The organism is Pseudomonas sp. 58 R 12 (genome assembly GCF_900005865.1).
In the GTDB taxonomy this organism is placed as follows: domain Bacteria; phylum Pseudomonadota; class Gammaproteobacteria; order Pseudomonadales; family Pseudomonadaceae; genus Aquipseudomonas; species Aquipseudomonas tritici.
Map to the genome: position 1 here is coordinate 171,070 of NZ_CVTP01000026.1, position 115,343 is coordinate 286,412.

101 protein-coding genes and 2 pseudogenes (2 of these 103 only partly in view) are annotated in these 115,343 nt (G+C 61.0%); 53 read left to right on the forward strand and 50 right to left on the reverse strand.

The window, feature by feature from the left end; all coding sequences use genetic code 11:
• Nucleotides 1-999: the 5' portion of a 2,3-bisphosphoglycerate-independent phosphoglycerate mutase gene (gpmI, locus tag BFP95_RS23600; RefSeq protein ID WP_065910795.1), read on the reverse strand. The gene continues 528 nt to the left of window position 1, outside the view; the window shows 999 of its 1,527 coding nt (coding positions 1-999); its start codon is at nt 997-999; its stop codon lies off the left edge, out of view.
• A gap of 151 nt (nt 1,000-1,150) precedes the next feature.
• Here gpmI and BFP95_RS23605 point away from each other — a divergent pair, with 151 nt between their 5' ends.
• Genes BFP95_RS23605 through secB form a run of 3 tightly spaced genes read left to right on the forward strand, consistent with a single transcriptional unit; the run spans nt 1,151 to nt 2,342 of the window.
• Nucleotides 1,151-1,564: a rhodanese-like domain-containing protein gene (locus BFP95_RS23605; RefSeq protein WP_049710466.1), complete on the forward strand. Its 414-nt coding sequence runs from the start codon at nt 1,151-1,153 to the stop codon at nt 1,562-1,564.
• A 1-nt stretch (nt 1,565) separates the two neighbouring features.
• On the forward strand, nt 1,566-1,820 hold the full coding sequence (gene grxC / locus BFP95_RS23610; RefSeq protein ID WP_033896917.1) for a glutaredoxin 3: 255 nt from the start codon (nt 1,566-1,568) through the stop codon (nt 1,818-1,820).
• Nucleotides 1,821-1,862: 42 nt separating this feature from the next.
• Nucleotides 1,863-2,342, forward strand: coding sequence for a protein-export chaperone SecB (gene secB, locus BFP95_RS23615; protein ID WP_003237490.1), 480 nt, complete (start codon nt 1,863-1,865; stop codon nt 2,340-2,342).
• Nucleotides 2,343-2,462: 120 nt separating this feature from the next.
• Here the strand turns inward: secB and BFP95_RS23620 are convergent, their stop codons facing one another.
• Nucleotides 2,463-2,918, reverse strand: coding sequence for a tRNA (cytidine(34)-2'-O)-methyltransferase (locus BFP95_RS23620; RefSeq protein ID WP_065875774.1), 456 nt, complete (start codon nt 2,916-2,918; stop codon nt 2,463-2,465).
• On the opposite strand from BFP95_RS23620, the gene BFP95_RS23625 reads away from it, so the two are divergent.
• The gene (locus BFP95_RS23625; protein ID WP_065910796.1) at nt 2,917-3,357 is read left to right on the forward strand and encodes a hypothetical protein; all 441 of its coding nucleotides are present in this window, start codon (nt 2,917-2,919) and stop codon (nt 3,355-3,357) included. The two genes, BFP95_RS23620 and BFP95_RS23625, sit on opposite strands and share 2 nt — an antisense overlap.
• A gap of 529 nt (nt 3,358-3,886) precedes the next feature.
• Here BFP95_RS23625 and ntrC read toward each other — a convergent pair.
• The 4 genes from ntrC to glnA all read right to left on the reverse strand — a co-directional run bounded on the left by ntrC (nt 3,887) and on the right by glnA (nt 8,901).
• Nucleotides 3,887-5,323: a nitrogen regulation protein NR(I) gene (ntrC, locus tag BFP95_RS23630; RefSeq protein ID WP_065875772.1), complete on the reverse strand. Its 1,437-nt coding sequence runs from the start codon at nt 5,321-5,323 to the stop codon at nt 3,887-3,889.
• On the reverse strand, nt 5,320-6,405 hold the full coding sequence (gene glnL / locus BFP95_RS23635; protein WP_065875771.1) for a nitrogen regulation protein NR(II): 1,086 nt from the start codon (nt 6,403-6,405) through the stop codon (nt 5,320-5,322). Before glnL ends, ntrC begins: the two co-directional genes overlap by 4 nt.
• A 372-nt stretch (nt 6,406-6,777) precedes the next feature.
• Complete coding sequence (locus tag BFP95_RS23640; RefSeq protein WP_065875770.1) at nt 6,778-7,314, reverse strand: chorismate mutase; 537 nt, start codon at nt 7,312-7,314, stop codon at nt 6,778-6,780.
• A gap of 180 nt (nt 7,315-7,494) precedes the next feature.
• Nucleotides 7,495-8,901 carry a type I glutamate--ammonia ligase gene (gene glnA, locus BFP95_RS23645; protein WP_012721762.1) on the reverse strand — a complete coding sequence of 469 codons (1,407 nt, stop codon included), beginning with the start codon at nt 8,899-8,901 and terminating at the stop codon, nt 7,495-7,497.
• Nucleotides 8,902-9,233: 332 nt separating this feature from the next.
• Here glnA and thiI point away from each other — a divergent pair, with 332 nt between their 5' ends.
• Both thiI and typA read left to right on the forward strand, forming a co-directional pair.
• Nucleotides 9,234-10,688 (forward strand): tRNA uracil 4-sulfurtransferase ThiI, encoded by a 1,455-nt coding sequence (gene thiI, locus BFP95_RS23650; RefSeq protein WP_065879802.1) that lies wholly within the window; start codon nt 9,234-9,236, stop codon nt 10,686-10,688.
• Between the two features lie 139 nt (nt 10,689-10,827).
• Nucleotides 10,828-12,648: a translational GTPase TypA gene (gene typA, locus BFP95_RS23655; RefSeq protein WP_053140412.1), complete on the forward strand. Its 1,821-nt coding sequence runs from the start codon at nt 10,828-10,830 to the stop codon at nt 12,646-12,648.
• Between the two features lie 204 nt (nt 12,649-12,852).
• Here typA and BFP95_RS23660 read toward each other — a convergent pair whose 3' ends face one another.
• Nucleotides 12,853-13,287 (reverse strand): YkgJ family cysteine cluster protein, encoded by a 435-nt coding sequence (locus BFP95_RS23660; RefSeq protein ID WP_017529542.1) that lies wholly within the window; start codon nt 13,285-13,287, stop codon nt 12,853-12,855.
• Between the two features lie 240 nt (nt 13,288-13,527).
• Between BFP95_RS23660 and BFP95_RS23665 the strand changes: the two genes are divergently transcribed.
• The 6 genes from BFP95_RS23665 to BFP95_RS23690 all read left to right on the forward strand — a co-directional run bounded on the left by BFP95_RS23665 (nt 13,528) and on the right by BFP95_RS23690 (nt 23,162).
• Nucleotides 13,528-15,978 (forward strand): glycogen/starch/alpha-glucan phosphorylase, encoded by a 2,451-nt coding sequence (locus BFP95_RS23665; protein WP_065875768.1) that lies wholly within the window; start codon nt 13,528-13,530, stop codon nt 15,976-15,978.
• A 159-nt stretch (nt 15,979-16,137) separates the two neighbouring features.
• Complete coding sequence (locus BFP95_RS23670) at nt 16,138-19,656, forward strand: DUF2339 domain-containing protein (RefSeq protein ID WP_065910797.1); 3,519 nt, start codon at nt 16,138-16,140, stop codon at nt 19,654-19,656.
• Nucleotides 19,656-21,011 (forward strand): DUF3999 domain-containing protein, encoded by a 1,356-nt coding sequence (locus BFP95_RS23675; RefSeq protein ID WP_065910798.1) that lies wholly within the window; start codon nt 19,656-19,658, stop codon nt 21,009-21,011. The genes BFP95_RS23670 and BFP95_RS23675 overlap by 1 nt, the downstream gene beginning before the upstream one ends.
• A gap of 109 nt (nt 21,012-21,120) precedes the next feature.
• Nucleotides 21,121-22,131: a class 1 fructose-bisphosphatase gene (locus BFP95_RS23680; RefSeq protein ID WP_003237460.1), complete on the forward strand. Its 1,011-nt coding sequence runs from the start codon at nt 21,121-21,123 to the stop codon at nt 22,129-22,131.
• 176 nt (nt 22,132-22,307) lie between these two features.
• On the forward strand, nt 22,308-22,562 hold the full coding sequence (locus BFP95_RS23685) for a lipoprotein (RefSeq protein ID WP_049710452.1): 255 nt from the start codon (nt 22,308-22,310) through the stop codon (nt 22,560-22,562).
• Between the two features lie 30 nt (nt 22,563-22,592).
• Nucleotides 22,593-23,162 (forward strand): lipocalin family protein, encoded by a 570-nt coding sequence (locus BFP95_RS23690; protein ID WP_038841684.1) that lies wholly within the window; start codon nt 22,593-22,595, stop codon nt 23,160-23,162.
• A gap of 125 nt (nt 23,163-23,287) precedes the next feature.
• Here the strand turns inward: BFP95_RS23690 and BFP95_RS23695 are convergent, their stop codons facing one another.
• Nucleotides 23,288-24,652: a formimidoylglutamate deiminase gene (locus BFP95_RS23695; protein WP_065875765.1), complete on the reverse strand. Its 1,365-nt coding sequence runs from the start codon at nt 24,650-24,652 to the stop codon at nt 23,288-23,290.
• Between the two features lie 147 nt (nt 24,653-24,799).
• On the opposite strand from BFP95_RS23695, the gene hutC reads away from it, so the two are divergent.
• The 22 genes from hutC to BFP95_RS23805 all read left to right on the forward strand — a co-directional run bounded on the left by hutC (nt 24,800) and on the right by BFP95_RS23805 (nt 51,325).
• Nucleotides 24,800-25,510 (forward strand): histidine utilization repressor, encoded by a 711-nt coding sequence (gene hutC / locus BFP95_RS23700; RefSeq protein ID WP_173668614.1) that lies wholly within the window; start codon nt 24,800-24,802, stop codon nt 25,508-25,510.
• Entirely contained in the window at nt 25,507-26,067 is a 561-nt protein-coding gene (locus BFP95_RS23705; protein ID WP_065910799.1) for a HutD/Ves family protein, read from the forward strand. The genes hutC and BFP95_RS23705 overlap by 4 nt, the downstream gene beginning before the upstream one ends.
• Nucleotides 26,068-26,469: 402 nt before the next feature.
• Nucleotides 26,470-28,140, forward strand: a complete 1,671-nt coding sequence (gene hutU, locus BFP95_RS23710; RefSeq protein WP_065875762.1) for a urocanate hydratase — start codon at nt 26,470-26,472, stop codon at nt 28,138-28,140.
• A gap of 143 nt (nt 28,141-28,283) precedes the next feature.
• On the forward strand, nt 28,284-29,729 hold the full coding sequence (locus BFP95_RS23715; protein WP_065875761.1) for a purine-cytosine permease family protein: 1,446 nt from the start codon (nt 28,284-28,286) through the stop codon (nt 29,727-29,729).
• 69 nt (nt 29,730-29,798) lie between these two features.
• Nucleotides 29,799-30,764 carry an ABC transporter substrate-binding protein gene (locus BFP95_RS23720; RefSeq protein WP_065875760.1) on the forward strand — a complete coding sequence of 322 codons (966 nt, stop codon included), beginning with the start codon at nt 29,799-29,801 and terminating at the stop codon, nt 30,762-30,764.
• A gap of 72 nt (nt 30,765-30,836) precedes the next feature.
• Nucleotides 30,837-31,688 (forward strand): ABC transporter permease, encoded by an 852-nt coding sequence (locus BFP95_RS23725; protein ID WP_049710445.1) that lies wholly within the window; start codon nt 30,837-30,839, stop codon nt 31,686-31,688.
• The gene (locus BFP95_RS23730) at nt 31,685-32,509 is read left to right on the forward strand and encodes a quaternary amine ABC transporter ATP-binding protein (protein WP_017138612.1); all 825 of its coding nucleotides are present in this window, start codon (nt 31,685-31,687) and stop codon (nt 32,507-32,509) included. Before BFP95_RS23725 ends, BFP95_RS23730 begins: the two co-directional genes overlap by 4 nt.
• Nucleotides 32,510-32,668: 159 nt before the next feature.
• Nucleotides 32,669-34,177: an HAL/PAL/TAL family ammonia-lyase gene (gene hutH / locus BFP95_RS23735; protein ID WP_065910823.1), complete on the forward strand. Its 1,509-nt coding sequence runs from the start codon at nt 32,669-32,671 to the stop codon at nt 34,175-34,177.
• A 33-nt stretch (nt 34,178-34,210) separates the two neighbouring features.
• Complete coding sequence (gene hutH / locus BFP95_RS23740) at nt 34,211-35,749, forward strand: histidine ammonia-lyase (protein WP_139115327.1); 1,539 nt, start codon at nt 34,211-34,213, stop codon at nt 35,747-35,749.
• 200 nt (nt 35,750-35,949) lie between these two features.
• A complete protein-coding gene (locus tag BFP95_RS23745; protein WP_065910800.1) occupies nt 35,950-37,359 on the forward strand; it encodes an amino acid permease in 1,410 nt (469 codons plus the stop codon).
• Nucleotides 37,360-37,374: 15 nt separating this feature from the next.
• Nucleotides 37,375-38,580, forward strand: coding sequence for an imidazolonepropionase (gene hutI, locus BFP95_RS23750; RefSeq protein WP_065875758.1), 1,206 nt, complete (start codon nt 37,375-37,377; stop codon nt 38,578-38,580).
• Between the two features lie 14 nt (nt 38,581-38,594).
• Entirely contained in the window at nt 38,595-39,395 is an 801-nt protein-coding gene (hutG, locus tag BFP95_RS23755; RefSeq protein ID WP_065910801.1) for an N-formylglutamate deformylase, read from the forward strand.
• Nucleotides 39,396-39,521: 126 nt separating this feature from the next.
• Nucleotides 39,522-40,457, forward strand: coding sequence for a choline ABC transporter substrate-binding protein (locus BFP95_RS23760; RefSeq protein WP_065910802.1), 936 nt, complete (start codon nt 39,522-39,524; stop codon nt 40,455-40,457).
• A 38-nt stretch (nt 40,458-40,495) separates the two neighbouring features.
• Nucleotides 40,496-41,425 (forward strand): alpha/beta hydrolase, encoded by a 930-nt coding sequence (locus BFP95_RS23765; RefSeq protein WP_065875755.1) that lies wholly within the window; start codon nt 40,496-40,498, stop codon nt 41,423-41,425.
• A gap of 103 nt (nt 41,426-41,528) precedes the next feature.
• Nucleotides 41,529-42,500, forward strand: a complete 972-nt coding sequence (pip, locus tag BFP95_RS23770; RefSeq protein WP_049710438.1) for a prolyl aminopeptidase — start codon at nt 41,529-41,531, stop codon at nt 42,498-42,500.
• A complete protein-coding gene (gene dtd / locus BFP95_RS23775) occupies nt 42,497-42,934 on the forward strand; it encodes a D-aminoacyl-tRNA deacylase (RefSeq protein ID WP_065875754.1) in 438 nt (145 codons plus the stop codon). The genes pip and dtd overlap by 4 nt, the downstream gene beginning before the upstream one ends.
• A gap of 266 nt (nt 42,935-43,200) precedes the next feature.
• Nucleotides 43,201-44,937 carry a glucan biosynthesis protein G gene (locus BFP95_RS23780; protein WP_065875909.1) on the forward strand — a complete coding sequence of 579 codons (1,737 nt, stop codon included), beginning with the start codon at nt 43,201-43,203 and terminating at the stop codon, nt 44,935-44,937.
• Nucleotides 44,930-47,500, forward strand: coding sequence for a glucans biosynthesis glucosyltransferase MdoH (mdoH, locus tag BFP95_RS23785; protein WP_065875753.1), 2,571 nt, complete (start codon nt 44,930-44,932; stop codon nt 47,498-47,500). The genes BFP95_RS23780 and mdoH overlap by 8 nt, the downstream gene beginning before the upstream one ends.
• Before the next feature lie 187 nt (nt 47,501-47,687).
• Complete coding sequence (locus BFP95_RS23790) at nt 47,688-48,488, forward strand: transporter substrate-binding domain-containing protein (protein ID WP_065910803.1); 801 nt, start codon at nt 47,688-47,690, stop codon at nt 48,486-48,488.
• A 219-nt stretch (nt 48,489-48,707) separates the two neighbouring features.
• A complete protein-coding gene (locus BFP95_RS23795) occupies nt 48,708-49,505 on the forward strand; it encodes a transporter substrate-binding domain-containing protein (RefSeq protein ID WP_065910804.1) in 798 nt (265 codons plus the stop codon).
• Nucleotides 49,506-49,638: 133 nt separating this feature from the next.
• Nucleotides 49,639-50,598 carry an amino acid ABC transporter permease gene (locus BFP95_RS23800; protein ID WP_065879817.1) on the forward strand — a complete coding sequence of 320 codons (960 nt, stop codon included), beginning with the start codon at nt 49,639-49,641 and terminating at the stop codon, nt 50,596-50,598.
• Nucleotides 50,591-51,325, forward strand: a complete 735-nt coding sequence (locus BFP95_RS23805) for an amino acid ABC transporter ATP-binding protein (RefSeq protein ID WP_049710432.1) — start codon at nt 50,591-50,593, stop codon at nt 51,323-51,325. The genes BFP95_RS23800 and BFP95_RS23805 overlap by 8 nt, the downstream gene beginning before the upstream one ends.
• A 16-nt stretch (nt 51,326-51,341) precedes the next feature.
• Here BFP95_RS23805 and BFP95_RS23810 read toward each other — a convergent pair whose 3' ends face one another.
• The 12 genes and pseudogenes from BFP95_RS23810 to ubiE form a co-directional block, all read right to left on the reverse strand.
• Nucleotides 51,342-53,249 carry a methyl-accepting chemotaxis protein gene (locus BFP95_RS23810; protein ID WP_065910805.1) on the reverse strand — a complete coding sequence of 636 codons (1,908 nt, stop codon included), beginning with the start codon at nt 53,247-53,249 and terminating at the stop codon, nt 51,342-51,344.
• A gap of 128 nt (nt 53,250-53,377) precedes the next feature.
• Complete coding sequence (locus BFP95_RS30455; protein WP_371905321.1) at nt 53,378-54,250, reverse strand: methyl-accepting chemotaxis protein; 873 nt, start codon at nt 54,248-54,250, stop codon at nt 53,378-53,380.
• A pseudogene (locus BFP95_RS30460) lies at nt 54,236-55,294 on the reverse strand (methyl-accepting chemotaxis protein); the annotation flags it as partial. The gene BFP95_RS30455 and the pseudogene BFP95_RS30460, both read right to left, overlap by 15 nt.
• Nucleotides 55,295-55,526: 232 nt before the next feature.
• Entirely contained in the window at nt 55,527-56,234 is a 708-nt protein-coding gene (locus BFP95_RS23820; RefSeq protein ID WP_065879819.1) for a 16S rRNA (uracil(1498)-N(3))-methyltransferase, read from the reverse strand.
• Nucleotides 56,231-57,022 (reverse strand): twin-arginine translocase subunit TatC, encoded by a 792-nt coding sequence (gene tatC / locus BFP95_RS23825; RefSeq protein ID WP_065910806.1) that lies wholly within the window; start codon nt 57,020-57,022, stop codon nt 56,231-56,233. Before tatC ends, BFP95_RS23820 begins: the two co-directional genes overlap by 4 nt.
• The gene (gene tatB, locus BFP95_RS23830) at nt 57,019-57,423 is read right to left on the reverse strand and encodes a Sec-independent protein translocase protein TatB (RefSeq protein WP_065875745.1); all 405 of its coding nucleotides are present in this window, start codon (nt 57,421-57,423) and stop codon (nt 57,019-57,021) included. The genes tatC and tatB overlap by 4 nt, the downstream gene beginning before the upstream one ends.
• Nucleotides 57,424-57,433: 10 nt before the next feature.
• A complete protein-coding gene (locus BFP95_RS23835) occupies nt 57,434-57,712 on the reverse strand; it encodes a twin-arginine translocase TatA/TatE family subunit (RefSeq protein WP_065875744.1) in 279 nt (92 codons plus the stop codon).
• A 25-nt stretch (nt 57,713-57,737) separates the two neighbouring features.
• Nucleotides 57,738-58,070, reverse strand: a complete 333-nt coding sequence (locus tag BFP95_RS23840; protein WP_049710425.1) for a phosphoribosyl-ATP diphosphatase — start codon at nt 58,068-58,070, stop codon at nt 57,738-57,740.
• Between the two features lie 2 nt (nt 58,071-58,072).
• On the reverse strand, nt 58,073-58,465 hold the full coding sequence (gene hisI / locus BFP95_RS23845) for a phosphoribosyl-AMP cyclohydrolase (RefSeq protein WP_032893977.1): 393 nt from the start codon (nt 58,463-58,465) through the stop codon (nt 58,073-58,075).
• Nucleotides 58,466-58,506: 41 nt separating this feature from the next.
• Nucleotides 58,507-60,111 (reverse strand): ubiquinone biosynthesis regulatory protein kinase UbiB, encoded by a 1,605-nt coding sequence (ubiB, locus tag BFP95_RS23850; RefSeq protein WP_049710424.1) that lies wholly within the window; start codon nt 60,109-60,111, stop codon nt 58,507-58,509.
• A complete protein-coding gene (locus BFP95_RS23855) occupies nt 60,108-60,731 on the reverse strand; it encodes a ubiquinone biosynthesis accessory factor UbiJ (RefSeq protein WP_065875742.1) in 624 nt (207 codons plus the stop codon). The genes ubiB and BFP95_RS23855 overlap by 4 nt, the downstream gene beginning before the upstream one ends.
• Entirely contained in the window at nt 60,731-61,501 is a 771-nt protein-coding gene (gene ubiE, locus BFP95_RS23860) for a bifunctional demethylmenaquinone methyltransferase/2-methoxy-6-polyprenyl-1,4-benzoquinol methylase UbiE (protein WP_065910807.1), read from the reverse strand. The genes BFP95_RS23855 and ubiE overlap by 1 nt, the downstream gene beginning before the upstream one ends.
• Nucleotides 61,502-61,646: 145 nt before the next feature.
• Between ubiE and BFP95_RS23865 the strand changes: the two genes are divergently transcribed.
• From BFP95_RS23865 to BFP95_RS23875, 3 genes are all read left to right on the forward strand, one after another.
• Entirely contained in the window at nt 61,647-61,922 is a 276-nt protein-coding gene (locus BFP95_RS23865; protein ID WP_049710422.1) for a polyhydroxyalkanoic acid system family protein, read from the forward strand.
• 105 nt (nt 61,923-62,027) lie between these two features.
• Nucleotides 62,028-62,450, forward strand: coding sequence for a phasin family protein (locus tag BFP95_RS23870; RefSeq protein ID WP_065875741.1), 423 nt, complete (start codon nt 62,028-62,030; stop codon nt 62,448-62,450).
• Nucleotides 62,451-62,462: 12 nt separating this feature from the next.
• Nucleotides 62,463-63,425: a phasin family protein gene (locus BFP95_RS23875; RefSeq protein ID WP_065910808.1), complete on the forward strand. Its 963-nt coding sequence runs from the start codon at nt 62,463-62,465 to the stop codon at nt 63,423-63,425.
• Nucleotides 63,426-63,571: 146 nt separating this feature from the next.
• On the opposite strand, the gene BFP95_RS23880 is transcribed toward BFP95_RS23875, so the two are convergent.
• The 10 genes from BFP95_RS23880 to BFP95_RS23925 form a co-directional block, all read right to left on the reverse strand.
• Nucleotides 63,572-64,192: a TetR/AcrR family transcriptional regulator gene (locus tag BFP95_RS23880; RefSeq protein ID WP_065910809.1), complete on the reverse strand. Its 621-nt coding sequence runs from the start codon at nt 64,190-64,192 to the stop codon at nt 63,572-63,574.
• Between the two features lie 27 nt (nt 64,193-64,219).
• On the reverse strand, nt 64,220-65,902 hold the full coding sequence (phaC, locus tag BFP95_RS23885; protein ID WP_065875738.1) for a class II poly(R)-hydroxyalkanoic acid synthase: 1,683 nt from the start codon (nt 65,900-65,902) through the stop codon (nt 64,220-64,222).
• Nucleotides 65,903-65,990: 88 nt separating this feature from the next.
• On the reverse strand, nt 65,991-66,836 hold the full coding sequence (phaZ, locus tag BFP95_RS23890; RefSeq protein ID WP_065875737.1) for a poly(3-hydroxyalkanoate) depolymerase: 846 nt from the start codon (nt 66,834-66,836) through the stop codon (nt 65,991-65,993).
• Nucleotides 66,837-66,985: 149 nt separating this feature from the next.
• Complete coding sequence (gene phaC / locus BFP95_RS23895) at nt 66,986-68,665, reverse strand: class II poly(R)-hydroxyalkanoic acid synthase (protein ID WP_065875736.1); 1,680 nt, start codon at nt 68,663-68,665, stop codon at nt 66,986-66,988.
• A 252-nt stretch (nt 68,666-68,917) separates the two neighbouring features.
• The gene (locus BFP95_RS23900) at nt 68,918-69,295 is read right to left on the reverse strand and encodes a gamma-butyrobetaine hydroxylase-like domain-containing protein (RefSeq protein ID WP_065875735.1); all 378 of its coding nucleotides are present in this window, start codon (nt 69,293-69,295) and stop codon (nt 68,918-68,920) included.
• Nucleotides 69,296-69,443: 148 nt separating this feature from the next.
• Nucleotides 69,444-70,781: an ATP-dependent protease ATPase subunit HslU gene (gene hslU / locus BFP95_RS23905; RefSeq protein ID WP_065875734.1), complete on the reverse strand. Its 1,338-nt coding sequence runs from the start codon at nt 70,779-70,781 to the stop codon at nt 69,444-69,446.
• A 37-nt stretch (nt 70,782-70,818) separates the two neighbouring features.
• Nucleotides 70,819-71,349: an ATP-dependent protease subunit HslV gene (hslV, locus tag BFP95_RS23910; protein WP_065910810.1), complete on the reverse strand. Its 531-nt coding sequence runs from the start codon at nt 71,347-71,349 to the stop codon at nt 70,819-70,821.
• Between the two features lie 256 nt (nt 71,350-71,605).
• Nucleotides 71,606-72,307 (reverse strand): SPOR domain-containing protein, encoded by a 702-nt coding sequence (locus BFP95_RS23915; RefSeq protein ID WP_049710413.1) that lies wholly within the window; start codon nt 72,305-72,307, stop codon nt 71,606-71,608.
• Nucleotide 72,308: 1 nt separating this feature from the next.
• Nucleotides 72,309-74,045 carry an arginine--tRNA ligase gene (argS, locus tag BFP95_RS23920; protein ID WP_065910825.1) on the reverse strand — a complete coding sequence of 579 codons (1,737 nt, stop codon included), beginning with the start codon at nt 74,043-74,045 and terminating at the stop codon, nt 72,309-72,311.
• Between the two features lie 204 nt (nt 74,046-74,249).
• Nucleotides 74,250-76,469 (reverse strand): primosomal protein N', encoded by a 2,220-nt coding sequence (locus BFP95_RS23925; RefSeq protein ID WP_065875733.1) that lies wholly within the window; start codon nt 76,467-76,469, stop codon nt 74,250-74,252.
• A 214-nt stretch (nt 76,470-76,683) separates the two neighbouring features.
• Between BFP95_RS23925 and rpmE the strand changes: the two genes are divergently transcribed.
• The 3 genes from rpmE to BFP95_RS23940 all read left to right on the forward strand — a co-directional run bounded on the left by rpmE (nt 76,684) and on the right by BFP95_RS23940 (nt 79,185).
• Nucleotides 76,684-76,914 carry a 50S ribosomal protein L31 gene (gene rpmE, locus BFP95_RS23930; protein WP_049710411.1) on the forward strand — a complete coding sequence of 77 codons (231 nt, stop codon included), beginning with the start codon at nt 76,684-76,686 and terminating at the stop codon, nt 76,912-76,914.
• Nucleotides 76,915-76,928: 14 nt separating this feature from the next.
• Nucleotides 76,929-77,735 carry a thermonuclease family protein gene (locus tag BFP95_RS23935; RefSeq protein WP_065875732.1) on the forward strand — a complete coding sequence of 269 codons (807 nt, stop codon included), beginning with the start codon at nt 76,929-76,931 and terminating at the stop codon, nt 77,733-77,735.
• Between the two features lie 181 nt (nt 77,736-77,916).
• The gene (locus tag BFP95_RS23940; protein ID WP_049710409.1) at nt 77,917-79,185 is read left to right on the forward strand and encodes a malic enzyme-like NAD(P)-binding protein; all 1,269 of its coding nucleotides are present in this window, start codon (nt 77,917-77,919) and stop codon (nt 79,183-79,185) included.
• A gap of 206 nt (nt 79,186-79,391) precedes the next feature.
• Here the strand turns inward: BFP95_RS23940 and BFP95_RS23945 are convergent, their stop codons facing one another.
• Nucleotides 79,392-81,851, reverse strand: a complete 2,460-nt coding sequence (locus tag BFP95_RS23945; protein WP_371913928.1) for a penicillin-binding protein 1A — start codon at nt 81,849-81,851, stop codon at nt 79,392-79,394.
• A 51-nt stretch (nt 81,852-81,902) separates the two neighbouring features.
• On the opposite strand from BFP95_RS23945, the gene BFP95_RS29885 reads away from it, so the two are divergent.
• From BFP95_RS29885 to hemE, 11 genes and pseudogenes are all read left to right on the forward strand, one after another.
• On the forward strand, nt 81,903-82,049 hold the full coding sequence (locus BFP95_RS29885) for a hypothetical protein (protein WP_175403000.1): 147 nt from the start codon (nt 81,903-81,905) through the stop codon (nt 82,047-82,049).
• 23 nt (nt 82,050-82,072) lie between these two features.
• On the forward strand, nt 82,073-82,726 hold the full coding sequence (gene pilM / locus BFP95_RS23950; protein WP_065875730.1) for a type IV pilus biogenesis protein PilM: 654 nt from the start codon (nt 82,073-82,075) through the stop codon (nt 82,724-82,726).
• Nucleotides 82,723-83,277 (forward strand): PilN domain-containing protein, encoded by a 555-nt coding sequence (locus BFP95_RS23955; RefSeq protein ID WP_065910811.1) that lies wholly within the window; start codon nt 82,723-82,725, stop codon nt 83,275-83,277. Before pilM ends, BFP95_RS23955 begins: the two co-directional genes overlap by 4 nt.
• On the forward strand, nt 83,274-84,233 hold the full coding sequence (locus BFP95_RS23960; protein ID WP_065875728.1) for a pilus assembly protein PilP: 960 nt from the start codon (nt 83,274-83,276) through the stop codon (nt 84,231-84,233). The genes BFP95_RS23955 and BFP95_RS23960 overlap by 4 nt, the downstream gene beginning before the upstream one ends.
• A 138-nt stretch (nt 84,234-84,371) precedes the next feature.
• A pseudogene (locus BFP95_RS23965) lies at nt 84,372-85,628 on the forward strand (type IV pilus secretin PilQ); the annotation flags it as partial.
• Between the two features lie 4 nt (nt 85,629-85,632).
• Nucleotides 85,633-86,151, forward strand: coding sequence for a shikimate kinase AroK (aroK, locus tag BFP95_RS23970; protein WP_010213757.1), 519 nt, complete (start codon nt 85,633-85,635; stop codon nt 86,149-86,151).
• Nucleotides 86,152-86,276: 125 nt separating this feature from the next.
• A complete protein-coding gene (gene aroB, locus BFP95_RS23975) occupies nt 86,277-87,377 on the forward strand; it encodes a 3-dehydroquinate synthase (protein ID WP_065910813.1) in 1,101 nt (366 codons plus the stop codon).
• Between the two features lie 10 nt (nt 87,378-87,387).
• Complete coding sequence (locus tag BFP95_RS23980) at nt 87,388-88,944, forward strand: SPOR domain-containing protein (protein WP_065875725.1); 1,557 nt, start codon at nt 87,388-87,390, stop codon at nt 88,942-88,944.
• Between the two features lie 348 nt (nt 88,945-89,292).
• On the forward strand, nt 89,293-93,738 hold the full coding sequence (gene gltB / locus BFP95_RS23985; RefSeq protein WP_065910814.1) for a glutamate synthase large subunit: 4,446 nt from the start codon (nt 89,293-89,295) through the stop codon (nt 93,736-93,738).
• Nucleotides 93,739-93,770: 32 nt separating this feature from the next.
• A complete protein-coding gene (locus tag BFP95_RS23990) occupies nt 93,771-95,189 on the forward strand; it encodes an FAD-dependent oxidoreductase (protein ID WP_053140574.1) in 1,419 nt (472 codons plus the stop codon).
• A 230-nt stretch (nt 95,190-95,419) separates the two neighbouring features.
• The gene (gene hemE, locus BFP95_RS23995; protein ID WP_065875723.1) at nt 95,420-96,487 is read left to right on the forward strand and encodes a uroporphyrinogen decarboxylase; all 1,068 of its coding nucleotides are present in this window, start codon (nt 95,420-95,422) and stop codon (nt 96,485-96,487) included.
• 119 nt (nt 96,488-96,606) lie between these two features.
• On the opposite strand, the gene BFP95_RS24000 is transcribed toward hemE, so the two are convergent.
• Complete coding sequence (locus BFP95_RS24000) at nt 96,607-97,881, reverse strand: MFS transporter (protein ID WP_065875907.1); 1,275 nt, start codon at nt 97,879-97,881, stop codon at nt 96,607-96,609.
• Between the two features lie 124 nt (nt 97,882-98,005).
• Here BFP95_RS24000 and BFP95_RS24005 point away from each other — a divergent pair, with 124 nt between their 5' ends.
• Both BFP95_RS24005 and BFP95_RS24010 read left to right on the forward strand, forming a co-directional pair.
• A complete protein-coding gene (locus BFP95_RS24005) occupies nt 98,006-98,899 on the forward strand; it encodes a LysR family transcriptional regulator (protein ID WP_065879828.1) in 894 nt (297 codons plus the stop codon).
• A gap of 87 nt (nt 98,900-98,986) precedes the next feature.
• A complete protein-coding gene (locus BFP95_RS24010) occupies nt 98,987-99,373 on the forward strand; it encodes a type II toxin-antitoxin system PemK/MazF family toxin (RefSeq protein WP_065889141.1) in 387 nt (128 codons plus the stop codon).
• 210 nt (nt 99,374-99,583) lie between these two features.
• On the opposite strand, the gene BFP95_RS24015 is transcribed toward BFP95_RS24010, so the two are convergent.
• The 18 genes from BFP95_RS24015 to BFP95_RS24100 all read right to left on the reverse strand — a co-directional run.
• A complete protein-coding gene (locus BFP95_RS24015; protein WP_065910815.1) occupies nt 99,584-100,027 on the reverse strand; it encodes a hypothetical protein in 444 nt (147 codons plus the stop codon).
• 26 nt (nt 100,028-100,053) lie between these two features.
• Nucleotides 100,054-101,280 carry a beta-ketoacyl-ACP synthase gene (locus tag BFP95_RS24020; protein WP_065875719.1) on the reverse strand — a complete coding sequence of 409 codons (1,227 nt, stop codon included), beginning with the start codon at nt 101,278-101,280 and terminating at the stop codon, nt 100,054-100,056.
• A complete protein-coding gene (gene fabG / locus BFP95_RS24025; protein ID WP_065875718.1) occupies nt 101,280-102,008 on the reverse strand; it encodes a 3-oxoacyl-ACP reductase FabG in 729 nt (242 codons plus the stop codon). Before fabG ends, BFP95_RS24020 begins: the two co-directional genes overlap by 1 nt.
• Nucleotides 102,005-102,466 (reverse strand): ApeP family dehydratase, encoded by a 462-nt coding sequence (locus tag BFP95_RS24030; protein ID WP_065910816.1) that lies wholly within the window; start codon nt 102,464-102,466, stop codon nt 102,005-102,007. The genes fabG and BFP95_RS24030 overlap by 4 nt, the downstream gene beginning before the upstream one ends.
• On the reverse strand, nt 102,463-103,629 hold the full coding sequence (locus BFP95_RS24035; RefSeq protein ID WP_065910817.1) for a beta-ketoacyl-[acyl-carrier-protein] synthase family protein: 1,167 nt from the start codon (nt 103,627-103,629) through the stop codon (nt 102,463-102,465). The genes BFP95_RS24030 and BFP95_RS24035 overlap by 4 nt, the downstream gene beginning before the upstream one ends.
• Nucleotides 103,626-104,108 carry a hypothetical protein gene (locus BFP95_RS24040; RefSeq protein WP_065875715.1) on the reverse strand — a complete coding sequence of 161 codons (483 nt, stop codon included), beginning with the start codon at nt 104,106-104,108 and terminating at the stop codon, nt 103,626-103,628. Before BFP95_RS24040 ends, BFP95_RS24035 begins: the two co-directional genes overlap by 4 nt.
• Nucleotides 104,105-104,839, reverse strand: coding sequence for a class I SAM-dependent methyltransferase (locus BFP95_RS24045; RefSeq protein WP_065875714.1), 735 nt, complete (start codon nt 104,837-104,839; stop codon nt 104,105-104,107). Before BFP95_RS24045 ends, BFP95_RS24040 begins: the two co-directional genes overlap by 4 nt.
• Nucleotides 104,836-106,068, reverse strand: coding sequence for an NAD(P)/FAD-dependent oxidoreductase (locus BFP95_RS24050; protein ID WP_065875713.1), 1,233 nt, complete (start codon nt 106,066-106,068; stop codon nt 104,836-104,838). Before BFP95_RS24050 ends, BFP95_RS24045 begins: the two co-directional genes overlap by 4 nt.
• A gap of 47 nt (nt 106,069-106,115) precedes the next feature.
• A complete protein-coding gene (locus BFP95_RS24055; RefSeq protein WP_065910818.1) occupies nt 106,116-108,428 on the reverse strand; it encodes an MMPL family transporter in 2,313 nt (770 codons plus the stop codon).
• Nucleotides 108,418-109,116, reverse strand: coding sequence for an outer membrane lipoprotein carrier protein LolA (locus BFP95_RS24060; RefSeq protein ID WP_065910819.1), 699 nt, complete (start codon nt 109,114-109,116; stop codon nt 108,418-108,420). The genes BFP95_RS24055 and BFP95_RS24060 overlap by 11 nt, the downstream gene beginning before the upstream one ends.
• Nucleotides 109,110-109,538 (reverse strand): acyl-CoA thioesterase, encoded by a 429-nt coding sequence (locus tag BFP95_RS24065; protein ID WP_065910820.1) that lies wholly within the window; start codon nt 109,536-109,538, stop codon nt 109,110-109,112. The genes BFP95_RS24060 and BFP95_RS24065 overlap by 7 nt, the downstream gene beginning before the upstream one ends.
• Nucleotides 109,531-111,072: an HAL/PAL/TAL family ammonia-lyase gene (gene hutH / locus BFP95_RS24070; protein ID WP_175402999.1), complete on the reverse strand. Its 1,542-nt coding sequence runs from the start codon at nt 111,070-111,072 to the stop codon at nt 109,531-109,533. Before hutH (BFP95_RS24070) ends, BFP95_RS24065 begins: the two co-directional genes overlap by 8 nt.
• Entirely contained in the window at nt 111,056-111,991 is a 936-nt protein-coding gene (locus tag BFP95_RS24075; protein WP_065875708.1) for an LpxL/LpxP family acyltransferase, read from the reverse strand. The genes hutH (BFP95_RS24070) and BFP95_RS24075 overlap by 17 nt, the downstream gene beginning before the upstream one ends.
• Complete coding sequence (locus BFP95_RS24080; RefSeq protein WP_065875707.1) at nt 111,988-112,722, reverse strand: glycosyltransferase family 2 protein; 735 nt, start codon at nt 112,720-112,722, stop codon at nt 111,988-111,990. The genes BFP95_RS24075 and BFP95_RS24080 overlap by 4 nt, the downstream gene beginning before the upstream one ends.
• Before the next feature lie 95 nt (nt 112,723-112,817).
• Entirely contained in the window at nt 112,818-114,488 is a 1,671-nt protein-coding gene (locus BFP95_RS24085; protein ID WP_065910821.1) for an acyl-CoA synthetase family protein, read from the reverse strand.
• A complete protein-coding gene (locus tag BFP95_RS24090) occupies nt 114,485-115,030 on the reverse strand; it encodes a COG4648 family protein (protein ID WP_065875705.1) in 546 nt (181 codons plus the stop codon). The genes BFP95_RS24085 and BFP95_RS24090 overlap by 4 nt, the downstream gene beginning before the upstream one ends.
• Nucleotides 115,027-115,281, reverse strand: a complete 255-nt coding sequence (locus BFP95_RS24095; RefSeq protein ID WP_003187949.1) for an acyl carrier protein — start codon at nt 115,279-115,281, stop codon at nt 115,027-115,029. The genes BFP95_RS24090 and BFP95_RS24095 overlap by 4 nt, the downstream gene beginning before the upstream one ends.
• Nucleotides 115,282-115,290: 9 nt before the next feature.
• Nucleotides 115,291-115,343, reverse strand: the end of a protein-coding gene (locus BFP95_RS24100) for a phosphopantetheine-binding protein (RefSeq protein WP_065875704.1). It continues 217 nt past the right edge of the window; 53 of the gene's 270 nt are visible here — the last part of the coding sequence; the start codon falls outside the window, past its right edge; the stop codon is at nt 115,291-115,293.

Consider the following 115,343-nt stretch of genomic DNA (forward strand, 5'->3'; position numbering starts at 1 on the left):
GTATTTTTCGGTTTCGGCGATGCGCAGCTGGGTCTTGCCGTTTTTTGCCAGGTAGTCGCCCAGCACGTTATCCAAGGTGCCTGCTGCAAAAGCGGCGGGAGCCGGGATGCTCGCGGCGTATTGGGTCAGGCCCACGTACTGCACCTTCGGCTGGCGCGCGCGCTCGAACTCTTTGAAGCCGTCTTCGACAAACACGCGGCTCAGCTCGCGGGCGCGGTCGGCGCGGAAGTTCATGAACACCACGGCGTCGCCGTCTTCGACTTTCACCGGCTCACCGATGGTGGTGGCTTTGACAAATTCATCGCTCTCGCCACGGGCGTAGGCGGCTTCGAGGCCTTCCTGGGCGGTGGCGGCGTGGAATTCGGCCTGGCCGTCGACGATCAGGTTGTAGGCCTGGGCTACGCGGTCCCAGCGGTTGTCGCGGTCCATGGCGAAGTAACGGCCGACCAGGCTGGCGATACGGCCTTTGCCCAAGGCGGCGAAGGTGGTGTCGAGCAGTTCGATCGACGATTGCGCGCTTTTCGGCGGGGTGTCACGGCCGTCGAGGAAGGCGTGCAGGTAGATCTTGTCAGCGCCGCGCTTGAACGCCAGTTCGGCCATGGCGACCAAGTGGTCCTGGTGGCTGTGGACGCCACCATCCGACAACAAGCCCATGAAATGCACAGCTTTACCGGCAGCCACTGCTTTATCGACCGCCGCGCAGATGGTCGGGTTCTCGAAGAACTCGCCATCGCGGATCGCTTTGGTCACACGTGTGAAGTCTTGATAGACCACTCGTCCGGCGCCGAGATTCATATGGCCGACTTCCGAGTTGCCCATCTGGCCGTCCGGCAGGCCCACGTCCATGCCCGAGCCGGAGATCAGGCCGTTCGGCACGGTGGCGGTCAAACGATCGAGTACCGGCTTCTTGGCCGCGTACACCGCGTTGTCGTGGTGGCTTTCACTGTGTCCGAAGCCATCGAGAATTATCAGGACCAAAGGTTTAGGCGTGGTAGTCATAGATCCTCTCGCGGCGGTAATAAAGGAAGACAATTGAAAAGGGAGTGGCAGTTTAAAGCGAAGTTCCGACCACGTCACCGCTTTACGGGGGTTGGCCCCCCCTGACGGCTGTGTATACTTACCGCCATTTTAACGCCCTGGAACCTCCTTGATGGTTGATCACCTGATTGCATTTGCCACTGCCCACTACCTGCTTGTGGGTGCCTTCGTCATCCTGCTGGCGCTGCTGATCGCTCACGAATTGAGCCGCGGTGGCCGCAGCCTGAGCACGGCGGAGCTGACCGCGCTGGTCAACAAGGATGAGGCCGTTGTCGTGGATATCCGCCCGGCCAAGGATTTCGCCGCTGGCCATATCGTCGGCGCCCTGAACATTCCTCAGGACAAGCTGATCGCGCGCCTGGCCGAGCTGGAAAAGCACAAGGCCAAGACCATCATCCTGGTCGACGCCCAAGGCCAGCACTCCGGCACCCACGCCCGTGAGATGCTCAAGTCCGGTTTCACCGCCGCCAAACTGTCCGGCGGTATTGGCAGCTGGAAGGCCGATAACCTGCCACTGGTGAAGTGATATGAGCCAGGTTGTCGTGTATTCCAGCGATTGGTGCCCTTACTGCATGCGGGCCAAGGCCTTGCTGGAGAAAAAGGGCGTTGCCTTCGAAGAGATCAAGGTCGACGGCAAACCCCAGGTGCGTGCCGAAATGGCCCAGAAGGCGGGGCGCACGTCCGTGCCGCAAATCTGGATCGGCGCCAGGCACATCGGTGGCTGCGATGACCTGTTCGCCCTGGAGCGCGCCGGTAAACTCGATGCGCTGCTGCTCGTCTGACTTCTAAACCCTAAAAGACCCCAAGATAGAGAAGGATCTGCGATGACTGATCAACAGAACACCGAAGCAGCAGAAGCCCAAGGCCCACAGTTCTCGCTGCAGCGGATCTACGTGCGTGACCTGTCGTTCGAAGCGCCGAAAAGCCCGGCGATCTTCCGCCAGGAATGGACCCCAAGCGTTGCGCTGGACCTGAATACCCGTCAAAAAGCACTGGAAGGCGATTTCCATGAAGTCGTGCTGACCCTGTCGGTCACCGTCAAGAACGGCGAAGAAGTGGCCTTCATCGCTGAAGTGCAACAGGCCGGTATCTTCCTGATCCAAGGCCTGGACGAAGCGTCCATGAGCCACACCCTGGGTGCGTTCTGCCCGAACATCCTGTTCCCGTATGCCCGCGAGACCCTGGACAGCCTGGTCACCCGTGGCTCGTTCCCGGCGCTGATGCTGGCACCGGTGAACTTCGATGCCCTGTATGCGCAAGAGCTGCAGCGCATGCAAAGTGAAGGTTCGTCGACCGTTCAATAAGCTGCGGATGTAAAAAATGTGGGAGCGGGCTTGCTCGCGAAGGCGGTACTTCAGTCAATACCTTCATTGACTGGCACACTGCTTTCGCGAGCAAGCCCGCTCCCACATTCGTTAGGGGTGTTATTTAAAGCCGAGTTGGCGCCAGCCTTCGTAGACAGCGACGGCCACGGTGTTGGACAGGTTCAAGCTGCGGCACCCCTCGCGCATCGGCAAACGCAGACGATGACCGTCTGGCAGTGCGTCCAGCACCTCCGGCGGCAGGCCCCGGCTCTCCGGGCCGAACAGGAACGCGTCGCCCTCGGCAAAGCTGGCATCGTGGAACGGTCGCGAACCCTTGGTGGTGAACGCGAACAGTCGCGGGTGCCCCAGGCTTTCCAGGCAACTCGCCAGGTCGGCATGGCGCTTGAGGGTGGCGTACTCGTGGTAGTCCAGCCCGGCGCGGCGCAGGCGCTTGTCGTCCATGTCAAAGCCCAGGGGCTCGATCAAATGCAGGTGGCAGCCACTGTTGGCGCACAGCCTGATAACGTTGCCGGTATTCGGCGGAATTTCTGGTTGAAAAAGGATGACGTGAAACATGCACGGCTCCGAAGGCAAAGATGCGCTGCATTCTACCCCCGAAGAGGACCCAAGGCCGAAGCTTATGCCGCGGGTCATGGGCTCTTTGGCGATTGTCGGCTTGATGATCGGCTTGATGATTGGCCGACTGACCACCTCGGACCCGGTCGAACTGCAACAGGTTGAAACCGCAAAAGACGGTGTGGTGGTGTGGTTCAACAGCGAACCCAAGCTGCACGGCGAGCATATCGACGGTACGGTGGCGCTGCTGTTCGACGCGCAAGGCAAGGCTGCCAGTGGGCAACTCAAGATCAATGAAAAGGACGTGAACTGGCGCGTGCGCAAGACCGACGGCGGCTTGCTGCTGAACCTGGTGGCGGCTCGGCCGTTGCGCGGGGATTGGAGGGGGGAAGAAGTTGATGGCCGCTGGCGGCTGGAGATCCATCTCCAAGAGCAATAAAAGAGGGAGTTCCCGGCCTGCCTGTACCAGGGCTCCCAAAACGGGGTGAAGCCAGAGGCTTCGGTGTTAAAGAGGGAATCCCCGGCCTGCCTGTACCAAGGTTCCCCAAAGCGGTGTGGAGCGCGATGCGGTTCGCATCAAGCACCCCGGGTATAAAGAGGGGAGTCTCGGCCTGCCTGTACCAAGGTCCCCGAAACTGGGTAGTACAGGGGTTATAGCAGGGCGCGTGCCAGAGTGGCCAAGGTGTGCCAAAAAAAACTTCTAGAAAGCGCAAAGCCCCGGAATACGGGGCTTCGTTGTTTTCGGGATTCTCTATGTTCTTACTACGATGCTTGCTTGAGGCTTGGAAGGCGTGCGCGATGCTGGTACAGGGTGCATTGAAGCGGTGCACGCGCCTGGACCCTTATGGAGATCCAAATGTGGGAGCGGGCTTGCTCGCGAAGGCGGTGTTTCAGTCACTGATGTGCTGAATGACACCGCCTTCGCGAGCAAGCCCGCTCCCACATTAGATCTTCAGTGAGCCTGTAAGTCAGGCGTCGTCGCCCTCATCGTCGTCACCACCATCGACCTTCATCCCCAGCTCTTTGATCTTGCGCGTCAGGGTGTTGCGGCCCCAGCCCAGCAGCACGGCGGCATCGCGACGGCGACCTGCGGTGTGCTTCAGGGCGGTTTCGATCATGATCCGCTCAAACGCTGGTACGGCGCTGTCCAGCAGGCTCGACTGGCCGCGAGCCAGGGCCTGATCCGCCCATTGGCGCAGCGCCTGTTCCCAGTTGGTCACCGGCGCAGAGTCCTGCGGCAGGCTGAGCAGTTCCGGTGGCAGGTCGCTGATATGCACTTCGCGCCCGGACGCCATCACCGTGATCCAGCGGCAAGTGTTCTCCAGCTGGCGCACGTTACCTGGCCACGGCAGGTTCTTCAGGTATTCCTCGGTCTCGCTTTTGAGCAGCTTCGGCTCAACCGCCAGCTCTTGCGCGGCGCGGGCAAGGAAGTGGCGGGCGAGCGTCGGGATGTCTTCGCGACGGTCCGACATCCGCGGAATGTGGATACGGATCACATTGAGGCGGTGGAACAAGTCCTCACGGAATTTGCCCGCATGCACCAGGGTTTCCAGGTTCTGGTGGGTCGCGGCGATGATACGCACGTCGACCTTGACCGGCGTGTGCCCGCCAACCCGGTAGAACTCGCCGTCCGCCAGCACGCGCAGCAGGCGGGTCTGGGTATCGGCCGGCATATCACCGATTTCATCGAGGAACAGCGTGCCGCCGTCCGCCTGTTCAAAACGCCCGCGACGCAGGTTGGCGGCGCCGGTAAACGCGCCTTTCTCATGGCCGAACAACTCGGACTCCATCAAGTCCTTCGGGATAGCCGCCATGTTCAACGCAATAAATGGCGAAGCCGCTCGTGGGCTGTGACGGTGCAGGGCGTGGGCTACCAGCTCTTTACCGGTACCCGACTCGCCATTGATCAGCACGGTGATATTGGAGTGGCTCAAGCGCCCGATGGCGCGAAACACTTCCTGCATCGCCGGCGCTTCGCCGATGATCTCCGGGGTGCGGGTCAGGGCCGGTGGGGCTTCCTGGTTCTGTTGCTCCTGGGCGTGCTGGTTGGCGCGCTTGACCAGCGCCACCGCCTCGTCCACGTCGAATGGCTTGGGCAGGTATTCAAAGGCGCCGCCCTGGTAGGACGCGACAGCGCTGTCCAGGTCCGAGTGCGCGGTCATGATGATCACCGGCAAACGCGGGTGCTGCTCGCGAATCCGTGCCAACAGGTCCAGGCCACTGGCGCCGGGCATGCGGATGTCAGAGATGATCACGTCGGGCTGTTGGCGTGCCAGGCGGCTCATCACCCCGTCGGCGCTGTCGAAGCTCTGGGTGGTCATGCCTTCCTGTTGCAAGGCTTTCTCGAGGACCCAGCGGATAGAACGGTCGTCATCGACGATCCAGACAGTTTCACTACGGCTCATGTCGATGGGGCTCCTTGTTCCAGTGGCAGAAAGATCGAGAACGTGGTGTGGCCAGGATGGCTCTCACATTCGATCAGACCCTGGTGCTGGCTGATGATGTTCTGGGTAATGGCCAGGCCCAGCCCGGTACCGTCCGGGCGGCCGCTGACCATGGGAAAGAAAATGGTTTCCTGCAGTTCCGCAGGAATGCCCGGGCCGTTGTCGATGATCTCGACCTTGGTCACCAGGCGATGGCGCACATGGCCGATGGTGAACTGGCGCAGGGCGCGGGTGCGCAGGCTGATGCGGCCCAGGCGCAGCTCGTTCTGGCTGCTGATGGCCTGCATGGCGTTGCGCACGATATTGAGCACTGCCTGGATCATCTGTTCGCGGTCGATCAATACATCCGGAATGCTCGGATCATAGTCGCGCACCAAGGTAATGCAGCCCTGGCTTTCGGCCTCGACCAGGTGGCAGACGCGTTCCAGCACTTCGTGCACGTTGGTCATCGCCAGCGACGGCAGCTTGTTGGAGCCGAGCATGCGGTCCACTAGGTTACGCAGGCGGTCGGCTTCCTCGATGATGACGTTGGTGTAGTCCTTGAGGTGTTCCTCCGGTAGCTCGCGGGCCAGTAGTTGCGCTGCGCCGCGAATCCCGCCGAGGGGGTTCTTGATCTCATGGGCCAGGCCGCGCACCAGCATCTTGCTGGTTTCCTGCTTGGACAGCTGCGCTTCTTCCTTGGTAATGCGCAGCAGGCGGTCGCGAGGGTGCACTTCGAGCAGCAGCAGGGTCGCGCCATTGCTCAGGATCGGGGTGACGGCGTAGTCGACCGTCAGCGTCTGGCCGGTGAGGGCGGTGAGCATCGCTTCGCGTTTGGTAAACGGGTGTGCCTGCTCCACCGCCTGGCGCAATGAGCTCAAGGCTTCGGCTGACTCGGTGAACAGCTCGCTGATGAACTGCCCATGGCTGCGCTGGCCGCTGATGGCCAGGAGCATCTCTGCTGCCGGATTCATGTACTCAAGACGCAGATCGGCGTTGAGCAGGATGGTCGCGGTGGTCAGGTTGTCGAGTAACAAACGGTGCAGTGCATCACTGATGGTCATCGGGACCTCTTTTGGAGCAAGGCGCGTGCTTGAGGCACACGCTGATACAAGGAAAATGCAAAAACCAAACCAAGGCTCCGAAAAGAAGCGTTAATCGCCTGAAATAGGCGTTTAAGGCTCGAATCTGTGGCGTTCTGCCAGCTTCATCGGGAAGATTCGAACCAAAATGGGCTGGCCAGGTGGGAAGGGTGCAGCGGGTCGCACCAATATAGTGCGGTTTTGTGAAGGTTGTTCAGGAACTAGGAAATTACGGTGAATCGTCTGGAAGGTTGCGGTGGGTGTGGGAGCTGGCTTGCCTGCGATAGCGGTTTTGGATGTACCGCGCTTATCGCAGGCAAGCCAGCTCCCACATTGTGATCGGGGTTTACAGCCTCAGTTCTTCTGGATGCACAGCTCGGCCGTGGCGCGAATCATTGCCAGTTGCCGCAAAGGATCGTTCAGCGGCTCATGCACGGCCGTGGCGAGCCATTGCGGGCACTGCGGGTCGGTGCGCTGCGGGCTGAAATCGGCCAGTTGCTGCAGCAGGCGCTTTTGCAGTTCATCCAGCTGCGGGCGAATCTGCTTGACCAAGTCCGGGCGCGGATCATCGGGCGCCTTGCCCTGGAACTGCCAGTCGGACAGGTGCGTGTACTGCACCAGTTTGTTCGCTTCGATCTGTGCTGAGAAAAACTGCTCGGCGGTGGCGGGGTCCAGCTTGTAGCTCGGCGCCTGAGCGACGACGCTGGCGATCACCTCTTGTTCGCGCTTCTTATCTTCTACGGTTTTTTTGCTGTCCCATTTGCTCAGGGCTACCTGGTCGGCAATTTCCAGGCGCTCGGCGATGCTGTTGAGCAGAGGTTCAAGGGTGGGTGGCGCGGCGCTCGCACCGGTACTGACAAATAACAGAGCGAACACAAATCGGTATTTCAAAGGTGATCTCCTGTGGGAGCGGGCTTGCCCGCGATGGCGGTGGGTCAGTCATACATCAGGTGGCGGGCAGTACGCTATCGCGGGCCAGCCTGCTCCCGCATTCTTCACAAATCGCGGGCAAAAAAAGACCTCCTGAAGGAGGTCTTTTTTCAGCACGCCACGTTAAGCGGCGCTACCGGATCAGCAGCTGTAGTACAGCTCGTATTCCAGCGGGTGTACGAAGGTGCGAACCTTGATTTCTTCCGCGCTTTTCAGCTCGATGTAAGCGTCGATGAAGTCGTCGCTGAACACGCCGCCTTTGGTCAGGAACGCACGGCCCTTGTCCAGCTCTTCCAGGGCTTCTTTCAGGCTGCCACACACTTGTGGGATCTCTTTGGCCTCTTCAGGCGGCAGGTCGTACAAGTTTTTGTCGGCGGCGTCGCCAGGGTGGATCTTGTTCTGGATACCGTCCAGGCCGGCCATGACCAGGGCAGCGAAGGCCAGGTATGGGTTGGCTGCTGGATCCGGGAAGCGCGCTTCGATACGGCGAGCACGAGGGCTGGACACGTAAGGAATACGGATCGACGCGGAACGGTTACGTGCCGAGTAAGCCAGCATTACCGGTGCTTCGAAACCTGGGACCAGACGCTTGTAGGAGTTGGTCGACGGGTTGGTGAAGCCGTTCAGGGCCTTACCGTGCTTGATGATACCGCCGATGAAGTACAGGGCGGTGTCGGACAGGCCGGCATAACCTTCGCCAGCGAAGGTGTTCTTGCCATCTTTGGCGATGGACAAGTGAACGTGCATACCCGAGCCGTTATCGCCGTACAGCGGCTTAGGCATGAAGGTAGCGGTACGGCCGTAGGCAACGGCAGTGTTGTGTACGCAATACTTCAGGGTTTGAACTTCGTCAGCCTTGGCCACCAGGGTGTTGAACTTCACACCGATTTCGTTCTGGCCGGCAGTCGCCACTTCGTGGTGGTGCACTTCGATGACCAGGCCCATGTCTTCCATGGCGTTGCACATGGAGGTACGGATTTCGTGGTCATGGTCGAACGGCGGAACTGGGAAGTAGCCACCTTTGATACCTGGACGGTGGCCATGGTTGCCGCCTTCCACGTCCTGGTCGGACATCCAGGAGCCTTGTTCGGAGTAGATCTTGAACATCGAACCGGAGATGTCGGACTTGAACTTGACCTGGTCGAAGATGAAGAATTCTGGCTCCGGGCCTACGAATACAGTGTCGCCGATGCCGGTCGACTTCAGGTATTCCTCGGCACGCTTGGCGATCGCACGTGGGTCGCGGTCGTAGCCTTGCATGGTCGAAGGCTCGATCACGTCGCAAACCAGGATCAGGGTTGGCTCTTCGGTGAACGGGTCCAGCACGGCAGTGCTGTCGTCCGGCATCAGGATCATGTCGGAGGCTTCGATGCCTTTCCAGCCAGCGATGGAGGAACCGTCGAACATTTTGCCTTCTTCAAAGAAAGCATCATCCAGCGCATCGCGAGCCGGCATGGTCACGTGGTGCTGAGTGCCTTTGGTGTCCGTGAAGCGCAGATCAATCCATTTAACGTCATGATCTTTGATGAGTTGAACCGACTTCGACATAGTGTCCTCCGGGTGGCTTCGGGCTGGGTAGTGGAGTAGCCCTTAGAATTTGGGTGATGCCGGCGCGGATACTCCGCCATGGCAACCTGCCTCACAAGAGAGCAAATTGCATGCCAGTGCGCCAACATGGGTTTTTTGATCCAAAAACGCCCCTATAAAGGTGCATTGCGACAAAAGCGTAAAATCTTCGCACCGCAATGTGGCGCAATGGAACGAAAGCGCACCCATTTAGTGCGTTGCGTGTGCTATGCATATTAACTGGTTAAACCGTGAGCGATTTCCGCTATAATCCGCGCCCCCCTTTTTCAGCAGGCCCGGCGCGCGCTGTTTCCATGAAATTAATCGTTAAAGTCTTCCCCGAAATCACCATCAAGAGCCGACCGGTACGGATGCGTTTCATCCGTCAATTGGCCAAGAACATCCGTGCCGTGCTCCGCGATCTGGACCCGGCTGTGGTGGTGAATGGCGTGTGGGACAACCTCGAGCTGGAAACCCGTGTCACCGAGCCCAAAGCCTTGAAGGACATGACCGAGCGCCTGAGCTGCATGCCGGGCATCGCGCATTTCCTGCAGGTGGATGAGTACCCGCTTGGCGACTTCGACGACATCACCGAGAAGTGCAAACAGCACTTCGGTAATGAGCTGGAAGGGAAGATCTTTTCGGTGCGTTGCAAGCGTGCCGGCAAGCACACCTTTAGCTCCATGGATGTCGAAAAATACGTCGGCAGCAAGCTGCGTCGCGAGTGCGGCGCCGCCGGAATTTCCCTGAAAGCGCCGCAAATTGAAGTGCGCATGGAAATTCGCGACCAACGGTTGTTTGTGATCCACAGCCAGCACAACAGTATCGGCGGCTACCCGCTGGGCGCCCTGGAACAGACCCTGGTATTGATGTCCGGCGGTTTCGATTCCACGGTGGCGGCTTACCAGATCATGCGCCGCGGCCTGATGAGCCACTTCTGCTTCTTTAACCTGGGCGGGCGTGCACACGAATTGGGCGTGATGGAAGTTGCGCACTTTATCTGGAAGAAATACGGCAGCTCCCAACGCGTGCTATTTGTAAGCGTACCGTTCGAGGAAGTGTTGGGCGAAATTCTCGGCAAAGTCGATAACAGTCATATGGGCGTAGTTTTGAAGCGTATGATGTTGCGCGCTGCGTCGCGGATCGCCGACCAGTTGCAGATCGACGCGCTGGTGACCGGTGAGGCGATCTCCCAGGTGTCCAGCCAGACGCTGCCGAACCTGTCGCTGATTGACTGCGTGACCGAAAAGCTGGTGCTGCGCCCGCTGATCGCCAGTCACAAGCAGGACATCATCGACCTGGCCGAAGAAATCGGTACCGCTGATTTCGCCAAGCATATGCCTGAATATTGCGGGGTCATCTCGGTGAACCCCAAGACCCACGCCAAGCGCAACCGCGTGGAGTACGAAGAACAACAGTTCGACATGGCGATTCTTGAGCGTGCGCTTGAGAACGCCAAAATGGTCCCGATCGATCGCGTCATCGACGAACTGGGCCAGGACGTAAAGATCGAAGAAGTCAGCGAAGCCCTGGCCGGCCAGATCGTCGTCGACATCCGTCACCCGGATGCCGCCGAAGATGAGCCGCTGGAAATCGCCGGCATCGACGTACAAACGCTGCCGTTTTATGCATTGAACGCGCGTTTCAAGGAACTGGATAACAGCCGTCAGTACCTGTTGTATTGCGACAAAGGCGTGATGAGTCGCCTGCATGCCCACCATTTGCTCAGTGAGGGGCATGCCAATGTGCGCGTTTATCGACCGAGCTAAGAGCCCGGGGCTGTTTGCCTGTGGCCTGCGTCACCGGCCCCCCGACTCTGCCGTCAAGCTGTAACGGCAAGGCCTGACTCTACTGTAAATCGCTGCCACGACCTGTCAGCACACCGAATCCTCTGATCGAGATACACAAGTGATCGAAAATCTACGTAACATCGCCATCATTGCTCACGTTGACCACGGTAAAACCACCCTGGTAGACAAACTCTTGCGTCAATCCGGCACCCTGGAGCGCAACGAGCTCAACGACGAGCGCGTGATGGACTCCAACGACCAGGAAAAAGAGCGCGGTATTACCATCCTGGCTAAAAACACCGCTATCAACTGGAACGGCTACCACATCAACATCGTGGATACCCCGGGCCACGCCGACTTCGGCGGCGAAGTAGAACGCGTAATGTCGATGGTTGACTCCGTTCTGCTGCTGGTTGACGCTCAAGACGGCCCTATGCCGCAAACCCGTTTCGTGACCAAGAAGGCTTTCGAAGCCGGCCTGCGTCCGATCGTGTGCATCAACAAGGTTGACCGTCCAGGCGCGCGTCCGGACTGGGTTCTGGACCAGATCTTCGACCTGTTCGACAACCTGGGTGCTACCGAAGAGCAACTGGACTTCCAGGTTATCTACGCCTCGGCCCTGAACGGTATTGCCGGTCTGGAACACACCGCCATGGCGGAAGACATGACCCCGCTGTACCAGGCGATCGTTGACCACGTTCCACCACCGAAGGTTGACCGTGAAGGCCCGTTCCAGATGCAAATCTCGGCACTGGACTACAACAGCTTCCTGGGTGTTATCGGCGTTGGCCGTATCGCGCGTGGTAGCGTCAAGCCGAACACCCCGGTTGTGGCTATCGGCGCCGACGGCAAGAAGCGTAACGGTCGTATCCTGAAGCTGATGGGTCACCACGGCCTGCACCGCATCGACGTTGAAGAAGCCTTTGCTGGCGACATCGTATGCGTCAGCGGCATGGATTCGCTGTTCATCTCTGACACCCTGTGCCAGCCGGACACCGTCGAGGCGATGAAGCCTCTGACCGTTGACGAGCCAACCGTTTCCATGACCTTCCAGGTAAACGACTCGCCTTTCTGCGGTAAAGAAGGCAAGTTCGTGACCTCCCGTAACATCAAGGAGCGTCTGGACAAAGAGCTGCTGTACAACGTTGCTCTGCGCGTTGAAGAAGGCGACTCGGCTGACAAGTTCAAGGTGTCGGGCCGTGGTGAGCTGCACCTCTCGGTACTGATCGAAACCATGCGTCGCGAAGGCTTCGAAATGGGCGTTGGTCGTCCGGAAGTGATCATCCGTACCGTTGACGGCGTGAAGCAGGAACCGTTCGAAAACGTCACCATCGACACCCCTGAAGAATCCCAGGGCAAGGTCATGGAAGAGATGGGCCTGCGTAAGGGCGACCTGACCAACATGGTGCCGGATGGCAAAGGCCGTGTACGTCTGGAATACAACATCCCTGCTCGTGGTCTGATCGGTTTCCGTAACCAGTTCCTGACCCTGACCAACGGTGCTGGCATCCTGACCTCGATCTTCGATCGCTATGACACCATGAAGTCCGGCGACATGTCCGGCCGTCAGAACGGTGTTCTGGTATCGGTTGAAACCGGCAAGGCACTGACCTACTCCCTGGAAACCCTCCAGGCGCGTGGCAAGCTGTTCGTTGAACACGGTCAAGAGATCTACAACGGTCAGATCGTTGGTCTGAACAGCCGTGACAACGACATGGGCGTCAACCCAACCAAAGGCAAGAAGCTCGACAACATGCGTGCTTCGGGTAAAGACGAAACCATCGCCCTGGTTCCACCTGTTCGCTTCACCCTGGAACAGGCCCTGGAATTCATCCAGGACGACGAGCTGTGCGAAGTGACGCCTAAGTCGATCCGCCTGCGTAAGAAGATCCTGGACGAAGGCGAGCGTACCCGCGCTGCCAAGAAAGCCAAGAACTGAGTTAACTCAGGCTGAATGAAAAACGCCCCCGGTCGAAAGGCCGGGGGCGTTTTTTTATGCCTGCAGTTTGTGTGGTGTTTGTGCCGACCCTTTCGCGAGCAAGCCCGCTCCCACATTCGACCGCGTTGTTTCAGGATGAGCGCGGTCAAGTGTGGGAGCGGGCTTGCTCGCGAAGAGGCCAGTCAGAACACCCCAAAATCCAGATCAGAACTTATCGAGGGTCTTGAACTTAGTCTCGCGCACCACTTCCTTCGGCTTATACGCGCAATACCCAGGCCGTGGCCCGATCTTCGGGTGATTGCGGCAAGTATCCGGGCGCTTGTCATAAATAGTGCAGAAGCGCGTCTTACGATCCAGGTACAGGCAATCGTTGTTGCTCATGCGCTGCAGAGTAAAAATTTCTGACTTGGAATTGAAACGCTCGACGATGCCTTCCTTCTGCAAGCGCTTGGCGATGTTCTTTGGCGGGTCGCCGCGCTCGAACTCATCGACGATGCCGATGCGGATCAGGTCCTTGATCTTCACTTCGACCGGCAGCGTGCAGCAGCTGGACACGCAACCACCGCACATGTGCGCGGAATATTTCTGCCACGTTTCAAGACGGTCGAGTTCCGCGGCGGCGATCAGTTGAGGCTTCATCAGGGTTCCAAAAGGTGGGGCTGTATCCGGGCGCGCGATGATACCGGGATTGGTGATTTTTTGAACAATATTTTCCGGGTTTCTGCTGGAAGGCTTTTGGAACGTCAAAGCAGGCACGGCCCCTGCATCTAAATCCTGTATAGGTGAATGCGTTAAAAAACTGCCGAACCAGAGCGGCCGCCGTCTGTCAGACCGTCTAGGCTCTAGCAACTCCTTCTATCTCGCCCGAGGTCGCAATTGATGTCTCAGGAACCACTTGCACGAGAAGCAGAGGTAGCCGCGTTTCGCGATGCCGTCTTGACCAAACTCACCTACGCGGTGGGCAAGGACCCGGATCACGCCTTCGACCACGACTGGTTCGAAGCCATTGCCCTGGCCGCACGCGACCAGATGGTCGACCACTGGATGGACCATACGCGGCGTATTTACCGCAAAGGTCAAAAGCGCGTTTATTACCTTTCCCTGGAATTCCTCATCGGTCGTTTGCTGTACGACAGCCTGAGCAACCTTGGTGTGTTGGAGATCGCGCGCGAGGCACTCTCGGAGCTGGGCGTCGACTTGGAGCGCATCCGCCTGCTGGAGCCCGATGCGGCGCTAGGCAACGGTGGCCTGGGTCGCCTGGCCGCGTGCTTTATGGAAAGCATGTCGACGTTGGGCATTGCGGGTCACGGTTATGGCATTCGTTATGAGCACGGCCTGTTCCGCCAGGCGATTGTCGATGGCTGGCAACAGGAGCAAACCGAACGCTGGCTGGATTTCGGCAACCCATGGGAATTCGAACGGGCCGAAGTGATTTACCCGATCGGGTTTGGCGGCAGCGTCGAAACCCTGCCGGATGCTTCTGGCAAGCTGATCCAAGTGTGGACGCCGAGCGAAACCGTACGCGCGGTTGCCTACGACACCCCGGTGGTCGGCTGGCGCGGCGCGAGTGTCAATACCTTGCGCCTGTGGCGTGCTCGCGCAGTGGAAGACCTGCACCTGGAGCGTTTCAACGCCGGCGACCACCTGGGCGCCGTCGCCGAAGTGGCCCGCGCCGAAAGCATCTCCCGGGTGCTTTACCCCGCGGACAGCACCGAAGCGGGGCAGGAATTGCGCCTGCGCCAGGAATACTTCTTCGTCTCGGCCTCGCTGCAGGATTTGCTGCGTCGCCACAAGAACATGCATGGCTCGGTGCTGAGCCTGGGCGAACACGCTGCGATCCAGCTCAACGACACTCACCCGTCCATCGCCGTGGCCGAGTTGATGCGCCAATTGGTCGACTTGCACGACATTCCGTGGGAAGCGGCGTGGGACGTCACCGTCGAAACCCTTTCCTACACCAACCACACCCTGTTGCCCGAAGCGCTGGAAACCTGGCCGGTTGGCTTGATGGAGCGCATGCTGCCGCGGCACATGCAGATCATCTACCTGATCAACGCCCAGCACATCGACTCGCTGCGCGCCAAGGGCGTCCACGATTTCGACGTATTGCGCGCCGTATCGCTGATTGAAGAAGACAACGGCCGCCGTGTGCGCATGGGCAACCTGGCATTCCTCGGCTCCCACAGCGTCAACGGTGTGTCGGGCTTGCACACCCAGTTGATGCGCAACACGGTGTTCTCTGAGCTGCACAAGCTGTACCCGGAGCGCATCAACAACAAAACCAACGGCATCACCTTCCGCCGCTGGCTGTACCAGGCCAACCCGAAACTCACGTCGATGCTCGTGGACGCATTGGGCCCGGACATTCTCGACAACATGGAAACGCGCCTGGGCGAGCTGGAAACCTTCGCCGAGAAGCAGACCTTCCGCAAAGCCTTCGCCGATCAGCGCCTGCACAGTAAGCGCGCATTGGCGGACATCATTCACGAACGGCTGGGGATCGCGATCAACCCGGCGGCGATGTTCGATGTGCAGGTCAAGCGGATTCACGAATACAAGCGCCAATTGCTGAACCTGCTGCACACGGTGGCGTTGTACCAGGCCATCCGTGCCGAACCGGGCACCGACTGGGTGCCGCGTGTGAAGATCTTCGCGGGTAAAGCGGCGGCGAGTTATCACCAGGCCAAGTTGATCATCAAGTTGACCAACGACATCGCGCGCACCGTTAACAACGACCCGACCGTGCGCGGTCTGCTCAAGGTGGTGTTCCTGCCCAACTACAACGTCAGCCTGGCGGAAAGCATCATCCCGGCGGCGGACTTGTCGGAGCAGATCTCCACGGCCGGCTTTGAAGCCTCGGGCACCAGCAACATGAAGTTCGGTCTCAACGGTGCGTTGACCATCGGCACCATGGACGGCGCGAACGTGGAGATGCACGAGCGCGTCGGCGCCGATCACATGTTTATCTTCGGCCTCAGCGCGCAGCAGGTGGAAGCGCGAAAACACGCCGGTGAATTCAACGCCGGGCAGGACATTGCAGCGTCCCATCGCCTCAGCGATGTGCTGCAAGCGATTCGCGGCGGGGTGTTCTCGCCGGATGATCCGGGCCGGTATGTGGGGTTGATCGACGGGCTGATCGACTACGACCGCTTCCTGGTGTGTGCCGACTTCGATTCGTACTGGGAGGCCCAGGCGCGGGTCGAGGCGCATTGGCATGATTCCAAGGCGTGGTGGCGTTCGGCGGTGCTCAATACCGCGCGGATGGGGTGGTTCTCTTCGGACCGGACGATCCGCGAATACGCCACTGAGATCTGGAAAGCGCTCGACTAAACACGGCTGATCCCAAGGTGTGGGAGGGGGCTTGCCCCCGATAGCAGAGTGTCAGTTTGCAGATATGTCGACTGGTGCACCGCTATCGGGGGCAAGCCCCCTCCCACATTGGGCCCGCGTCGATATACTGAGCGCCGGTTTGCCTAGGGAATATCGACCATGCAATGGATTTTCATGCTGATTGGCCTTGCGCTCGGCTGGACGCTCGACGAGTCGTTCAGTGACGCGGGCATCGGTGCGCTGTTGGGGCTCGGCATTGGCCAGGCGATTCGCCTGGCGAAGCTGTCGGCCCAAGCGGACCAGCAGGCGCGTCAGTTGGAAACCACGCAAAAGTCGCTGATAGCGCTGGGTGAGCGCCTGCGGCAGTTGGAAGTGCCCGCGCCGACGAGCAGTGTCATCGTCGAAACACCCGTCCCTGAGCCGATAACTGTCACTAAAGCGCCCGAGCTTGTTTGGGAGCTGCCTGCCGACATCGCACCTGTTGCCATGGTCACCGAACCGAGCCAGCCGCTGCCGGCCGACGTTTGGACGCCTGCCCCAACTCCGCGCCCTCAAGCACCTGCGATTCATGGTGGCCCCAACTTGATCGAACGCGCCATCAGCGGCGCACGCAATTGGCTGTTTGGCGGCAATACCGTGCTGCGGGTTGGCGTGGTGTTGCTGTTTCTCGGCCTGGCCTTCCTGCTGCGTTACGCCACCGAAGGCATGGTGGTGCCGATCGAGGTGCGTTACGCCGGGGTTGCCGCTGCGGCGTTAGGCTTACTGGGCCTGGGCTGGTGGCTGCGGCTGCGTAACAGCAACTACGGCTTGATGTTGCAAGGCACCGGGATCGCGGTGTTGTACCTGACGGTGTTTGCTGCGATGCGTTTGCATCCGTTGATAGACCCGAGTGCGGCGCTGGGCTTGCTGGTGGCCGTCACGGTGTTTTCGGCGATCCTGGCAATCACCCAGGATGCCTTGGGGCTGGCCTGTGCGGCGGCGCTCGGCGGCTTTGCGGCGCCTATCCTCACGTCTACCGGTGCCGGCAACCATGTGGCGCTGTTCAGCTATTTTGCCCTGCTGAATGCCGGCATCCTCGCCATCGCCTGGTTCAAGGCCTGGCGTTTGCTCAACCTGATCGGCTTTGTCGGCACCTTTGGTATCGGCTTCGCCTGGGGTCTGCGCTCCTACACGCCGGAATTGCTGTGGAGCACCGAGCCGTTCCTGATTCTGTTTTTCCTGATGTACCTGATCATCGGCCTATTGTTCGCCCGGCGCAAACTGCTGGAGATGAGCGACGCGCCCGAGGATGACAGCCGTGGCGCGCTGCTGCGCTGGTCGGCGGCCAAGGGTGATTATGTCGACGGCAGCATGTTGTTCGGTCCGCCGCTGGTAGGTTTTGGCTTGCAGTTCGCGCTGGTGCAGCACGTGGAATTCGCCGCCGCGTTCAGCGCGTTGGGCTTGGGCGTCATCTACATGGGGTTGGCCCGGCTGCTGAGCGGCGGGCGCGCCTTGCTGTTGGCGGAGACCTGCCTGGCCCTGGGTGTGATTTTCGCCAGCCTGGCGATTCCCCTCGGGCTGGATGCACGCTGGACGGCTGCGGCCTGGGCGGTGGAAGGCGCCGGAATCTTCTGGCTGGGCTTGCGTCAACAGCGACCACTGGCGCGAGCGTTCGGCTTGCTGCTGCAACTGGGCTCAGCGGTGGCATTCATCAGTGAGTTGAGCGTTGGCGAGCACACCTTGCTGGACGGAGCGCCATTGGGTGCGCTGCTGCTGGGCGCGGCGTTGCTGTTCAGCTTTGATCAGTTGCGCAAGGCCTCTACCGAACAAGCGACGGATTGGGAGCGCAAAGGCCTGCCCGTGCTGGCGAGCCTTGGCTTGAGCTTTTTGTACCTGCTCGCACCCTTGCTGCTGAATACTCAAGGCACGGCTGTCAGTTGGGCAATCGCCGGTCTGGCGACGCTGTTTGTCGGCCTGCGCATTGGTTCGCGGACCTTCCTGTTCACTGCATTCGCCGTGCAGTTGCTGGGCGGCGCGTTGTTCCTGCTGCGCTTGCAGGGCGGTGACGGGGCGGCGGTATTCAATGCGGGCTGGAGTGGCTTGCTCACGGCTTCGCTGATCGGCCTAGCGTTGATTGGTGGCATGCTTCTGGCGGCGCGCGATGAGATGGTGCGCGGCGATGTACGGCTGTTACGTGGCTTGTCGGTGGTTCTGCTGGCGGGTCTTATCCTGATTAATCTCGCGGTGCTGTTCGTCTTGCCTTGGGAGAGCGCGAGCGGCGTGTGGGCGGCCAGCGGTTTGTTGATCATCTGGCTGAGCCTGTACCTGCAACAGCGCGTCAGCTTTGTGTTCGGCTTGTTGCTGCAACTGATCGGTGGCGGCTCGTTCCTGCTGGCGGTGCCGGAGTTGCTTGGCCCGTTGACCCGTGAGGGGCTGCGTCCGTTGGCCCATAGCGGTTTCTGGACGCCGATGGTGCTGGGCCTGGCGGCACTGGTCGGCGCCTGGCGCTTGCAGCGCGAACCCCACGCGCCGGTGTTTGCCGTGTTGAAATTGCAACGCCTGTCCGACTTGCTGCTGGTGTGGGGCACGGCTTGGTGGACGCTGGCATTGGTCGGCGAAGTGTTGCGGTTTATCCCGCAAGAGCTGCAGGGTCCGTTTCTGCTCGGCACCGCAGCAGTCAGCGTGGCGATCTGGGCGTTTCTGTCCGAGCGGCTGCGCTGGGCGTCGCTGGGCATGTTCTGCACCCTGTTGATGCCGGCGGCCGGTGTGGTGTTGCTGGTGTCTGCGCATAACTATTACCACCCGGCGGCGCAGTACGGTTGGCTGGCTTGGTTGGCGGTGTTTGTGGTGCATTTCATCTCGCTGCGGCGTTTGGCGGCGGTGGTTCCGGCCAAGGTGCTGAGCGCGGCGCACGTAGTGGGCTGCTGGATGCTGATCGGCGTGCTGGCGCTGGAGGTGCATTACGGCCTGCTGGTGCTGTCGAGCGAGTACAACGCCTGGCGCTGGCTGGGCTGGGCGATTCTGCCAAGCCTGTATCTGGTGCTGGCCGCCGCGCCGCGCCGTTGGCCATGGCCGGTATCGGCGTACCCAAGGGAATACCGCGTGCTGGCCGCGCTACCGCTGGCGGTGCTGATGTTGGGGTGGTTCTGGCTGGCGAACAGCTTCAGCGACGGCACGGCCGAGCCGTTGCCTTATGTTCCGCTGCTCAACCCGTTGGATCTGGGCTTGTTGTTCGCGCTGCTGGGCATTTACCTGTGGTCGCGCAGTGCGGCGCCTGAGCGTGGGCCGCGTATTGAATTGATCGCCCAGGGCGTGGCGGGTGTCTCGCTGTTCGCCTTCTTTACGGCGTTGGTGATGCGTACCGCTCATCATTGGGGCGGCGTGCCGTTTCAATTGGATGCGTTGCTGGAGTCGATGCTGGTGCAGGCCGGCCTATCGATCGTCTGGACCTTGATTGCCCTTGGCCTGATGATCGGCGGTCACCTGCGCCATCGTCGCGAAGTGTGGCTGATCGGCGCGGCGCTGATTGCGGTGGTGGTGGCCAAACTGTTCTTTGTCGAACTGAGCAACCGTGGCGGCCTGGCGCGGATTGTGTCGTTTATCGGTGTAGGCGGGTTGTTGCTGGTGGTGGGCTACTTTGCGCCGCTGCCGCCAAAACGCGTTGAACCTGTGACTGAAACCGAGGGGGCGTCTTCTTGATGGGCAAGCTGAAACTGAGTGGTTTGGCGGTATGGCTGGCGTGTTCGGCAGCCTTTGCACAGGAAGTTCCGTCCGACTTCACCACCCAGGTACCGCTGGCCGTGAGCGGTAGCGGGCCCTGGTATCGCCTGGAACTGCCACTGGCGGTGCAATTGAGCGCGCGCCAGGCTGATCTCAGCGATGTGCGTGTGTTCAACGCCGCCGGCGAGCCGCAGGCTTATGCGTTGTCGCGTCAATCTTCGCAACGCACCGAAAGCCGCAACGTCACCGACGTGAAGTGGTTCCCGCTGTACGCCGCCGACACCCAGCAAGCCCTGCCCGACGTGGTGATGAAAGCCACCAGCACAGGCACCCTGGTGGAAATAAAACCGTCTACCGCGCCAAAGCCCGGCAAGCAAGTGCTGCGCGGCTGGGTATTGGACGCCAGTGCGATCAAGGCGCCGTTGCAGCAATTGAGCCTGGATTGGAGCCGCGAGCAAGAGGGCTTCCAGCGTTTCAGCATTGAGGCCAGTGATGACTTGCAGCACTGGCAAGCCTGGGGCGATGGGCAGGTGGCGCGCTTGTCATTCGCCGACGAGCGGGTCGAGCAGCATGACGTGAACTTGCCTGGGCAATCGGCACGTTACCTGCGCCTTGTCTGGCAAGGCCAGGCGGCGCCGCTGCTGACCTCGGCAAGGCTGGTGAGCGCGACGAGCAGTAGCCTGCCGATGCCGTTGGTGTGGTCGCAACCCTTGGCGGGCAAGCGGCTCAACGCCGGGGAGTACAGTTGGCAGTTGCCCACGGGGCTGAGCATCGAGCGACTGCGCATCGAATTGAAGCAACCCAACACGCTGGCGCCCGTTACGCTGGCGGGGCGCAGGGACAGCAAACAGGCGTGGCAGCCACTGAGCAATGGCGTGCTGTATCGCCTCACCCAGAATGGCCAGGACGTGGTGCAGGATGAATTGCAGCTGCCGGGCCAAACGGTCGCCGAACTCAAGTTGGCAGTGGATGAACGCGGCGGCGGCCTGGGCATTGAGGCGCCAGCGCTGCGTTTTGCGGTGCGCGCCACGCAGTTGGTGTTCCTGGCCCGGGGCGAGCCGCCATTTACACTGGCGCTGGGGAATGCATCGGTCAAGGCGGCGAACCTTCCGCTTTCGACCTTGATCCCTGACTACAGCGCCGAGCGTCTCAAGGCATTGGGACAAGCGAAAGTCGCCGGGGAAGTCGCGGTGACGTCGCCGCCGATCGTAGCGGCTGCCGATGCCGGCACGAACTGGAAAAAACTCGGGCTCTGGGCCGTGTTACTGCTCGGCGTGGCGGCACTGGGCGCCATGGCCTACAGTTTGCTGCGCAAGCCGCCGGTGGCACGTTAAATAAAGTCCATGAACTCTATTGGGTTTAAATCCTCTGATAGGAGGAAATACGCCCCGACTCGCGCTAAACTGCGCGGGTTTTCAAGCCCCCCATTCTCCGGAGCCATACATGTCCCGCGTTACCTTGAGTCGCTATTTGATCGAGCAGACCCGCAGCAACAACACGCCTGCCGATCTGCGCTTCCTTATCGAAGTGGTGGCGCGTGCTTGCAAGGAAATCAGCCACGCCGTGTCCAAAGGCGCACTGGGTGGTGTCCTGGGCAGCATGGGCACTGAAAACGTGCAGGGCGAAGTGCAGAAGAAACTCGACGTCATCTCCAACGAGATCCTGCTCGAAGCCAACGAATGGGGTGGTCACCTGGCCGGCATGGCGTCCGAAGAAATGGACAATGCCTACCAGATCCCGGGCAAGTACCCGAAAGGCGCGTACCTGCTGGTGTTCGACCCACTGGACGGCTCGTCCAACATCGACATCAACGCTCCCGTCGGCACCATCTTCTCGGTACTGCGTTGCCCTAACGAGTACTTGAGCCAGAACGAAGCCCTGAACGAAAAGGCCTTCCTGCAGCCAGGCACCGAACAGGTCGCGGCTGGTTACGCGATCTACGGCCCGCAGACCATGCTGGTATTGACCCTGGGCGACGGCGTCAAAGGCTTCACCCTGGACCGCGAAATGGGCAGTTTCGTACTGACCCACGAAGACATCACCATTCCTGCGTCTACCCAGGAATTCGCGATCAACATGTCCAACCAGCGCCACTGGGAAGAACCTGTGACCCGCTACGTAGGCGAGTTGATGGCTGGCGAAGAAGGCCCGTTGAAGAAAAACTTCAACATGCGCTGGGTCGCCGCCATGGTGGCCGACGTGCACCGCATCCTGACCCGTGGTGGCTTGTTCATGTACCCTCGCGACAGCCGCGAGCCGTCCAAGCCGGGCAAATTGCGCCTGATGTATGAAGCCAATCCGATGTCGTTCCTGGTTGAGCAGGCAGGCGGCGCGTCCACCGACGGTCACCAGCGTATCCTCGACATCCAGCCTGAAGGCCTGCACCAGCGTGTGGCGGTATTCCTGGGTTCGAAAGAAGAAGTTGAGCGTGTGACGGCCTATCACAAGAAGTAAGTTGCGGCGATAAGTGATCGGCGTTATTGGGAGCCGGTTCACCCTTAAAGAAGCCCCGAAACGTTTCAGCGTTTTCGGGGCTTTTTTGTTTTCGTTCGTCGGGAACCAGAAACCTCTTTTCCCTTCTAAGCTTCTGGCAGACCCCCATGCTGCTTAGTCCCTCCAGGAGTTTTTCCATGTCGTTACGTCGTCTCGCCTTGCTGACCTTTTGCGTGCTGTTGGCCGCTTGCAGCAAGGTCAACCAAGAAAATTACGCGAAGCTTTCCGCTGGCATGCCTAAGGCTGAAGTGGAATCACTGCTGGGTCAGCCGACTGACTGTTCCGGCGCACTGGGCATGTCCAGCTGCACCTGGGGCGATAAAAACAGCTTTATCAGCGTGCAATATGCCGGTGACAAGGTTCTGATGTTTTCCGGGCAAGGCCTGAAGTAAACCGGGGCGAAAGCCTGCGGGAGAAGAAGAATGATCCGTTTTGTTTTGTTTCTTTGTGCCAGCCTGTTTTTGGCGGGCTGCGCCAGCCATTCTGGCGATGATCTGCAACCCAAGACTGCGAGCAACGTCAACCTCAAGCGTTACCAGGGCACTTGGTATGAGTTGGCCCGATTGCCGATGTACTTCCAGCGCAACTGCGCGCAGTCCGAAGCCCGCTACACATTGCTGCCTGATGGCGACATGTCGGTGTTCAACCGCTGCCTGACGACCGAGTGGAAGTGGGAAGAAGCCAAGGGCACGGCTACGCCGCAAGTGCCGGGCAAGACTGACAAGCTTTGGGTGGAATTCAATAACTGGTTTACCGCACTGTTGCCGGGCGTTGCCAAGGGCGATTACTGGGTGTTGTATGTCAGCGATGACTACAAGACCGCGATTGTTGGCAGCCCGAGCCGGCGGTACATGTGGATTTTGTCGCGCACGCCTACGGTGAGCGCCGACACTCGCGAAGACCTGCTGAGCAGGGCGCGGCAGCAGGGTTATGACACCACGCGGTTGATCTGGCGCACGTCGGACAAGCAGATGGCGAAGACTTCGCAGTAAACGGAAACACTGCCGATCAAATGTGGGAGCTGGCTTGCCTGCGATAGCATCACCTCGATATGCCTGACATACCGAGGTGCTTGCATCGCAGGCAAGCCACCTCCCACATGTGTTTTAGGGTGTTCTTAACTCAGCAAATCTCTCAAGACTTGTGTGAACGCCCGGCTGCTTTCCTCTTCGCCGGCATGCCGCCCATCCCGCACCACCCACTTCCCGTTCACCAGCACATCACGCACCTGCCGATCCCCACCGGCAAACAACCAGCGATTCAAAATCCCGTCTTCGCTTGCCGTCGCCAGGTACGGATCATTGCCATCCAGTACCAGCCAATCCGCACGTTTACCCACTTCCAACCGGCCAATCGGCTGCCCCAATGCCTGGGCGCCGCCGTCCAGCGCCGCGTCAAACAGCGTGCGCCCCACCATCGGCTGATCATCGCGATACAAGCGGTTACGCCGTTGATCGCGCAGGCGCTGGCCGTATTCGAGCCAGCGCAATTCCTCCACCACGCTCAGTGACACATGGCTGTCGGAACCGATGCCCATGCGTCCGCCTTGGGCGAGAAAATCCACGGCCGGGAAAATCCCGTCACCCAGGTTAGCCTCGGTAGTCAGGCACAAACCGGCAATTGCGCGGCTCTTGGCCATGCGCGTGACCTCTTCAGGATCTGCATGCGTGGCATGCACCAGGCACCAGCGTTCATCCACCTCGACATTGTCATACAGCCATTGCAGCGGGCGCTTTCCGCTCCAGGCCAGGCAGTCGTCGACTTCTTTCTGCTGTTCGGCAATGTGGATATGCACCGGGCACGCCTTGTCGCTGGCGGCCAGCACTGCATGGATTTGCTCGGGCGTGACGGCGCGCAGCGAGTGGAAACACAACCCCAACTGCTGCGCCGGCTGTGCTGCCAGGATCGGTTTCAGCCGCGCCTGCAGGTCCAGATAGTGTTCAGTGCTGTTGATAAACCGCCGCTGGCCTTCATTCGGTGCCTGGCCGCCAAACCCGGAGTGGGTGTAAAGCACAGGCACCAACGTCAGGCCAATGCCACTGCTGGTCGCTGCCTGGCTGATCTGCCGCGACAACTCCGTGCGGTCGGCATACGGCTGGCCGCTGACATCGTGGTGCACATAGTGAAATTCGGCCACCGAGGTATAACCGGCCTTGAGCATCTCGATATACAGCTGACGCGCGATGACGTGCAATTGCTCCGGACTGATCTTGCCGACCATGCGGTACATCAGGTCGCGCCAGGTCCAGAAACTGTCATTCGGGTTGCCGGCCACTTCTGCCAAACCTGCCATTGCACGCTGGAAAGCGTGGGAGTGCAGGTTCGGCATACCCGCCAACACCGGGCCTCTCAGCCGTTCGGCAGCGTCTGCGCTGGCATTGGCCTCAACCTTTGTCAGCACCCCATCTGCGCTGACTTCAAGACGTACATCGTTGGCCCATCCATTAGGCAGCAGCGCGCGTTCGGCAAAGAAAGCGGACATGATCAAGGCACCCCGGTCGTGTGTTTATTTGTATATACATATACAGACGTTTGCCTGCTCGGTAAACTCCGGCAATCTATGCATCTTTTTCCCCTGCAAGGATTCCCTGTGCCGACTCCGCCTGCCAAGTCTTCGCTGGCTGCCCACATGGACGAAAGTCCGGCGCCCTTGTATGCCCGCGTCAAACAAATGATCAGCCAGCAGATCCTCAACGGCAACTGGCCGCCTCATTACCGTGTGCCGTCGGAGAGCGAACTGGTCAGCCAGTTGGGTTTCAGCCGCATGACCATCAACCGCGCCCTGCGCGAGCTCACCGCCGAAGGCTTGTTGGTGCGCATGCAGGGCGTCGGCACCTTCGTCGCTGAGCCCAAGAGCCAGTCCGCGCTGTTTGAAGTGCACAACATTGCCGATGAGATCGCTTCTCGCGGTCATCGACACACCTGCCAAGTCATCACCTTGGGCGAAGAAGCTGCCGGTTCCGAGCGCGCCGTCGCCCTGGAAATGCGCGAAGGCGGGCGGGTCTTCCACTCGTTGATCGTGCACTTCGAAAACGATATTCCCGTGCAAATCGAAGACCGTTTCGTCAATGCACTGGTCGCCCCGGAATACCTGCAACAGGATTTCACCCAACAAACGCCCTACGCCTACTTGAACCAGGTTGCACCGTTGACCGAAGGCGAGCACGTGGTCGAAGCCATCCTCGCTGACGCCGCCGAGTGCAAGCTGCTGCAGATCGAGCCCAGCGAACCGTGCCTGTTGATCCGTCGACGCACCTGGTCGGGCCGCCAGCCGGTGACGGCCGCGCGTTTGATTCACCCCGGTTCCCGTCACAGCCTGGAAGGACGTTTCAGTAAATGAGTTCCGTAAAAGTCTGGCGCGCTGCGGATTACGTGCGCATGCCCTGGAAAAACGGCGGCGGCAGTACCGAAGAAATCACCCGTGATGCCGGCGCAGGCCTGGATGGCTTTGGCTGGCGCCTGTCGATTGCGGATATTGCGGAATCGGGCGGTTTTTCCATCTTCGCCGGCTACCAGCGGGTGATCACCGTGATCAAAGGCGCCGGCATGGTGCTGACCGTGGATGGCGAAGAACAGCGTGGGTTGTTACCGCTGCAACCTTTTGCGTTCAAGGGTGACAGCCAGGTGGAGTGCCGCTTGATCACCGGGCCCATCCGCGACTTCAACCTGATCTATTCGCCGCAGCGTTACCACGCGCGGCTGCAATGGATCGACGGTGTGCAGCGTTTCTTCAGTACGGCGCAGACGGTGCTGGTGTTCAGCGTTGCCGATGAGGTGAAGGTGCTGGACGAGAAATTGGGTCATCACGATTGCCTGCAAATCGACGGTAACACTGGCCTGTTGGACATTTCCGTCGCCGGCCGTAGCTGCATCATCGAACTGACCGCACGCGGTTAAAAATGTGGGAGCTGGCTTGCCTGCGACAACGGCGTTTCAGTGCTAAATGTGCTGACTGACACGCCGCCATCGCAGGCAAACCAGTTCCCACAATTGTTTTGTGGGGAACATTAAATCTGTTTCCAGTCTCTGCACCAGTTTGTTACCGAATGCCCCAGCGTGGCGCAAAACGACGTTGTCGTGACAAACCTCCCTCGCAGCAAAAGCCTCCCGTAAGAAATTTCATCAAGCCTCGAAGCCTTAATTTCCAAGGCTCGCGCAGGCATCCCCAAAAATTCTCGGCAGCTCTTTTAGAAAGTTGGCCGCTTGATTGCATATGCTTGTATGTACAAGTAAAGATGTGTGCGTAAGAGTCCACTTCGCACCAACACAGTATGCGCATCAATCGCCGAGGAGTTTTTTGTGACTAAGCCAACCAAGTACCGTGACGTAGAAATCCGCGCCGCCCACGGTAACAAGCTCACCGCCAAAAGCTGGCTGACTGAAGCGCCGCTGCGCATGCTGATGAACAACCTCGACCCACAAGTGGCCGAGAACCCGAAAGAACTGGTGGTATACGGCGGTATCGGTCGTGCGGCGCGTAACTGGGAGTGCTACGACCAGATCGTCGAGAGTCTCACCCACCTCAATGATGACGAAACCCTGCTGGTGCAATCCGGCAAGCCGGTTGGTGTGTTCAAGACCCACAGCAACGCTCCGCGCGTACTGATCGCCAACTCCAACCTGGTGCCGCACTGGGCCAGTTGGGAACACTTCAACGAGCTGGATGCCAAGGGCCTGGCCATGTACGGCCAGATGACCGCCGGCAGCTGGATCTACATCGGCAGCCAGGGCATCGTCCAAGGCACCTACGAAACCTTCGTCGAAGCCGGTCGCCAGCATTACAACAGCGACCTGACCGGCCGTTGGGTCCTCACCGCCGGCCTCGGCGGCATGGGCGGCGCCCAACCACTGGCTGCAACCCTGGCCGGCGCGTGCTCGCTGAACATCGAGTGCCAGCAGGTCAGCATCGATTTCCGCCTCAGCAGCCGCTATGTCGACGAGCAAGCCACGGACCTCGACGACGCCCTGGCGCGCATCGCCAAATACACACAGGAAGGCAAGGCCATCTCCATCGCCCTGTTGGGTAACGCGGCGGAAATCCTGCCGGAACTGGTCAAGCGCGGCGTGCGCCCGGACATGGTCACCGACCAGACCAGCGCCCACGACCCACTCAACGGCTACCTGCCGGCCGGCTGGACCTGGGACGAATACCGCGCCCGCGCCAAGACCGAACCGGCTGCCGTAATCAAGGCCGCCAAGCAGTCGATGGCCGTGCACGTCAAAGCCATGCTGGAATTCCAGAAACAAGGCATCCCGACCTTCGACTACGGCAACAACATCCGCCAGATGGCCCAGGAAGAAGGCGTGGAAAATGCCTTCGATTTCCCAGGCTTTGTACCGGCGTACATCCGCCCACTGTTCTGCCGTGGCATCGGCCCGTTCCGTTGGGCTGCACTGTCCGGCGACCCGCAAGACATCTACAAGACCGACGCTAAAGTCAAAGAGCTGATCCCCGACGACGCGCACCTGCACAACTGGCTGGACATGGCCCGCGAGCGCATCAGCTTCCAGGGCCTGCCGGCGCGTATCTGCTGGGTTGGCCTGGGCCAGCGCGCCAAGCTCGGCCTGGCGTTCAACGAAATGGTACGCAGCGGCGAGCTGTCGGCTCCGGTGGTGATCGGTCGCGACCACCTCGATTCCGGCTCGGTCGCCAGCCCGAACCGCGAAACCGAAGCCATGCAGGACGGTTCCGACGCCGTGTCCGACTGGCCGCTGCTCAACGCCTTGCTCAACACCGCCAGCGGCGCGACCTGGGTCTCGCTGCACCACGGCGGCGGCGTGGGCATGGGCTTCTCCCAGCACTCCGGCATGGTCATCGTCTGCGACGGTACCGACGAAGCGGCTGAGCGGATCGCCCGCGTGCTGCACAACGACCCGGCTACCGGGGTGATGCGTCATGCGGATGCGGGTTACCAGATCGCGATCGACTGCGCCAAGGAGCAGGGCCTCAATCTCCCGATGATCAAATAACAAAATGTGGGAGCGGGCTTGCTCGCGAATGCGGTGTATCAGTCACCGGAATCGTTAGCTGACCCACCGCTTTCGCGAGCAAGCCCGCTCCCACATTTGATCTGCAGTGAACCAGAAAACAATCCATCAGAGGTTGAACACACATGGCTGCAAATGACACCACCCCGTTGATCGAAAGGCGTTCGATCGACTACATCCCGGAAGCGGAAAGACACGGTCGTCTATTGAGCCAGTTCACCCTGTGGATGGGCGCCAATCTGCAGATCACTGCGATTGTCACCGGGGCTTTGGCCGTGGTGCTGGGCGGTGATGTGTTCTGGTCGTTGATCGGTTTGCTGATTGGCCAACTGATTGGCGGCGGCGTGATGGCGCTGCATGCGGCGCAAGGGCCCAAGCTGGGCCTGCCGCAGATGATCTCCAGCCGGGTGCAGTTCGGTGTGTATGGCGCGGCTATTCCGATCGTGCTGGTCTGTTTGATGTACCTCGGTTTTACCGCCACCGGCACCGTGCTGTCCGGTCAGGCGCTGGGCCAGTTGTTCGGTGTCAGCGACAGCGTCGGGATCCTGATCTTTGCCAGTGTCATTGTGCTGGTCACGGTGCTGGGTTACCGGGTGATCCATTTCATTGGGCGTGTCGCCAGCGTCATTGGGGTGATTGCCTTTGTCTACCTGTTCAGCCGTCTGATCGGCCAGACCGACGTTGGCGCGCTCCTGCAAATCCGCCACTTCAGCTGGAGCAGCTTCCTGCTGGCGGTGTCGCTCGCGGCCTCCTGGCAGATAGCCTTCGGCCCTTATGTGGCTGACTATTCACGTTATCTGCCGAGCAAGACGTCTTCGGTGAAGACCTTTTTCGCGGCTGGCGCAGGGTCGGTGATTGGGGCGCAGGTGGCGATGACCCTTGGCGTGTTTGCCGCGGCCATGTCCAACGGGCAATTTGCCGGTCACGAAGTGGCCTATATCGTGGGTTTGAGCGGTACCGGTGCCACCGCTGCCCTGCTGTATTTCAGCATCGCGTTCGGCAAGGTCACCATCTCCACGCTCAACTCCTACGGCAGCTTCATGTGCATCGCGACCATCATCAGCGGCTTCCGTGGTCGCCTGGAGGTTACGCGCCTGCAGCGCCTGGTGTTTGTGCTGGTGATTGTCGGCACTGCGACCCTGATCGCGTTGCTCGGTCAGCACTCGTTCCTCGGCGCGTTCAAGTCTTTCATCCTGTTCCTGCTGGCGTTCTTTACGCCATGGAGCGCGATCAACCTGGTCGACTACTACTGCATTACCCGCGAGCGCTATGACGTGCCGGCGCTGGCCGACCCTAACGGTCGCTACGGCCGTTGGAACCTGCTCGGTATCAGCGTGTATGTCTTCGGCGTGCTGGTGCAGTTGCCATTTATCTCCACCAAGTTCTACACCGGTCCCTTGGTGGCTGCGCTGGGTGATGTGGATATCTCCTGGATCATCGGGCTGGTGCTTCCCGCAGCCTTGTACTACGTGTGTGCGAAAAAATGGCACGGCACAGTGCCCGATCAATTGATCCTGCCAGTAGAGCAGGGCGCTACACCAACAACAAACGGGCTGGCTGCACAAGCCTGATGGGACGTGGACAGGGCAGGACGCCTACTGACTGCCGTAATCCATTTCAAGATTGGGAGCGTCACAACAATGAAAATGCATAAGACCCTGTTGGCCACACTGTTCTCTGCGGGCGTGCTGGCGAGCGTTGGCGCCCAGGCGGCGGGCTGGTGCGAATCCGGCAAACCGGTGAAGTTCGCCGGCCTGAACTGGGAAAGCGGCATGTTGCTTACCGACATCCTGCAAACCGTGCTGGAAAAAGGCTACGACTGCAAAACCGATAGCCTGCCGGGCAACTCCATCACCATGGAAAACGCCCTGAGCAGCAACGATATCCAAGTGTTTGCCGAAGAATGGGTCGGCCGCAGCGAGGTCTGGAACAAGGCCGAGAAGGCCGGCAAAGTCGTCGGTGTCGGCGCTCCGATCGTCGGCGCAATTGAAGGCTGGTACGTGCCGCGCTACGTGATCGAAGGCGACGCCAAGCGCAAGCTGGAAGCCAAGGCCCCGGACCTGAAAAACATCGCCGACCTGGCCAAGTACGCCTCGGTGTTCAAGGACCAGGAAGAACCGTCCAAGGGCCGGTTCTATAACTGCCCGGCCGGCTGGACTTGCGAGCTGGACAACAGCGAAATGCTTAAGAGCTACGGCCTGGAAAGTACCTACACCAACTTCCGCCCTGGCACCGGCCCGGCGCTGGATGCGGCGGTGCTGTCGAGCTACAAGCGTGGCGAGCCGATCCTGTTCTATTACTGGTCGCCGACCCCGCTGATGGGCCAGGTCGACCTGGTCAAGCTGGAAGAAAAACCCGGCGTGGATAAAAGCGTGAGCATCAAGGTCGGCCTGTCCAAGACCTTCCACGAGCAGGCCCCGGAACTGGTGGCCGTGCTGGAAAAGGTCAACCTGCCGATCGACCTGCTGAACCAGAACCTGGGGCGTATGGCCAAGGAACGAATTGAGTCGCCGAAACTGGCGAAAATATTCCTCAAGGAACATCCTGAAGTCTGGCACGCCTGGGTGAGCGAAGACGCAGCCAAGAAAATCGACGCGGCCTTGTAGGTCAAGCCTGTCCGGCTACCCTGAGGGGCTAGTCGGACAGCCGGCCACAACCCACTGGATCGAGAGCACGCTATGTTTCCTGAGAGTTTTACGTTTTCCATCGCCGACTGGGTCAACGGTTGGGTGGATTCACTGGTCACCAACTACGGTGATGTGTTCCGGCACATTTCCGACACCCTGCTGTGGGCCATCGTCAATCTGGAAGGGATGCTGCGTGCGGCGCCCTGGTGGTTGATGCTGGCGATCGTCGGCGCGGTTGCCTGGCACGCCACGCGCAAGGTCGTAACCACGGCGGTGATCGTCGGGTTGCTGTTCCTGGTGGGCGCGGTTGGCCTGTGGGACAAGCTGATGCAGACCCTCGCATTGATGATGGTCGCCACCGTGATCTCGGTGTTGATCGGCATTCCGCTGGGCATCCTGTCGGCGCGCAGCAATCGCCTGCGTTCGGTGCTGATGCCGCTGCTCGACATCATGCAAACCATGCCGAGCTTCGTGTACCTGATCCCGGTGTTGATGCTGTTCGGCCTGGGCAAGGTCCCGGCGATTTTCGCCACGGTGATCTACGCCGCGCCGCCGCTGATTCGCCTCACCGACCTGGGCATTCGCCAGGTTGACGGCGAAGTCATGGAAGCCATCAACGCCTTTGGTGCCAACCGCTGGCAGCAACTGTTCGGCGTGCAACTGCCGCTGGCATTGCCCAGCATCATGGCCGGGATCAACCAGACCACGATGATGGCGTTGTCGATGGTGGTCATCGCCTCGATGATCGGCGCCCGTGGCTTGGGTGAGGACGTGCTCGTCGGCATCCAGACCCTCAACGTTGGCCGTGGCCTTGAGGCCGGGCTGGCGATCGTGATTCTCGCAGTGGTCATTGACCGCATTACCCAGGCCTATGGTCGTCCACGGCATGAGGCGAGCAAATGACTACTGTCAGCAAAATCGAAGTTAAAAACGTCTTCAAGATCTTCGGCAACCGATCCAAGGAGGCCTTGGCGATGGTTGGCCAGGGCAAGACCAAGGATCAGGTCCTGGCTGAGACCGGCTGCGTGGTCGGCGTGAATGACCTGTCGCTGAGCATCGGCACCGGCGAGATCTTCGTGATCATGGGCCTGTCGGGTTCCGGAAAATCCACGTTGGTGCGCCACTTCAACCGCCTGATCGACCCTACCAGCGGCGCGATCCTGGTGGACGGCGAAGACATTCTGCAACTGGACATGGAAGCCCTGCGCCAATTCCGTCGGCACAAGATCAGCATGGTGTTCCAGAGCTTCGGCCTGCTGCCGCACAAGAGCGTGCTCGACAACGTCGCCTACGGCCTGAAAGTGCGTGGCGAAACCAAGCAGGTGTGCGCCGAGCGCGCCTTGCACTGGATCGAAACCGTGGGCCTCAAAGGCTACGAAAATAAATACCCGCACCAGCTTTCCGGCGGCATGCGCCAGCGTGTCGGCCTGGCCCGTGCATTGGCGGCTGACACCGACATCATCTTGATGGATGAAGCCTTCAGCGCCCTCGACCCGCTTATCCGCGCCGAGATGCAAGACCAGTTGCTGGAACTGCAAAAGACCTTGCACAAGACCATCGTGTTCATCACCCACGACCTCGACGAAGCCGTACGCATAGGCAACCGCATTGCGATCCTCAAGGACGGCAAGCTGATCCAGGTCGGCACCCCGCGCGAGATTTTGCATTCGCCGGCGGATGAGTATGTGGATCGGTTTGTCCAGCGGCGGGCGGCGGTGGTGTGAGCCAGGTTTTGTGGTGAACCGGCTGGCGCTATCGCAGCGGTGCGACGATTCGACAAGCCAGCTCCCACATTTGACTGGGTTCACGCAGTTCAAATGTGGGAGCGGGCTTGCTCGCGAAGAGGCCGGCAAAGCTGCACAAGAATTAAAGAAGGTATGAAGATGTCCCAGGCAGCAAAAATCATCATCGCCGACGCCCCCCTGCGCTGGCAGGACGTGGTCGCCGTGGCCCGCCACGGCGCCGTGCTCGAACTCTCGGGCCAAGCCTGGGCGCGCATCGACAATGCCCAGGCCATCGTGCAGCGCATCGTTACCAGCGGCGAGCGCGCCTATGGGGTGAACACCGGCCTGGGCGCGCTGTGCAATGTGTCGCTCAAAGGCGAGCAACTCAGCCAGCTGTCGCGCAATACCCTGCTCAGCCATGCCTGTGGCGTCGGCCCGGTGCTCAGCGATGAACAAACGCGCGCGATCATCTGCGCCGCCGTCATCAACTACAGCCACGGCAAGTCCGGCCTGCATCCGCAGGTGGTGCATTCGCTGCTGGCGTTGCTCAACCACGGCATCACACCGCAAGTGCCGTCCCAGGGTTCGGTGGGTTACCTGACCCATATGGCCCACGTCGGCGTGGCCTTGCTGGGTGTTGGCACGGTGAGCTATTGCGGCCAGATAGTGTCGGCGCAAGAAGCCCTGGCTGCTGAAGGTTTGCAGTCGGTGGTGCTTGGCGCCAAAGACGGCCTGTGCCTGGTCAACGGCACGCCATGCATGACCGGGCTGAGCTGCCTGGCCCTGGCCGACGCGCATCACTTGCTGCAATGGGCAGACGTGATCGGCGCCATGAGTTTTGAGGCCCAACGCGGTCAGATCGATGCGTTTGATGAAGAAATCATCGCGCTCAAGCCGCACCCCGGCATGCAACACGTGGGCAGCAACCTGCGCGCCTTGCTTGATGGCAGCGAAGTGATCGCCAGCAGCCGTGGTATTCGCACCCAGGACGCACTGAGCATCCGCTCAATCCCGCAAATCCACGGCGCGGCGCGTGACCAGGTGGAGCACGCCACGCGGCAGATTGAGACTGAACTCAACAGCGCCACCGACAACCCACTGCTGCTCGGCACGCCGGACCACTACCGCGTGGTGTCCCAGGCCAATCCCCACGGCCAATCCGTCGCATTGGCGGCAGACATGCTCGCCATTGCCATGGCCGAAATCGGCTCGGTGGCCGAACGCCGCCTGGACCGCCTGATCAACCCGCATGTCAGTGGCTTGCCGGCGTTCCTGGTCAGCAACCCCGGGGTCAACTCCGGGATGATGATCGTGCAGTACGTCGCCGCCTCGCTGTGCGGGCAAAACCGCCAACTGGCGCAACCGGCGGTGCTCGACAACTTCGTCACCTCGGGCCTGCAGGAAGACCACCTGAGCATGGGCACCAACGCCGCGCTCAAGCTGCACCAAGTGTTGGCCAACGTGACGCAGATCCTTGCCATCGAGTACTTGCTGGCGGCCCAGGCGTTTGAGTTCCTCAAAGACCAGCGTTTCGGTGCAGGCACTGACCGCGCCTGGCGCCTGCTGCGTGAAGTTGTACCTGCTTATGAGCAGGACCGTTGGCTGGCGCCGGACATTGCGAGCGCTGCCCAACTGATCAACGACACCGCTTTCCCTAATTTGCACTGAACACTTTATTCAAAAGAACAATTCACAAGGAGTATGAATGTGACTGCGCTAAACCTGATTCCAGGCCAACTGAGCCTTGCCCAACTGCGGGCCATCTACCAGCAGCCGGTAACCCTCAGCCTGGATGAAAGCGCCACGGCGCAGATCGAAGCCAGCGTTGCCTGCGTGGAGCAGATTCTTGCCGAGAACCGCACCGCCTATGGCATCAACACCGGCTTCGGCCTGCTCGCCTCGACCCGCATCGCCAGCGAAGACTTGGAAAACCTCCAGCGCTCCCTCGTGCTGTCCCACGCCGCCGGTGTGGGTGAGCCGATCAGCGATGCGCTGGTGCGGCTGGTCATGGTGCTCAAGGTCAACAGCCTGAGCCGTGGGTTCTCCGGGATCCGCCGCCAAGTGATCGACGCGCTGATCGCGCTGATCAACGCCGAGGTGTATCCGCATATTCCGTTGAAAGGTTCGGTCGGTGCGTCCGGCGACCTGGCGCCGTTGGCGCACATGTCCCTGGTGCTACTGGGCGAAGGCAAGGCGCGCTACAAGGGCGAATGGCTGGAAGCCACCGACGCGCTGAAAGTCGCCGGCCTCATGCCGTTGACCCTCGCCGCCAAGGAAGGCCTGGCTTTGCTCAACGGCACTCAGGTGTCCACCGCCTATGCCTTGCGTGGGTTGTTTGAAGGCGAAGACCTGTTCGCCGGCGCCCTGGCCTGCGGCGCCCTCACCGTGGAAGCGGTACTCGGTTCGCGCTCGCCGTTCGACGCACGTATTCATGCCGCACGTGGCCAGCGTGGGCAGATCGATTCAGCAGCGGCCTACCGTGACCTGCTGGGCGAAAGCAGCCAGGTTTCGCAGTCGCACCAGAACTGCGACAAGGTGCAGGACCCGTACTCCCTGCGCTGCCAGCCCCAAGTCATGGGCGCTTGCCTGACCCAGTTCCGCCAGGCAGCTGAAGTGCTGGTGGTGGAAGCCAACGCCGTGTCGGATAACCCGCTGGTGTTTGCAGCCGAAGGCGACGTGATCTCGGGCGGCAACTTCCACGCCGAACCTGTTGCTATGGCTGCCGATAATATGGCGCTGGCCATCGCTGAAATCGGTTCGCTGAGCGAGCGGCGTATCTCGTTGATGATGGACAAGCACATGTCGCAATTGCCGCCGTTCCTGGTGGGCAATGGTGGGGTCAACTCCGGCTTCATGATCGCCCAGGTGACTGCCGCCGCACTCGCCAGCGAGAACAAGGCGCTGGCTCACCCGCACAGTGTCGACAGCCTGCCGACTTCTGCCAACCAGGAAGACCATGTGTCCATGGCACCGGCTGCCGGCAAGCGTCTGTGGGAGATGGCTGAGAATACGCGTGGCGTTCTCGCCGTGGAATGGCTGGCAGCCTGCCAGGGCCTGGACCTGCGCGAAGGCCTGAAAACCTCGCCGAAGTTGGAAAAGGCGCGCGGCATTCTGCGCGACAAAGTGGCGTTCTATGACAAGGACCGATTCTTCGCCCCGGACATCAACGCCGCCAGCGAATTGCTCGCCACTCGCTGCCTGAATGAGCTGGTGCCGGCCAATCTCCTGCCGAGCCTGTAACCGCAACACCTTGTAGTGAGCGGGCTTGCCCCGCGCTGGGCTGCGCAGCAGCCCTGAAGTGGCCACCGCATGTCTTCAGACAGAACGCGAGGCAGGTTTTGGGGCTGCTTCGCAGCCCAGCGCGGGGCAAGCCCGCTCACTACAGTTGTCAGGCGCCAGGTTCGGATTTTTCTCAGGATAAAAATAATTAAGGACGAGAAATGCACCAGCAAGAAAAGGGTTTGAAACGCGGGCTCAGCGCCCGACATATTCGCTTCATGGCACTCGGTTCCGCGATTGGTACCGGGCTGTTCTATGGCTCTGCCTCTGCGATCCAGATGGCGGGCCCCGCCGTGCTGCTGGCCTACTTGATCGGCGGCGCCGCCGTGTTCATGGTGATGCGCGCCCTCGGCGAGATGGCCGTGCACAACCCAGTGTCTGGCTCCTTCGGCCAGTACGCCAGCACCTACCTGGGCCCCATGGCCGGGTTTATCCTGGGCTGGACCTATGCCTTTGAAATGATCATCGTGTGCCTGGCCGATGTGACCGCGTTCGGCATCTACATGGGCTTCTGGTTTCCCGAGGTTGCGCGCTGGGTCTGGGTGCTCGGCATCGTGTTTCTGATCGGCGGCCTGAACCTGTGCAACGTCAAAGTGTTTGGCGAAATGGAGTTCTGGCTGTCGCTGCTCAAGGTCGGCGCGATTGTCGCGATGATCCTCGGCGGCTTCGGCATCATGCTGTTCGGCATCCATTCTTCCGGTGAAACCCAGGCCAGCGGCCTCAGCAACCTGTGGGCCCACGGCGGCTTCATGCCTAATGGCATCGGCGGCCTGATCGCCTCGTTCGCAGTGGTGATGTTCGCCTTTGGCGGCATCGAAATCATCGGCATCACCGCCGGCGAAGCCAAGGATCCGCAACGTGTGATCCCCAAGGCGATCAACGCGGTACCGCTGCGCATCCTGTTGTTCTACGTGCTCACCCTGTTTGTGCTGATGGCCATCTACCCGTGGCCGCAGATTGGCAGTCAGGGCAGCCCGTTCGTGCAGATCTTCAGCAACCTGGGGATCGGCTCGGCGGCGACCATCCTCAATATTGTGGTGATTTCGGCGGCAGTCTCGGCCATCAACAGTGACATTTTTGGCGCCGGCCGCATGATGTACGGCCTGGCCCAGCAAGGGCAGGCGCCCAAGGGTTTTGCACAATTGTCCAAGCACGGCGTGCCGTGGATGACCGTGCTGGTGATGGGCGCGGCACTGCTGGGCGGCGTGGTGCTCAACTACCTGATCCCGGAAAACGTGTTTCTGGTGATTGCCTCGATTGCTACCTTCGCCACTGTTTGGGTGTGGCTGATGATCCTGTTCACCCAAGTCGCCATGCGCCGCTCGATGACGAAAGAACAGGTCGCCGAGCTGAAATTCCCGGTGCCGTTCTGGCCCTACGCGCCAGCGGCCGCCATCGTCTTCATGCTGTTCGTGTTTGGCGTGCTGGGTTACTTCCCGGACACCCAGGCCGCCTTGCTGGTCGGTGCCGTGTGGATCGTGTTGCTGGTCGTCGCGTACCTGCTGTGGGTCAAACCTTCGGCAGGGCAAGCGGCCAAGGTCCACTACGACGCGGCTTTGTCTCATCGATAACTTAGGGAGGCGTTGATGAAAACGCTTTGGCAACACTGCCACGTCGCAACCATGGCCCAGGGCAAGTACTCGATCATCGAGGATGCCGCCATGGTGACTGCCGGCTCGCTCATCCAGTGGATCGGCCCCCGCAGCCAAGTACCCACGGCGGATTACGCCCAGGTGCATGACCTGCAAGGCGCGTGGGTCACCCCCGGCCTGATCGACTGCCATACCCACACGGTGTTTGGCGGTAACCGCAGCGGCGAATTCGAGCAGCGCCTCGAAGGCGTGAGCTACGCCGAGATCGCGGCCAAGGGCGGTGGCATTGCCAGCACCGTGCGTGCCACTCGTGCCGCGACCGAGGATGAACTGTTCGCCAGCGCCCACAAGCGCTTGCGCAGTTTGCTGCGCGACGGCGTCACTACGGTAGAGATCAAGTCCGGCTATGGCCTGGACTTGGTCAACGAACGCAAAATGCTGCGGGTCGCCCGTCGCCTCGGCGAAGCGCTGCCGGTCAGCGTGCGTGCCACGTGCCTGGCGGCTCATGCGTTGCCGCCGGAGTACAAGGACCGCGCCGACGACTACATCGACCACATCTGCGCCGAGATGCTGCCGGCCTTGGCGGCAGAAGGGCTGGTAGATGCGGTGGATGCGTTCTGCGAATACCTGGCGTTTTCCACCGAGCAGGTGGAGCGCGTGTTCAAAGTCGCCCAGCAACTTGGCCTGCCGGTGAAGCTGCACGCCGAGCAACTCTCGTCGCTGCACGGCTCCAGCCTGGCTGCGCGTTACCACGCGTTGTCGGCGGACCACCTGGAGTTCATGACCGAAGACGACGCTATCGCCATGGCCGCCTCCGGCACCGTCGCGGTATTGCTGCCAGGCGCGTTCTACTTCCTGCGTGAAACCCAATTGCCGCCCATGGAGGCCCTGCGCAAGCACGGCGTGAAAATTGCCATCGCCAGCGACCTCAACCCCGGCACTTCGCCGGCGCTGTCGGTGCGCTTGATGCTGAATATGGCCTGCACGCTGTTTCGCATGACTCCTGAAGAAGCATTGGCCGGCGCCACGCAACACGCGGCCACCGCATTGGGCATGGGCGACACCCATGGTTCCCTGGAAGCGGGCAAGGTCGCGGATTTTGTTGCCTGGCAGATTGATCGTCCCGCCGACCTGGCTTACTGGCTGGGCGGCGAGCTGGATAAACGCGTCGTGCGCCACGGCGTCGATGTCACCGTATAAGGAGTACTGCTACTGTGGATAAGGTTCTGAACTTCAAACAAGGCCGCGTGCCGCTGCTGATCAGCATGCCCCACGCCGGCCTGCGCCTGACGCCCGCCGTCGAGGCCGGGTTGATCCCCGAGGCGCAAAGCCTGCCGGATACCGATTGGCACATCCCCACGCTTTATGACTTTGCCGAAGAGCTGGGCGCCAGCACCCTGGCGGCGGAGTACTCGCGGTTTGTCATCGATTTGAACCGGCCGTCCGACGACAAACCGTTGTACGCAGGCGCCACCACCGGCCTGTACCCGGCGATGTTGTTTGATGGCGTGCCATTGTTCCGCGAAGGATTGGAACCGAGCGAGGCGGAGCGCGCCAGTTACCTGCAAAAGGTCTGGGGCCCGTATCACCGCACGCTGCAAGAGGAGCTGGCGCGACTCAAGGCCGAGTTCGGCTACGCCTTGCTGTTTGATGCGCACTCGATTCGCTCGGTCATCCCGCACCTGTTCGAAGGCAAGCTGCCGGACTTCAACCTCGGCACGTTCAACGGTGCGGCCTGTGATCCCGATCTGGCCAGCCAGTTGGAAGCCATCTGCGCCCAACATCCGCAATACACCCATGTACTCAATGGCCGTTTCAAGGGCGGGCATATCACTCGGCATTACGGTGATCCGGCGCAGGATATTCACGCCGTGCAGTTGGAGTTGTGCCAAAGCACCTATATGGAGGAGTTCGAACCGTTCCGCTATCGCCCGGATTTGGCCGAGCCGACGCGGGTGGTGTTGAAGCAACTGCTGGAAGGGCTCCTGGCTTGGGGCCAAGCGCATTACCGGTAAATTTTCGGTGTTGCAGCAATAGCCTTACAGTCGCCGCAGTGCAATTGCCGGTCGCCACAGGTCGCGTCAACCAAGGCTTCACTGGGTAGGGTTGTGCATCAAAAACAGCCGAGTGAGCCCTTATCCATGAAAAGACTGTTGTTGACCGTCACCAGCGCCCTATTGATCAGTGCCAACGCCATGGCCGCCGAACCGGCGTCCTGCAAAAACATCCGCATGGGCGTGGTCAGTTGGACTGACGTGGTCGCCACTTCCGGCATGGCGGACGTGCTGCTCAGCGGCCTGGGCTACGACAGCAAACAAACCAGCGCCGTGCAGCAGATCATCTTTGCCGGCATCCGCGACAAGCGCCTGGATATCTTCCTCGGCTACTGGAAGCCGGCGATGGACAACAACATCGCGCCGTTCCTGGCGGCCAAGCAGGTCAAAGTCTTCGGCAAACCCAGCCTCACCGACGCCCAGGCCACCCTGGCCGTGCCGCAATACGTAGCGGATGCCGGCCTGAAGACCTTTGCCGACATTGCTCGCTTCAAGGACAAACTGGGCGGCAAGCTCTATGGCATCGAGCCCGGCAGTGGTGCGAATACCGATATCCAGAAAATGATCGACACCAACCGCTTCGGCCTGGGCGGCTTCAAGCTGATTGCCTCTGGCGAAGCGGGGATGCTGGCGGCGGTGCAGCGCGCGGTGAATCGCAAGGAGTTCGTGGTCTTTGTCGGTTGGACGCCGCACCCGATGAACATCAACATGAAAATGGCTTACCTCACTGGCAGTGAAGATGTGTTCGGCCCCGACGAAGGCCGCGCCACCGTCTCTACCGTCACTGCGCCAGACTTTGCCGAACGTTGCCCCAACGCCAACCGTTTGTTGGCAAACCTCACCTTCACGGCCGCCCAGGAAAGCCAGTTGATGGTGCCGATCATGGAGCGCGAATCGCCCCAGGACGTGGCCCGGCAATGGTTGCGCGATCATCCCGAGGACCTGCAGCGCTGGCTGGTCGGGGTCACGGCGTTTGATGGTTCGGACGCAGTGGCAGCTGTACAAGCCAGCCTGGAGCTTTGAGAACCTGCACCGCTCCCACCGTTTAGGGATATTTGCGCATGTATCCGATTTCTCCACCGCTTGCTGCGTTCGTCGCCAAGACCGAGTCCTTCACCAGCAACGACTCATCGCTGGCGGGCTTGCGCCAGAGTTACCATCGCATGTGCCAAGCCTTCACCCCGCCAAAGCCTGAAGGGCTGCAAGTCTCGGCCTATGCATTGGCCGGTGTAGGCGTTCGCAGTTATCTCCCCGCGTCACCTGCACCGGCTGAGGGCTGGCCGTGCCTTCTATATATACACGGTGGCGGCTGGGTCGTCGGCGGCCTGGATTCCCACGATTTCATCTGCTTCGAACTCGCCAGCGCTCTGCAGGTGTTGGTGATCGCCATCGATTACCGGTTGGCGCCTGAGCACCCTTTTCCGGCAGCTTACGAAGATTGCCGTGCGGTGTGGCAGGCGATCCAGGCGGGGCAGGGCCCGCACGTTATCAATCTGCAACAGCTGGTGGTGATCGGTGACAGCGCAGGCGGCAATCTGGCAGCGGCGTTATGCCTGGGGCTGCGCGATGATCGGCAACCGTTGCCTCTCGCCCAAGTGTTGATCTATCCGGGCCTGGGTGGCCCATCCGACCTGCCGTCGCGCCGCGACTGCATGGACGCCCCGCTGCTCAGCAGCGCCGACGCCGAGGGCTATCTGGCGCTGTACCTGCGGGGCAGTGGCAAGCCGTCGGCCTACGCCATGCCGCTGTTGGCCGAAGATCTCAGCGGTTTGCCCAAGGCATTCATTGCCGTGGCCCAGTTCGACCCACTGCGTGACGACGGCCTGCTCTACGCCGAACGCCTGCAAGCGGCGGGCGTGGCCAGCGTACTTTATCCAGGAAAAGGCCTGGTCCACGGCTGCCTGCGGGCGCGGCGGCAGGCGCCGGAGGTGGATCAGCTCTACGATTGTCTGTTGCAGTACCTGGAGAGAGAAGGGCTGACACAGGTCTAAGCGCGCAAGGACATGCTCATTGCACAATTCGGGTTTATAGTGCCAGACGGCAGAATAAAAGACGTCCCCCCAGGGATGAACCCGACCCCTTACGGAGCGCGCAATGCAGACTTGGTACCCGCAGATCAAACCCTACGCCCGGCACGATCTGGCAGTCGATGACACCCACACGCTGTACGTCGATGAAAGTGGCTCCCCCGAAGGCTTGCCCGTCGTCTTCATCCATGGTGGCCCAGGTGCCGGCTGTGATGCCCAGAGCCGCTGCTATTTCGACCCGAACCTGTACCGCATTGTCACCTTCGACCAGCGTGGCTGCGGGCGCTCCACCCCGCGCGCCAGCCTGGAAAACAACACGACCTGGGACCTGGTCGCCGACCTAGAGCGCATCCGTGAGCATTTGGGCATCGACAAATGGGTGCTGTTCGGTGGTTCCTGGGGCTCGACCCTGGCCCTGGCCTACGCGCAAACCCACCCGGAGCGCGTGCTTGGCCTGATCGTGCGTGGCATATTCCTGGCCCGCCCGCAGGATATCGAATGGTTCTACCAGGCCGGTGCGAGCCGGCTGTTCCCGGATTACTGGCAGGATTACATCGCGCCGATCCCACCGGAAGAGCGCCACGACATGATCGCGGCCTACCATAAGCGCCTCACCGGCAACGACCAGATCGCCCAGATGCACGCGGCCAAAGCCTGGTCCGGCTGGGAAGGGCGCATGCTCGGCCTGTGCCCGAGCCCGCAGCACGTCGAGCGGTTTTCCGAGCCGCAGCGCGCCCTGTCCATTGCGCGGATCGAGTGCCACTACTTCACCAACAACTCCTTCCTGGAGCCTAATCAGCTGATCCGTGATATGCACAAGATCGCTCATCTGCCTGGCGTCATCATTCATGGGCGCTACGATATGATTTGCCCATTGGATAATGCCTGGGAGCTGCACCAGGCCTGGCCCAACAGTGAACTGCAGGTGATTCGCGAGGCCGGTCATGCGGCGTCCGAACCCGGGATCACCGATGCGTTGGTGCGTGCGACCAGCGAAATGGCACGGCGCTTGCTCGACCTGCCGCCAGAAGAAGCATGAAGGGCCTGTTGCAACGGGTGCGTAGCGCCCGCGTAGAGGTGGCGGGCGAAGTCGTCGGCGCAATCGATCAGGGTTTGCTGGTGCTGGTGGCCGTCGAACCTTCAGATACCCCCGAGAGCGCCGATAAATTGCTGCATAAGCTGCTGAACTACCGGGTGTTCAGCGACCATGAAGGCAAGATGAACCTGTCATTGAAGGACATCGGCGGTGGGTTGCTGCTGGTGTCGCAGTTCACCCTGGCGGCGGATACCAAGAGCGGGCTGCGGCCGAGCTTCTCCACAGCGGCCCCGCCGGCCCTGGGAGCGGCGCTTTTTGATCACTTGCTGTTACAAGCGCAACAATTGCATGGCAAGGTGGCGTCGGGGCGTTTTGGCGCCGATATGCAGGTGCATTTGGTCAATGACGGGCCTGTCACCTTCCTCTTGCAGACGTGAATGTATTAAAAACGACTTTTAATGCCTAAAAACGCAGTGTTTCGCTACAAATACTTCGTTATCCCTGATGCGTTGTTTCGCGGCCTACTAGATAATCGCGCGCTACGGGGATCAGCGTTGTTTGGTCCATTTTGACTTAGGTAGAGACTTGTCCGACAACCCATGGGGAATCATTTTGCCCTGAGGGAGTCGGAACAATGCTCGCCAACCTGGCATATAGATAGCTGGCCGTTGGTTTTTTGATCTGTTTTCGGCGAGGGTTGCTCGTGATTGTTAGTCCCTGTAATGCACCAAAATTGTCTGCCAAACGGTTACGAAACGCACTGGTAACGGGCTCTGCCCTGTTTTGCCTGTTCGGCGCGGGTCAACTGTGGGCATTCAGTCTGGATGATGTGTCGGCCAAGGCGAAAGAGCTGGCCGGGCAGAAATACGAAGCTCCGCGCAGCAATCTGCCGAACGAATTCCGCGAAATGAAATTCGCGGACTACCAGAAAATTCGTTTCCGCAACGAAAAAGCCGAGTGGGCCGATCAGAACACCCCGTTCAAGCTGTCCTTCTATCACCAGGGTATGCACTTCGATACACCGGTGAAAATCAATGAAGTCACCGCCGACAGCGTCCAGGAAATCAAATACGACCCGACGCGTTTCGATTTCGGCGACGTGAAGTTTGATCCTAAAGCCACTGAACAGCTGGGTTATGCCGGCTTCCGTGTGCTGTACCCGATCAACAAGGGCGACAAGCAAGACGAAATCATGACCATGCTGGGCGCCAGCTACTTCCGCGTGGTCGGCAAAGGTCAGGCCTATGGCCTGTCTGCCCGCGGCATGGCGATCGACACTGCATTGCCTTCCGGCGAAGAATTCCCGCGTTTCACCGAGTTCTGGATCGAGCGTCCAAAGCCGGGTGAAAAACAGCTGGTGATCTTTGCCCTGCTGGACTCGCCACGGGCAACCGGCGCTTATCGCCTGATCCTGCGTCCGGGCACCGACACCATTGTCGATGTGAAATCCCAGATGTTCCTGCGCGACAAGGTCAGCAAGCTGGGCGTTGCCCCGTTGACCAGCATGTACCTGTTCGGCGCGAACCAGCCGTCCAAAGTGCTCAACTACCGTCGTGAGCTCCACGATTCCAGCGGCCTGTCGATCCATGCCGGTAACGGCGAGTGGATCTGGCGCCCACTGAACAACCCTAAACACCTGTCGGTCAGCAACTTCACCGTCGAGAACCCGAAAGGTTTCGGCCTGCTGCAACGTGGTCGCGACTTCAGCCACTACGAAGACCTTGACGATAACTACGACAAGCGCCCAAGCGCCTGGATCGAGCCTGAGGGCGACTGGGGCAAAGGCACCGTCAACCTGGTAGAGATTCCGACTGCCGATGAAACCAACGACAACATCGTTGCGTTCTGGAGCCCTGCGGAACTGCCGGAAGTCGGCAAGCCGCTGGACGTTTCCTACCGCCTGCACTGGACCATGGACGAAAAAGCCTTGCACCCGGCCGACAGCGCCTGGGTCAAGCAGACCCTGCGTTCCACCGGTGACGTGAAGCAATCCAACCTGATCCGCCAGCCGGATGGCAGCGTGGCGTACCTGGTGGACTTCGAGGGCCCGTCCCTCAAGGCTTTGCCGTCGGATGCCGCGGTTCGCAGCCAAGTCAGTGTCAGCGACAACGCCGAACTGGTTGAAAACAGCGTGCGCTACAACGAACACACCAAAGGCTGGCGTCTGACCCTGCGCATGAAGATCAAGGACGCAGGCAAGCCGACCGAAATGCGTGCAGCGCTGGTGCAGGATGTTGCCCCGCCTGCCCCTGAGCAGGACTCGAGCCACGTGCTCAAGGCCGACAAGGTCCTGGCCAAGCAACACGAGAAACAGGCCAAGAAAGACGCGAAAGACAAGGAAGCCAAGCAGCCAGAAGCTGCCCCAGCCACACCGGAGCCGATCAAGACAGAACAAGTCCTGACCGAAACCTGGAGCTATCAGTTGCCTGCCGATGAGTAATTCTCAAGCCACGCCCGAGACTCTGTCCGAGTACCTGGCGCATCTACCGATGACCGCTGAGCAGCGCGCCGAACTGGCGGGCTGCACATCCTTCACCGAGTTGCACGAGCGCTTGTCATCGTCGACGTTCGACGCGCCCATCGACGCCGCCCAGGCGTCGGTTGGCCGCCGGTTGACCCTCAACACTGCCGAAGAGCTGCAAGACGCCGAAATGCTGGCGCTCGACGCCAGCGGTCGCGTGTGCCTCAAGGCCACGCCGCCGATCCGTCGTACCCGTGTGGTGCCGGAGCCGTGGCGCACCAATATCCTGGTGCGCGGCTGGCGCCGTATCACCGGCCGCAGCAATCCTCCGACACCGCCGAAGGATGAACGCGTACTGCCGGCCGCCCGCTGGCGTACCGTCGGTTCGATCCGCCGTTACATCCTGCTGGTGCTGATGCTCGGCCAAACCATCGTGGCCGGCTGGTACATGAAAGGCATCATGCCTTACCAGGGCTGGTCGCTCGTTGACTTCGACGAGATCCGCAACCAGACCCTGCTGCAAACCGCTACCCAGGTGCTGCCTTACGCCCTGCAAACCAGCATCCTGATCATGTTCGGGATCTTGTTCTGCTGGGTGTCGGCCGGTTTCTGGACCGCGTTGATGGGCTTCCTGGAACTGCTCACTGGCCACGATAAATACCGCATCTCCGGTAAAAGTGCCGGTGATGAGCCGATTCCGAAAGACGCCCGCACCGCGCTGGTGATGCCGATCTGCAACGAAGACGTGCCCCGGGTATTTGCCGGTCTGCGCGCTACGTTCGAGTCGGTCGCCGCCACCGGTGACCTGGATCGCTTCGACTTCTTCGTGCTCAGCGACAGTAATGACGCCGACATCTGCATCGCCGAACAGCAAGCCTGGCTCGACGTGTGCCGCGAAGCCGGTGGTTTCGGCAAGATCTTCTATCGCCGTCGCCGCCGTCGCGTAAAGCGCAAGAGCGGCAACCTCGACGACTTCTGCCGTCGTTGGGGCGGTGACTACAAATACATGGTCGTGCTTGACGCTGATAGCGTGATGAGCGGCGAATGCCTGACCAGCCTGGTGCGCTTGATGGAAGCCACGCCGGATGCCGGGATTATCCAGACCGCGCCACGTGCGTCGGGCATGGACACCCTGTATGCGCGCATGCAGCAGTTCGCTACCCGTGTTTATGGCCCGCTGTTCACCGCCGGCCTGCACTTCTGGCAGTTGGGTGAATCCCACTACTGGGGTCACAACGCGATCATCCGCATGAAGCCGTTTATCGAGCACTGCGCCTTGGCGCCATTGCCAGGTAAGGGCGCGTTCGCCGGTTCGATTCTGTCCCATGACTTCGTTGAAGCAGCGCTGATGCGCCGTGCCGGCTGGGGCGTGTGGATTGCCTACGACCTGCCGGGCAGCTACGAAGAACTGCCGCCGAACCTGCTGGACGAACTCAAACGTGACCGTCGCTGGTGCCACGGTAACCTGATGAACTTCCGCCTGTTCCTGGTTAAAGGCATGCACCCGGTGCACCGCGCGGTGTTCCTGACCGGCGTGATGTCCTACCTGTCGGCGCCGTTGTGGTTCCTGTTCCTGGTGTTGTCCACGGCGCTGCTGGCGGTGAACACGCTGATGGAGCCGCAGTACTTCATGGCGCCACGCCAGTTGTACCCGCTGTGGCCGCAATGGCATCCGGACAAGGCGGTGGCGTTGTTCTCCACCACCATCGTGCTGCTGTTCCTGCCCAAGCTGCTGAGCATCATTTTGATCTGGGCCAAGGGCGCGAAAGAGTTCGGTGGCAAGTTCAAGGTGACGATGTCGATGCTGCTGGAGATGCTGTTCTCCATGCTGCTGGCGCCGGTGCGGATGATTTTTCACACCCGTTTCGTGCTTGCCGCGTTCCTCGGCTGGGCCGCGACATGGAACTCGCCCAAGCGTGATGACGACTCGACCACCTGGGGTGAAGCATTTAAACGCCACGGTACGCAGACCTTGCTCGGCTTCCTCTGGGCCCTGCTGGTGGTGTGGTTGAATCCAAGCTTCCTGTGGTGGCTGGTGCCGATCGTCGGCTCGTTGATGCTGTCGATTCCGGTGTCGGTGATTTCTAGTCGGGTCAACCTGGGCCTCAAGTCCCGCGACGAGAGCCTGTTCCTGATCCCTGAGGAATACAATCCGCCGCAGGCGTTGCTGTCGACCGAGCAGTACACCCACGAAAACCGTTGGCACGCGCTGAACGACGGCTTTGTGCGCTCGGTGGTTGATCCACAGCAAAACGCCCTGGCGTGTGCCCTGGCGACCTCGCGTCACCGTGAGGCCGAGCCGATTGAGTACCTGCGTATCGAGCGTGTGCGTCATGCGTTGAAAGTCGGCCCAGCCGGCCTTAACAACGGCGAACGCGTGGCATTGCTCAGCGACCCGGTAGCCCTGGCTCGCCTGCACGAGCAGGTGTGGAGCGAAGGCCATGCCGAGTGGCTCGCCGCCTGGCGGGACTCGATCAAGGCCGATCCGCACGCGCCGTTGCTACCCCTGCAACCGCTGTCGTCCCAGGCCCAACCGGCCTGATTCAGACGCCCCCGAGGGCTCACCTCGGGGGCGTTCGAAGCGCTGCTCCTACAGCGTTTCCAAGCTTTTCCCTCTCTCGTCAACCTCCTGTTATTTCGAAACAAAAGACCCTCGTCCGAGGCGTATTGCCGTGCCCGTGGCTGAGTTAGCATCGCCCCCCGGATTTGACTCGGCCACTGGGGTATTCATGAGCAAAGGCTATTGTTCGACGCTGCTGATAGGCGCTGTCGCATTGATTCACATAGGCCTGGCACAGGCAGGCGCGATTGACGACGCGGTTCGACGCGGTGTGCTGAAAGTCGGCACCACGCCCACTTACATGCCCTTTGAAATGACCGACAAACAAGGGCGCATCGTCGGTTTTGAAATCGACCTGCTCAAGGTCATGAGCCAAGCCTTGGGGGTTGATCTTGAATTGGTTGCAGTGCCTTACAACGAGTTGGTGGAGGGGTTGCAGGCGAAAAAATTCGACCTGATCGGCAGCGGTATGACCGTCACTCAGGAACGCAACATTAAGCTGAACTTCAGCGATTCGTTCATCGTGGTCGGGCAGTCAGTGTTGTTGCATCCACGTCTCATGGGCAAGGTCGCCAGTGTCGAAGACCTGGACGACGCCAGCTACCGAATCGCTACCGCCGAAGGCACCACCGGCGAGTCAGCGGCGCGACGGTTTCTGGGGGCGGCCCGGCTCAGCAGTTTTGTAACGCCGGAAGAGGGCGTGCGCCAAGTGGTGCAAGGCAAGGCCGATGCCTTTATTCATGACGCACCCTACAACCTCCTCGCCTTGAGTCGCCCGGAAAACAGCGCGCTGCTGGCGCTTGAGCAACCCTTCACCTTTGAGCCCCTGGCATTCGGCTTGAAGAAAGGCGATTTCGATAGCCTCAACTGGATCAACCACTTCCTCAACCAGGTTGCCCAGGATGGGACCTACGATCGCTTGCACGACAAGTGGTTTAAGGAAACGGCCTGGATGGCGGAAATCGACTGAAAGTCATAACTCTTTACACATCAATCCGTTACTGCTGCGCTCTGCCCAAGTGTCTATGTGTGCACTTTGCCGTAGCGTTGCGGGGCTTTTCCGACATACGCCGATAACAAATAGCCGTGAAACCTTTGTGGCGGGAGGCGAGTGGGTTAGGATCGCACCCCGAAATGGTGCAGCCCTTTTGCGCGCCGACCTTACAAGATTCGTTCAGGGGACTTGATGATGAAGAAGTATCTTTCGATGCTGCTGCTTGGCGTCACCGCGCTGGTCGCGGCCAACGCGGCCCAGGCCGGCGCAATCGATGATGCGGTCAAGCGCGGTACGCTGAAAGTCGGCATGGACCCGACCTACATGCCGTTCGAAATGACCGACAAGCGCGGTGAAATCATCGGCTTCGAAGTCGACATCCTCAAGGCCATGGCCAAGTCCATGGGCGTCAAGCTGGAGCTGGTATCCACTGGCTATGACGGCATCATCCCGGCCTTCCTGACCGGCAAGTTCGACATGATCGGCAGCGGCATGACCCTGACCCAGGAACGCAACCTGCGCCTGAACTTCAGCGAACCCTTCATCGTGGTCGGCCAGACCCTGCTGATTCGCAAGGAGCTGGAAGGCACCATCAAGTCCTACAAAGACCTGAACGACGAGAAATACCGCCTGACCTCCAAGCTGGGTACCACGGGCGAGATGGTCGCCAAGAAGCTGATCTCCAAGGCCAAGTACCACGGCTACGACAACGAGCAGGAAGGCGTGCTGGACGTGGTCAACGGCAAGGCCGATGCCTTTGTGTATGACGCACCGTACAACGTGGTTGCCGAGAAGAAAGTCGGTAACGGCAAGCTGGTGTTCCTCGAAGACCCGTTCACCTTCGAACCCCTGGCGTTTGGCCTGAAAAAAGGCGACTACGACAGCATCAACTTCATCAACAACTTCCTGCACCAGATCCGCAACGACGGCACCTACGATCGTATCCATGACAAGTGGTTCAAGAGCTCCGACTGGCTCAAGGATATGGAATAAGGTCTCAAGACCGAGTTGCCTGCATCGCAGGCAAGCCAGCTCCCACATTTAACGGTGTTCACAAATCAAAATGTGGGAGCGGGCTTGCCCGCGATGACGGCCTGCCAGGCGATACACACCCCCGGAAAGTGAAATGAAACAGAAAAAAGCCCAATGGCCCTGGCACCTGCTGACCGTGGTCGTGCTGGTCGGCCTGGCTGGCGCCTTGTACTACGCCACCTCGCTGATGTCCTACGAGTGGCGTTGGAACCGCGTGCCGCAATACTTCGTCTACCAGGCTGAGACGTCCCAGCGTGCCGCCGACATCTCCACGGTTGTCGAGTTGGTGCGCAAAGGCGATGTGGCTGAAGTGACCCTGCGCAGCGACGCGGGTGCCGAGCAAAAGCTGACCGTTGCCGACAACAGCCTGCAAGTGGCGCGTGGCGACGATGTGGCCGAAGGCGACGTGGTGGGCGTGACTCGGCATTGGGCGTTGGGCCCGTTGATGTGGGGGTTGTGGACCACGCTGTGGCTGTCGGTGGTATCCGGCATCCTCGGGCTGGCGATCGGGCTGGCGACCGGCTTGTGCCGGCTCTCCAATAACCCGACCCTGCGCGATCTGTCGACGATCTACGTCGAACTGGTGCGCGGCACGCCGCTGTTGGTGCAAATCTTCATTTTCTATTTCTTTATCGGCACGGTACTCAACCTGTCCCGGGAATTCGCCGGGATCGCCGCGCTGTCGCTGTTCACTGGCGCGTATGTGGCGGAAATCGTGCGCGCTGGCGTGCAGTCCATCACCCGTGGCCAGAACGAAGCCGCTCGCTCCCTGGGCCTGAGCGCCAGCCAGTCGATGCGCCATGTGGTATTGCCGCAGGCGTTCAAGCGCGTGCTGCCGCCGTTGGCCGGGCAATTTATCAGCCTGGTAAAGGACACTTCCCTGGTGTCGGTGATCGCGATTACCGAACTGCTCAAGAGCGGCCGCGAGGTGATCACCACTTCGTTCTCGCCGTTTGAAATCCTGTTCTGCGTCGCAGGCCTGTACCTGCTGATCAACCTGCCGCTGTCGAAAATCGCCAGTCGGCTTGAGCGGAGGCTCGCGCAAAGTGATTGAAGTCCGCGATCTGGTAAAAGTCTTCGACACCCGCGGCCAAGTGGTGCGCGCGGTGGACCACGTCACCACCCAGGTGGCCAAGGGCGAAGTGCTGGTGGTGATCGGCCCGTCGGGCTCCGGCAAGTCGACCTTCCTGCGTTGCCTTAATGGCCTTGAGGAGTTCGACTCCGGCTCGGTCAGCATCGACGGCCTGCAACTGGCTGATCCGAAAACCGACGTCAACGCCTACCGCCGTGAAGTTGGCATGGTGTTCCAGCACTTCAACCTGTTCCCTCACATGACTGTGCTGGAAAACCTGTGCCTGGCGCAGAAAGTCGTGCGCAAGCGCGGCAAGCAGGAGCGTGAGGCCAAGGCCCTGGCGCTGCTGGAGAAGGTCGGTATCGCGCAAAAGGCCAATGAATTTCCATCCCGCTTGTCCGGGGGCCAGCAACAGCGGGTCGCGATTGCCCGAGCCCTGGCGATGGAGCCCAAGGTGATGCTCTTTGATGAGCCCACTTCCGCGCTCGACCCGGAAATGGTCGGCGAGGTGCTGGACGTGATGAAGACCCTGGCCCTGGAAGGCATGACCATGGTCTGCGTCACCCACGAAATGGGCTTTGCCCGTGAAGTGGCCGACCGCGTGCTGTTTTTCGACCATGGCAAGTTGTTGGAAGACGCGGCCCCGGCCGAGTTCTTCGCTGCGCCCAAAGACCCAAGGGCCCAGGCGTTCCTGCGCCAAGTCCTCTGATGTCGCACGCCACAGGTCAGAGCCGGAACCTGTCGACCAGTGTCTGCAGGTCCAGGCTCAACCGCTTCAACTGAACACTGGCCACCGCCGTTTCCTCGCTGGCGGCCGCGGTTTGCTCCGACACGTCCCGCACTTTCATCACGCTGCGATTTATTTCCTCGGCGACGGCACTTTGTTGCTCGGCGGCAGCGGCAATCTGCGGGTTCATTTCCTGGATGATCGAGACCGTACGGATAATGGCTGCCAATGCACCGCCTGCATCGCGGCTCAGGTCGACACTGTTGTCGGTCAACGCGCGGCTGCCGTCCATAATGTCTGCCACCTGTTGGGTGCCGGTGTGCAGGCCGCAGATCAGGCCCTCGATTTCTTCAGCGGACGCCTGCGTGCGCAAGGCGAGGCTGCGGACTTCATCGGCGACTACGGCAAACCCTTCGCCAGCCGTACCCGCACGTGCTGCTTCAATGGCCGCGTTCAGGGCCAGCAGATTGGTCTGCTGAGACACCGACTTGATGACGTCCAGCACACCTCCGATTTTTTGGCTCTCGCGTTGCAATGCAATCATCGCCTGGCTGGAGCGCGCCATTTCATGGGCCAGATGGCCTATCTGCTCCACCGCCTGCCCGACCACCTTGTCCCCGGCGGTGGCTTGTTGATCGGCCTCATTGGCCGCCGCCGACGCGTATTCGGCATGTCGTGCGACTTCTTGGGCGGTGGCGAGCATTTCATTCATCGCTGTGGCCATCTGGTCTGTTTCGTCTTTCTGATCATTGATCCCGGCGCGGGTCTGCTCGGTGACGGCTGAGAGCTGCGTGGCGGCGCTGGCGATCTGCCGGGCGCTGTCGCTAATACTGCTGATCAGGCTGCGCAGGTTGCGGGTCATTTGCCCGATGCTTTGCTGCAACTGGCCCAGTTCGTCGCGCCGTTCCACCGGGATGTTGTGGCTCAAGTCGCCGTCGGCGACACGGTGGGCGGCGGTGAGGATTTCTCGCAGCGGAACAGCGATCTGCCGGGCGATCCACCAAGCGGCGAAGGCACCCAGTAACAACGCGGCCGCCGTGACCCCCGCGAGCAATCTGCGGGTTTGCCCAGCCTCACTGTCGCGCTTGGCGGTTTGGCTTTGGCTCAGCCACTCATTGTGTTCCAGCAACTGGTTGAGTTGTTGTTCAAATCGGTTCTGTACGGTCTCCGTGGTGAGCTGGGCTTCCTTGAGTGTGAGGAGGCGCGTGCGATAGTTCGCCAGGTCGGTTTTGAGCAGGGCCGAATCCACGGGCAGGCGGGTCACGGCGGCCTGAGCAACGTCCAGGGCGTCGAGGGTGTTGTTGACGGCGTCGGCGTAGGCTTGCAACGTTTCGGCCGCCCAGGCGGGGCTCTGGGCGCGATCCTCGGCCTGCTCCATGACTTGGCGCAGGTTTTCAATCGCATCCAGCGCTTGCTGGTCTTGCTGGTCAGGCAGTTCGCTGGCCAGCTGCGCAAGGGTGTCGCTGGCCTGCAGCGCGATCGCGTGGAGCGGGGGGCGGGTGTTGTTGCGCCGTTCGATCAAGGGCGGCAGTTCGACGAGCGCGGCTTTGAAACTGGCCACCAGGCGTTCCGCTTCCTGGACGCGCCGCAGTTCGGCCGGGTCCTCCAGGTGGTTTGCCAGATCGCGCAGATGCTGGTCGATGGTTTCAATCTGTTGCGCCATCTTGCTCAGGCTGGCGGTGTCCGTGAGGGTGCGGTACACGATACGGTCGGCGCGCATGGCCTCCGCGACAGCCGCCAGTTGGCCCAGTGTCGACAAGTTGCTTGAGCGCAGAAGTACGTCATTCAGGGCCTGCCAGCCGGTCATGGCGATGACGAGGCTGAGGACCAGCACCTGGCCAAAGCCCAGGGCGAGTTTGAGACGGACGCTGGCGTTGACCAGCAAGCGAGTCAGCCGAGGAAACATGGTGAACCTCCAAATCTGAAAAAGCGCGTAGACCAACGCTAAATCGATTCGGGGTGATGGCGGGCTGATAACTGCGTAGGAAGTTTCACAAGTTGCGGCGGCCTCGACTGGCCGCCGCGTAGGACCGATCAGATACGGAAACGTCCGACCAGCGTCTGCAAGTAGATGCCCAGGCGTGCCAGTTCAGCACTGGACGCGGCGGTTTCTTCACTGGCCGAAGAGGTTTGTTCCGACACATCGCGCACGTTCAGTACGCTGCGATTGATCTCTTCAGCCACGGCGCTTTGTTGCTCGGCGGCGGTGGCGATCTGCGAGTTCATTGCCTGGATGGTCGAGACCGTGCGGGTGATGTTCGCCAAGGCGCTGCCGGCACGGCGGGTCAGTTCAACGCTGCTGTCGGTCAGGCCACGGCTGTTATCCATGATGGTCGCCACCTGTTGGGTACCGTTTTGCAGGCCGACAATCAGCTCTTCGATCTCTTCGGTGGACTTCTGCGTACGTTGGGCCAGGCTGCGCACTTCATCGGCCACCACCGCAAAGCCACGCCCGGCTTCACCGGCGCGCGCGGCTTCAATCGCGGCGTTGAGGGCCAGCAGGTTGGTTTGCTGGGCCACCGACTTGATCACGTCGAGCACGCTGCCGATCTTGTCGCTTTCGCGCTTCAGGTCGCCCATGGCGACGGTGGAGTTGCCGACTTCCGTGGCCAGGCGTTCGATCTGAGCGATGGCTTCGCCGACCACTTTGTCGCCTTCACGGGCTTGCTGGTCTGCGGCCACGGCGGCTTCGGAGGCTTCCTCGGCGTTGCGCGCCACTTCCTGCACGGTGGCGGCCATTTCGTTCATGGCAGTGGCGACCTGGTCGGTCTCGACCTTCTGGCTGTTGACCCCGGCGCTGGTTTGCTCAGTCACGGCGGACAGCTGTTCGGCGGCGCTGGCAATTTGGGTGACGCCGTCGCTGATACCACCAATCAGTTCACGCAGGCCGACCGTCATGCTTTGCATGGCCCGTTGCAGTTGGCCAAGTTCGTCCTGGCGCAGGGAGATCAGGTTGTGGCTCAGGTCGCCCGAGGCCACGCGCTCGGCCACCTGGAGAGTCTGGTTCAGCGGGATGATGATCTGGCGGGTGATGGCCCACGCGGCGACCAGGCCGAAGATCAGCGCGAGTGTGGTGGCCAATAGCAACAGTTGTTTGGCGTGTGCGGCATCGGTATCGCGCACGACCGTTTGCGAGGCAGTCAGTTTGTTACTGCGGTCCAGCAGTATATCGCCTTGGCTGGCCATGATTTTCAAGGCGCCGGCGCTGGCGACCTGAGAGTCACGGTATTGGCTCACCGCGGCGCGGTAGGCTTGCAGCGATACGCTGGCCTGTTGCAGGTTGTTTGTATATTGCTCGGGTAGCTGGCCATTGAGGGTGGTGATTTTCTTCAAGGCGTTGTCGATGGCGTCCAGCGCTGGCTGCTCGGCCTCGACCTTGCCGCTGTAGGTGTAGCCACGCACCTGGAAGCGGGCTTGCTGGATCAACTTGCTCAAATCGACAAGGCTGTTGAACAGGCTGACGCTGTCACCTTGCAGCAGGGCTTTTTCAACCTCACCCACCTTGGCCACTGCGTTGTCGGCCGTATCGCCCAATTTGCTACGGGCGTTTTCCCGGTTGGCACCGGCCTGCACCATGGCGTCGAATGCGCGCTTGTACTGGTCGACCGCCGCGAGTTGATCATCGATCAAGGCAATGTCAGCGGGCTGCTCAATGAGTGCCCGTGCGGTTTTCAGACCGCTTTCCAGTTGGCCGAGAAAACCATTGACCGCCGTCGGACCCTGCTCGCCACGGCGCATTTCAAAATCCAGGCGGGCTATGCGCAAGTCCTTGCTCAGGTCGTTGAGGCTGGCGATGTACCCCAGTTTGTCACCGCGACTGATCACGCCGGAGAGCCCGGTCCAGCCGGTGAGCGTGATCATCAGCGTCAGCAGCAATACCAGCCCGAAGCCCACGCCCAGCTTGGTTTTGACACTGACATTTCCCAGCTTTTCGGCTAACCATCGATACATGCTGCAAACTCCCCTGGAACAAGGCTTGGACTTATTCGAAGGCTATCGGCTGTCGGGGAGATATCTGTAGGAAATGAGGATTTTGTAGTGAGCGGGCTTGCCCCGCGCTGGGCGGCGAAGCTGCCCCGAACCAGGCGACTTGGTCTTATCTGGGACTCGGTGGCGTCTTTATTGGGGCGGCTGCGCCGCCCAGCGCGGGGCAAGCCCGCTCACTACGAAGAATCGGCTGGTGTTAGAAGAGGCGGGCGAGCAAGGCTGTGACGGCGGTTTCGACGCGCAGGATGCGCGCGCCGAGTTGCACGGGCTGCATGCCGGCCTTGGCCAGCAAGTCCACTTCGTAGGGGATCCAACCGCCTTCCGGGCCAATCGCCAGGGTCACCGGCTCAGCCAGCCCACGCGGGCAGGCCGGGTAATCGCCGGGGTGGCCGATCAGGCCCAGGGTGCCTTCGGTCATGGCCGGCAGGCGGTCTTCGACGAACGGTTTGAAGCGCTTTTCGATCACGATCTCGGGCAGCACCGTGTCCCGCGCCTGTTCCAGGCCCAGGATCAGTTGCTCGCGAATCGCCTCGGGCTCCAGGAATGGGGTTTGCCAGAAGCTCTTTTCGACCCGGTAGCTGTTGACCAACACCACCTTGGGCACGCCCATGGCGGCCACGGTCTGCAGCACCCGGCGCAGCATTTTCGGGCGCGGCAGGGCCAGCAACAGGGTCAGCGGCAGTTTGGCCGGTGGCGGCTGGTCGACGCTCACTTGCAGCTCGGCTTCACCGGCGTCCAGGCGCAGCAACTGCGCATTGCCCATCAGTCCGCCGATACGGCCGACGCGCAGGCTGTCGCCGACGGCGGCGCGGTGGACTTCCTGCATATGCACCAGGCGTCGATCGCGCAGCACCACGCGGTCAGCCGTAATAAAATCGGCCTCTTCCAGCAGCAGCAGGTTCACGGCTGGGTCGCTGGCGGCTGGTCGTCGTCGGCGGGTTGATCATCCGGGTGTTCGCCGCGCTTGCTGATCAAGCCGCTGAACAGGATGCCAATTTCGAACAGCATCCACATCGGCACGGCCAGCAGGGTCTGGGAGAAGATATCCGGCGGCGTGAGGATCATGCCGACCACGAAGCAGCCGATGATCACGTAGGGGCGGATCTTCTTCAGGTACGCCACGTTGACCACGCCGATCCACACCAGCAGCACCACGGCCACCGGGATTTCGAAGGCCACGCCAAAGGCGAAGAACAACGTCATCACGAAGTCGAGGTAGCTGGTGATGTCGGTCATCATCTCCACGCCGGCCGGGGTGGCAGCGGCGAAGAACTTGAAGATCAGCGGGAACACCAGGAAGTACGCGAACGCCATGCCGGTGTAGAACAGCAGGATGCTCGACACCAGCAACGGCACCGCGATGCGCTTCTCATGCTTGTAAAGGCCCGGCGCTATAAAGCCCCAGATCTGGTGCAGGATCACCGGGATCGCCAGGAACAGCGACACCATCATGGTCAGCTTCAACGGCGTGAGGAATGGCGACGACACATCGGTGGCGATCATCGTCGCGCCGGCCGGCAGGTACTGGCGCAGTGGCGTCGAGACAAAGGTGTAGATCTGCTGGGTAAAGGCGAACAACCCGGCAAATATGATGAAGATGGCCGCTACGCAACGCAGCAGGCGGGTACGCAGCTCAGTGAGGTGCGAGACCAGCGGCATATGCTGGTCGTCTTCCGGTTTATCAGCGCTCATGGGGCTCGCGGCGGCAATGTAGGGTCATGGGGCGCGGGCGACGCAACGGGCGTCGGCGCAGGTTCGGTTGGCGCGGTCGTTGCCACGGGGGCGGTTTCAGCGGCGGGCGCGATGCTGTGTTCGGCCACAGGCTGCGCCGGTTTGGCGGGCTCCTGCACGGGCGACAGAATCTTCCGCGCCTCCTGTTCCAACGACAGAATGTGCTCGTTGTGCAGTTGCCGACGAATCTCGTCCGCACCGATTTCCCGTTCAACTTCCTGTTTGATGGCGTTGAAACTGCGTTTCAGGCGCCCGATCCACAGGCCGGCCGTGCGCGCTGCTCCGGGCAGGCGTTCCGGCCCCAATACCAGCAAGGCCACGAGGCCGACGAGCAGCAGTTCAGAGAAGCTGATACCAAACATTAGTCAGTGCTCACGAGTCTTTGCGGGTCGGCTCTTCGACTTTCTCAGCCTGCACGTCGAAGGTACGACGCTCGGTGATCGGCTGGGTGGCCTGCGGGTGCACAGGCTGGGCCGGTGGTACCGGGTTGGCGACCGGGTCTGCCGGTTTTTCATCGTCGTTCATGGCTTTGCGAAAGCCCTTGATCGACTCGCCCACGTCGGTGCCGAGGTTTTTGAGTTTCTTGGTGCCGAACACCAGTACCACGACCACCAGAATGACGATCCAGTGTTTCCAGTCAAAAATGCCCATGCTGCAAATCCTCAGTCAACGTTATTCAAGTGGACGGACGCGAAGCCTTTTCGGCATGCCCGGACAAGCCAAAGCGACGGTCCAGTTCATCCAGTACAGCCTGCGGATGCTGGCCCAGTTGGGCGAGCATGACCAGGCTGTGGAACCAAAGGTCGGCGGTTTCGTAGATCACATCGCTGCAGTCGCCGCTGATTTGCGCGTCTTTGGCTGCGATGATGGTCTCGACGGATTCTTCGCCGAGTTTTTCCAGAATCTTGTTCAGGCCCTTGTGATACAGGCTGGCGACGTAGGAGCTGTCGGCGTCCGCACCTTTGCGGTCCTCCAGCACCTGGGCCACACGGTTCAGGGTATCGCTCATGTCTAGTGTCCTGCCGGGTAGATGGCGTGCGGGTCTTTGAGTACCGGCTCGACGATCTTCCATTCGCCATTCTCGAACACGCGATAGAAGCAGCTGTGACGGCCGGTATGGCAAGCGATGCCGCCGATCTGCTCGACCTTGAGGATCACCACGTCGGCGTCGCAGTCCAGGCGTAGCTCGTGCAAGGTTTGCACGTGCCCGGACTCTTCGCCCTTGCGCCACAGTTTGCCACGCGAGCGTGACCAGTAGATGGCGCGCTGCTCAGCGGCAGTGAGGCTCAGGGCCTCGCGGTTCATCCAGGCCATCATCAGCACGCGCCCGGTCTTGTAGTCCTGGGCAATGGCCGGCACCAGGCCGTCACTGTCCCACTTGATCTCGTCCAGCCAGTCTTTCATGTTCGGCTCCGGCAATTTGCGACAGTGTATAACCGGATTGGCTATCGACGCACGATCAGATAAACACCCACGGCGACCATGATGCCAGCCGGCCAGTGCCCCAGTTGGTTCAGTGGCCCCCCAATCGCCAGCATTACGCCGCCGACCAGATGGGCTGCACCCAGCAGGCGCAGGAACCAGTCGTCCTTGCGTTTCTGCCATGGCGGCGCCGGGTCCTTGGCGTGGGGCTGGGACATGCGCTCCAACAAGTCGCGGGTCATGTTGGCCAGGTGCGGCAGCTGTTCCATCTGGCTGTGCAGGTTGCCCAGCACGGTTTTCGGGCTCATCCGCTCGCGCATCCAGCGCTCCAGGAACGGTTGGGCGGTGTTCCACAGGTCGAGGTCGGGGTACAGCTGGCGGCCCAGGCCTTCGATGTTCAGCAGGGTTTTTTGCAACAGCACCAGCTGCGGCTGCACTTCCATATTGAAGCGCCGCGCGGTCTGGAACAGGCGCATCAGCACCTGGCCGAATGAAATATCTTTTAACGGTTTTTCAAAGATCGGCTCGCACACGGTGCGGATCGCCGCCTCGAATTCGTTGAGTTTGGTTTCTGCCGGTACCCAGCCCGAGTCGATGTGCAACTGCGCCACGCGGCGATAGTCACGCTTGAAGAAGGCAAACAGGTTACGCGCCAGGTAGTCCTGGTCCTCCGGGGTCAGGCTGCCGACGATACCGCAGTCGATCGCAATGTACTGTGGGCTCCACGGGTTGACGGTGCTGACGAAGATGTTGCCCGGGTGCATGTCGGCGTGGAAGAAACTGTCACGGAACACCTGGGTGAAGAAAATTTCCACGCCGCGCTCGGCGAGCATCTTCATATCGGTGCGCTGGTCGGCCAGGGTCGCAAGGTCGGTGACCTGCACGCCATAGATGCGCTCCATCACCAGGACTTTGGGTCGGCACCAGTCCCAATACACTTGCGGCACGTACAGCAACGGCGAGCCTTCGAAGTTGCGCTTGAGCTGGCTGGCGTTGGCCGCTTCGCGCAGCAGGTCGAGTTCGTCGTAGATGGTTTTTTCGTAGTCGGCGACCACGTCCACCGGGTGCAGCAGTCGCGCATCGGCGCTGAAACGCTCGGCGGCGCGGGCGAGGATGAACAACCACGCCAAGTCTTGCCCGATGATTGGCTTGAGGCCTGGGCGGATCACCTTCACCACCACTTCCTCGCCGGTCTTGAGCTGCGCTGCGTGCACTTGCGCGACCGAGGCCGAGGCCAGTGGCTCGACGTCGAAGCGGCTGAAGACTTCGCTGATCTTCTTGCCAAGCTGCTCTTCGATCAGCTTCATTGATTGCTGGGAGTCGAAGGGTGGCACGCGGTCCTGCAGCAGCATCAGCTCGTCGGCGATGTCTTCCGGCAACAAGTCGCGACGGGTCGAGAGGATCTGCCCGAACTTGATAAAGATCGGCCCCAGGTCCTGCAAGGCCAGGCGCAGGCGTGCGCCCCGGCTGAGCTCCAGCTGTTTACGCGGGAACCAACGCCATGGCAGCACATAGCGCACGGCAAGCAGGAACCACGGCAGGGGCAGGGCGAACAGCAGGTCATCAAGGCGGTAGCGGATTACAACGCGCTGGATACGAAACAAACGGCGGACGGCAAGCAGCTTCATGCGTTATCGCTTGGATCAAGGGAACGGCTCAGGCGCTCGAAGCGTGCCTCAAGGCGTTCCAGGTCGATTTTGGCCTTGTCGAGTTCACGAAAGCGCGCTTGCGCTTCCCGTTCTCCGACCAGGGTGCGCGATTCTTCGCTCAGGTATTCGGCGAGGTTCTGGTTCAGGCTGGCGAACCCTTGCTGGTACCAACGCGACCTGCTGCGCAGGTGTCCGCTGATCAACTGGGTGGCCACGGGGCCGATCCAGCGGGAGAGCTCGTATTCCCAGTCCAGTTCCAGGTCTTGCAACACGGCGGCCAGGTCCATCAGCGCCGCGCTGTCGCCTTCCAACTCCACTTCGGCACTGTGCAGGATGGCGGTCTTGTTGCGACTCAGGGCCAGGTGCAACAGGCTCGATGCCGGCGCACGCAAGGTGCAATCGGCCTCGGCGGCCCATTGGCTCGCAAGCATCAGGCCTTCATCGCTGGGCAGGATAAACAGCTGCAAGGCGGGGCTGCGGCAATCGACGGCAATGACTTTGCCGTTGAGGTGCGCAAGCCGCGCCAGCGCGGTGCTGTCCAGGCGCAGTACACGGTTGAGGCCGTGTTCGACGCTGGCGAGCAGACCGGCGAACAACATCAGGGCTTGATGCCGCGGTGCAGGGCGACGATGCCCGAGGTCATGTTGTGGTAGGTCACGCGGTCGAAACCGGCCTCTACCATCATCGACTTGAGGGTTTCCTGGTCGGGGTGCATGCGGATCGATTCAGCCAGGTAGCGGTAGCTCTCGGCGTTATTGGTGATCAGCTTGCCCATCAACGGCATGAAGGCGAACGAGTAGGTGTCGTAGACCTTGGACATCAGCGCGTTGGTCGGCTTGGAGAATTCCAGCACCAACAGGCGGCCGCCCGGCTTGAGCACGCGCAGCATCGAGCGGATCGCGTCTTCCTTGTGGGTCACGTTGCGCAGGCCGAACGCGATGGTCACGCAGTCGAAATGGTTGTCGGGGAACGGCAGCTTTTCAGCGTCGGCCTGGACGAACTCGATATTGCCGGCCACGCCTTTGTCGAGCAGGCGGTCGCGACCGACCTTGAGCATCGAACCGTTGATGTCCGCCAACACCACCTGGCCGGTCGGGCCAACGAGCTTGGAGAACTTCGCTGCCAGGTCGCCCGTGCCGCCGGCGATATCCAACACGCGATTGCCGGTGCGTACACCCGACAACTCGATGGTGAAGCGCTTCCACAGGCGGTGCATACCGCCCGACAGCACGTCGTTCATCAGGTCGTACTTGGCGGCTACAGAGTGGAACACCTCAGCGACTTTTTCCGCTTTTTGGCTTTCCGGGACGTTCTTGAAGCCGAAGTGAGTGGTGGGTTCGGCATCGCTGCCTTTGCGCTGATCAGTCATATCGCTGTCACCAAAAGAGAATGCGGGACATGATAATCCCCAAGGCCTGCTTTGTCTTGGCAAGGCTGCAGGTAAGATAGGTCATCACAGAGACCTTTTGCCGCATGGAAGGTTTACAACGTCGCTATAAAGAGGAGTCATTGCAATGGCCCGTATAACCGTTGAGCGTGCACATTCCCTGGGTAAAGAAGGCGCACGGGCAAAGGCCGACAAGTTGGCGCAAAAACTCAAGGAGCAATATGGCCTCGAGCCGTCATGGTCCGGGGACACCTTGAACCTCAAGCGTTCTGGGGTGAAAGGCACGGTAGTAGTGGCCGATGATTCTTTACGCATTGATGTGGAGCTGGGCCTGTTGATGTCGGCCATGAGCGGCACCATCAAGTCTGAAATTGAAAAGGCGCTGGATAAGGCGCTGGCGTGATCCGCTCGTTCTTAGGGTGCCGATTCTAATTTTTCACCCTACTTTGTGCCCAAGCCCTCAACTCCTGTGGGCCGTTCCTCCACCCTATTCTGCGTGAGGTGCACCATGGCCAAAGTTATCCTGAAGAAAAAAATCGACGTCGAGACCACTACGCTGAGCGACGTTAAATCCTACGCCCGCAAGATCTGGCTGGCAGGACTTGGTGCCTATGCCAAGGTTGGAAGTGAGGGCGGCGAGTATTTCAAAGAGCTGGTTAAAACTGGTCAACATGTTGAAAGTAAAGGCAAAAAAGTTGCAGTTGAACAACTTGAGGCCGCCAACAGTCAGATTGATCAAGTAAAGAGTAATGTCTCCTCCGTCAAAGGCCTGGTAGAAGTTCAGCTGGATAAAGTTGAAAAAGCTTTTGATACTCGTGTTGCAAGTGCCTTGAATCGAATCGGCATTGCGTCTAAACATGACGTTGAGACACTCTCTGCTAAGCTCGAAGAGCTGACGACATTGCTAGAACGTGTCGCGCGTAAACACTAAGGAGACATCGGGATGGCTGTTAAAAAGACTACTCAGAAAGAAGGCAGCTCGTGGGTCGGGGAAGTTGAAAAATATTCCCGTAAGATCTGGCTTGCTGGTTTAGGCGTGTACTCGAAGGTTAGCAGTGACGGTGGCAAGTACTTCGAGACTTTGGTCAAGGACGGCGAGAAGGCCGAGAAGTTGACCAAAACCACGGTTGGTAAAAAAGTTGAAGCGGCCAAGGCAACTGCCGGTTCCGCCAAGTCGAGCATTTCTGACACGTGGGGCAAGTTGGAAGAAACTTTCGACAAGCGCCTTAACAGTGCCATTTCGCGACTGGGCGTGCCTAGCAAAGCAGAACTGAAGACGCTGCACAGCAAGGTCGATACCCTGACCAAGCAAATTGAAAAGCTCACGGGTGCCAAAGTAGCTCCGGCGAAAACTGCCGCCGCTAAACCCGCTGCCAAGCCGGCTGCTAAAACTGCTGCGGCCAAACCTGCCGTGAAAGCGGCCGCCAAGCCCCTGGTAAAAGCTGCCGCCAAACCGGCTGCCAAAGCTGCGGCCAAGGCGCCAGCCAAAGCTGTTGCTAAACCAGCCGCCAAGCCTGCGGCAAAAACGGCAGCTGCCAAGCCTGCCGCTAAACCGGTAGCCGCTAAAGCTGCTGCTAAGCCCGCCGCCAAGGCAGCAGCAAAACCAGCCGCCAAACCTGCGGCTAAAACCGCGGCGGCAAAGCCTGCTGCCAAACCAGCCGCAGCGAAACCAGCAACCAAGTCCGCCGCCGCGAAACCTGCTGCAGCCAAGCCTGCGGCCAAACCAGCCGCCGCGAAGAAACCAGCAGTAGCGAAAAAACCAGCAGCATCCAAGCCTGCTGTTGCGGCCAAGCCTGCTGCTACGGCACCCACCGCTTCCACAGCCAACTCAGTGTCCGCACCGACCCCTGCTGCTGTGACCCCGACTGCAACGCCGGCAACCCCGACGCCATCCAGTCAGTCCTGATTTTCCCCAGGACACAAAAATGCCCGGCCTGCAAAGGTCGGGCATTTTTTATGGGTGGTAGCTGGCTTGCCTGCAATTGAGGGGTGTCAGGCCCCACATGAGCTGACTGATCCAGCGCTACCGCAGGCAAGCCAGCTCCTACATTTTCAGACGGGGTCATCCAGGTATTTCAGCGCGAATTTCTCGGTTGCCAGCCGCGCCGGCAACAACAGATGCGGCGCCACCAACATCATGATCTGGTACACCACCACCTGCACCTCGCCTTCACGGTCGAGAATCCGTTGGTAATCCAGGGAAAACAACAAGGTCATGGTGATCTGCTCCACCAGTTGCCCCAAGGCTTGAGTGCCACTCACCAACTGCCCCGCCGCCTTCAGCCGCGCCAGCAACGAAGCCAGGGTGCGCTTGAGCGCCGTGAGCAGGTTGCGAATACCTTTGGCCAGCTTCGGCAGGCGCCCGGCCAGGTTCGACAGGTCTTGGAACAGGAACCGGTAATGGGCCATGCGCTCGACGATCAGGTGCAGGAACAGCCAGTAATCCTCGGCTTCCAGCTGTGCGTCGGCGGGTGGGTCGAGCAGCGGCGCCAGCTCATTCTGAAAGCGCTCGAACAGCCCGAGGACCAGCGGCTCCTTGCCATGGAAGTGATAGTAAAGGTTGCCGGGGCTGATCCCGATTTCATTGGCCACCTCCATGGTCGACACGTTCGGTTCGCCCTTCTGGTTGAACAACTGCAGGGCACATTCAAGGATACGGTCGCGCGTCTTCATCCAGTCTTCTTAATGTGATTGTTGAGCTCAACGCACCCGAACATAGGTGCCAGGCGCTGCTTCCATCGGTGGGTAATTCTGGTTGCCCAGGGCGGTGAGGGTTTCGCGTTGCACGCCTGAGCGTTGCTGGACCCACTCCAGCCATTGCGGCCACCAGCTACCCTCGACGTGGTTGGCGTCGTAGTACCAGGCGCGCGGGTCGCTGCTCATCTTAGGGTTTTCGACGTAATTGGCCTTTGGGTTGCCCGGCGGGTTGAGGATGCTCTGGATGTGCCCGCTGTTGGACAGCACGAAGCGCCGGTCGCCGCCCAGCAGTTGGGTCGAGCGGTACACCGCGTCCCACGGCGTGATGTGGTCGTTGATCCCGGCCACACTGAAACTGTCCACCGTGACCTTTTGCAGATCGATAGGCGTGCCGCATACCTCCAAGCCGCCGGGATGGCTGAGTGGGTTGTGCTTGAAGAAGTCCAGCAGGTCGCCGTGCAGCGCGGCGGGCAGGCGCGTGTTGTCGTTGTTCCAGTACAGGATGTCGAAGGCGGGCGGTTCCTTGCCCAGCAGGTAGTTATTGATCCAATAGTTCCAGATCAGATCATTGGGGCGCATCCAGGCAAAGACCTTGGCCATGTCGCGGCCATCCAGCACGCCTTGCTGGTAAGAGCGGCGCTTGGCGGCTTCCAGGGTTTGTTCGTCGGCGAACAGCGTGGCGGGGCTTTCGATCTGGCTGTCCAGCAGGCTGACCAGGTAGCTGGCGCTGGAGATGCGCCGCAGCTGGCGCTTGGCCTGCAGGTGGCCTTGCAGCGCGGCGATGGTCAGGCCGCCGGCGCAGGCGCCCATCAGGTTGACCTCGCGCGCGCCGGTGATCGCCCGGCACACGTTGAGCGCTTCTTCCGCAGCGGCGACGTAGGTCGAAAGGCCCCATTCGCGGTGCCGCACGTCGGGGTTTCGCCAACTGATCATGAAGGTCTGCAGGCCGTTTTTCAGGGCGTATTGCACAAAGCTGTTGGCCGGGCTCAGGTCGAAAATGTAGTACTTGTTGATTTGCGGCGGCACCACCAGCAGGGGCTTGGCATATTGTTTTTCGCTCATGGGCTTGTACTGGATCAGCTCCAGTAGCTCATTGCGAAACACCACTGAGCCGGGTGTGGTCGCCACTGTCTTGCCGACCTCGAACGCGTGCTTGCTCACCTGGCGTGGCAGGCCATTGTTGTGCAGCAGGTCCTCGAACAGGTTGCTCACGCCGCGCACCACACTGTTGCCACCGGAGTTGAGCAGCTCCTTGATGGCCAGCGGGTTGAGCAGGGTGTTGGAAGGCGAGACGGCATCGTTGAACAGGGCGAACGCAAAATGCGCCCGTGCCCGGTCATCGGCGCTCAGGGTGCTGTCGTCAATCCAATGGCGGGATTGCTTCTGCCAGCTCAAATAGGCTTGCAGGCTGCGCCGGTACAGGGGGTTGAGTTTCCAGGTGGGGTCGGTGAAGCGGCTGTCATTGGGATTGGGCGCATGCACGGTTTCGCCCAGCAATACACGGCCCAATTGCCCGCCCAGCGCCACGGCGTGGCGCGCGGTATGCACCGGGTTGCGCAAGCCATGGGCGGCGACGCTGCGCAGGGTTGACAGTAAATCCCGGCCACGCAGGCCGGTGATCGCAGTTTGCGCATTGATGAACGCGGCAGGGGTGGGCGCCGGGTTCGTCACGGGTCTTTCTCGCATGAGCCAACACTCCTTCGTCAAGCCATCAACAGGCACGCCAATTCAGAACCATAGTCGGTTCCTGGCAAGTTGCGCGGCGATGGGGTCCTTACACCGCCGGTCGCGGATGAATCACCGCGCGCATGCGCTCCTCTTCGAGAAACTTCATGATGATCGGTGCCACGGCTTCGGCCCGGGTGATCAGGAATAGGTGGCCATCATCAATGATGTGCAACTGCGCATTGGGAATGCGCCAGGCGAGCATGCGCATGTTGATCAGTGGGATCAGCGGGTCGTCGTCCCCGGCCAGCACCAGGGTGGGCTGGCGGATTTTGTGCAGCCAATGGATGCTGGTCCAACCCAGCCCGGCAAACAACTGCCAGTAGTAACCCAGCTTGCCGGCCGAGCGCACTTTGCTCGCGTGTTCGGCGGCCAGTTTCGAATCGCGGCGGAACGAGCCGCCGTAAATCATCGGCGCAATGCGCACCACGTGGGACGGTTGGATGTAACGGCGTGGGCTGGCCATCAGCCACAGCACTTTGGGCTTGCCCGGCACCATCACCGCACCCGCTGCCGTGGCCGCGAGGATCAGCTTTTTACAACGCTCCGGGTAGTCGTAGGCGAATTGCTGCGCTAGCGCGCCACCCCACGACACACCCACTGCGCTGACCTGGCCGTAGTCCAGGTAATCGAGCATGCGCGCGGTAAGTTTGGCCAGGCCGGGAAAACGGTAGGGCCGGTTGGGCGTCGACGAACCGCCCACGCCGGGCACATCGAAGGCGATCACTTCCAGGTCCGGGTCCAGCGCCTGGACGAACGGAAACACCAGCTCGAGGTTGGCGCCGATGCCATTGAAGATCAGCAAAGGCGTCAAGTGAGGCTTGCCCGGACGCACCGCCGTGCGGATGGCCTGGCCATCCAAGTCGATGGTACGGAAGATGAACGGTTGCGGCATGCTCAAGCCCTGTGAGGTGGTGCATAGTTCTAATGGGTGATGCGGACCTTGTGGGAGCTGGCTTGCCTGCGATGGCGGTGGTGAATCCCATACCGCTTTCGCAGGCAAGCCAGCTCCCACATCGATCTCATTTCAACCACAAGGTTGGGTTAGCGTTCATGCACGTATGTTCCGGGCGCCGCTTCGGCTGCGGCGTACGTTTTATTACCTAATGCCGTCGGTGCTTTCTTCAACTTCCCCGCCCGCTCCGCCTGCCATACCTGCCAATGCAGCCACCAGGAATCGGTGTGCTTGGTTGCATTCTCCTGCCATTCCAGCGGTTTCGCCGTGAGGCTGTCACTGGTCTGGTAACGCGCCTTGGGATTGCCCGGTGGATTAAGAATGCTCTGGATGTGACCGCTGCTGGACAACACGAATTCAACCTTTCCACCAAACAGCTGCGCCGACTTGTAGCAAGACTGCCACGGCGTGATGTGGTCGTTGGTGCCGGCCAGTGAATAGATATCGGCGGTGACCTGCTTGAGGTCAATCGGCGTACCGCACACTTCCAGGGCGTTGGCGCGGACCAGTGGATTATTTTTGAACAGTTCGATCAGGTCGCCGTGGAAGGCGGCAGGCAAGCGCGTGGTGTCGTTGTTCCAGAACAGGATGTCGAACACCGGCGGCTCGTTGCCGAGCAGGTAATTGTTGACCCAGTAGTTCCAGATCAGGTCGTTGGGGCGCATCCAGGCGAACACCTTGGCCATGTCGCGACCTTCCAGCACGCCGGCCTGATAGGAATGGCGCTTGGCCGCTTCCAGGGTCTGTTCGTCGACAAACAGCGCCACCTGGGTGTCCAGCGTGGTGTCCAGCACGCTCACCAGCAGGGTCAGGGCGTTGACCTTCTTCTCGCCCAGCGCCGCGTAGTGGCCCAGCAGCGCGGTGCAGGTAATGCCACCGGAGCAGGCGCCGAGCATGTTGATGTCTTTGCTGCCGGTGATCGCGGTGACCACATCGACCGCTTCCTTGAGCGCTTCGATATAGGTCGACAGGCCCCATTCACGCTGGGCCTTGGTCGGGTTGCGCCAGCTGACGATAAACGTCTGCTGGCCATTGCGCAGGCAAAAGCGCGCCAGGCTCTTATCCGGGCTCAAGTCGAACACATAGAATTTGTTGATCTGCGGCGGCACCACCAACAGCGGGCGCTCGTGCACCTGTTCGGTGATCGGCTTGTACTGGATCAACTCCAGCACGTCGTTGCGAAACACTACGGCACCTTCGGTGGTGCCCAGGCTCTTGCCCACTTCAAAGGCGCCCATGTTGACCTGGCTCGGCATGCCGCCGTTGTGCACCATGTCCTTGGCCAAGTGTGACAGGCCGTCGAGCAGGCTTTTGCCGCCGGTTTCAAAAAAGCGTTTGACCGCCGCCGGGTTGGCCGCGCTGTTAGTCGGGGCCATGGCTTCGGTCATCAGGTTGATCACGAAGTGGCCGCGACTGATGTCCTGTTCCGACAGGTTGCTGTCGCCGATCCAGTCGTGCAGCTCCTTGCGCCACGCCAGGTAGGTCTGCAAATAACGTTTGTAGAGCGGGTTCTGGCTCCAGGCAGGGTCATGGAAACGACGGTCGTCGCTTTCGGGTACCAGCTGCGATTTGCCGAACATCACATTCTTCAATTCCACGCCAAAATGCGCGACGTGTTTGACGCTGTGCAACGGTTGCTTGATGGCTTGGGTCAGCACCATCTTCGCCGAGGCGAGTAAATCCTTTTTACGTAACGCGATGATCGGGTTCAGCCCCAGGGTGTTTTCCGAGGCCTGGCGTTTCAAGTCATCGTTATTCTTGTTACTCATCTACGACGCTCCATTGTCCGAAAGACGAGTACCCGTTACTGCCGCTGTGCACCCAGTTTCGATACACAACACAAGCCAGGTACTGCGACTCGGGTGACCGTTGATACCGCATCGTCAAATGCAGGGAACTTGCCAGCTCCATTGGTTACCCGAGTTTAATTTTTTTCGCAAGCGGACCAATCGTTGGTCACGCGACAGGGCATTCAAGCAGATGAAATTAGAAAATGCCCTCTAAAGAGCAAGACGCCTGGGCTAGAGCATCAGCCGCACGACCGACTGATTCGGATCGCGGGTTTTGCCGGCCGCTTTAAGTTCGGCAAGGTAGTCGGCCCACAGCGCATCCTGACGCACGGCCAGCTGGTAGAGGTAGTCCCAGGTGAACAGTCCGCTGTCATGCCCGTCGTCAAAGGTCAATTTCAGTGCGTACTGACCGGCGGGTTCTATTTTGACTAACCGAACGTTGAGCTTGCCGAATTGCAGGATGGGTTTGCCGTGGCCCTGGACCTCGGCGGAAGGCGAGTGGGTGCGCAGCAGTTCGGCGGGGAGTTGGTAAACCTCGTCGGGGCCGTAGGTGAGGCCGAGGGTATTGGAGGTTTTGTGCAGGTTTACAGCTGTAGGAAATTTGGACATGGAAGATGATCCTGAAGGAACCGGCTCAAAAATGTGGGAGCGGGCTTGCTCGCGAATGCGCAGTGTCAGTCAGTACATATGTGACTGATTCACCGCATTCGCGAGCAAGCCCGCTCCCACATTAAAGCAAAGCGGTTCTGCGTGAGGCTTACAGGATATAACGAGACAGATCTTCGTTCTGCGCCAATTCGCCCAGATGGCTGTTGACGTAATCCGCATCAATCTTGATCACTTCGCCATTTTGCGCACCGGCCAAGTCGCCTGCGCTGAAGGACACTTCCTCCAGCAAACGCTCAAGCAGGGTATGCAGGCGACGCGCACCGATGTTCTCGGTCTTCTCGTTGACCTGCCAGGCGATCTCCGCCAGGCGCTTGATGCCATCGGTTTGGAACTCGATGCCCAAGCCTTCGGTTTTCAGCAGCTCACGGTATTGCTCGGTGAGAGAGGCATGCGGTTCGCTGAGGATGCGCTCGAAGTCGCCCGGGGTCAGCGCCTTGAGCTCGACGCGAATCGGCAGGCGGCCTTGCAGCTCCGGCACCAGATCGCTTGGTTTGCTCAGGTGGAAGGCGCCGGAGGCGATAAACAGGATATGGTCGGTCTTGACCATGCCCAGCTTGGTGTTCACGGTGCAGCCTTCGATCAGCGGCAACAGGTCGCGCTGCACGCCTTCACGGGACACATCCACGCCGCCCGAGTTACCGCGCTTGGCGACCTTGTCGATCTCGTCGATAAACACGATGCCGTGCTGCTCGACTGCCTCCAGGGCCTTGGCCTTGAGTTCTTCCTCATTCACCAGGCGCCCGGCTTCTTCGTCGCGCACCAGTTTCAGCGCTTCCTTCACCTTGAGCTTGCGGCTTTTCTTCTTGCCCTTGCCCATGTTGGCGAACAGGTTCTGCAACTGGCTGGTCATTTCTTCCATGCCAGGCGGGGCGGAGATGTCGACACCGGAGACTTCGGCGACTTCGATCTCGATTTCCTTGTCGTCCAACTGGCCTTCACGCAGGCGCTTGCGGAACAGCTGGCGGGTGTTGGAATCCGAGGCCGGTGCGGCGTCTTCGTTGAAACCCATGCGTGCCGGTGGCAGCAGGGCATCAAGGATGCGTTCTTCTGCGGCGTCTTCGGCGCGGTGGCTGACCTTGGTCATTTCCTGTTCGCGCAGCAGCTTCAGCGCGGCATCGGCCAAGTCACGAATGATCGACTCGACGTCGCGGCCCACGTAGCCCACTTCGGTGAACTTGGTGGCTTCGACCTTGATGAACGGTGCATTGGCCAGTTTGGCCAAGCGACGGGCGATTTCGGTTTTACCGACGCCGGTAGGGCCGATCATCAGGATGTTTTTCGGCGTTACTTCAACACGCAGCTCTTCGGGCAGTTGCATACGGCGCCAGCGGTTACGCAGCGCGATGGCAACGGCGCGTTTGGCATCGTCCTGGCCGATGATATGGCGGTTGAGTTCATGGACGATTTCGCGGGGAGTCATGGACATAGTGTTTGGCGGCCTCAAGCGAGAATAAGCCTAAGGCTTATTCGGCGAGGTCCTGCTCCTCAATGGTCTGATTGTGGTTGGTGAACACGCAGATATCGCCTGCAATGCCCAAGGACGTCTCGACGATTTCGCGGGCCGACAGGTCGGTTTTCTTCAACAGTGCGCTGGCTGCCGCTTGGGCGTAGCCACCGCCGGAACCCATGGCGATCAGGCCATGTTCAGGCTCAACCACATCGCCGTTACCGGTGATGATCAGGGAGGCATCTTTGTTGGCGACGGCCAACATGGCTTCCAGGCGGCTGAGCGTGCGGTCGGTGCGCCATTCTTTGGCGAGCTCGACGGCGGCGCGTACGAGGTGGCCCTGGTGTTTTTCCAGCTGGCCTTCGAAGCGCTCGAAGAGGGTGAAGGCGTCGGCGGTAGCGCCGGCAAAGCCCGCGAGAACCTGGCCGTGGTACAGGCGACGCACTTTCTTGGCGTTGCCTTTCATCACGGTATTGCCAAGGGAAACCTGGCCGTCGCCGCCCATGACGACTTTGCCGTGGCGACGTACTGAAACGATGGTGGTCAAGGGGAGAGTCTCCACGCAGCGGGGCGAAAATGCCCTGATGGAAACTGATATGGGGGTGGCGAGGGGGATTTCAACTGTAGGACGGGAGGGCGGACGAGTGGTGTTTATGTGTCGGACTCGGTCCTGCGACCGCTGAAAATCAAATGTGGGAGCTGGCTTGCCTGCGATGGCGGTGTGTCAGTCACTGAAAATATTGACTGTTACACCGCCATCGCAGGCAAGCCAGCTCCCACATTTTTACTGTGTTGGCTGCGAGCTAGCGGCTTTGGCGTTGTTGTAACAACAGGTTGCTAAAGCCCGCGCCGGCCAATTGTTTCTGCGCGACGGTCAGCTGTTCACGGTTGCTGAATGGCCCCACCAGCACGCGGTACCAGGTCGCATCCTTCACCGTACCCGACTCTACCGTCACCGCCTGGCCCAGCAGAATGATCTGCGCACGCACGCGATCCGCATCCGCCTGTTTCGGGAACGAGCCCGCTTGCAGGAAGAACTTGGTCACCGGCGCTGCCTTGGTCTCGGCGACCGGTGGTGCTGGCGGCGGGGTGATCCCGGCCAATGCGGCCTGGGCGCGCGCGGTGTCGATTTTCGCCGCTTCTGCCGGGGTGACCGGCGTGGTCGGCACTTGCGGCGTCGGCAGGGTTTTCTCCGGTACGGCGTCAGGCGGCACGATCACTTCCGATTCCGGCAGCAGTGTGTAGAAGTCGTACTTTGGCTTCACCGGTGCTGTCGGGCTTGGTGCGGTCTTATTGGCTTCGGCCATTTTGGTGGCTTTCTGCTGCTCCTGTTTGACCCGTTTGACGTCGTCGCCCTGGCCTGGGTCCAGTTTCATCAGGAACACGATAAACGCGCCAACGGTGAGGCCGATGGCCATCCACAGCCAGCCTGGAATAGGCTTCTTTGCCGGGGCCTGGTAACGGCTGGCGCCGCGCTTGGGTGCAGGTTTTTTCTTGGCAGCCAACTTACATACGCTCCAGAGTTTCCAGGCCTAACAGTTCCAGGCCTTGCTTGAGGGTCCGTCCAGCCAGTGCGGCGAGGCGCAGGCGGCTTTGCTTCTGGGCTTCGTCGTCGGCGGTCAGGATCGGGCAGTTCTCGTAGAAGCTGGAGAACAGGCCCGCGACTTCGTACAGGTAGGTGCACAGAATGTGCGGGGTGCCTTTCTCGCCGACGCTGTTCAGCACTTCGCCGAATTGCGCGAGCTTGGCGGCCAGTTCTTGCTCGTGCGGAGCGTCCAGCACGATCCGGCCGTCAACTTCGCTGAAGTCCTTGCCCAACTTGCGGAACACACCGGCCACACGGGTGTAGGCGTACAGCAGGTAAGGCGCGGTGTTGCCTTCGAAATTGAGCATCAGGTCGAAGTTGAAGCTGTAGTCGCTGGTACGGTGCTTGGACAGGTCGGCGTATTTGACCGCGCCAATGCCCACCACGCGGGCGATGTTGCGCAGGTCGGCTTCGGCGAGCTCCGGGTTCTTTTCCTTCACCAGGGTGTAGGCGCGCTCCTGGGCTTCGGTCAGCAGGTCGATCAGCTTTACCGTGCCGCCATCGCGGGTCTTGAACGGGCGGCCATCGGCGCCGTTCATGGTGCCAAAGCCCATGTGTTCCATGTGCATCGGGTGGGTGACGAAACCGGCTTTGCGCGCTACGGCGAACACTTGCTGGAAGTGCAGGGCCTGGCGCTGGTCGACGAAGTACAGCGCGCGGTCAGCTTTGAGCGTGCCGCTGCGGTAGCGTACAGCCGCCAGGTCAGTAGTGGCGTAGAGGTAGCCGCCATCGGCCTTGACGATGATCACCGGCAGCGGCTCGCCGTCGGCGTTCTTGAATTCGTCGAGGAACACGCACTGGGCGCCGTTGCTCTCGACCAGCATGCCAGCAGCCTTCAAGTCGTTGACCACATTGATCAAGTCGTCATTGTAGGCGCTTTCGCCCATCACATCGGCCATGGTCAACTTGACGTTGAGCAGTTCGTAGATCTTCTGGCAGTGGGACAGTGAGATGTCCTTGAACTTGGTCCACAACGCCAGGCATTCGGCATCGCCGGCCTGCAGCTTCACTACCAAGCCCCGGGCGCGGTCGGCGAACTCTTCTGATTCATCAAAGCGCTTCTTGGCCGCGCGATAGAAATTTTCCAGGTCTGACAATTCGTCGCTGGTGATCGGGTTTTCCTGCAGGTAGGCCATCAGCATGCCGAACTGGGTGCCCCAGTCGCCGACGTGGTTCTGACGGATGACTTCGTCACCGAGGAACTCCAGGACCCGTGCTACGCCGTCGCCGATGATGGTCGAGCGCAAGTGGCCGACGTGCATCTCTTTGGCCAGGTTGGGGGCCGACAGGTCGACCACGGTGCGCTGGGCCGGGCCGGCTTTGCGCGCGCCCACATGGGCATCGACCAAGGCCGCGTCGAGGCGATTGGCCAAGGCCTGGGTGTTCTGGAAGAAGTTGATGAAACCAGGGCCGGCGATTTCGGCCTTGGTGACGCTTTCATCGGCAGGCAGCGCGGCAATGATTTTTTCAGCCAGGTCGCGTGGTTTCATGCCGGCAGGCTTGGACAGCATCATCGCGATGTTGCTGGCGAAGTCACCGTGGGTCTTGTCGCGGGTGTTTTCCACCTGGATCGCCGGCGTCAGGCCTTCAGGCAACACACCTTCGTTGACGAGTTGGGTGAGGGCTTGTTGGATCAGCTGGCGAATGGTGTCTTTCATGGTGTTCTCTTTCGACCGCAAGCGGCGGCGCGCGATGCGCAGGTGGAAAAACTGGGCATTATCCGTGGCGAGGGCGGGCTTGCCAACCATTCAGACGGGTTGGCGGACCTGCGGGCCTCATCGCGGGCAAGCCCGCTCCCACATTTAAGGCTGTTCACATTTCAAATTATGGGAGCTGGCTTGCCTGCGATGGCAATTTAACGGTCAGTACAAATCCACCGGGTCCACATCCAACGACCATCGCACTTGTCGGCCGCTGGGCATTTGCTCCAGGGCAAGCAACCAGCTACTTAATAGCCGATGCAGTGGCGCACGGGAGGTTGCTTGCAAGAGTAGCTGAGCACGATAACGCCCGGCGCGGCGTTCCATGGGCGCAGGCACTGGGCCGAGCAGTTCGATGCCGCTCAGGCCCAGCTCGCCGAGCAAACGTTCGGCGGCGCTGCACGCTTCATCCAGAAAGCTCTCGGCCTGCCCTGGTTTGTGGGCTTCGGCGCGTAACAACGCTAAATGGGAAAAAGGCGGCAGGCCGGCGGCGCGGCGTTCGCTCAGCGCCTGTTCGGCGAATGCAAAGTAACCTTGTTCAGTCAGTTGGATCAGCAGCGGATGTTCGGCCAGGTGCGTCTGGATAATCACTCGGCCTGGCTCTTCGGCGCGCCCCGCGCGGCCAGCGACCTGCACGATCAACTGCGCCATGCGTTCGCTGGCGCGGAAATCCCCGGAGAACAGCCCGCCGTCGGCGTCCAGGATCGACACTAGGGTCACCCGTGGAAAATGGTGCCCTTTGGCAAGCATCTGCGTGCCGATCAAGATGCACGGTTGGCCCTTCTGGATGGTCGCGAACAGTTGGCTCATTGCGTCTTTGCGCGAGGTGCTGTCACGGTCGACGCGCAGCACCGGGTAATCGGGGAACAGAATGCCCAGGCGCTCTTCCGCACGTTCGGTGCCCGCGCCTACCGGTCGCAGGTCGACTTTGCCGCATTGCGGGCAGTGGCGTGGCACCCGCTCCACATGGCCGCAGTGATGGCAGCGTAATTCGCCGTGGCGCTGGTGCACGGTCATGCGCGCATCGCAGCGCTCGCACTCGGACATCCAGCCGCAGTCGTGGCACAGCAGCGTCGGCGCAAAGCCCCGGCGATTGAGAAACACCAATACCTGCTGGCCGGCGGCGAGGGTCTGGCCGATGGCTTGTTGCATGGGCCCGGAAATACCGCTGTCCAATGGGCGACTTTTAACGTCGAGGCGCAGGAAACGTGGCTGCTTGGCGCCGCCCGCACGCTCGTTCAGGCGTAGCAGGCCGTAACGGCCGGTGTAGGCGTTGTGCAGGCTTTCCAGGGACGGCGTGGCCGAGCCCAGCACAATCGGGATGTCTTCCTGGCGTGCGCGCACCAGCGCCAGGTCGCGGGCATGGTAGCGCAGGCCTTCCTGCTGTTTATAAGAGCCGTCGTGCTCCTCGTCGATGATGATCAGCCCGGGGTTTTTCATCGGGGTGAACAGCGCCGAACGGGTACCGATAATAATGTCGGCTTCGCCATCTCGCGCGGCCAGCCACGACTCCAGTCGCTCACGGTCGTTAACCGCCGAGTGCACCAGGGCGATACGTGCGTTGAAACGCTGTTCGAAGCGCGCCAGGGTTTGCGGGCCCAGGTTGATCTCGGGAATCAACACCAGTGCCTGTTTACCGGCTTGCAGGGTTTCGCGGATCAACTGCAAATAGACTTCGGTCTTGCCGCTGCCGGTGACCCCGGCCAACAGGAAGGCGTGGAAACTGTCGAAGCCTGCACGAATGGCTTCATACGCAGCGCGTTGCTCTGGGTTCAGCGGCAATTCCGGCTGGGCCAGCCAGTGTTCGTGGCGGGCGTTGGGGGTGTGCTTGCGGATCTCCACCTGCACCAAGCCTTTAGCCAGCAGCAGGTCGAGGCTGTCCTTGCTCAGCATCAGCTTGCTTAACAGTTGATGAGCCACGCCGTGGGGATGCTGTGCCAGTGTCGCCAAGGCTTCACGCTGGCGCGGGGCGCGGGCGATACGCGGGTCGTCGAGGCGCGCGCCGGGCACCGTCGACCAGAAGCGTTCCTGGCGTGCTTCGGCCAGTTCGCCTTGGCGCAACAGTACCGGCAATGCCCAGCTTAAAGTGTCGCCCAGGCTGTGCTGGTAATACTGGGCCGTCCACAGGCACAGCTTGAACAGCGCAGGTGGCAGCGGTGGGGTGGCGTCCAGCATAGCCAGCGCGGGCTTGAGCTTTTCCGCAGGCACTTCGCTATGGTCGGCGACTTCCACCAGGATGCCGATCATTTCCCGCCGGCCAAAGGGTACACGTACGCGCATGCCCGGCTGCAACTGCGCTCGCAGCACGCCAGACGGAGCCCGGTAATCGAACAGGCGGCGCAGGGGCGAGGGCAGGGCTAGGCGCAAAATGGCGTCGGGCACGCGGGGGTCTCATATAAAGGCAGGCGGTGGCGCAGGGGCGGGAGCCTAGCAGACAGGCGCAGGCTTGGGTATGCCGCACTTTCTGATGAAAGGCGGGGATTCAGCCAGATGCGCCGCTTGCGCGATTAAAAAGGTCTGGTAGAATCCGCGGCCTAATTACGTGCGGTATTCGACAATAGTGTCGAGTGGCGGCACGCTAGCCCGAGGAAGTGCCATGAAAGCCGATATCCATCCAGCGTACGAAACCATCGAAGTAACCTGCAGCTGCGGCAACAAGTTCGAAACGCGTTCGAACCTGTGCAAGCCACTGGGTACTGACGTATGCAACGAGTGCCACCCGTTCTACACCGGTAAGCAGAAAACTCTGGACACCGGCGGCCGTGTACAGCGCTTCGCTGATCGCTTTGGTGCTTTCGGCAAGAAGCCTGCTACTCCAGCAGAGTAAGGCTCAAAGGCCTTATGGGCTTTTGCCAGCTGTTGAAAAAGGCGTCCCTTGTGGGCGCCTTTTTTGTGCCTGGGTTTTGGCAATCAGCCGCCCAGGCGAACGTGTTCTGCCCCGCGCCGCCAGGCCTTGCCCAGGTGGAGGTGCAGCGCGTGGTGGATGGCGACACGGTGCGCCTCAAGGATGGTCGCAGCGTACGGATGATTGGCCTCAATGCGCCGGAGACCGGCAAGCGAGGCCGTTCCGACGAGCCCTTCGCCGTCGCTGCCCGTCAGCGCTTGCAGGCATTGGTTGACGCCAGCGACAGTCGCCTCGGCCTGGTGCCTGGGCGCGAGGGCAAAGACCACTACGGCCGTACGCTGGCTCATTTCTACGGTGCCGATGGCGAGAATCTGGAAGCGCAGTTGCTGGCCGAGGGCCTGGCGTTTCAAGTGGGTGTCGCGCCCAATGTCGATCTTGTCACTTGCCAGCAGGCGGCCGAAAACACTGCCCGCAAGGCGCGACTGGGTCTTTGGCGCCAGTCGCCAGTGCAACAGGTGGCGCAGCTCAAGCAATCCGGCTTCGTGCTTGTCAGCGGTAACGTGCGCAAGATCGAACGCAATCGTGGTGGAATCTGGATCGAATTGCAGGGTTCACTGGTATTACGCATTGCACCCGACCTCATCCGACAATTCGACACCGCATGGCTAAGTGGTCTGCAAGGCAAGACAATCGAGGCGCGCGGCTGGGTGCAGGACCGCGCCAAGCGGGGCGCCCTGAAAAACGGCCAGGCACGTTGGCTGCTGCCAGTGACCGATCCCGGTATGCTCAAATCGATTTATTAATAAAAAATTGTAGACATTTTTTTAAGCGATTGTGAACACTTGAGCCCTTGTATCCCGTGGCCTTAGACCAAAGTACGGCACTTTGGGGCCTTGACACCTGTGACTGCCCAGTCTTGTAGGGACTTTGCGACACGCGTATCCTCGGCGGTCCGTCGACCAACAGTAAAAGCGGAATGCCGATATGTCTGATTTGAAAACTGCCGCTCTCGAATACCATGCCCATCCTCGTCCAGGAAAGCTGAGTGTAGAGCTCACCAAAGCCACTGCCACCGCCCGCGACCTGTCGTTGGCCTACAGCCCTGGTGTTGCCGAGCCCGTACGTGAAATCGCCCGCGACCCTGAACTGGCGTACAAGTACACCGGCAAAGGCAACCTGGTTGCAGTGATTTCCGATGGCACCGCGATTCTCGGCCTGGGCAACCTTGGCCCATTGGCGTCCAAGCCAGTCATGGAAGGTAAGGGCGTGCTGTTCAAGCGCTTCGCCGGCATCGACGTTTTCGACATCGAAGTCGACTCCGAAAGCCCGCAGGCGTTCATCGACACGGTCAAGCGCATTTCCATCACCTTTGGTGGCATCAACCTGGAAGACATCAAGGCACCTGAGTGCTTCGAGATTGAAAAGGCCCTGATCGAACAGTGCGACATTCCGGTATTCCACGATGACCAGCACGGCACCGCGATCGTTACCGCAGCCGGCATGATCAACGCCCTGGAAATCGCTGGCAAAACCCTGGCTGATGCCAAGATCGTCTGCCTGGGTGCCGGCGCTGCGGCCATCTCGTGCATGAAGTTGATCGTGAGCATGGGTGCCAAGCTGGAAAACATCTACATGGTCGACAGCAAGGGCGTGATCCAGTCCGAGCGTACCGACCTGAACCAGTACAAGGCGATGTTTGCCCATCCTTCGTCCAAGCGCACCCTGGCTGACGCGCTCGACGGTGCAGACGTGTTCGTCGGCCTGTCCGGCCCGAACCTGCTGAGCGCCGAAGGCTTGAAGTCCATGGCGGCCAACCCGATCGTGTTCGCCTGCTCCAACCCGGACCCGGAGATCTCGCCGGAACTGGCGCATGCCACTCGCAACGACGTGATCATGGCCACTGGCCGTTCGGACTACCCGAACCAGGTCAACAACGTTCTGGGCTTCCCGTTCATCTTCCGTGGCGCCCTCGACGTTCGCGCCAAGCGCATCAACGAAGAGATGAAAGTGGCTGCTGCCAACGCCCTGCGTGAACTGGCCAAACTGCCGGTGCCTCAGGACGTGTGCGATGCCTACGGTGGCGCCAAGCTGGAATTCGGTCGCGAGTACATCATCCCGAAACCAATGGATAAGCGCCTGATCACCCTGATCTCCGATGCCGTGGCCAAAGCCGCCATCGAGACCGGTGTGGCTACCCTGCCGTATCCGAAGAACTACCCGCTGCAAAGCGTGGATGATGTGTTCAACGGCTAAGCCGTTGTAGCGCACCAACAAAAAGCCCCGGCTCTCGCGAGTCGGGGCTTTTTTGTGGCGATTCACTTGAGCCCTGTGGAGATCCAAGTGTGGGAGCGGGCTTGCCCGCGATAGCGATGGGTCAATCAGCTCATGTGGCGCCTGCCACACTGCAATCGCGGGCAAGCCCGCTCCCACATTGGATCTGTTTCAGGCCATAAATCTCACTAGAACAGGTCGATCGGCGCTGCCTCATCCGCCGGCAGCGGGCTGCCCGGTGCAACGCCATTGCCCAGCTCATTGACCGACGGCGGCGTGTCTTCGCTCTTGAACAGTTCGAAGTACGCATTCGGTGTGCTTGGCGAGGCCGCGCGGCCGCTGACCGGATCGATGCGCAGGCTGAGGATGCCTTCCGGCTCAGGCTGCGTGTGCGGCGGCTTGTCCTTCAAGGCCGCGCCCATGTAGCTCATCCAGATCGGCAGTGCGACGGTGCCCCCGAACTCGCGGCGGCCCAGGCTTTCCGGCTGGTCATAACCGGTCCATACGGTGGTCACGTAGTCGGCGTTGTAGCCGGAGAACCAGGCGTCCTTGGACTCGTTGGTGGTACCGGTCTTGCCGGCGATGTCCGGACGGTTCAGCGCCAGTGCGCGGCGGCCGGTACCTTTCTTGATGACGTCTTCCAAGATGCTGTTGAGGATATAAGTGGTACGGCCGTCGACGATGCGCTCGGCGACTGCAGGCGTCTGGGGCTCAGCCGGCGTGCCGTTGGCCGCAGGCGTTGTGCCTGGGGTCGGCTCGATGGTGATGCCTCCGTTGCTCGGGGCTGCCAGGCCATCAGTCGCCGCCACGCCGTTGACCACATCCCCCGGCACGCGCGGTGGGTTGGCCGTGAACAGGGTGTCGCCATTGCGGCTTTCGATCTTGTCGATCAGGTACGGCGCGATCTTGTAGCCGCCGTTGGCAAACGTGCTCCAGCCGGTGGCGATTTCCATCGGTGTAAGGGTCGCCGTACCCAAGGCCAGGGACAGGTTCGGCGGCAGGTCCGACTTGGCAAAGCCAAAGCGCGTCATGTAATCGATGGTCTTGCCCACGCCCATCGCCTGCAGCAGGCGGATCGACACCAGGTTACGCGACTTGTACAGCGCCTCGCGGATGCGGATCGGACCGAGGAACGTGTTGGTGTCGTTCTTCGGGCGCCAGACCTTGTCCAGGTACTCGTCGACAAACACGATAGGCGCATCGTTGACCAGGCTGGCGGCGGTGTAGCCGTTGTCCAGTGCGGCGCTGTAGATGAACGGCTTGAAGCTCGAACCGGGCTGGCGCTTAGCCTGGGTCGCACGGTTGTAGTTGCTCTGCTCGAACGCGAAGCCGCCGACCAGGGCGCGGATTGCACCGTTCTGTGGGTCCAGCGAAACCAGCGCGCCTTGGGCCAGTGGCACCTGGCTGAATTTGAGGCTGTCGTCCTTCTGGCGTTGCACGCGGATCAGATCGCCCACTTGCGCCACGTCCGAAGGCTGCTTAGGCATCGCGCCCATGCTGTTGGTATTCAGGAAAGGGCGCGCCCATTTCATGCTGTCCCACGCCACATGGGCTTCGCCGGTACGGGTCAGCACCTGCACGCCATCTTTCTTCACCTGGGTGACGATGGCCGGCTCCAGGCCGCTGATCGGGCGTTGTTTGCCAAGCTCTGTGGTCCAGGCGCTCAGCGTTTTGCCCGGCAGGCGAGATTCAGGGCCGCGGTAGCCATGGCGCTGGTCGTAGGTGATCAGGCCGGAATGCACCGCCTCATTGGCGATGTCCTGCAGGTTGCTCGGCACGGTGGTGGTCACGCGGAAACCTTCGGTGTAGGCCTCGCTGCCGTAACGGCCGACCATCTCGGCGCGCGCCATTTCGGCGATATAGGGTGCGTTCACTTCCGGCGTCGGCACGTGGTAGCTGGCGTTCAGTGGTTCGGCGATGGCGCTTTCGTAAGCGGCCTGGTCGATCTTGCCCAGCTTGTACATGCGCCCCAGGATCCAGTCGCGGCGTTCTTTGCTGCGCGCCGGGTTGGCCAGGGGGTTGAAGCGTGATGGGGCCTTTGGCAGGCCGGCAATCATGGCCATCTGCGCCAGGCTGGCATCACGAATTGACTTGCCGTAGTAGACCTGCGAAGCCGCCTCGATTCCGTAGGCGCGGTTGCCCAGGTAAATCTTGTTCACGTACAGCTCGAGGATCTCGTCCTTGGTCAACTGGCGCTCAATCTGCAGTGCCAAGAGGATCTCCGTGGCCTTGCGCGAAAAGCTGCGCTCGCTGGTGAGGAAGAAGTTCTTCGCCACCTGCATGGTGATGGTGCTGCCGCCGGATTGAATGTGTCCGCTTTTTACCAATTGTGTCGCCGCACGCACCAAGCTGCTGGGGTCGACGCCATAGTGGTTGGCAAAATTATCATCTTCGGCCGACAGCAAGGCGCTGATGAAATTGGGTGGAATATCGGCAAAACGAATCGGTGTGCGGCGCATTTCGCCGAACTCCGCGATTAATTTTTCATCGCTGCTGTAGACCCGCAAAGGAATCTGCAACTGGATACTTCTAAGAGCCTCTACGGAGGGTAAACCCGGACTAAGGTAGAGGTAGGCCCCGCTGAGCACGAGCAGCAGCCCGCAAACGATGGCGACAATGGAGTACCCGAAAAACTTCAGCAGACGAATCAAGGCTTTTGGATTTCCAGAGAAAAGAATGAGTTAGGCGTCGGGGCATGCATGGCAAACGATGGATCGACCCGAGCTGCAGATAAAAAGCGGGAAAAAACGCTGGGCATTAAAGCATTTTTCGACTTGGGGCGTCATTCGCGCCGGTTCAACAAGTCGACCGAATGCATGGTGCACAACGGCAATCAGGCGGTATGACAGACAAAGTTTTAGGGAGTTTTATGAGAAAGGGATTTTTCACGCGAAAAGCCGACACCTTGCTAGGTGTCGACATCAATGACACGACCATCCGGCTGATCGAGCTGGGTCGCTCAGTTTCGGGGTTCAACGTTCAAGGCTATGTTACACAGGCGTTGCCTGCGCACACGGTGGTCGACGGCACATTCCTCGATCTCGAGGGTGTAGGGCGCACCTTGCGCAGTGCGTTGTCGCGGTTATCGACGTCGGCCCGTGGTGCCGCCGCCTCTGTGGCCGGGCCTTCGGTGATCACGCGGATGATCGAAATGGAAGCGGGGCTCACAGACGATGAGATGACCTGGATGATCCAGATGGAGGCAGACCAGTACATTCCTTATCCATTGGATGACGTGGCCATCGACTTTCAGGTGCGCGGGCCGACGGCACTTGACCCAGGCCGTGTCGAGGTACTGCTCGCTGCATGCCTCAAGGATCAGGTGGAAGCCCGCGAGGCAGTTTTGGCCCTGGCGGGGCTGGTGCCGAAGGTGGTCGATGTCGAAGCGTTTGCATTGGCGCGCGCTTGCAGTCACGATTTCGCCAGCTTCACGCCGAGCCATCGAGTGGATAGTGCACAATGGGCCGTGGATGCCCAAGGGATGGGAATTGCTTGCGGGTTGGCCCTGAGGAGTTTCGCTTGAAGACACGAATCAACCTACTGCCTTGGCGCCAGGCGCTGGCAGAGCGGCGTCGCAAGAATTTGCTGGCGTGTTTGCTGGTGTTCGCTTGTGCGGCGCTGGCGACGGTGTGGCTGGCGGATCAGGTGATCGACCAAGCCATTGATCGTCAGGTGACTCGCAATGACCACCTGGGCAAGGAAATCACCGGCCTGGATTCACGCATCAAGACCATCGATGACCTGCAGGAGCAAAGCCAGCAACTGGCGCAGCGCATGAAAGTCGTGCAAGACCTGCACGATCCCCGCTCGAATGGTGCTCAGCTGTTGGATCAGTTGGCGCGTGCGGTCCCTGACGGTGTGCACCTGCATGAAGTGGTGGCGAAGGGCGATACGGTGAGTATCAGCGGCAGCGCTGAATCCAGCCAGGACATCGCCCAGTTGATGCGCCGCCTGGAGGCCGCGGAAGGCGCCCATTCGACGCGGCTGCAACATGTGCGGACGGATGGCGCGCGCGGCAACAATGAGTTCCAGCTGATGGTCCGTCAGGGAGAGTCCACCGAGGCTCAACCTTGAGCCTGCTGAGGCTCAATCTTTCTGCACTCACTCACAACGCTGCAAAATGGCCCTTACCCGGCAAGGCCCTGTTGGGCTGTGCGCTGGCGGGTCTGGTGTTTGTGGTGGGCGACCTTGCGTACCTGAGTCCTTCGCGGGCGCGGTTACATCAGGTCGAGGCGCGGGAAGTGGCCCTGCAGCAGCAAGTCGCACAAAAAACTGTCCTGGCTGCCAGCCTTGAGGCGCGCACGCAACAGCTTCAGTTGATGCAGGCGAAGGTCGATGAGCTTTTGCAGGCGTTGCCGAGCGAGTCAGAAATGCCCGGCTTGCTGGAAGACGTTGCGCGTCTGGCACTGGCCAATGGTTTGTTGGTTGAGAGCGTCACCCCGTTGGATGCGTTGTCTCGGCCGTTCTATCACGAACAACCTGTGCAGATCGGCGTCGCGGGCGCTTATCACGACCTGGCGATGTTCCTGAGTGGCCTGGGTAACCTGTCGCGCATCGCCACGGTGCACGATGTGGCCTTTAGGCGTGATGGCAAGCTTTTACGCCTTGACCTGCTGGCCAAGACTTACTGGCATGCCCAGGGCGGTGGGCGAGGCGGGCAAGGGCTGCCGTTTGTCTACGACTCATTGGGGCTGCGCGATCCTTTTCAATTGCTTGCCGTTCAGGTTGACCACGTGTCTGGTCGGCCAGCCCGCGCGCCAGACCTCGGCCGGCCACGTGGTGTACTGGAAAGCCTCCCGATGGAGCAGTTTGAAATGGTCGGCACGCTGTCCCGTGGGGTGCGAGCTTTCGCCCTGCTGCGTGCGGCATCCAAGGTGCACCGCCTGGCGGTCGGTGACTACCTGGGGCCGGACCATGGGCGGATCACTGCCATCCATGAACGTTACATAGAACTGGTCGAGCTGTTTCCTGATGGTCAGGGCGCCTGGCTCGAGCGCCCACGAACGCTGGTGTTAAACCTCAACTCATAACGGAATCAAGCAATGAAAAGGACTTTTTCGTCCGTCGGTGTGGCGCTATGGATAGCGTTCACGGCACCGATGGCTACTGCTGTGCCCAATCGTGTGGATCTGATCCAGTTGCCGCCTCCCGGCAGCGCCACGTCAAGCGCCTACACAGGCGACAAGCTGAACCTTAACTTCCAGAGCATCGAGTTGCGTACCGCGTTGCAGCAAATTGCCGATGTGGCAGGCCTCAACCTGGTAGCGAGCGACGACGTGCAGGGCTCGATCACGCTGCGCCTCAAGGATGTGCCCTGGGACCAGGCGCTGGACCTGGTATTGCAAGCCAAGGGATTGGATAAGCGGGTAAAGGCCGGCGTATTGCTGGTGGCGCCTGCCGAGGAGTTGGCCGCGCGTGAGCTGCTGACCCTTGAGTCGCGCAAGCAAATGGCCGAACTGGCGCCGTTGCGCCGTGAGCTGTTGCAAGTCAATTACGCCAAGGCGGCGGACCTGGCCAAGCTGTTCCAATCGGTCACGGGCCTCGAGGGCGTCACCGATGAGCGAGGCTCGGTGGCGGTCGATGATCGCACCAACAACATCATTGCCTACCAGACCGGGGAGCGGCTCGAGGAGCTGCGGCGGATCGTGGCTCAGCTGGATATTCCGGTGCGCCAGGTCATGATCGAGGCGCGGATTGTCGAGGCCAATGTCGATTACGACAAAAGCCTGGGCGCGCGCTGGGGTGGCCGGTTGAATCGCGGAAACTGGGGCGCGGGGGGTATCCCCAAGCCTCAGTCTGAGGGCGCGGAACCACCAGAGAACCCACCCAGCTCACCCTTTGTGGATTTGGGTTCGCTGACCGACACCTCGGGCCTGGGCATCGCCTTTATCACCGATAACTTGCTGCTGGACCTGGAACTCACCGCCATGGAGAAAACCGGCAACGGCGAAATCGTCTCGCAACCCAAAGTGGTCACCTCCGACAAGGAAACCGCGCGCATCCTCAAGGGCACCGAGATTCCTTATCAGGAATCCAGTTCCAGTGGCGCCACTTCGGTGTCGTTCAAGGAAGCGTCGCTGTCGCTGGAGGTCACCCCGCAAATCACCCCCGACGACCGCGTGATCATGGAGGTCAAGGTCACCAAGGATGAGCCCGATTACCTGAACAAACTCAACGACGTGCCGCCGATCAAGAAAAACGAGGTCAATGCCAAGGTGTTGGTGAAGGATGGCGAGACCATTGTTATCGGCGGGGTTTTCTCCAATACCCAAAGCAAAGTGGTAGATAAAGTGCCATTTTTGGGCGATGTGCCGTATCTTGGCCGCCTTTTCCGGCGCGATGTGCTGGCGGAGAAAAAATCCGAGCTGCTGGTATTCCTGACTCCGCGTATTATGAATAACCAGGCGATTGCTGTGAGTCGTTGATTCTGTGCGAAATTTGATTCTTGTAGGACCGATGGGGGCTGGAAAAAGCACCATCGGCCGTTTGCTGGCCAAAGAGCTGCGCCTGCCATTCAAAGATTCCGACAAGGAAATTGAATTGCGCACGGGTGCCAATATCCCATGGATCTTCGATAAGGAAGGCGAGCTGGGCTTTCGTGACCGCGAGCAGGCGATGATCGCCGAGCTGTGTGGCTGCGATGGCGTGGTATTGGCGACTGGCGGTGGCGCGGTGATGCGCGACGAAAACCGCCGCGCGCTGCATGCCGGTGGTCGGGTGGTCTATCTGCATGCGTCAGTCGAGCAGCAGGTGGGCCGCACCGCCCGCGATCGCAATCGCCCATTGCTGCGTACGGCCAACCCGGAGAAAACCCTGCGGGACCTGCTCACGCTGCGCGATCCGCTGTACCGGGAGATCGCCGATCTGGTGGTGGAAACCGATGAGCGGCCCCCACGGATGGTGGTCCTCGACATTCTCGAGCGTCTGCAACGGCTGCCACCCCGTTAAAGCCGGGCCCGAAATGCGCTATTCTCGGCGGCGCGCTATCACCCTGCGGGGTGTGGCGTAGAGCCATCAGGTGATGTCAGATCTTGGCGTTGCCGGTCGTCAATACATCTCTAACGCGGGGACACATGCAGACACTTAAGGTCGATCTAGGCGAGCGCAGCTACCCGATCCATATTGGCGAAGGTCTGCTGGACCAGCCCGAGTTGCTCGCACCGCACATTGCCGGGCGGCAAGTGGCGATCATCTCCAACGAAACGGTCGCGCCGCTGTATCTTGAGCGTTTGAGCCGAAGCCTGTCGGCGTACTCGGTTATCTCTGTGATCTTGCCCGACGGCGAAGCCCACAAGAACTGGGAAACCCTGCAACTGATCTTTGATGGCTTGCTGACCGCACGCCATGACCGCCGCACCACTGTGATTGCTTTGGGCGGCGGCGTGATCGGTGATATGGCCGGCTTCGCAGCCGCCTGTTACCAGCGTGGCGTGGACTTTATCCAGGTGCCGACCACTCTGTTGTCCCAAGTCGATTCGTCGGTGGGCGGCAAGACCGGGATCAACCACCCGCTGGGCAAGAACATGGTGGGCGCGTTCTATCAGCCTCAAGCCGTGCTGATCGACACCGCGACCCTCACCACCCTGCCGCCGCGCGAGTTGTCGGCGGGCCTGGCGGAAGTCATCAAGTATGGGTTGATCTGCGACGAGCCGTTCCTGACCTGGCTGGAAGAACATGTAGACGCATTGCGCAACCTCGACCAGGTGGCACTGACCGAAGCGATTTCCCGTTCCTGCGCCGCCAAGGCGCTGGTGGTGAATGCCGACGAACGGGAGTCCGGTGTGCGGGCCACGTTAAATCTGGGCCACACCTTCGGCCATGCGATCGAAACGCACATGGGCTATGGTGTGTGGCTACATGGCGAGGCCGTGGCTGCTGGCACGGTGATGGCGTTGGAGATGTCGCAACGCTTGGGCTGGATCAGCGCCCAGGAGCGTGATCGCGGTATCCACCTGTTCCAGCGCGCCGGTTTGCCGGTCATTCCGCCTGAGGAGATGACTGAGGCGGACTTCCTCGAACATATGGCGATAGACAAGAAAGTGATCGACGGTCGACTGCGACTGGTGCTGCTGCGCCACATGGGCGAAGCGGTAGTGACCGACGATTATCCAAAAGAGATTTTACAAGCCACGCTGGGAGCGGATTACCGTGCCCTGGCTCAGCTGAAAGGTTAATCAGATCCCGATGACTAGTTTGCATGCCGACGAGGCGTTCCTCGGCCACTACCAGTTAAGCCACGACCCCTTTGCTCCACGGGTGCCTGGTTTCAAATTTTTCCCGGCCCAGCGCAAGCCGGTGCTTGGTCAGTTGCATCACCTCGCGCGCTACAGCCAACTGCTGCTGGTCGTGACCGGCCCGTTGGGCAGCGGCAAGACGCTGCTGCGCCAGGCCCTGGTGGCCAGCACCAACAAGCAATCGGTACAGAGCGTGGTGGTGTCAGCCCGTGGTGCCGGTGATGCGGCGGGCGTGTTGCGCCAGGTTGCCCAGGCGCTGGACGTGGCCACAGCCGAGCCGAACGCGATCCTCAAGCAGGTTGTGCAACTCGGTCTGACCGGCCAGGAAGTCTACCTGCTGGTGGATGACGCCGAGCAGCTTGACGAATCGGCGCTGGAAGCGCTGTTGGCGCTGGCGGCGGGCACGCCGGAAGGTCGCCCGCACGTGTTCCTGTTTGGTGAATCGTCGTTGATCGCCGACCTCGAGCAGATCAGCGGTGATCAGGAGCTGTTCCACGTCATCGAGCTGCAGCCGTACGAAGAGGAAGAAACCCGCGAATACCTGGCTCAACGCCTGGAAGGCGCCGGGGCGGGTATCGAACTTTTCTCCGCTGCGCAGATCTCTGATATTCACGAAAGCTCCGACGGCTGGCCTGGCAACATCAATCAGGTTGCCCGCGATGCCATGATCGAAGCCATGATTGCCAGCCGCACCGCGGTCAAGCGTCCAAAGATGGGGTTCACTATGCCTAAGAAGCACGTATTGGCGATTTCCGCCGTTGTCGTGGTCGCTGTAGCGGCTGCCTGGTTGATCCCGGGCCGCAGCAAAGCACCGACCACTGCCGGCGCGCCAACCGAACAGGCGCAGTTGCCACTGGGCAAGCCCACGCCAAACGTTGAATTTGCCAACTCCGGCCAACCGACCAACCTGCCGATGGTCGGCCAACCGGTAATGCGTGGCCCGCTCGCTGAAGAAGCGGGTGGCATTTCCGAAGGTGACGACGGTGTACCGGTGGAAGGTTCCAGCGCTACGCCGCCGACCGTGACCACCACCGCACCACCTGCGGGCGTGCCAGCGGGCCAGCCGGCTGCCAAGCCAACACCTGCGCCTACGGCGGTCGCCACTGCCAAGCCTGCGCCAGTGACCAAGCCGGTCACGCCAGCACCTGCCGCCAAGCCAGCTCCGGCTGCCAAGCCTGCTGAAAAACCAGCCGCCACCGTCGCCAAAGCCGGCGCCGCTGGCAGCAGCTGGTACGCCAGCCAGCCTACCGGCAATTTCGTGGTGCAGATCCTTGGCACCAGCTCCGAAGCCAATGCCCAGGCGTTCGTGAAAGAGCAGGGCGGCGAGTACCGTTACTTCAAGAAAGTGCTCAACGGCAAGCCTCTCTACGTGATCACCTACGGCAACTTCTCCAGCCGTGCAGCCGCAGATTCCGCGATCAAATCCTTGCCAGCGAAGGTTCAGGCTGGTAAACCTTGGCCTCGCACTGTTGCCAGCGTTCAACAAGAACTCGCAACAACTCGCTGAAGGTCCGGCGGCCTTACCCAGGCCGCCCTCCCGGCACCTCAAAAAACTACAACAGCGTGCAGCCCTGAAGGCCGCGCGCTTTGTGGTGTCTGCGTCACGTAGCTTTTGAGTCGTAGCGGTCAGAATTAAAAAAGTTTTGACTAGCACAGCATATCGCTTTAAACCTTTCATAAATGCGACATAGATTTTCGACATTTCGTCGCTAAATTTGTGAGCGTCTGTGTCGGTGTGTACAATGACCTCCCTTTTGCCCCCGCTAAGCCGGCGTACGTTCGGCGTGGAAGGTAACCGGTTGAATTGAAAAGAAATTTGCCTCGGTATAAGAGGCAGCCTGGTGAGAAAGTGTCTATGAAAGCAGGTCTGTATCAACCCGATGAATTCAAGGATAACTGTGGTTTCGGCCTGATAGCCCATATGCAGGGCGAGCCCAGTCATACCCTTCTGCAAACGGCCATCGAGGCCCTGACCTGCATGACCCACCGCGGTGGGATCAACGCCGACGGCAAGACCGGTGACGGTTGTGGCTTGCTCATTCAAAAGCCCGACCAGTTCCTGCGCGCCATCGCCCAACAGCATTTCGCGGTCGACCTGCCCAAGCAGTACGCCGTGGGCATGGTGTTTTTCAACCAGGACCCGGTCAAAGCCGAGGCCGCTCGCGAGAACATGAACCGCGAGATCCTCGCTGCCGGCCTGCAACTCGTTGGCTGGCGCAAAGTGCCGATCGACACCAGCGTGCTCGGCCGCCTGGCCCTTGAGCGCCTACCGCAGATCGAACAAGTGTTCATCGCCGGCGACGGCCTGAGCGACCAGGACATGGCGATCAAACTGTTCACCTCGCGTCGTCGTTCGTCCGTGTCCAACGCCGCTGATACTGAGCACTACATCTGCAGCTTTTCGCACAAAACCATCATTTATAAAGGCCTGATGATGCCGGCGGACCTCACCGCCTTTTATCCAGACCTGAGCGATGAACGCCTGCAAACCGCAATCTGCGTGTTTCACCAGCGTTTCTCCACCAACACTCTGCCGAAATGGCCGCTGGCCCAGCCATTCCGCTTCCTCGCCCACAACGGCGAGATCAACACCATCACCGGCAACCGCAACTGGGCCGTGGCCCGTCGCACCAAGTTCGCCAACGATTTGATGGATTTGGAAGAGCTCGGCCCGCTGGTCAACCGCGTAGGTTCCGACTCTTCCAGCATGGACAACATGCTCGAGCTGATGGTCACCGGCGGCATCGACCTGTTCCGTGGCGTGCGCATGATCATTCCGCCAGCGTGGCAGAACGTCGAGACCATGGACCCCGATCTGCGGGCATTCTATGAGTACAACTCGATGCACATGGAACCGTGGGACGGCCCGGCTGGTGTGGTAATGACCGACGGCCGCTATGCGGTGTGCCTGCTCGACCGTAACGGTCTGCGCCCGGCGCGTTGGGTCACCACCACCAACGGTTTCATTACCCTGGCGTCGGAAATCGGCGTGTGGAACTACAAACCGGAAGACGTCATTGCTAAAGGCCGCGTAGGCCCTGGCCAGATACTCGCCGTGGACACCGAAACCGGGCAGATCCTCGACACCGACGCCATCGACAACCGTTTGAAGTCCCGTCACCCCTACAAGCAATGGCTGCGCAAGAACGCCCTGCGCATCCAGGCGACCATGGAAGACAACGACCACGGTTCGGCTTTCTACGACGTCGACCAGCTCAAGCAGTACATGAAGATGTACCAGGTCACGTTTGAAGAGCGCGACCAGGTGCTGCGTCCGCTCGGTGAACAAGGCTACGAGGCGGTCGGCTCCATGGGCGATGACACGCCAATGGCCGTGCTGTCCCAGCGCGTGCGTACGCCGTACGACTATTTCCGCCAGCAGTTCGCCCAGGTGACCAACCCACCGATCGACCCGCTGCGCGAAGCCATCGTGATGTCCCTGGAAGTGTGCCTCGGTGCCGAGCGCAATATCTTCCAGGAATCGCCTGAGCACGCCTCCCGCGTCATCCTCAGCTCGCCTGTGATTTCCCCGGCCAAGTGGCGCTCGTTGATGACCCTGGATCGCCCAGGCTTCGACCGCCAGATCATCGACCTGAACTACGACGAAAGCCTCGGCCTTGAAGCTGCTGTGCGCAACGTCGCCGACCAGGCCGAAGAAGCCGTGCGCGCCGGTCGTACCCAAATCGTGCTGACCGACCGTCACATCGCGCCGGGCAAGCTGCCGATCCACGCCTCCCTGGCGACCGGTGCGGTACACCACCGCCTGACCGAAAAAGGCCTGCGTTGCGACTCCAATATTCTCGTGGAAACTGCCACCGCCCGCGACCCGCACCACTTCGCGGTGCTGATCGGTTTCGGCGCCTCGGCGGTGTACCCGTTCCTCGCGTACGAAGTGCTGGGTGACCTGATCCGCACCGGTGAAGTGCTGGGCGACCTCTATGAGGTGTTCAAGAACTACCGTAAGGGCATCACCAAGGGCCTGTTGAAGATCCTGTCGAAGATGGGCATTTCCACCGTCACCTCGTACCGTGGCGCTCAATTGTTCGAAGCCATCGGCCTGTCCGAAGAAGTGTGCGATTTGAGCTTCCGTGGCGTGCCAAGCCGCATCAAGGGCGCGCGTTTCGTCGACATCGAAGCCGAGCAAAAAGCCTTGGCAGCCGAAGCCTGGAGCGCGCGCAAGCCGATCCAGCAAGGCGGCCTGCTCAAATTCGTACACGGTGGCGAATACCACGCCTACAACCCGGACGTGGTCAGCACCCTGCAAGCCGCCGTGCAGCAGGGCGACTACGCCAAGTTCAAGGAATACACCGCGTTGGTGGATAACCGCCCGGTGTCGATGATCCGCGACCTGTTCAAGGTGAAAACCCTGGACACGCCGCTGGCCATCAGTGAAGTCGAGCCGCTGGAGTCGATCCTCAAACGCTTCGACTCTGCTGGTATTTCCCTGGGCGCCTTGTCGCCTGAGGCTCACGAAGCCCTGGCCGAAGCCATGAACCGCCTGGGCGCGCGTTCCAACTCCGGCGAAGGCGGCGAAGACCCGGCGCGCTACGGCACCCTCAAGAGCTCGAAAATCAAACAGGTGGCGACCGGCCGTTTCGGTGTAACCCCGGAATACCTGGTCAACGCCGAAGTGCTGCAGATCAAGGTTGCCCAGGGCGCCAAGCCCGGTGAGGGCGGCCAGCTGCCCGGTGGCAAGGTCAACGGTTTGATCGCCAAGCTGCGTTACGCAGTGCCGGGCGTCACATTGATTTCGCCTCCGCCGCACCACGACATCTATTCGATTGAAGATTTGTCGCAGCTGATTTTCGACCTGAAACAAGTCAACCCGCAGGCCCTGGTCTCGGTGAAACTGGTCGCGGAAGCAGGCGTGGGCACCATCGCCGCTGGTGTGGCGAAGGCCTATGCCGACCTGATCACCATCTCCGGCTACGACGGCGGCACCGGCGCATCGCCGCTGACCTCGATCAAGTACGCCGGCGCACCGTGGGAACTCGGCCTGGCTGAAACCCACCAGACCCTGCGCGGCAACGACCTGCGCGGTAAAGTCCGTGTGCAGACTGACGGCGGCCTGAAAACCGGCCTCGACGTGATCAAGGCTGCAATCCTCGGTGCTGAAAGCTTCGGCTTCGGCACCGCGCCAATGATCGCGCTGGGCTGCAAATACCTGCGCATCTGCCACCTGAACAACTGCGCCACCGGTGTGGCGACGCAGAACGAGAAGCTGCGCAAGGATCACTACATCGGCACCGTCGACATGGTGGTGAATTTCTTCACCTACGTCGCCGAAGAAACCCGTGAGTGGCTGGCCAAGCTGGGCGTGCGCTCCCTCGAAGAGCTGATCGGCCGCACCGATCTGCTGGACATTCTCGAAGGCCAGACCGCCAAGCAAAACCACCTGGACCTGACGCCGTTGTTGGGCAGCGACCACATCCCGGCAGACAAGCCACAGTTCTGCCAAGTGGACCGCAACCCGCCGTTCGACAAAGGCCTGCTGGCTGAAAAGATGGTCGAAATGGCCGGCGGCTCGATCAACGACGCCAGCGGTGGCGAATTTGCCCTGGATATCTGCAACTGCGACCGCTCCATCGGCGCACGCGTCTCCGGCGAAATCGCGCGCAAGCACGGCAACCAAGGCATGGCGAAGTCGCCAATCACCTTCCGCTTCAAGGGCACTGCGGGCCAGAGCTTTGGCGTGTGGAACGCCGGCGGCTTGCACATGTACCTGGAAGGCGACGCCAACGACTACGTGGGCAAGGGCATGACCGGCGGTAAGCTGGTGATCGTTCCGCCTAAAGGTAGCGTTTACAAGACCCAGGACAGTGCCATCATCGGCAACACCTGCTTGTACGGCGCCACCGGTGGCAAGCTGTTCGCCGCCGGTACCGCCGGTGAGCGTTTCGCCGTGCGTAACTCCGGTGCTCACACCGTGGTGGAAGGCACTGGCGATCACTGCTGCGAGTACATGACCGGGGGCTTTGTCGCGGTATTGGGCAAGACCGGTTACAACTTCGGTTCAGGCATGACCGGCGGTTTTGCCTACGTGCTCGACCAGGACAACACCTTCGTCGACAAGGTCAACCACGAATTGGTCGAGATCCAGCGGATCAGCGGCGAAGCCATGGAATCCTATCGGAACCACTTGCAGCACGTGCTGGACGAGTACGTTGAGGAGACCGGCAGCGAATGGGGTCGTAACCTCGCCGAAAACCTCGATGATTACCTGCGTCGTTTCTGGCTGGTCAAGCCCAAGGCTGCCAACCTGAAATCGTTGCTTTCCAGCATCCGTGCCAACCCGCAGTGATATGCGCCTGAAGAGTTTGATGAGGTTTTAACATGGCTGAACGTCTGAATAACGACTTCCAGTTCATCGATGTCGGGCGCAAAGATCCGAAGAAGAAACTGTTGCGTCAACGCAAGAAAGAGTTCGTGGAAATCTACGAACCCTTCAAACCCCAGCACTCGGCCGACCAGGCCCACCGCTGCCTGGGTTGCGGTAACCCGTATTGCGAATGGAAGTGCCCGGTGCACAACTTCATTCCCAACTGGCTGAAATTGGTGGCCGAGGGCAACATCCTCGCCGCCGCCGAGCTGTCGCACCAGACCAACACCCTGCCGGAAGTGTGCGGCCGGGTGTGCCCGCAAGACCGTCTGTGCGAGGGTGCCTGCACCCTCAACGACGGCTTCGGCGCGGTGACTATCGGTTCGGTGGAGAAGTACATCACCGACACCGCGTTCGCCATGGGCTGGCGCCCGGATATGTCCAAGGTCAAGCCGACCGGCAAGCGCGTCGCGATCATCGGTGCCGGGCCTGCCGGCCTGGGCTGCGCCGACGTGCTGGTACGGGGTGGCGTGACCCCGGTGGTGTTCGACAAGAACCCGGAAATCGGCGGCCTGCTGACCTTCGGCATCCCCGAGTTCAAGCTGGAAAAAACCGTACTGAGCAACCGTCGCGAAGTGTTCACCGGCATGGGCATCGAGTTCCGCCTGAACACCGAGATCGGCAAAGACGTGACCATGGAGCAACTGCTCGAAGAATACGATGCCGTATTCATGGGCATGGGCACCTACACCTACATGAAGGGCGGCTTCGCCGGTGAGGACCTGCCAGGCGTGTATGACGCGTTGGACTTCCTGATCGCCAACGTCAACCGCAACCTGGGCTTTGAAAAGTCGCCGGAAGATTTCGTCGACATGAAAGGCAAGAAGGTCGTGGTACTCGGCGGTGGTGACACCGCGATGGACTGCAACCGCACGTCGATCCGCCAGGGCGCCAAGTCGGTGACCTGTGCGTACCGTCGTGACGAAGCCAACATGCCCGGCTCGCGCAAAGAGGTGAAGAACGCCAAGGAAGAAGGCGTGAAATTCCTCTATAACCGCCAGCCGATTGCCATCGTCGGTGAAGACCGCGTTGAAGGCGTGAAGGTGGTCGAGACCCGTCTCGGCGAACCGGACGCCCGTGGCCGTCGCAGCCCTGAGCCGATCCCGGGCTCCGAAGAGATCATCCCGGCTGACGCCGTGGTCATCGCCTTCGGCTTCCGCCCAAGCCCGGCGCCGTGGTTCGAGCAGTTCGAGATTCAGACCGACAGCCAGGGCCGCGTTGTAGCCCCGGAACAAGGCCAGTACAAGCACCAGACCAGCAACCCGAAGATTTTTGCCGGTGGCGATATGGTGCGCGGTTCTGACTTGGTGGTGACCGCGATCTTCGAAGGCCGCAACGCCGCCGAAGGGATCCTGGATTACCTGCAGGTCTGATCTGAAATACGCTCAAATGTGGGAGCTGGCTTGCCTGCGATAGCGGTGTAACAGTCACAGGATGTATCGACTGATCCACCGCAATCGCAGGCAAGCCAGCTCCCACATTGGTTTCCAGCGTGTTCAAGAGATTGCGACAAATTGACCCGATAGACAAAAGGCACGGCTCACTCCGTGCCTTTTGCGTCCGGCTCTGAGAAAATGCCCGCACTTTTTTTGCGGATGCCGACATGACTGCCCTCAAGAACGACCGTTTCCTTCGTGCCCTGCTCAAGCAACCCGTGGACGTCACCCCCGTGTGGATGATGCGCCAGGCCGGTCGCTACCTGCCGGAATACCGCGCCAGTCGCGCCCACGCCGGCGACTTCATGAGCCTGTGCATGAACCCGGAGTTCGCCTGCGAAGTCACGATGCAGCCGCTGGACCGCTATCCGCAACTGGATGCTGCCATCCTTTTCTCCGACATCCTCACCATCCCTGACGCCATGGGGCAAGGCCTGTACTTCGAAACCGGCGAAGGCCCGCGTTTCAAGAAAGTCGTCAGCACGTTGGCCGACATCGAAGCCCTGCCGATCCCGGACCCGCACAAGGACCTGGGCTACGTGATGGACGCCGTCAGCACCATCCGCCGTGAACTCAACGGCCGCGTGCCGCTGATCGGCTTCTCCGGCAGCCCATGGACCCTGGCCACCTACATGGTCGAAGGCGGTTCGTCGAAAGACTTCCGCAAGACCAAGGCCATGCTCTACGACAACCCGCACGCCATGCACCTGCTGCTGGACAAGCTCGCTCAGTCGGTCACTTCCTACCTTAACGGCCAGATCATGGCCGGCGCGCAAGCGGTGCAGATCTTCGACACCTGGGGCGGCAACCTGTCGGCGGCGGCCTACCAGGAGTTCTCCCTGGCCTACATGCGCAAAATCGTCAGCGGCCTGATCCGCGAACACGAAGGCCGCAAGGTTCCGGTCATTCTGTTCACCAAGGGCGGCGGCCTGTGGCTGGAAAGCATCGCCGACGCAGGTGCCGATGCCCTGGGCCTGGACTGGACCTGCGACATTGGCGAAGCACGCCGTCGTGTCGGCAACCAAGTCGCGCTGCAAGGCAACATGGACCCGACCGTGCTGTACGCCAAGCCGGAAGCGATCCGCACCGAAGTCGGCCGAATCCTGGCCAGCTACGGCAAGGGCACCGGGCACGTGTTCAACCTGGGCCATGGCATCACCCCGGAAGTGAACCCGGAACATGCCGGTGCGTTCCTGCGTGCGGTGCACGAGCTGTCGGCGCAGTATCACGAATAAACGCAAAACCAATGTGGGAGGGGGCTTGCTCCCGATAGCGGTGTTTCAGTCACCAGATTCATTGGCTGACACACTGCAATCGGGGGCAAGCCCCCTCCCACATTAAAAGCAAGATCGCGTCAGGCCCGCACATTCCCCAACGGCGGCAACTTCGCCAACTTCAACGCCACCAGCAACGCGCCGATCAGCAGCGCGATGATGAACGCTCCAATCCCATTCCACCCGGCAAAATGCCAGAAGAACCCGCCTGCCGTCCCGGCAATACTCGACCCCACGTAGTAGCAGAACAGGTACAGCGACGACGCCTGCCCCTTGGCCTTCACCGCGCGTCGGCCGATCCAGCTGCTGGCCACTGAGTGGGCGCCGAAGAAGCCGAAGGTGAAGATCAGCATGCCCGGCACGATCAGCCATAGCGGTGTGAGCAAGGTCAGCGTCATGCCCGCGAGCATCAGCACGATAGTCGCCCAGAGCACGCGACGGCGCCCGAGGCGGTCGGCCAGGGAACCGATCTTCGCCGAGCTGTAGATCCCCGAGAGGTATACCAGCGACAGCAGGCCGACCACGGCTTGGCTGAGGTCGTAGGGATCGGCCAGTAGGCGGTAGCCGATGTAGTTGAACATCGTCACGAACGCACCCATCAGCAGGAACGCTTCAAGGAACAGCCACGGCAGGCCCGCGTCCTTGAAGTGCATGACAAAACCGTCCACCAGGCTGCGCGGCTTGAGGCTGCTGGCGCGGAAGTTGCGCGATTCGGGGAGGATTTTCCAGAACACCGTGGCGGCGATCAGCGCCAGGGCGCCAATGATCAGCATTGCGGTGTGCCAACTGACGAAGTCGATCAACACGCCGATGATCAGGCGCCCGCTCATGCCGCCAATCGCGTTGCCACCAATGTACAGGCCCATGGCCAGGCCGATGTGCTGCGGGTGGATCTCTTCGCTCAGGTAGGTCATGGCCACGGCGGCCAGGCCGCTCAGCGACAGGCCCACCAGTGCACGCATGAATAAAATCCCTTCCCAGGACGGCATCAAACCACTGGCAATCGTCGCGAGCGCTGCGCAGAACAACGCGGCGACCATCACCGGTTTACGTCCCAGTGTGTCGGAAATCGGCCCGGTAATCAGCAGGCCCAGCGCGAGCATCGCGGTGGACACGGACAGGATCAGGCTGCTTTGCGCTGCATTGATGGAAAACTCGTGGGACAGCGCCGGCATCATCGGTTGCACGCAATACAGCAGGGCAAAGGTGGCGAAACCACCGGAGAACAGCGCCAGTACCGTGCGCATGAACATCGGCGTGCCCTTTTCGATGTACGCGTCATTGAGCTGGGCCACCACCTCATCCAGGGCAGTGGGCGGGACCTCTTGAGCGAGTGGAGCGACAGCAGAATTCACGGGGACCTCGTGGAGGAAGAACGTGCCAGGACCGGCCATGCAAAAAAGAATATAGCTGGCTAATGATTCTTTCCAATATATTGTTCGACCTGTTTGATAGCTTTTGCGACCTAATGAGGCTTGTATGGAATTGCGTCACTTGCGGTACTTCATTGCCGTGGCCGAAGAACTGCACTTTGGCCGGGCTGCGCAGGTGCTGGGCATCTCGCAGCCGCCGCTGAGCCAGCAGATACAGGCGCTGGAACAGGAAGTAGGGGCACGCTTGTTTGAGCGTACCAATCGTCGGGTCGAGCTGAGCGAGGCGGGGCGGTTGTTCCTGCATGAGGCGCGATTGGTGCTGGCTCAGGTCGACAAAGCGGCGGACGTGGCGCGCCGGGCGCAGTTGGGTGAGCTGGGCGAATTGAAGATCGGCTTCACGTCATCGGCACCGTTTAACGCCAGCATTCCCCAGGCGATCTTTGCGTTTCGCCAGGCGTTCCCGGCGGTGCACCTGAGTCTGCAGGAAATGAGCAGCACCGAGGTGGCTGAGTCGCTGGTGGATGAGTCGATTCAGGTCGGACTGATGCGGCCATTACCGTTGCCGGATTCACTGAGTGTGGTCGAGCTGATGCGCGAGCCATTGGTGGCCGTAATGAACGCTGGCCACCCGTTGGTAGCAGGCAGTGAGCGTGGCCTGCACCTGGCGCAGTTGGCGGAAGAGCCGTTTGTGTTTTTCCCGCGCAGCTACGGCAGTGGGCTCTACGCGCAGTTGCTCAGCCTGTGCCGTGACGCCGGGTTTAGCCCGCACTTTGCCCAGGAAGCGGGGGAGGCGATGACCATCATTGGCCTGGTTGCGGCGGGGCTGGGCGTGTCGGTGTTGCCGGCCTCTTATCAGCGCATACGGATAGACGGGGTGGTGTATCGCACGCTGCTGGATCAGGAGGCGGTGACGGCGGTGTGGCTGGTGCAGCGAAAAGGCGCGCAGACGCCGATGGCTGCGGCGTTTGTGGAGTTGTTGACGCGCAAGGCGGTAGTGTAGGCACCGTCACATATCAGGTAACGCAACCGGCTTAGTTATTCGCCGGAAAGTTACGCAGAATCGCTTTTTCTCAAGCGAGTGATATGGATGGCACTTCTCTATCAGCCCAAGGAGGGCAGCGTGTTGATCTGTGATTTCCGAGGTTACGAAGTACCGGAAATCATCAAGATCCGCCCGGTCATTGTGATACGCAAGCACCGAACCAATAAGTTGCTGGTGACGGTTGTACCCTTGAGTACCACTGCCCCGCAGACGATTCTGGATCACCATTTGCAACTCGATAGTCATCTTCAAGGAGCGAGCCCTATCTGCTGGGCAAAATGTGACATTGTGGCGACCGTCAGCCTGGGCAGGCTCGACCGAATCAAAAGCAAAGACCGTCATGGCAAACGAACTTACAAAATCGCTGAACTCACCTCTGATCAGTTTCTAGCGATAAAAGCGGCGGTGCGCAGTGCGCTGGGGTTGCGCTGAGGGATGAGCGGCACTCTGCCACGGGTTGCTGGGAAACTGTTTTCAGGCATACTGCACAAGTTCCCGAAAGGGGCTTGTGAGACTCTGAGGATCCTGGGCAACCAGCCATCGCAGAGCCGGGCAGGAAGCGGCGATGACAAGCCAACCTGTTTGTGAAGAGGGCGCCGAAAGGCGCCCTTTGTCGTTTCTGGAGCGCAGCGAGCTCCAGTTTTATTTCGAAGTGCCCGTCTGCTCAAACAACTGCGCCGCAGTCCCAGACTCATTCACGCCAGTGTTGCGCAACGCCGCCATGATGTCGCGGTCCAGCATGCTCACCCAGCGGTTGTAGTTGCGATGGATCTTGCCATCCTTGTAGCCCAGTTCGCGGCTGTCGCGGTAGGTGATGGCGTAGCTGTTGCGGGTGTAGCGGATGTCGATGGCGGCGTAGTACTGGTTGCGCACGGTGATCTCGGCCTGCACCAGTTGTGGGTTCAGGCGTTGTACCGTCCATTCGCGCTTTTGCAGGGCGTTGACGATCACCGTTTTCATTTTCTCTTCGCTGACCTGGGCAGTGGCCGGCAGGTCGTGCTGGGTGTTGAGCACCGGTTTGCTGGTGCAGCCAGCGGTGGTCAGCAAGGCCAGGGTGATCAGGGTCGCGCGTAACAAGGAAGACATTCCGTATTCTCCAATCGATTAAAAAGTCAGGACCAGCGGCGGAAGATCAGCGAGGTGTTGACGCCGCCAAAGGCAAAGTTGTTGTTCATCACGTAATCGTTGTGCATCTCGCGGAATTCACCTTGCAGGTAATCCAGCTCGCCGCATTGTGGGTCGACTGAATCCAGGTTGAAGGTGTGTACGTACTGGTTGCGGTTCATCATCTCGATGCTGAACCACGACTCCAGTGCGCCGCACGCACCCAAGGTGTGACCGAGAAAGCTCTTCTGCGAACTGATGGGCATGCGGGCGCCGAACAGGCTGCTGGTGGCCTGCGTCTCGGCAATGTCGCCCTGGTCGGTGGCAGTACCATGACCGTTCACGTAGCCGATAGCGGAAGGCTCAAGCCCGGCATCTTCAAGAGCCAGCTCCATCGCGCGGCGCATGGTTTTCTGCTCCGGACGGGTGGTGTGCTGGCCGTCGGCGTTACTGCCAAAGCCGACAATCTCGGCGTGGATATGCGCACCCCGCGCCAAGGCATGTTCCAGTTCTTCGAGCACCAGCATGCCGCCACCTTCGCCGATCACCAGGCCATCGCGGCCGCTGTCATAGGGGCGTGGGCTGGTTTGCGGCGCGTCGTTTTTCAGGCTGGTGGCGTAGAGCGCGTCGAACACCATGGCTTCGGTGGGGCACAGTTCCTCGGCGCCGCCGGCGAGCATCAATGGCAGGCGGCCGAACTTGATCGCTTCATAGGCATAGCCGATGCCCTGGCTGCCGCTGGTGCAGGCGCTCGACGTAGGGATCAGCCGCCCGGTGAGGCCAAAGAAGATGCTGATATTCGCCGCCGTGGTGTGCGGCATCATGCGCACGTAGGAGTTGGCATTCAGCCCCTCGGCGACCGAGTTCAACAGCATATTGCCGAACGCCTTGATCTCGTCGGTGCTGCCGGTGGACGAGCCACACGCCACACCCATGCGCCCGTCCTTGATCGACTCGTCGCCGAGTAAACCGGCGTCTTGCAACGCCTGTTCCGCCGCCCACACCGCCAGGCGCGACACCCGGCCCATGCTGCGCAGTTGCTTGCGCGTCCAGTGCGCGGGCACGACAAAATCGTCGATCGGTCCGGCCAGGCGCGTGTTCAATTCAGTAAAGCGGTCCCACTCGTCCATGCGCCGGATGCCGCTGCGGTTGGCGCGGAAGTTGGCGGAAATGGTCGCCCAATCCCCGCCCAGGGAGGTCATGCCGGCCATGCCGGTGACGACGACGCGTTTCATCAGCACAGGCCTCCATTCACCGCCAGGACCTGGCGCGTGATATAGCCGGCTTCGGCCGACATCAGGAAGTTCACTGCGCCGGCCACCTCTTCAGGCGTGCCCATGCGCTGCGCCGGGATCATCTTCATCAGCTCTTCCACCGGTACGTTTTCATCCAGCATCGCGGTGTCGATCAAGCCGGGTGCGACGCAGTTGACGGTGATCTTGCGCTTGCCCAGCTCGATGGCCAGGGCCTTTGCCGCGCCGATCAACCCGGCTTTGGAGGCACTGTAATTAACCTGGCCACGGTTGCCGATCAATCCGGAAACCGAGGTGATGCACACAATGCGCCCGGCGGCGCGACGACGAATCATCGGCATCATCACCGGGTGCAGGACGTTGTAGAAACCGTCGAGGTTGGTGCGCATCACCACGTCCCAATCGTCTTCCGACAGCGCCGGAAACGCACCGTCACGGGTCAGACCTGCGTTGAGCACCACGCCGTAATAGGCGCCGTGTTGCTCTACGTCGGCTTCAAGGATTTCCTTGCACGTCGCGCGATCCGCCACATCGAATTGCAGCACCCGCGCCTGGCGGCCCAGGGCTTCAACCTCGGCCTGTACCGCCTCGGCGTCGCTACGGCCACTGCGGCAATGCAGCACGATGTCATGCCCGGCCTGTGCCAGGCGCAGCGCGATGGCGCGGCCGATGCCACGGCTGGAGCCGGTGACCAGTACGGATTCAGTCATGGCGATACGTCCTTCGATTCATCTAAATAGGTGGCCGCCTGGGGCGGTCGAAATACATTCAAGCGCGCACTGGCCTGGATACCGCTGCCGGTAAGGTGGCATTCGAACACACCCATGCCGTTGTCGTCTTCCAGGGAGCGCAGGCCGTGAATGCTCAGCTCGGCACCTGCCGGGAAGTGTTCCACATTGCACTCGAACTTACGTGTGCCGAGCAGGAAGCCCAGTTCCACGGCTTCACCTTTGCGGCGCGCGTGGCAACCGGCGTAGGCGGCAACGCTTTGCGCCATCAGCTCGATGCCGACCCAGGCCGGCAGGCTGCCGTCCGGGCGGTTGAACAGGCCGCCGGGCTTGATAGTGGCACGGGTACGAATCTGCTCTTCATCGAACGACAGCACCTGGTCGATCAGGATCATGTCGCCGGCATGAGGCAGCAGTTCGGCGAGTGGCCAATCAATCATGGGGCCTCTCCGATAATCAGGCTGACATTGTTGCCGCCGAAGGCAAATGAATTGCTCATCAGGCAGCGTTTTTCCAGGGCTTGCGCGGCCTGCGCCCACTGCAGGGCGGGCAGTGCCGGGTCGGCCTGGCCGTCCCATACATGCGGTGGCACCCGCTTATGGACCAGGCTCAACCAACAGAACGCCGCTTCCAGGGCGCCGGCTGCGCCCAGGGTATGCCCGCTCATGGGTTTGGTCGACGAGCAGGCCACGCCTTCCGGGAACAGGCCGGCGACTGCCAGGCTTTCCATGGCGTCGTTATGCTGGGTGGCGGTGCCGTGCAGGTTCAGATAACCGATCTGTTCGGGCTGCAACTTTGCGCTGGCGAGCGCCTTGCGCATCGACTGCAACGCACCTTTGCCGGAGGGCTCGGGCGCGGAAATATGGTGCGCATCGCAACTCGCGCCGCTGCCTAACAGGGCGATCGGCGCCGGTTTCTTGCTCATCAGGAACAACACCGCTGCTTCGCCGATATTGATGCCGTTGCGGTTCGCCGAAAACGGGTTGCAGCGCTGGTTCGACACGGCATCCAGCGCGGTAAAGCCATTGAGGGTCAACTTGCACAAACTGTCGACGCCGCCGCAGATCACCGCATCGCACACGCCCAGGTCCAGCAGGCGCTGGGCACTCATCAGCGCGCGGGCGCTGGAGGTGCAGGCGGTGGAGATCACGTAGGCCGGGCCACTCAGTTGCAGCCAGTCGGCGAGGAAGTTTGCCGGGGCACTGAGTTCCTGTTGCTGGTAGTCGTAGTCGCCGGGGAACTGGTTTTCCCGAAGGTAAAGGGCAATCCCGCGACTGGCTTCGTCGATGCCCGAGGTGCTGGTGCCGAGCACAATACCAACCCGTGATGCGCCGTGGGTATTGATCGCCTGGCGGAGCTCGTCTTCGATCTGCAACGCTGCTTCCAGCAACAACTGGTTATTGCGGCTGCTCTGCTGGCCCAGTTCTACCGGGATGCTCGCCAGTTCGCCACGCACACCGGCCACCGGCAGCACGCGCTCCGGCACCCAGCCGCTTTCGGCGCGCATGCCCGAGCAGTCACCGGCAAACAGGCTGCGGCTGACTTCGGCCTGGCCACGGCCGAGGGCGCAGATGATGCCCAGGGCGTTGAGGTAGGCGGTCATCGGGCAGCCCCGAGCGGCGTAATGCGGTAGCTCAAGGGCTGCCCGGTCATGTTCACGCTGAAGACCTCGGACGATTGATACACGATCTGCCAATGCCCCGGCAGGGTGCGCGTCAGGTCCATCGCCTGCGCGCTGGGGTAGAGCGCGCGCACGTCATTTGCCGATGTCAGCGCAAACAGCAATGCGGCAAACAGCTCCCTGGCCTGCGGATTTGGCGGCAGCAAGCCATCGGCCTGCCACTCGCCATTGATCAGCTTTTGGCGGGCCTGTGGGATGCCCAGCGGGTCCATCATCGACCACCGAATCGCCGCGCCTTCGTGCTGGATCACCAGCAGCCAGTCCTGGCTCTGGCCGTCGGCCAGGCGCTGCACATGCAGTTGCAGCGGCAGGGCCAGGGCCGGCGTTTTCTCGGGCAGCGGTGGCTGGCTGGCGCAGGCGCTCAGCAGCAACAGACAGCCGATCAAGAGCATGCGCATCATGGGGCAGTACTCGCCAGGGGTTTGCGGGCCACGCAGTTGACCAGGGTTTCTTCGCGCTGGCCCACTGGCGGCGCCTTGCGCAGGCCCCAGCGCTCGAGCAGGCCGAAGTCGCTGGAGCGGCTCCACCACAAATACGGGTACGAGACGTTCTGCGGGCCAAACTCGAAGCCCTGCTCGCGGAGCATCTGCAGGTACGCTTCGGCGCTTTTCTGCACGTGCATGGGGTGGCGAAACAGCCAACGGATGACCCAGGTGTCGATATAGGCTTCGGTGGACTCAGCAAACAGCAGATAGCCGCCGGGCTTGAGTACACGGTAGAACTCTTTGAGGGCGCGGTGCTGTTCAACCAGATGGTGGAAGGTCTGGTGGCAGAACAGGATGTCGACGCTGGCGTCCGGCACGTCGAGGGTGGCGCAGTCGCTGCCGATCAGTTCGACGCTCAAGCCTTGGCGCGTGGCCTCAACCTGGCTCAACTCCAGGCTGTGGGGGTCAGCGTCCAGGCCGATCAACCGTGAAGGCGCAAATACCTGCTGCAACAGCGTGAAGGATTTGCCCTGCCCGCAACCGGCATCCAGCAATACCGGCGCCTCAGGCAATGGCTCCGTGAACAGGCTGCGCAAGTCGTTGATCGCCACGCGTAACACGCGATGCTGCCAGGTGTGACTGCGCAGGAACCAGAGGCCGAATTTGGTTTCTTCGACGTAGTGCTTACTTAAATACTGGCTGCTCATACCGGTTCACTCGCACAAATCTCCGACAACATCCGCAGCCGCCGTTTGGGCTCACTCACAAACGGGTTGCGCTCATCCCACGCGTAACCGGCGAGGATCGCACTGATCATCCGACGAATCTCCGGCGAGCTGCTCGGATGGAAAATCACATCCTGGAAGGTCCCGGCGTACCAGCCTTCGACGTAGCAGCGAAACGTGTCGACACCCCGTTTCAACGGGGCGGCGAACTCGGTTTGCCAGTCGACGGTTTCGCCTTTGAGCTGACGGTGCAGCACACCGACGGCCATGCTCGCCGAACGCATGGCGATGGTCACACCCGAGGAGAACACCGGGTCGAGGAACTCCGCCGCGTTGCCCAGCAGCGCAAAGCCCGGGCCGTGCAGGGTTTTGACGTTGGCCGAATAGCCGCCGATGGTGCGCGCCGGCGTATCCCACACAGCGTTTTGCAGCACGCCGGACAGGCTTGGGGTTTCATCGATAAAGCCGCGCAGACAGGCATCGAGGTCGCCGTCGCGGCCGTCGAAATGCTCCTTGGCCGCAACCACGCCCACCGAGCAGCGGCCGTTGCTGAACGGGATGGTCCAGAACCAGATATCGCGCTGGGTCGGGTGGGTGGTCACGAGGATCTTGGTGCGGTCGAAGCCTGGGTGTTCGATGTGGTCTGCAACATGCGTGAATACGGCCTGGCGCACCGGAAAAGTCGACGGTACGTCCAGGTCCAGCAGGCGCGGCAACACACGGCCATAGCCGCTGGCGTCGAGCACGAACTTGGCCTTGAGGTGGTACTCGCTGCCGTTTTCGCGACGTACGTGCAGGTAGCGGCACTCGCCGCTGAAATCCACACCGACGATGGTTTCGCCGTAGCGGATCTCTACGCCCTGCACGGCTGCCTGATCCGCCAGCAACTTGTCGAACTCGCCGCGCTGCACCTGAAAGGTGGTGGGCTTGCCGTTGCTGAACGTATCGCTGAAATCAAACGCGCTGTAGCGCTCGCCCCAGGCGAATGCGGCACCTGTTTTCACCTGGAAACCCGCCGCCTGTACGGCGTCGAGCATGCCGGCTTCTTCGATAAAGTCGATGCAGTGGGACAGCAGGCTTTCGCCAATCGAGAAGCGTGGAAAATGCTGGCGCTCGATGATCAATACATCATGCCCTTTGCGCTTTAACAGCGCGGCGGCGATGGCCCCGGACGGACCGGCACCGATCACCACCACCTGGCGACGTTCCATTCAACTGTGGGCACGAGGGCTCCTTGCCACATTGGCATTAATCACATTCATAAGGCGTGCTTCTGTTGCCCGGCCCAGGGTGCCAGCATAAAGCTGAATGCCAGGCCCAGGCTGACCGATAAGCCGAAATTACTCACTGCCGGTGTACTGGACACGGCCAGCAGGCCAAACGACAACCAGGTCGTCAGCGCCGCCAGCAGTGTGCCTAGCAGGCTGACCGCCGGCCCGCCGATCTGCTCGCGCATCAGGATCGCGTAGTCGACGCTGATCGCCGTGACCAGCAGCAAGCCGAACAGGCTGAACAGCGTCAGCGGCTGGCCCAGCCAACCGAGGCTGGCCAGGCTGCACAGCGCCGCCAGCAGCGGCAGGGCGACAATGCGCAAGGCACCGCCAAAACCGAACGGCAGGATCAGCAAGAGCACGATCAGCACGCAGGACATCAATTTCAATTCGGCGGCGCTGATTTGCGTGTCGGCGAACACCCGGTTCAAGTCGCCCAGGCGGTCCACCAGTTGCACGCCGGGTAAATCCACTGCTTGCACCCGCAGCAGCGCCGGGTTGTTCAAACCTTGCAGGCTAACCATTGCCGCCACGCCGCCGTCCACCGGGCCCAGCCACAGGGTGCGCCAAGGCTCGGCCAATGGGCCTGCCAGTGCGGCGTCGATATCCTGCGTAGGCAACGCTTGCAGTTGCGTCACCTCGGCTTGCAGGGCGCTGGCCGGTACGCCAAGGTCCAGCAATGGCTGCCAGTGCTGCGGCAGTTTATTCAATGCGTCGCGCACTTGTTGCTGCTCGGCGGGCAGGCTGACCAGTTGATTGAGCGCCAGATAGCCCTTGAGCTTATCCATGTTCACCAATTGATCCAGGCGCTGCGCCAGTGCGCGCTGGCGCTTCAGCAACTGCTGCTGATCCTGCGCCCGCACCAGGAAAAACTGGCTGGTGGGTTGGAACCCGGTAATCCGCGCGACGGCCTGTGCTTCTTCCAGCAATTGCGGCGGCGCGCCGATCCACTGGCGGATATCGTTTTTGCTGTTCAACTGCCACAAGCCACCGGCGCAAAACAGCACCAGCAGCGCCAGCAAGACCGGGCTCGGCACACGCTTGAGCAGCGAGGCGCGCAGCCGCCACAGGCCTTCGGCTATCCGCAGCGGCCATTGCGCCGGGCGCAGCTCGACGCCCTTGAGCAGTGCCGGCAACAGGCATACGGCGGACAAATAAGCGCCCACCAGGCCGGCGGCGGAGAACACCGCGATCTGTGTCAACGCCGGGAACGGCGTCCACGCCAGCGCCAGGTAACCGATGCAACTGGTCGCCAGGCTCAGGCTCAGGCCGGGCAAGGTCAGGCGCAACGCCGGCCAGCTGCGCCATGGGCGCATGCTCCAGCTTTTCGACAGGTAGTGCAGCGGGTAATCCACCGCCACGCCGATCAGGCTGGAGCCGAGCACCAAGGTCATCACATGCATGTGCCCGAACAGCGCCACACAGGCCACCGCGCCAAACAACATGCCCACCAGCACCGGTACAAAAGCCAGCAACACGCGCCAGCGTCGGAACGCCAGCAACAGCAGTAACAGGATGCCGACGGTAGCGCCGCCGCCGACCCAGGTGATTTCCCGCGTGGCTTGCTGCTGACCATTGGCCGCATACAGCAAGCCACTGGCGGCGAGCAGTTGCGCGCCTTGCTGACTGGCCTGCTCGCGGCTGGCCTGGAGCAAGTCCGCCACTTGCAGCGGCAGGTTCATGTCAAAGGCGTTGCCGGTGGTGCTCGCACGCAGCAGCACCCAACGCTTGCCGTCGGCGTCGGCGACCAACGCGCCGCTGCCGATATCCAATTGCACGGCGCCTTGTTGCGGCTGGCTGTTTTGGATACGCCCGGTCAGCCCCAGCCAGTCATCCTGGCTCGGCACCAGGCTGAACCCGGTAAAGGGGTCGAACAGGGCTTGCACGCGTTGCTGGATAAACGCGTCGGGCTGGTTGATCAGTTGCTCGCGGTCCTTGGCCGAGAGCATCGCCAGGCGACCGCGCAGCAATTGCTCGCGTAGCGCCGGCAAGTCGGCTTGCAGGTTCCACTGCACCTTTTCAAACAACCCGCTGGCCTGCCAGCGCTCGCCCAATTGTTGCGCCACGGCGACCGCTTGTTGGCGGTCGGCATGGCCCACCAGCACGAGTATTTGGCGGTTAAGCGGTTCCTGCATGCGCTGTTCGGCTTGTTGCTCAAGGGCGTCCGGCGTGTTGCCCGGCACCAGCTCCATCAGGTTGGCGGACAACGGCGCGCCGTGGCGCCACTGCCAGCCGGCCAGCGCAAGCACCGCCACCAGCAGGATCAGGAAAAGGCGCGGCAGCAGGCGCTCACTGGGCAAAGTCGTGTTGCTCCGCGTCGCTCAACGGCTGGTTGGCAGTGCTGTCCTGCATGCGCAGCACGGTGCTGTCGCCTTGGGTTTCGAGCAATTCGATTTTTTGCACCAGATCGCCGCCGTCGATATTGATCCGGGTGAAGACTTGCTTGAGCAGCAGCGAGCGGGGGATCAGGGTGAATTGCCACTGCTTGGACTCGCCTTGCAGCTGCAACTCGAAGTCACGCTGCAAGCCACTGCTGTCGCCCTGGAGCACGGCGAGGAACAAGCGGTTCTGCTCGGCGCCGGCGCTCTTGTTGGGCAGCAGTTGCCAGCCGTTGGCGTCGCGGCGGGCAATGCCTTGGGCGCTGATGCGGTAGTCCTGTTGCAACGGGGTTTTCAGCAGCCACAGCAGGCCGTGGTCCTTGGCGAGGACGAAGGTGCCTTTGCTGACCAAGGGTTGGGGCAGGGCGCGCAGGTGTTTTTCCTGGGTGAAGCTGCCGTGGATCACGGAGGGTTTTGCAAGCTGGTCGCTGAGTTGTTGCAGGTCGAAGGCGTGTGCGCTGAAACTCAGGAACAACCCGATCAATGTGGGAGCGGCGGTGCGACGATTCGACTTGCTCGCGAAGAACCTGAGGACGCTGCGGAGTGTCAGGCTGATTGCGTTATCGTTGACGATCTTCGCGGGCAAGCCCGCTCCCACAGGGGTCAGCATTTCAAGGCCCTTTCTACGGCGTCGGTGAATATTTTGGGCGAGGCCAATTGCATCTCACGGCTGGCAACTTCCACCGCCACTTGCACAGTACTGGCACGGGTCAAACGCTCGCCGCTGGCGAGGTCGGTGATCAGGTAATTGACCTTCAAGCGGTTCTCCCACTCCACCAGGCTGGCGCGCACGTTAATGGTCTGGCCGAACACAGCACCGCGCACGTAACGCAGTTGCATGTCGATCACTGGCCAGGCGTAGCCGGACTCGAGCATCGCCGTGTAGTTATGGCCGATCTGGTCCAGCAGCGCGCAGCGCGCCACTTCCAGGTACTTCACGTAATGCCCGTGCCACACGACATTCATGGTGTCGACGTCAAAAAACGGCACGAGGATTTCAGTGTCGCAATGCAGCACACCGGGGCTACGCATGCAGCCTCCAGTGTTGCTCGGCGATGCGTTGCAGGCACAGGCGCAGTTCACCTTCCAGGGCACGGTCTTCGATGACCGGCGGGAAGTCTTTGGCGAGTGCTTCGTGCATCGCCGCCAATGCCGGTGGCAGCGCGCGCGCATCCTCGGCCTGGGCACGCAGCCAAACGCCTTGGTTGGCGGCGAGCAAGGTAGCGGCGGCGACCTGTTCGGTCAGCTCCAGCACGCGGATCGCATCGCGTGCGGCGATGGTGCCCATGCTCACCTTGTCTTGGTTATGGCACTCGGTGGAGCGCGAGAACACGCTGGCCGGCATGGTGTTTTTCAGCGCTTCGGCGGTCCAGGCGCTGGTGCCGATCTGCACGGCCTTGAAGCCATGGTTGATCATCGCGCGGTCAGCCGGGGCGCCGGACAGGTTGCTCGGCAGGCCGTGGTTGTAGCGCACGTCCACCAGCAGCGCGAGTTGGCGGTCGAGCAGGTCGGCAACGTTGGCCACCAGGGTCTTGAGGCTGTCCATGGCGAAGGCGATATGTCCGCCGTAGAAGTGCCCGCCGTGCAACACGCGTTCTTCTTCAGCGTCGATGATCGGGTTGTCGTTGGCGCTGTTCAGCTCGATCTCGATAAACGAACGCAGCCAGTTCAGGCTGTCGGCCAGCACGCCAAGCACGTGGGGCGCGCAGCGCAGCGAATAACGGTCTTGCAGGCGATGCAGGGGGGCGGTAGGCGCATCAATCGCCAGGTCTTTGCGCAGCCAGGCGGCGACTTGCATCTGGCCTGGATGCGGCTTGGCGGCGAACAGGCGCTCGTCGAAGTGTTCCGGGTTGCCTTGCAGCGCCACCACGTTCAGCGCCGTGATGCGCGTGGCCAGTTGCAGCAGGTAGTCGGCGCGGGCGAAGGCCAGGCAAGCCAGGCCGGTCATCACAGCGGTGCCGTTCATCAGCGCCAGCGCTTCCTTGGGCCGCAGTACCAGCGGTTCCCAGCCCAGCTCACGGTGCACGTCGGCAGCCTGGCGGCGTTCGCCACGGAACATCACTTCGCGCTCGCCGGACAGGGTCGCGGCCACGTAGGACAGCGGTGTCAGGTCACCGCTGGCGCCCACCGAGCCCTCTTCCGGGATCAGCGGCAGCACGTCGTGTTCAAGGAAGGCATGCAGGCGCTCGAGCAGTTCCACGCGCACACCGGACACGCCGTGGCACAGCGACTGCAAACGCGCGGCCAGCACGGCGCGGGTCGCTTGGGCGTCGAGCAACTTGCCCAGGCCACAACCGTGAAAGGTGTACAGGTGACGCGGCAGCGCCTCGACGTGCTGCAACGGCACCGCTACCACGCAGGAATCGCCGTAGCCGGTGGTCACGCCGTAGATCACGCCTTCCTTGTCCAGCAGCGAGTCGAGGAACTGCGCGCCCTTGGCAATGCGCTGGCGATACGCGGCATCGTCTTGCAATTGGGTGGGCGCCTGACGATTGGCCAGGGCCAGCACGTCTTCGATGCGCAAAGCGCGTTCGCCAAAGGTTACTGGCTCAAGATGCGTCGTCATCAGTCTTCCAGAAAGGGTAAAAGTTGAACCATTGTTGGGGCGCTTCCAGGCAAAACTGGCCCAGGCGTGCAGCGTAGCGTGCGGTCCACAGGGCTATGACCTGCTCGCGGGTGTTGCGTTTCCATTCGACCCGTTCGGTGAAAGGTTCAATGCTCAGGCGATAGCGGTTGTTGTGCTTGAGGCACATCAGCAGGTTCACCGGGCACTTGAGCAGGCCGGCCAGCAGCCAGGGGCCTTGGGGGAAGGCGGCGTCATGGCCGAGGAAGTCCACGCGCACCGTGCGCCCACCGTGCAGCGGCACGCGGTCGCCGGCAATCGCCAGCCACTCGCCGTCGTCCAGGCGCTGGCTGAGCAGCAGCATGGTGGCCGGGTCCAGCTCGCTGACCTGGATCAGGCGCAAGTGGCTCGCGCCGGCTTCGCCCAGCAGGCGGTTGAATTGTTCGGCGTGCTTGGTGTGCACCAGCACGTTCATGGTGACTTTTTCACCGATCTCCGCGAGGGCGCGGCACACTTCGAGGTTGCCCAGGTGCGCGCCCACCAGCATCTGCCCACGTTCACCGCGCAGTTGCCCGCGCAATTGCGCCGGGTCGTTGATGTCGATCTGCTCCAGGCGCAATTTGCCGTTCCACACGTCGAGCTTATCGAGCATTGAGTCCGCAAACGCCATGAACTGACCGAAGACTTTCCTGTGGGTGGGGCGCAGGTCATCACGCCCGCTCCAGTCGGCCAGGCGTTGCTGGTATTGCCAGGCACTCTGGCGCGCCGTGCGGCCGAACAGGAAGAAGTACAGGACGATCCCGTACAGCAGCGGGCTCAACACCCGACGGCCGAGTACTTTGGCGGCGAAGGCCGTGAGCTTCATCAGCCAATAGCTGCCGCGTTCCTCACGGTCAGCCCAGTGTTTATTGCTGTCGCTCATGCCTGCCACCGTCGCCACAGGATCATCGGTGCACGGATCAGCATGCCGAAGAACAGCCGGGTGTGCATGGCCGAGATACGGACGTTGTCGCGGAACAAACGAAAGTGCGACAAGCCGTCGGCGGGGTAGTGCACCTGGGTGGGCAGCCAGCGCATTGGCTGGTTGCGCCAGGCCAGGCGCACCAGGATGTCGGAGTCGAAGTCCATGCGTGTGCCGATGTAGGCCGAGTCCATCAGCGTCAGCACCGGCGCCAGTGGGTACACGCGAAAGCCGCACATCGAGTCGCGAATCTGCAGCGACAAGGTGTTGATCCACACCCACACGTGGGTCAGGTAGCGCGCGTACAAACGGCCCTTGGGCACGCTGTCGTCGTATTCGGGGTAGCCGCAGATAATCGCATCGGGGTGCCTGCGCGAGGTGTCGATAAACGTCTCGACTTCGCGCAGGTCGTGCTGGCCGTCGGCGTCCACTTGCAGCGCGTGGCTGAAGCCCAGGCGTGCGGCTTCGCGAAAGCCGGCCATCACCGCGCCGCCTTTGCCCTGGTTGTGGGGCAGGGTGAGCAGGGTGACGTTATCCAGGGTGGCAAGCTGCGCCAGCACGGCCGCGCAGGCCGCGCTGCTGCCGTCGTCGACCAGCAGGCAAGGCAGGCCGCTGTTCAACAGGCTGTGGACCACGGCGGGTACGGCGGCTTCGTGGTTGTAGACCGGGATCAAGGCGCAAGGGTTATGCATGACTTTGCTCCTGAAATTGGCCGCGATCCCTGTGGCGAGGGAGCTTGCTCCCGTAGGGCTGCGAAGTAGCCCCAGCATAGGCGACCGAGATCATCCTACTCACTTGGCATCTCCAGCATTATTCGGCCGCTGGAGCAGGCGGCGACGCCGTTGCGGTAGGCGAAGTACAACTTGCCGCGCTCCCGGTCGAAGCGCAGGTGCAGCTCGATTGCGTCGCCGGGGCGTACCAGTTGCTGGAACTTGAGCACTTCCATTCCGGCAAAGGTCGGCGGCAAATCGAGCAGTTGCTGGCCCAGGTTGAACGCCCATTCCACCTGCACCACGCCCGGCAACACCGGCGTGACCGGGAAGTGCCCGCTGAAATAGGCCAGGTCCGGCGGGACGCTCAGTTGTGCGGTCCATTCGCCGTTGGCTTCGACTGTCTCCAGTACTTCTGGCGCCTTTGGGCGCGGCGCCAACAGCAGCGCCTCGATGTCGGCCTGGGGCAGTTTGCCTTGGCTGTTCAGCGGTAACTGCCTCAGCAAACGCCAGCGACGCGGCAGAGCCAGCGTTTCGCAATGTTGGCTCAAGTGTTGGCGCAGGGTTTGGGTGAGCGTACGCCGCCCCTGATTGCGCAGGGCATGCAGGCCCTCGTCGCTCAGCACCACCAGGGCGCCGAGGGAGGCGCGGTTTTCCTGCACCACGCCCAGGCGGGTTTCGGCGACCCACGGATGGGCCATCAGTGCGTGTTCCAGCATGGGCAGGGAAATACGTTTTTCTTCCAGTTTGACGATGCGATCCAAGCGGCCCAGCAGTTCGAAACGGCCATCGGCGTGAATGCGCGCGGCGTCGGCGGTCTGTTCGATATGCCCGTCAGGCAGGTACTTCGAGGCGATGCGCAGCGCGCCGTCTGCATCCTGGCTCAGTTGCACGTCGGCAAACGGCTGCCAAGGCTGCGCACCCTGGCGCCAGGCGATGCCGCCGGTTTCCGAGCTGCCGAGGATTTCCGTGGGCCACTGCTGCAAGCGGTCGTAAAGGCTGCCGGCAGCGTCCACGGGCAGCGCGCCGCCGGAGGAAAACACCCGCGACACCTGGCTCAGTGCCGGCCAGTCGAGGTTATCGCCCATGCGCTTGAGCAGCGCCGGGCTGGCGACCCAGGCAAATTGTCCGTGCTCGCGGCTGGCGCGCTGCATGTCTTCAGGGAAAGCCAACTGCTTGCGCACAAAGGTGCGCCCGGCGCACAGCGGCCAGAGCACGCGGAACAGCAAACCGTAGATATGTTGAGTGGCCACGCTGCCGATGATGCAGGCGTCTTTAAGGTCCGGGCCCCATAGGGTTTCCAGCGCCTCAACTTCGTTAGCCAGCTGGCGCAGCGTCTTGTCGATGCGCTTGGGTTCGCCGCTGGAGCCGGAGGTGCACAGGCTCAGTTGGCAGGTGTCCAGATCGAGGGCGGCTGGGTTCAGCGGTGTTTGAAACAGCGCGTCCAGGTCAGCCGCGTCGGTCAGCCAGGCATCAACGGCCTTGTCCCAGCGTTGGCGGGTCTGAGGTTGCAGGTCGGCGGGCAGCAGCACGCTGACCCCGGCCCGCCAGGCGCCCAGCAGGGCAATTGCCAGCAGGCCGGCATCTTCCAGGTACACGGCCAGGCGCTGGGTACCCCGCGCTTGCAGGCCCGCCGCCAGGCTCAGGGACTGCTCCCACAGCTGTGCATGATTCATCTCAGGTTCGGTGGTGACCAAACGCTGTTGCAGCGGCTCAAGCAGCAAGTGCTCAAGTTTCAACCCATTCATACGCGGCCTCGAACCCTTTGTCGTACCAGCCATTCCACGGCAAACAACAGCCCCATCAGCCCGTAGGCGATCAAGCCGTTGTACAACGTCCACCAGCTCAGCGGCGCCCACAGGGTGAGGGCGGCGGCGAGCAGGCCATTACACAGAAAAAACACGCTCCACACCACGGTAACCTGGCGGGTATACACAATGGCGTGGGGCGGCAACACCGGATCGGTCATGCGCGCCAGGCGCTCGACCATCGGTGGGCCGTATTTCAGGCTCAAACCGAACAGCGACAACATGAACGCGCTGACCAGGCTCGGGTACCAGCGCAACAGTTGCGGGTTATCGAACCAGGCCAACGCTAAACAAAACACGATGATCGCCAACGCCATCCAGCGGCTGCCGGGGCGTCGGGCACCGGTCAGCCCACGCAACAGCCACAGGCTGCCGAGCAGCAGGCCGAATTGCCACGGTGCAAAGTGCTCGGTGCCGTAATACACCGCAAATGGGTACAGCAGCCCCGCCAGCAACAGGCCAAGGCCGATCAGCCGGCTCATGCGGCCGGCTGGACCAGACGGTACACCGCCTCAACCACGTCGTTCACAGTCCGCACCGCCTTGAATTCTTCGGCGGCGATCTTCTTGCCGGTCTGGCGCTTGATATGGTCGATCAAGTCGACGGCGTCGATGCTGTCGATTTCCAGGTCCTGGTACAGGTTGGCGTCCAGGGTGACGCGTTCCGGCGGCAGTTCAAACAGTTCCACCAAGGCATCGCGCAAGGTGTTGAAGATATCGTCACGAGTCTGCATGGTCCGGTCTCAAGCTGCCTGTCTGTCCGTGACGTACGCCGCAAGGCTGGCCACGTTGGTGA

What these genes read in the sequence shown, in the direction of transcription:
- BFP95_RS23605 (WP_049710466.1), top strand. Translation starts at nt 1,151, where the DNA reads ATGGTTGATCACCTGATTGCATTTGCCACTGCCCACTACCTGCTTGTG.
- grxC (WP_033896917.1), top strand. Translation starts at nt 1,566, where the DNA reads ATGAGCCAGGTTGTCGTGTATTCCAGCGATTGGTGCCCTTACTGCATG.
- secB (WP_003237490.1), top strand. Translation starts at nt 1,863, where the DNA reads ATGACTGATCAACAGAACACCGAAGCAGCAGAAGCCCAAGGCCCACAG.
- BFP95_RS23625 (WP_065910796.1), top strand. Translation starts at nt 2,917, where the DNA reads ATGCACGGCTCCGAAGGCAAAGATGCGCTGCATTCTACCCCCGAAGAG.
- BFP95_RS23620 (WP_065875774.1), bottom strand. Translation starts at nt 2,918, where the DNA reads ATGTTTCACGTCATCCTTTTTCAACCAGAAATTCCGCCGAATACCGGC.
- ntrC (WP_065875772.1), bottom strand. Translation starts at nt 5,323, where the DNA reads ATGAGCCGTAGTGAAACTGTCTGGATCGTCGATGACGACCGTTCTATC.
- glnL (WP_065875771.1), bottom strand. Translation starts at nt 6,405, where the DNA reads ATGACCATCAGTGATGCACTGCACCGTTTGTTACTCGACAACCTGACC.
- glnA (WP_012721762.1), bottom strand. Translation starts at nt 8,901, where the DNA reads ATGTCGAAGTCGGTTCAACTCATCAAAGATCATGACGTTAAATGGATT.
- thiI (WP_065879802.1), top strand. Translation starts at nt 9,234, where the DNA reads ATGAAATTAATCGTTAAAGTCTTCCCCGAAATCACCATCAAGAGCCGA.
- BFP95_RS23660 (WP_017529542.1), bottom strand. Translation starts at nt 13,287, where the DNA reads ATGAAGCCTCAACTGATCGCCGCCGCGGAACTCGACCGTCTTGAAACG.
- BFP95_RS23665 (WP_065875768.1), top strand. Translation starts at nt 13,528, where the DNA reads ATGTCTCAGGAACCACTTGCACGAGAAGCAGAGGTAGCCGCGTTTCGC.
- BFP95_RS23670 (WP_065910797.1), top strand. Translation starts at nt 16,138, where the DNA reads ATGCAATGGATTTTCATGCTGATTGGCCTTGCGCTCGGCTGGACGCTC.
- BFP95_RS23675 (WP_065910798.1), top strand. Translation starts at nt 19,656, where the DNA reads ATGGGCAAGCTGAAACTGAGTGGTTTGGCGGTATGGCTGGCGTGTTCG.
- BFP95_RS23680 (WP_003237460.1), top strand. Translation starts at nt 21,121, where the DNA reads ATGTCCCGCGTTACCTTGAGTCGCTATTTGATCGAGCAGACCCGCAGC.
- BFP95_RS23685 (WP_049710452.1), top strand. Translation starts at nt 22,308, where the DNA reads ATGTCGTTACGTCGTCTCGCCTTGCTGACCTTTTGCGTGCTGTTGGCC.
- BFP95_RS23690 (WP_038841684.1), top strand. Translation starts at nt 22,593, where the DNA reads ATGATCCGTTTTGTTTTGTTTCTTTGTGCCAGCCTGTTTTTGGCGGGC.
- BFP95_RS23695 (WP_065875765.1), bottom strand. Translation starts at nt 24,652, where the DNA reads ATGTCCGCTTTCTTTGCCGAACGCGCGCTGCTGCCTAATGGATGGGCC.
- hutC (WP_173668614.1), top strand. Translation starts at nt 24,800, where the DNA reads ATGGACGAAAGTCCGGCGCCCTTGTATGCCCGCGTCAAACAAATGATC.
- BFP95_RS23705 (WP_065910799.1), top strand. Translation starts at nt 25,507, where the DNA reads ATGAGTTCCGTAAAAGTCTGGCGCGCTGCGGATTACGTGCGCATGCCC.
- BFP95_RS23715 (WP_065875761.1), top strand. Translation starts at nt 28,284, where the DNA reads ATGGCTGCAAATGACACCACCCCGTTGATCGAAAGGCGTTCGATCGAC.
- BFP95_RS23720 (WP_065875760.1), top strand. Translation starts at nt 29,799, where the DNA reads ATGAAAATGCATAAGACCCTGTTGGCCACACTGTTCTCTGCGGGCGTG.
- BFP95_RS23725 (WP_049710445.1), top strand. Translation starts at nt 30,837, where the DNA reads ATGTTTCCTGAGAGTTTTACGTTTTCCATCGCCGACTGGGTCAACGGT.
- BFP95_RS23730 (WP_017138612.1), top strand. Translation starts at nt 31,685, where the DNA reads ATGACTACTGTCAGCAAAATCGAAGTTAAAAACGTCTTCAAGATCTTC.
- hutH (WP_065910823.1), top strand. Translation starts at nt 32,669, where the DNA reads ATGTCCCAGGCAGCAAAAATCATCATCGCCGACGCCCCCCTGCGCTGG.
- hutH (WP_139115327.1), top strand. Translation starts at nt 34,211, where the DNA reads ATGAATGTGACTGCGCTAAACCTGATTCCAGGCCAACTGAGCCTTGCC.
- BFP95_RS23745 (WP_065910800.1), top strand. Translation starts at nt 35,950, where the DNA reads ATGCACCAGCAAGAAAAGGGTTTGAAACGCGGGCTCAGCGCCCGACAT.
- hutI (WP_065875758.1), top strand. Translation starts at nt 37,375, where the DNA reads ATGAAAACGCTTTGGCAACACTGCCACGTCGCAACCATGGCCCAGGGC.
- BFP95_RS23760 (WP_065910802.1), top strand. Translation starts at nt 39,522, where the DNA reads ATGAAAAGACTGTTGTTGACCGTCACCAGCGCCCTATTGATCAGTGCC.
- BFP95_RS23765 (WP_065875755.1), top strand. Translation starts at nt 40,496, where the DNA reads ATGTATCCGATTTCTCCACCGCTTGCTGCGTTCGTCGCCAAGACCGAG.
- pip (WP_049710438.1), top strand. Translation starts at nt 41,529, where the DNA reads ATGCAGACTTGGTACCCGCAGATCAAACCCTACGCCCGGCACGATCTG.
- dtd (WP_065875754.1), top strand. Translation starts at nt 42,497, where the DNA reads ATGAAGGGCCTGTTGCAACGGGTGCGTAGCGCCCGCGTAGAGGTGGCG.
- mdoH (WP_065875753.1), top strand. Translation starts at nt 44,930, where the DNA reads ATGAGTAATTCTCAAGCCACGCCCGAGACTCTGTCCGAGTACCTGGCG.
- BFP95_RS23790 (WP_065910803.1), top strand. Translation starts at nt 47,688, where the DNA reads ATGAGCAAAGGCTATTGTTCGACGCTGCTGATAGGCGCTGTCGCATTG.
- BFP95_RS23795 (WP_065910804.1), top strand. Translation starts at nt 48,708, where the DNA reads ATGAAGAAGTATCTTTCGATGCTGCTGCTTGGCGTCACCGCGCTGGTC.
- BFP95_RS23800 (WP_065879817.1), top strand. Translation starts at nt 49,639, where the DNA reads ATGAAACAGAAAAAAGCCCAATGGCCCTGGCACCTGCTGACCGTGGTC.
- BFP95_RS23810 (WP_065910805.1), bottom strand. Translation starts at nt 53,249, where the DNA reads ATGTTTCCTCGGCTGACTCGCTTGCTGGTCAACGCCAGCGTCCGTCTC.
- BFP95_RS30455 (WP_371905321.1), bottom strand. Translation starts at nt 54,250, where the DNA reads ATGCAAAGCATGACGGTCGGCCTGCGTGAACTGATTGGTGGTATCAGC.
- tatC (WP_065910806.1), bottom strand. Translation starts at nt 57,022, where the DNA reads ATGAGCGCTGATAAACCGGAAGACGACCAGCATATGCCGCTGGTCTCG.
- tatB (WP_065875745.1), bottom strand. Translation starts at nt 57,423, where the DNA reads ATGTTTGGTATCAGCTTCTCTGAACTGCTGCTCGTCGGCCTCGTGGCC.
- BFP95_RS23835 (WP_065875744.1), bottom strand. Translation starts at nt 57,712, where the DNA reads ATGGGCATTTTTGACTGGAAACACTGGATCGTCATTCTGGTGGTCGTG.
- BFP95_RS23840 (WP_049710425.1), bottom strand. Translation starts at nt 58,070, where the DNA reads ATGAGCGATACCCTGAACCGTGTGGCCCAGGTGCTGGAGGACCGCAAA.
- hisI (WP_032893977.1), bottom strand. Translation starts at nt 58,465, where the DNA reads ATGAAAGACTGGCTGGACGAGATCAAGTGGGACAGTGACGGCCTGGTG.
- ubiB (WP_049710424.1), bottom strand. Translation starts at nt 60,111, where the DNA reads ATGAAGCTGCTTGCCGTCCGCCGTTTGTTTCGTATCCAGCGCGTTGTA.
- BFP95_RS23855 (WP_065875742.1), bottom strand. Translation starts at nt 60,731, where the DNA reads ATGTTGTTCGCCGGTCTGCTCGCCAGCGTCGAACACGGCCTCAACCGT.
- ubiE (WP_065910807.1), bottom strand. Translation starts at nt 61,501, where the DNA reads ATGACTGATCAGCGCAAAGGCAGCGATGCCGAACCCACCACTCACTTC.
- BFP95_RS23865 (WP_049710422.1), top strand. Translation starts at nt 61,647, where the DNA reads ATGGCCCGTATAACCGTTGAGCGTGCACATTCCCTGGGTAAAGAAGGC.
- BFP95_RS23870 (WP_065875741.1), top strand. Translation starts at nt 62,028, where the DNA reads ATGGCCAAAGTTATCCTGAAGAAAAAAATCGACGTCGAGACCACTACG.
- BFP95_RS23875 (WP_065910808.1), top strand. Translation starts at nt 62,463, where the DNA reads ATGGCTGTTAAAAAGACTACTCAGAAAGAAGGCAGCTCGTGGGTCGGG.
- BFP95_RS23880 (WP_065910809.1), bottom strand. Translation starts at nt 64,192, where the DNA reads ATGAAGACGCGCGACCGTATCCTTGAATGTGCCCTGCAGTTGTTCAAC.
- phaC (WP_065875738.1), bottom strand. Translation starts at nt 65,902, where the DNA reads ATGCGAGAAAGACCCGTGACGAACCCGGCGCCCACCCCTGCCGCGTTC.
- phaZ (WP_065875737.1), bottom strand. Translation starts at nt 66,836, where the DNA reads ATGCCGCAACCGTTCATCTTCCGTACCATCGACTTGGATGGCCAGGCC.
- phaC (WP_065875736.1), bottom strand. Translation starts at nt 68,665, where the DNA reads ATGAGTAACAAGAATAACGATGACTTGAAACGCCAGGCCTCGGAAAAC.
- BFP95_RS23900 (WP_065875735.1), bottom strand. Translation starts at nt 69,295, where the DNA reads ATGTCCAAATTTCCTACAGCTGTAAACCTGCACAAAACCTCCAATACC.
- hslU (WP_065875734.1), bottom strand. Translation starts at nt 70,781, where the DNA reads ATGTCCATGACTCCCCGCGAAATCGTCCATGAACTCAACCGCCATATC.
- argS (WP_065910825.1), bottom strand. Translation starts at nt 74,045, where the DNA reads ATGAAAGACACCATTCGCCAGCTGATCCAACAAGCCCTCACCCAACTC.
- rpmE (WP_049710411.1), top strand. Translation starts at nt 76,684, where the DNA reads ATGAAAGCCGATATCCATCCAGCGTACGAAACCATCGAAGTAACCTGC.
- BFP95_RS23935 (WP_065875732.1), top strand. Translation starts at nt 76,929, where the DNA reads ATGGGCTTTTGCCAGCTGTTGAAAAAGGCGTCCCTTGTGGGCGCCTTT.
- BFP95_RS23940 (WP_049710409.1), top strand. Translation starts at nt 77,917, where the DNA reads ATGTCTGATTTGAAAACTGCCGCTCTCGAATACCATGCCCATCCTCGT.
- BFP95_RS29885 (WP_175403000.1), top strand. Translation starts at nt 81,903, where the DNA reads ATGGCAAACGATGGATCGACCCGAGCTGCAGATAAAAAGCGGGAAAAA.
- pilM (WP_065875730.1), top strand. Translation starts at nt 82,073, where the DNA reads ATGAGAAAGGGATTTTTCACGCGAAAAGCCGACACCTTGCTAGGTGTC.
- aroB (WP_065910813.1), top strand. Translation starts at nt 86,277, where the DNA reads ATGCAGACACTTAAGGTCGATCTAGGCGAGCGCAGCTACCCGATCCAT.
- BFP95_RS23980 (WP_065875725.1), top strand. Translation starts at nt 87,388, where the DNA reads ATGACTAGTTTGCATGCCGACGAGGCGTTCCTCGGCCACTACCAGTTA.
- gltB (WP_065910814.1), top strand. Translation starts at nt 89,293, where the DNA reads ATGAAAGCAGGTCTGTATCAACCCGATGAATTCAAGGATAACTGTGGT.
- BFP95_RS23990 (WP_053140574.1), top strand. Translation starts at nt 93,771, where the DNA reads ATGGCTGAACGTCTGAATAACGACTTCCAGTTCATCGATGTCGGGCGC.
- hemE (WP_065875723.1), top strand. Translation starts at nt 95,420, where the DNA reads ATGACTGCCCTCAAGAACGACCGTTTCCTTCGTGCCCTGCTCAAGCAA.
- BFP95_RS24005 (WP_065879828.1), top strand. Translation starts at nt 98,006, where the DNA reads ATGGAATTGCGTCACTTGCGGTACTTCATTGCCGTGGCCGAAGAACTG.
- BFP95_RS24010 (WP_065889141.1), top strand. Translation starts at nt 98,987, where the DNA reads ATGGCACTTCTCTATCAGCCCAAGGAGGGCAGCGTGTTGATCTGTGAT.
- BFP95_RS24015 (WP_065910815.1), bottom strand. Translation starts at nt 100,027, where the DNA reads ATGTCTTCCTTGTTACGCGCGACCCTGATCACCCTGGCCTTGCTGACC.
- BFP95_RS24020 (WP_065875719.1), bottom strand. Translation starts at nt 101,280, where the DNA reads ATGAAACGCGTCGTCGTCACCGGCATGGCCGGCATGACCTCCCTGGGC.
- fabG (WP_065875718.1), bottom strand. Translation starts at nt 102,008, where the DNA reads ATGACTGAATCCGTACTGGTCACCGGCTCCAGCCGTGGCATCGGCCGC.
- BFP95_RS24030 (WP_065910816.1), bottom strand. Translation starts at nt 102,466, where the DNA reads ATGATTGATTGGCCACTCGCCGAACTGCTGCCTCATGCCGGCGACATG.
- BFP95_RS24035 (WP_065910817.1), bottom strand. Translation starts at nt 103,629, where the DNA reads ATGACCGCCTACCTCAACGCCCTGGGCATCATCTGCGCCCTCGGCCGT.
- BFP95_RS24040 (WP_065875715.1), bottom strand. Translation starts at nt 104,108, where the DNA reads ATGATGCGCATGCTCTTGATCGGCTGTCTGTTGCTGCTGAGCGCCTGC.
- BFP95_RS24045 (WP_065875714.1), bottom strand. Translation starts at nt 104,839, where the DNA reads ATGAGCAGCCAGTATTTAAGTAAGCACTACGTCGAAGAAACCAAATTC.
- BFP95_RS24050 (WP_065875713.1), bottom strand. Translation starts at nt 106,068, where the DNA reads ATGGAACGTCGCCAGGTGGTGGTGATCGGTGCCGGTCCGTCCGGGGCC.
- BFP95_RS24060 (WP_065910819.1), bottom strand. Translation starts at nt 109,116, where the DNA reads ATGCTGACCCCTGTGGGAGCGGGCTTGCCCGCGAAGATCGTCAACGAT.
- BFP95_RS24065 (WP_065910820.1), bottom strand. Translation starts at nt 109,538, where the DNA reads ATGCGTAGCCCCGGTGTGCTGCATTGCGACACTGAAATCCTCGTGCCG.
- hutH (WP_175402999.1), bottom strand. Translation starts at nt 111,072, where the DNA reads ATGACGACGCATCTTGAGCCAGTAACCTTTGGCGAACGCGCTTTGCGC.
- BFP95_RS24075 (WP_065875708.1), bottom strand. Translation starts at nt 111,991, where the DNA reads ATGAGCGACAGCAATAAACACTGGGCTGACCGTGAGGAACGCGGCAGC.
- BFP95_RS24080 (WP_065875707.1), bottom strand. Translation starts at nt 112,722, where the DNA reads ATGCATAACCCTTGCGCCTTGATCCCGGTCTACAACCACGAAGCCGCC.
- BFP95_RS24085 (WP_065910821.1), bottom strand. Translation starts at nt 114,488, where the DNA reads ATGAATGGGTTGAAACTTGAGCACTTGCTGCTTGAGCCGCTGCAACAG.
- BFP95_RS24090 (WP_065875705.1), bottom strand. Translation starts at nt 115,030, where the DNA reads ATGAGCCGGCTGATCGGCCTTGGCCTGTTGCTGGCGGGGCTGCTGTAC.
- BFP95_RS24095 (WP_003187949.1), bottom strand. Translation starts at nt 115,281, where the DNA reads ATGCAGACTCGTGACGATATCTTCAACACCTTGCGCGATGCCTTGGTG.